Consider the following 87,891-nt stretch of genomic DNA (forward strand, 5'->3'; position numbering starts at 1 on the left):
AGGAGGTCGAGGCGGTCAAGGCGAGCGGGTACCGCCCGGCCGACTACATCGACGGTGACGCCGAGCTGCGCGCGGTGCTGGATTTGATTGCCGGCGGCACCTTCTCGGGCGGGGACACCGAGGTGTTCCGGCCGCTGGTGGACAACCTGCGCCATGACGACCCCTTCCTGGTTTGCGCCGACTACGCGTCGTACGTGAGCTGCCAGGAGCGGGTGAGCGCCGCCTGGCAGGACCGGGAGTCGTGGACCAAGATGTCGATCCTGAACACCGCGCGCAGCGGGAAATTCTCGTCGGATCGGGCCATCACCGAGTACTGCGACGACATCTGGAACGTGTGGCCGTTGACCGTCAAGATGTGACGAACCTGCTGATAATCGCCCCACGCGAGCCTAGGATCTCGCCATGTCGATTATCGGCGATGCAACGGTCGTCCTCGCGCGCGTGTCGAGGTCGACGTCCAACGCCCTGCGGGTCACGCTCGCCACGCCCGACGGCACCGAACTGGCGCGCGCCCAGCAAAAGGGCGGCGCCGCGGTCCTGTTGGGCTTCAAGAACGGCGGCAAGAGCGAGTACACCCTGACGGCGGCCAACGGCGACGAGCTCAAGATCGCGGTCGCCGCGACGACCACCATCACCAACCAGAACACACCCGTGGGAAAGATCGTCCCCGCCGACGGCGCCGCGCGCTTGGAAGACGGCGGCGGCACCGTGCTGGCGGTGGTTCGGCCGCACACGGGGCACAAGGCCGACGGCGCCTGGCATCACCGCCTGCTGTCGCCGTCCGGCGAGGCCCTGGGTGTGCTGACCCTGATGACCGTCCACACCGGTTGGAGCGACATTGAATCCGAGGCCATCCAACTGCTGACCAACCACAACGTCGCCACCCTGAAGGCGCCATCGGCGGGCGCGATGCTCACCCTCGCCGCGCCGGTCGGCCCTCATCTGGGTGACGTTTTGGCCGCGGCGTGCGTGGACTTCTCGGTGCTCCCCCGCGGATACCTCGAGTAGAGCCGAATCTATTGATAGCCGGGAAGATCCGGCACCCCGCTGGCGGTCAGCCATCCGCCGCCGTCGACAACCAGGGTCGCCCCGGTGACATAGGACGCGGCGTCGCTGGCGAGGAAGAGCACCGCCTCGGCGACCTCGGTGGTCGAACCCGCCCGGCGCAACGGGTTCTGCGTGGCGCGATGTTGGTTGTCGCCGGTGATCCTCTTCACGCCCTCGGTCCCCGACATCGCCCCGGGCGCAACGACATTCACGCGGACGCCGTCCGGCCCCCACTCGATGGCACAGGCGCGGGTGAACGCGTCGACGCCAGCCTTGGCCGACACCACGTGCGCCTGCAAGGCCATGCCGCGGTACTGGGTCGCCGCGCTGATGTTCACGACGGATCCACCGTTTTCCCGCAGGCATAGCTCGTAAGCCGCCTTCGACACGTTGAACGTCCCCAGCAGGTCGATGTCGACCACGGCTTTGAAGCCGCCTGCGCTCAGGCCGCTGACCGGGACGGGAAAGTTCCCTGCGGCATTGTTGACGACGACGTCGAGCCGGCCGAAGGCCCGGATCACGTCCTCGACGACGGCGGTCACCTCATCGTGGCTCCGCACGTCGCAGACGCCGTAGACGGCCTCGATCCCGGCCTCCCGCAACACCGCAACCGCCGCCTCGAGGTTGGCTTCCTTGCGGCTGCAGATCGCGATCCGGGCGCCGTGGCTGCCCAGCACCCGCGCGATCTCGAGGCCGAGGCCCGTGGCCCCGCCGGTGATCAGGGCCGCCTTGCCCTGCAGCAGATCGGCCCGGAACGGGCTGCGCCGGGCGTTCACGCCGTCAAGGGTACGACGGTCAACCATCGGTCGACAGTGGACGTTTTCTTCGCTCACCGCAAGGATCGAGTCATCGACACCCGGCAGGAGGAAAGTGACCCTACGATTCCGAGGGCTTGTGCTGACCCCGTTGACGGTGGCGCTGGCGATGCTGCTGGCGCCGTCGGCCTCGGCCGACACCTACACAAACCAGCTGGTGGACAAGTTCAGCGCGCAGACCCACGTGCTGGCCGACCCGGGGGCGAATCCGCCGTTGCAGAACCCGGATCGGCTGAACGACCAAATCCTGAGCACCCGGTGGGCGTGGGCTCCGCGACCGCCGATCTGGGTGGCGGCGGTGGCGTCCAACCAGACCCGCGTGACCACCCCGGATGCCATTCACAACGTCATCCTCGGGCGCGATCCCGGATTCAGCGGGATCATTCTGGTCATCGACTCCCGGGGCTACCACGTGCGCGCCTACAACGTGCCCAGGGCGATCGCGGACAGCGTCGATCCGGTCATGAGCCAGTCCGCCAGGGACCACCGAAACGACCCGTACGGCGCGAGCAGTGAATTCGTCAGCAAGATGTCGACGGTGGCTGCGTCCTCCGGCGCACCGGCGGTGACATCACCCGCGGTGCAGAAGAACCACAACCAGGGATCCGCGCTGTGGACCGCGCTGGCGATCATCGCCATCGGTGTCGCCGTGATCGGCCTGATCTGGTTCGCGGTGAACCGGAACCGCAAGCGCCGCAAGGACACCGACACCAAGGAACAGATCAAGCAGGAGTTGATCACCGTCACCTCGGATGTCAGCGACCTCGACAATGCGGTACTCACCAACAGCGACACGGACGTCAGCGCCGAGCAGACGAAGGCCAATGCGAGCCTCTACGACGCGCGGCAGGCCTACGAAAAGGGTGACTATGGCGCGGCACGCGCGCACCTGAGGGTGGTGGAGTCGACGGTGGCCAAAGCCAACCAGAAGCTGTACCCGGGCCGGGCCGCGCCTAACGTCGCCGACGTCTCCTCGGTGCCGGCGGGCGACCGGAAGCAGGCCTCGGTGCGGACGAGGAATCCCGATACCGGCGATTACGTGACGATCAACAACAACAACTACAGCGCCACCCCGCAGCCCGGTTATCCGCACTACTACGGCGGCGGTTACTACAACGGGATGTTCTTCTACCCGGGTTATTACCCGTACGCGTTCTGGGGTCCGGGTTGGGGTTGGGCTCTCACCGACGTGCTGTTGATGGATGCGCTGCTGGACGACCATTGGGGCGGCGGGTACGACCGCGGCTTCGAGGCCGGCCGGGACTCTGCGTATGCGGACGCGAACTACGACGGCGGGCAAAGCGCCGGCTACGACAGCCAGCAAGGCGACGTCGGGTTCGGAGGCGGTTACGACTCCGGGTTCGGCGGCAACGACAGCTCGTACTCCGGCGGCGGAGACGTGGATTTCGGCGGCGGATGGGACTCGGCCGGCGGCTCCGATTTCGGCGGCGGCAGCTCGGATTCCGGTGGCGGCGACTTCGGATTCTGACCGAGAAGTAAGGCCTTGCGGATGAGCACGGACGGGATCAACCGGGGCATCCTGCTCGCCATGGTGGTGATCGGGGTGATCGCGTACGCGTTGCTCTACTCGCACGCCTCGGCCGTCTTCCGGGTTCTGGTGCCCGTCGGCCTGGCCGTCGTGGTGGGGCTGATCATCCGCGACGTCGTCAACGCCCGGAAGCGGTGATCTGACCCGGCGTGCGCAAAGCATTTTCCGTGTGATGCATCACGCTCACCCGAGGCCGCCTGGGCCAGCGGGATTCGCCTCTGCCGACGCGTAATCCGCGCGGTTTGCTGTGGATGCGAGTTTGCTTTGGACCGATCTGCATCCGATGGGTGATACATTCGGGCGATTATGGCAAGACAACCGGTCGCCGACATGGCCAAGGCCGTCGCCGAGATGATCGACACGGGCACCGATCTGACCTGGCGGTATTTGCTGTCCAACCGCAAGGAATTGAGCGCAAGCGCGACGCTGGTGCTCAACAGGGTCAACCGGGAGGGTCCCATGCGGCTGACGGCGCTCGCCGCGGCCGAGGACACGAGCCAACCGGCGATGACCCAGCTGGTCCAGCGGATGGAACGCCAAGGACTGCTCGAGCGGCTGAGCGATCCCGAGGATGGCCGGGCAGCCCTGGTCGCCATCAGCGACGCGGGCCGGGAGCTCTGGGACCTGCGCACGGACCGCCGCAGGGAGCGTCTGGCCGCGCTGCTGACCGGGCTTTCCACCGAGGATGCGCTGACGTTGTGGCTGGCCGCGCAGGTCGCCATGCCAATCCTGCGTCAACTACTCGACATCGCGGCCTCCGAGGCACCGCACCCCGCCGATGCGGCAAAGTGAGCGCGCAGCCACCAATCTGCATAATGCCCACTATGTAAAGATTGGGTGACCCGCGGCCTTTGCTCGGCGAAACCGGCAAGTGATAGCCCGCTCGGCCCGCGTTCCGCTTGACGGGCTGCATCATCCACATGATATGAAAATGAGCGTGGGAAGCGACGCCCCGCCGGCAGCCGTCGCCGCGAGGATCGACGCGGCGGCCGCGGCGGCCCATGATGGCATCGGCTCACATACCCGGGCACACGAAGGAGCGGAGCAGTGACTCTGGGCTTGTTTGGACTACTCACCGTCGTTTCCCTCGCACTGGCCGTCACCCTGGCCTCCGTCGCGGCCGTCTACGTTCGACGCCTGGAGCGGCGCAGGCCCCCGCCGATCGCCGAGGAAATCGGCAGCGCGAAAGAAGTGGTCCGCAAGTTGCGCAAGCGGCAACCGATGTCGCCCGAAGAGCTGGATTATGCGCGTCAGGTCGTGTCCGACCGCGCCTCGGTCATGGCGCTGTGCATCCCCGGTGCGTTGTTCATGCTCGGTTGCTTTTACGTGTTCGGCAGCCTCTACCACCTGCACGGGGCGACTCCGTCCGAGCGGACATTCCTCGGGGCGATACCCATGCTCACCTCATCGAACCTCGCGCTTCGCCTGCTCAGCAGCGCCCGGCTGAAAAGGCGTCTGCGCACGGCATCCGTCGCGTCATGAGGGCCGCAGGCCCGTTGGCAGGCGTCAGTCACAACCTCTCGAGTTCGCGTTCCGTGCCGCAGGTAGTAATCTCTTTATCGCCGTATGTCAACCAGATTGATATGCGGCCGTCCCGCGGTCCACGGGCGGGGACGCGAGAACGCGGTGGGTAGGACGAGGTCGCGAAAGGTAATGGAGTGAGCCGTCGTTCAGTCGGCAGGACTGTCTTGCAACGAGGCTGGATGCCGTTGGTCACCGTCATCGCGGTCGGGGTGGGCCTGCTGTGCATGTACAAGGTGCACCAGTTCTCCGAACCGGAGCCGGTCATCACCGTCAACGGTCCACAGGCACCCGAGCAGTTCAATCTCAAACGGATCACCTACGAGGTGTTCGGCAACGCCGGCAATGGGGGGAGGCTCGTCTACATCGACATCGACGGTCATCCGCACCAGGTTGATTTCACCGCCCTGCCGTGGTCGCACACGGAGACCACGACGCTCTCGGTGGCGTCCGGAAGCATCTCGGTTCACGTTCGCAGTGGTCAGGTGAGTTGCCGGATGCTGGTGGATGGTGTGGTCCGCGACGAGCAGTCGGACGACCATCCGGACGCCGACGTCGAGTGCAGGGTGAAATCGGCATGACCGAGCATCGCCTCGACGAGACGCGGCCCAAACGCCCGTTCATCCCCAGGATGGTGCGGACTTTCGCGATCCCGATCATCTTCTTCTGGGGTCTTCTCGCGGTCACCACGAACACCTTCATGCCCCAGGTGGAGCGGGTCGCGGAAGAGCTTGCGGGCCCCATGGTCCCGCATTACGCGCCCTCGCAGCGGGCGCTGCTGCACATCGGTGAGAAGTTCCACGAATCCAACTCGACCAACTTGACCATGGTTGTGTTCGAGGCGAACCGACCGCTGGGAGACGCCGACCACCGGTACTACGACGACCTGATGCGCCGCCTCCAGCACGACACCCGGCATGTGCAGTACGTAATGGACCTGTGGGGCAAGCCATTCACCGCGGCGGGGGCGCAGAGCGTGGACGGCAAATGCACCTACGTGCTCCTGCGTCTCGCCGGTGACATCGGGCAGATCCAGGCCAACCAGTCCGTGGACGCCGTCCGCGACATCATCAAAAAAGACCCGCCCCCGCCCGGCCTGAAGGTCTACGTCAGCGGCGCGGCTCCGTTGGCCTCCGACACGCTCGCCATCGCCAACGCCAGCCTGAACAACGTCACGATCGTCACGATCATCCTCATCGTCGTGATGCTGCTGCTGGTATACCGCACCCCGTCTACCCTTTTGGTGCCCCTGCTCGGGGTGCTCATCGAGATGCTCGTCGCCAAGGGCGTCGTCTCGACGCTCGGGCATTACGGATACATCGAACTGTCCTCGTTCGCCGTGAACATCGTGATCGCGCTGACGCTGGGAGCCGGAACGGATTACGGCATCTTCCTGATGGGCCGATATCACGAGGCTCGGCAGGCGGGCGAAAGCCGCGAGGACAGTTTCTACATCGCGTACAAGGGCGTCGCGCCCATCATCATCGGCTCCGGCCTGACGATTGCCGGCGCGTGTTACTGCTTGACGTTCGCGCGCCTGAACTACTTCCACACCATGGGGCCGGCCGTCGCGATCACCATGCTGTTCACCATCGCCGCGGCGATGACGCTGGGACCGGCGGCACTGACCGTCGGCAGCCTTTTCGGGATGTTCGACCCGAGAACCCCCACCCATGGTCGCCTCTATCGGCGCATCGGCGCGAGCGTGGTGCGCTGGCCGGTCCCGATCCTGGTGGCCAGTACCGCCGTCGTCATGATCGGGGCGATCTTCGTTCCCACCTACCGGCAGAACTACGACGACAGGCAGTACCAGCCGGCGAGTGCGCCAGCCAATTTGGGCTTCCAGGCGGCCGACCGGCACTTCCCGAAGAGCAAGCTCTTCTCGGAGATGCTGATGGTCGAAACCGATCACGATATGCGCAACTCGGCCGACTTCATCTCGCTGGACCGGGTAGCCAGAGCCCTGATCCGTCTGCACGGTGTGGCGATGGTGCAAGGCATGACGCGGCCGTTGGGCCGCGCGCTCGAGCACGCCAGCATCCCCTACCTGTTCACCACGCAGGGCAGCGGCAACGGACAACAGCTCCCGTTCAACAGGGAGCAGAACTCCAACACCGACGCGCAGGCCGACATCCAGGCGCACTCGGTCGAGGTGTTGCGCAAGGAGATCGGCTTCTTCCAGAAGGTGTCCGACGAACTGCACCAGACGGTCCTGACCGTCGAGGACCTACAACGGGTCAGCGACGACATCCGCGACGAGGTCTCCAACGTCGACGACTTCTTCCGCCCGATCAAGAGCTACTTCTATTGGGAGAGACACTGTTTCGACATTCCCATCTGCTGGACGTTCCGTTCGCTGTTCGAGACCATCGATCAGATCGACAAGCTGGCCGACGACATCGCGGATGCGAAGGTGTCCCTGCAGGAGGTGGACAAGACCTTCCCGCAGATCATCGCCCAACTGAAAGCCACCGCCGACGATACCGAGGCACTGCAGTCGAAATTGGTCAACAGCTACGGATCCGCCGATCTGCAAACCGTGCAAACGGAGCAGACTTTCGATGATCTGATCAACGTCGGGAACGACTTCGACAAGTCCCGCAGCGACGACTTCTTCTACATCCCGCACGAGGGATTCGACAACGAGGACGTCAAGACCGGCATGAAGCTGATGATGTCGCCGGACGGCAAGGCGGCCCGTTTCATCGTCACCCACGAGGGCGACGCGATGGGCCCCGAAGGGGTCGAGCACGTCGAACAGTTCCCCGACGCGATCAAAACGATCCTGAAGGAGACCTCGCTGGCGGGCGCGCGGATCTACATCGGGGGTTCGGGATCCAACGACAAGGACATCAAGGAATACGCGATGTCCGACCTCATGATCGCGGCCATCGCAGCCTTCGTGCTGATCTTCTTGATCATGATGTTCATCACGCGAAGTCTGGTGGCGGCGTTCGTGATTCCCGGCACCGTGGCGTTCTCCTATGCCGGCGCGTTCGGGCTTTCCATCCTGGTCTGGCAACACCTCATCGGCCTGCACCTGCACTGGCTGGTCCTGCCGTTGACGTTCATCATCCTGGTGGCCGTCGGGTCGGACTACAACCTGCTGCTGATCAACAGGGTGAAAGAGGAGTTGCACGGCGGAATTTACACTGGTCTCATCCGGGCGCTCGGCAGCACCGGGGGCGTCGTGACGTCCGCCGGTTTGGTGTTCGCCTTCACCATGCTCGCGATGCTCACCAGCGACCTGCGCACCATCGGTCAGGTGGGCTCGACCGTGTGCATCGGCCTGCTGCTCGACACGCTGATCGTGCGTTCGTTCGTGGTGCCGAGCATCCTGCGAATCCTCGGGCCGTGGTTCTGGTGGCCGACTTTGGTGCGCACCCGCCCGGCGGCGGCGCGCTAGCCGGCGCCCTTGCCGTTGTCGACGCGATAAACGGCACCGTGGACGGCGGCCGCGGCGTCGCTCGCCAGGAAGGCGATGACGTTCGCCACGTCGACGGGCTGCATCATGCCGCGCGGGGAAGCGGTGCGCATGATCAGGTCGTTGTTCGGGTTCTCCGGCGCCCTGAAGTGTTCGAGCTGCGGGGTGAGCATGCCGCCCGGGCATATCGCGTTGACGCGCAAGCGATCCGCGGTGTACTCCACCGCCAGGGCGCGGGTGAGGCCGACCAGCCCGTGCTTGGCGGCGCAATAGCCGGCCGAGTACGCCTGGCCCTCGACGCCGGCGATGGAGCCGACGTTGACGATGTTGCCGCCGCGCTCCAGTAGGTGCGGCAACGCGGCCCGGCACAGGTAGAACGGACCGTTCAGGTTGACCGCGAGGTCCTCCGCCCAGTCGTCGTCGGTCATCGACTCGGTGCGCCGCATCTGGTGTCGGCCGGCGACGTTGACCAGCACGTCGAGCCCGCCCAGCTCACGCACGCACTGCTCCACCGCGTCGCGGCAGGCCTGCGCGGAAGCGACGTCCACCGATGCGTAACAACCACCTTGGACGTCTGCGAACACCTCGGCCAACCGGCCAGTGTCCCGGCCGATGCCGAAAACCGTTGCGCCCTGGCGGGAGAACAGCCGGGCCGTCTCAGCGCCGAGGCCCGACGACGCCCCGGTCACCAAGGCGACCTTGCCCTGCAGTGCTGACATGTCTGCCCTCGCGGTCAGTAAGAACGGATCCGCGCAACGCTACCGCGCAGCAGCCCCAGCGGGGCAACGAACCTCGGTCCCCACATGGTCATGGCGCGGCGAGCGGTCAACAAGACGAGCAGGCTAATCGCGAGGCGCCCGAGGGCTACCCGGCTCGTGCGCCTCTTCCAGCTTGGCCGCGCCGGTTCCACGCGCCGGCCGAAGTAATAGCCGACGCCCATTGCCATCGCCAGGGCCGCGACGGCCGCCAGCATCGTCATGATGATGAGCGTTTCGCGTCATCGTCGCGCCGAGGTCACGCGCGAGACACACCTTGGCCACTAAGCGGGCCCGAAGGCGTGGGTGTCAGACGTTCTCGCTCACGACATACACGGCGACATACCCGATGGGGATGCCGGTCCAGGTGGCGATGCATTCGCGTGCGGCCGGCTCCACCATGTCCCGGCGGACGGTGCGGGTGACCCTGCCGATCTCGGGAACGCGGATCATCCATCCGTCGGCATCGCGAGTGATCTCGATATCGAAGCACTGGCCGACCATGGGGCATTTCACGCGAGGCACGACCCGCGACGAGCGGGTGCTGCGCAGCGATTGTCGGCGCAGCAGGGTGGGCTGAATGGGCATGGCTGCTTTCGGAGAGTCGCAATCAGAACCGCGGGCAAGAGTAATGCGCATTCAGACGAAAACCTAATCGGCCAGTCAAACTGGCATGCACCTGATGCGCACTCTCCACCAAGTCGTCGCCGGGACTTAATGTTTGTGTTCATGCGACTGGTCCACGTGCCCGCGTTCGCGGCGAGTTTGCTGTCCGCGTTGGCCATCGGCTGTCCTGCCGCCCCGGTGGCGCGCGCGGATGGCGGATACGGACCCGGCTCCTACGCGGTGCCCGCCCAACTCCCCTACGGCACCTACGTCGCCCACGCCGAACCGGGCGACTACCGAGCGGCCTGCGTCTTCACCACGTGGACCCGCGACGGGAGACTGATCAACTCCGACAGCGGGATTCAAACGACCCCGGTCACGGCGAATCTCTCGGCTCCCGCGGTGGCGAAGTTCATCACGCACGGCTGCACGCCGTGGACGAAAGAGGGTTGACACCTCATTGCGCTGCCGCGTCGCGGCGTGTGCGCGAAGCGGCCGAGCGCGCCGGTCGGGCCCGCATGTGATCGCGGGCGCGACCCATGATGTCGCCGAGCGCCCGCACGTCCTCGCCGGAAAGCGCATCGAACAGCAGGTCGCGGACAACCTCGATGTGGCCCGGCAGCACTTTGGCAAGCCGCGCGTGGCCCGCTTCCGTGATGCCGACGACCGTGGCGCGCTGGTCGTCGACGCTGGCTTCGCGGGCGATGAGGCCCGCCTGTTCCAGCAGACCCGCCTGATGGGTGAGGCCGCTGCGGCTGTAGACCACGCCGTCGGCCAGTTCGGTCATGGTCAACCGGCGCTGGGCGTCGGCAAGCTTCGCCAAAATCTCGAACTGCACGTAGCTGAGGTCGCCCTCGGCCCGTAGCTGTCGCTGCACGGCGTACTGCAGCAGGCTGACCGCCTCCATCAGGGCGAAGTAGGCGCGCATCTGCTGAGGCTTGAGGGCTTGTGCCATGCCTTGATCGTAATGCTTCGAGCTCGAAGCAATGTGGTGATCGTCACCCGGAACTCCGGAATCGCTTCGATCTCGAAGCAAGTTATGCGTAGTGCAACTGCTTCGAGATCGAAGCACCTAGGTGAAACGGAGAAGACCATGAAGGCTGTGCAGTACCACCGTTACGGCGGCAGTGACGTTCTGCAGTACGAAGAGGTTCGGCGGCCGGTGCCCGGCCCCGGCGAAGTGCTGGTGAAGGTGGCCGCAACCTCGTTCAACCCGGTCGACGCCGGGATCCGGGGCGGCTACCTGTCCGAGGTATACGCGATCTCCTTCCCCCACACGCCGGGCATCGACGTCGCCGGAACCGTCGCCGAGCTCGGTGACGGGGTGACGGGGTGGAACGTTGGTGACGCCGTCGTCGGGTTGCTGCCTTTGGACGCCCCCGGCGCCGCCGCAGAGTACGCGCTCGCCCCGGCCGCGGTGCTGACCGCAGCGCCAAAGTCGGTGCCGCTCGCCGATGCCGCGGCGCTGCCGACGGTCGGACTGACGGCATGGCAGGCGTTGTCCGAGATCGCCGAGCTCAGGTCCGGGCAGTCCATTTTGATCAACGGCGCGGGCGGAGCGGTCGGCGGCTACGCGGTCCAGCTCGCCAAGCAGGTCGGAGCCGTCGTCACCGCGACCGCGTCCGCGCGCAGCGCTTCCCGGCTGCGCCACCACGGGGCCGACCGGATCATCGACTACATCGACTACGCGAACACCCCGCCGCACGTCGCCGGGCAGCCGTTCGACGTGGTGCTGAACCTGGTCAGCACCGCACCGGAGCAGACCGCGGCCCTGGTCGGCCTGGTCGCCGACGGCGGGTTTTACCTGGGCACCATGACGTCCGGCGAGGAGGACGCGGCTAGGCGGGTGCGCGCGCAGCGGGTGTTCGTCCGCAGCGACGCCGCGCAGCTGGCCGAACTCGTCAACCTGGTCGACGCCGGAAACCTGGTGATCGACGTCGCCGACCGCCGACCGCTGACCGACGCTGCCGCCGTGCACGATGACTCCGACGCCAATCGGCTGCCCGGGAAGACGATTCTGATTCCCGGCCAATGAGATTCGGTCGATTCAGTTGAAGGCGTGTCCCGCCGGCAATCCGCCGGCGGGACACGCCTTGAGTCTGGGCGCTATCGTCCGTCTTGCTATGCCGCCCGGCTCGGTGGAAACGCGGCTTGCGTCTCGATGGCTTCGCGGTAGGCGGACACCCGGCCCGGCATCGTCCCGAGCGCGGCGATGGTACGACCACCGCGCCCGTACGCCGCGACGAACTCCCAGGCGCCCGGATCGCCTTCGACGATCTCGACGGAGTCGTAGTCGGTTGGCACGCCCAGCATCTGCAGCTTGACGTCGTATTGATCCGACCAGAAGTACGGCACCTCGTCGTAGGGCTCCGCGCCCCGCGGCCCCGCCATCAGGGCCCGGGCGGCGGCCGCACCCTGACGGCCCGCGTCGTCCCAGTGCTCGGTACGCAGGTGCCGCTCGTACAGCGGGTGCCACCAGCGCGCGACGTCGCCGGCCGCGACAACCGGGACGTCCGCGGTGCCGCCCTCCGCGACACCGCAGGCGTCGCAGATCACGCCGTCGTCGACACGCAAGCCGGAGCCGTCCAGCCATTCGGTGGCGGGGGTGACCCCGAGTCCGACGATGACGAGATCGGCCGGAACCTGCGAGCCGTCGGTGAGGCGAACACCTTCTACCCGGCCGTTGCCCACGAATCCGTCGACGCCCACGCCCACCCGCAGATCCACGCCATGTTGGCGATGCAGGTCGGCCCAGCGCGACGCCAGCTCCGTGCCCAACGCGGAAAGCAATGGGCTGGCCGCCTTTTCGACCAGCACCACGTCCAACCCCATTGACCGGCAACTCGCGGCGACCTCGGCGCCGATGAACCCGCCGCCGACGACCACCACCCGCGGTCGCGAACCCAGCCGATCCCGGATGGCCAGGCAGTCCTCGACCGTTCGCAGCATCAGCACCCCGTCGGGAACCGGGCCGCCCGGCCATTCGCGTGGCACCGCGCCGCTGGCGATCACCAGCCCGTCGAACGGCAAGCCGAACTCCTGGTCGGCATCGCGCACGTGGATGGTGCGCGAGGACATGTCCAGCTTGAGAGCCGATGCGCCACGCAAGACGCGCGCTTCGGTGTCGAATTGCGGCGCCAAGTCGACGCCGGCCCGGTGCACCGTGCCGGTGAGGAACTTCTTCGACAGCGGCGGGCGATGGTACGGGGCGTGCCGCTCGGCGCCGACGATGGTGAGTGCGCCGTCAAAGCCCTCCTGCCGCAGCGTCTCTGCCGCGCGGGTGCCCGCCACGCCGGCACCGACGACGACGACCTCTTTCAGGTTTCTCTGCTGGCGACCCGGCATCGCTTCAGTCCTTCACCGTGATCGCTTGGGTGGGACACGACACCTGGGCGCCAATCAACTGCTGGCGCAGCGCCTCTGGTGCCTCCTCCTGCAGTACGTGCAGACCGTCCTCGCGCACGTCGAACACCTCGTGGCAGATGCTCATGCACACGCCGTTGCCGTCGCAGGTATCAAGATCTACCGAAACCTTCATCACACCTTCGCCTTTCGTGCTCCGTTGCCGGAAGTCTCGATCCCTTGGGTTTGATCCGGCGACTTCCCTTGGGATCGCGCCCGCTCCTTGGCGGCCTTCGCCACCGGCGAGTACGCCAGGTAGTCGATCGCCATCTGTGTGGACCCTTCGTCGTTCGGGTGGTGGCTGGGCCGCAGATACCGGACCGGCGTCGTCACCATCAGCTTCCACGGGCCCGGAAGCTTGTACTCGCGAGCGGCCGATAGCCAATCCCGCCAACGCCACTTTTGGTCGATGGTCGGGTCTTGGGCCATCAGGTAGCGCGCTCCCGCGACCCACCAGGCGATGAACAGCGGCGTGGTGAAGAACATCGAGAACGCCCTGATCCAGTAGTTGCCGCTGACGTGCTGGAAGACGTCGTACACCAGCGCGCGGTGCTCGACCTCCTCGGCCCCGTGCCAGCGCAACAGGTCGAGCATCATGGGGTCGGCCTTCGCGTAGTCCAGACCTCGGTTAGTCAGCACCCACTGGCCCAACATCGCCGTGTAGTGCTCAAGCGCGGCTACGTCGGCCAGGCGCCGATAGAGCCACCACCGCTTCATGGCCGGCGGAAACCACTTGGGCGGGTCGCCCAGCGTCATCGACAACAGCCTCCCGAGCCGATCGGTATACGGCTTGGTGTCGATCCCCTGCTCGGCGAGGTGGTCGAGCACCACCTGGTGGGCCCACGCATGCCAGGACTCCTGCTGGATGAACGGTTTGATCGCCGCCTCCAACTCCGGATCGTCGACCAGCGACGACGCTTCGAGAACGGCCTTGATGAAGTGGCGCTCGCCCTCGGGCAGCAGGAGGTGCAAGACATTGATCATGTGTGTCGAGAACGGGTCGTCGGGCACCCAGTGCAGTGGCGTCTCCGACCAGTCGAACCGAACCATCCGGCGGTACATGGGATGGCCGTCGTGGTGAAGTTGGACCTCGGGCATCGAAAGCTCCCTCCCGGATTGTCTGCGAACAGCCGTTCACTCGGCCGCGTACCCACGCCTGCCGCCGGTTATGCGTACCGGCGGTACGAGGTTTCTGAGAGTTGCCTACCGAGGCACGGATGTCCCCGAGCGGCGCGTAATCGGCGCAGATAGGACGGGGTCGCTCGTCGCCGGCGCTTCCGACATTGACTCGACACGGTGAAGCGCAGAAACCGATTGGATATCGACTAGTACGCGCCACTTATGTTGACAAAAGTCACAAATTTAACATCACGCGATGCAGGATTCGTCGGCGAATGTGCGGCCGTCGCGCCCCATTCCCCGGCGCGATTTATTGCGCTACGCCATTCCCCTGGCGGTACTACCGGCGCTGTATGCGGCATCGACGAGTGTGGCCCGCCCTGCCGCAGCGGCCGTCCCTCCCAGATTGATCGACTTCGCCATGCGCCAAATCCCGGCGGACCACATTCGGGCCGCCGGCTACTCCGGCGTCATCAACTACGTTTCGCTATCGCGTCCCGGCTCGACCATGGGCGCCAAGCCGATCACACGGCCCTACGCCGAGCAGCTGACCGCCGCCGGGCTGATGATCGTCAGCAATTACCAATACGGCAAGCCGGGCGGGACGGCACCGTCGGACTTCAGGCGCGGGTTCGAGGGCGGCGTTGCCGATGCTCGCACCGCGTGGGATTTGCATACCGCGGCGGGTGGCGGTCAGAGTGCGCCGATCTTCTTCAGCGTCGACGAAGACATAAACCACGACACCTGGAACAATTTGGCGCTCAAGTGGTTTCGCGGAATCAATTCGGTATTGGGAGTGCAGCGCACCGGCGTCTACGGCGGTATCGATGTGTGCCAGTGGGCCGCGGCCGACGGCGTCATCGGCAATTCGCGCACCCCCGGCCACCGCTGGGCCTGGCAAACCAAGGCCTGGTCCCGGGGCCAGGTCGACCCTGCCGCCGTCCTCTATCAACGCGTGGTGAGTACGCCGTCGAATCCAGGTCCGGAAGTCGGGGGGCTCCAGGTCGACGTCAACGACGTCCTCGCCGCGGATTGCGGTCAGTGGAACCTGCACCGGTGAGGCCGCATCCCGCTTGATCCGCCCATTATCACCGCCGTCACTCTTTCCCACACTCACGCCACCGGGCGATCACCTGGCCGGCGAAGTCCAGCATCTGGTCAAGGGTGGGGAACAATGCGAAGGCATCCACGATCGCCTCGTCGGCACCGGACTGGGCGAGGCGCTCGAGCTTGTCGGTGACGGAGTCAACTGACGTGCCCGGGTCGAGGTTGATCCGCATGGCCGTCTTCAGCGCGTCCGGATCGCGGCCGGCGTCCTTTGCCGCCCGGCGCGCAATCGACCACAAGTGGTCGGTGACCTCGTCCTGCAGCCCCTCGACCCCGAGCCAGCCGGTGCCGCTGCGGCCGACCCGGCGCATCGCCGCCTCGCTGGCACCGCCGATCCAGATGGGCGGACCGCCGGCCTGGACCGGGCGCAGGTCGGCATGAACCGGCGGCAGGGAGAAGAACTCGCTCTCCCAAGAAACCGGGTTGGTCGTCCACCACTCGTGCAGGAACGCCAGCAGGTCATCGAGCATCCTCCCGCGCCGGCTCCAGTCCGCGCGGCGGGCGATGTCGTGTTCGTCCTTCATCCATCCGATTCCCACGCCAACGTCCAGGCGGCCGTCGCTGAGCACGTCGAGCGTGGTCAGCAAACGGGCCAGGTGCACCGGCTCGTAGTAGAACGTGCTGAGCGTGCTGGCGTTGAGCCGCACCCTGTTGGTCGCGGTCGCGGCGACGGTCCAGAGCAGCACCGGGTCGAGGTAGCGGGTCATCTGCGGCGGGTACGGCTGCTCTTTGCCCGGATAGGTGCTGTGCATGTCGACCGGCGTGACCAGGCGATCGCCGACCCACAGTGTGTCGTAGCCGAGGTCCTCGAGCCCGCGGCAGAACGCGCCGAGACCAGCGGCGCCGCGGACGGCGGGCCCGACGATGGGAAGTGCGAAGCCAAGCTTCATAGCTCGAATCCCTTCGGTGATAAATCAACCATTACTTTGGGGGCGCGGGCGCCCTTTGCTCGTTCACTCCTGGGCCGGGCGGCTCAGCCGGCAACGGTGGCGCCGAGGGCGAAGTCGAAATTCCCCACCCCGTGGCGGGCGAGGCCCATCACGACCAGGCCCGTTCCTTCCAGCCAGTGCGCCATGTTCAAGCCGCCGACGTCGAGCGGGCGCAGCTCGAGGCTTTTGATGAACTCCGCCACGGCCGCCTTGGCCCGCGCGTCGTCGCCGGCGATGAAGACGTCGAGCGGCCGGCCCTGCGCCAGGACAGCGCCAAAGATGGTGTTGAAGGCCTTCACCACGCTGGCGCTGGCCGGGGCCGTCTTGGCGACTTCCTGCGCGATCGAGGTGTCATCGGGGATGGCCAGCCCGTCGGCCGCGGCATTGAAGGGGTTGCTGATGTCGACGATGACCTTGCCCGCGAGGGCGTCTCCGTACTGGGCGACGACCGGAACGACATCGGCGTACAACACGGAAACGATGACGATGTCCCCGGCCGGGACGGCGCCGAAATCCCCCGTCGTCGCGCTGCCGCCGAGGCTCTTGGCCAGGTCGGCGGCCTTGGACTGATCGCGGCCGATGATCTCGACGGCGTTGCCGCCCGCTACGGCCAGCGCGCCGATGGTACGAGCCATGTTCCCGGTCCCGATGATGCTGATGCTGCTCATGAGATGTCCTGTCCTGAACTAGTGGTCGGAATGGTTGATGCGTCCACCTTATGGGGATTTTGATGACACGTCAACCACTTACCGGTAGCATGGGGGCCAATGGAACCGAACTGGCTGAACCCTAGGGAAGACCGCGCCTGGCGGGCCTTCCAGCACGCGCACCATCAGCTCGACGTGCACCTGAACCGGGGCCTGCAGAAATCGGGACTGTCCGGGGCCGACTACGAGATCCTGGCGGTGCTTTCCGGCCACGACGGGGACCGCATGCCCGCCCGCGACCTGTGCAATGCACTGGGTTGGGAGAAGAGCCGTGTCTCACATCAGGTGCGGCGCATGCAGAAGGACGGGCTGATCTGTCGCGAGCCCAACCCCGACGACGCCCGCAGCACCATGGTCTGCCTGCTGCCTGCCGGCCGCGCCGCCATCGAGAAGGCGGCGCCCGGGCACGTGGAGGACGTCCGCCGGAACTTCATCGACCTGCTTACCCCGGCCGAGCTCGAGATGCTCGCCGCCCTGAACGAACGGGTCCTGCGCCACTTGGCCAAAGACGAAGACTCCGCGGCCGACGACGAGCCCGCATAGCCTCGTCAGCCCTGAGGTGATGCCGGGCACGTAACGCGGTGGTCGAACCTCCCGCGACGAATCGCGGACCCGTGAATATCCGGTGGAGCTAAGGGGACTCGAACCCCTGACCCCCACACTGCCAGTGTGGTGCGCTACCAGCTGCGCCATAGCCCCAAGTCGTGCCAATCGAAGCTACACCACTGGCTACCGACCTTCAAAGCTGCCGGTCAGGCGGGCTCGAGCGCCGTCCGCGTCTCGGGCGCCGGCACCCAGGCGACGGCGGCGACCAACAGAACAACCCCACTGATCGCGAACGCCCAGCCGTAGCTCAGCCGCTCGGCGACCCAGCCGACCGCTATCGAGCCGACGATCGCGCCCAGATCCGACGCCATCTGCACCGCGGCCACCGGCGTGCCCGCGCGAGCCTCCCTGCCGAGGATGTCGGCGACGGCGGCCTGCATAGGAGACATGAAGATCCCCGTCGTCACGCCGGACACAAACCCCACGACCATGAACGCGGGCAGCGACGTCACGACGCCCAGCCCGGCGGTGGCCGCACCGGACGCCGCCAGACCGACAATCAACAACGTGCGCCGCCCCATCCGGTCGGACAAGTAGCCACTGGGAATGACGGCCACCGCATTGCCGGCCGCGAACGCCGCCAGCACCACGCCGATGACCCCGACGCTGCGGCCCATGACGTCGGAAATGAACAGCGGGACCAGCGCGACGCGCAGCCCAAAAGCCGACCAGCCCATCGCAAAATTGGACAACAGCGCCGACCGATACGCGCGGAACCCCAACGCTTCTCGGATCGTCACCGTCGATCGTGTCGGCGGCAAAGGTGCGGCCAGCGTCGAATTACGCAAGCCATAGAACAGCACCACGGCCACCACCAGCATTGCGGCACCGTAGACGATGAAGGGAGCCGTCAGCCCCCAGCCCGCCGCCAGGGCGCCGACCGCCGGCCCACCGACCGCGCCGATCATGAACGAACTGGTAAAAATGCCCGCGATTCGCCCGCGGGCGTCGGGCGGGCTGATGTGGATCATCAACCCCAAGGCCGCGACGTAAAACAGCGTCGAACCCAAGCCGCTGAGGGCGCGAAAAAACAGGAGTTGCCAGTACGCCCGCGAGAACGCGCACGCGGCAGTGGCCAACCCCACGATCAGCAAACCACCGATGTAGATCCGCCGTTCACCCAACCGTTGCGCCAACAGTCCGCTTATCGGTGCGAAACACAGTCGAGTCAACGAGAAGACGGTGACCAAGAAAGTCACCGCCTCGATGCTGACCCCGAAGGTGCGGGCGAAGGCGGGCATTGCCGGCGAAATGACGCCGTAGCCCAGTGCCACCATGATGTTGGCCCAGCTGAGGATCCACACTTCGCGCGGAAGCCGCGCAGCAGAAGAGCCGCGTCCCCCCGGGCGGGCAAGTCGGAGGGAACAAGTCACCCAATGACTTTATTAACTACCTCGCGCGCGGTTTCCTGCACCTCCACCAAATGCTCGGGTCCGTTGAAAGACTCGGCATAAATCTTGTAGACGTCTTCGGTGCCCGACGGCCGCGCAGCAAACCACGCGTTGGCGGTCGTCACCTTTAATCCGCCCAACGGCGCGCCGTTGCCGGGCGCGGTGGTGAGTTTCGCGGTGATCGGCTCGCCGGCCAATTCGGTGGCGGTCACCTGCTCGGGTGAGAGCTTGGAAAGCCGCGCTTTCTGGTCGCGATCGGCAGGCGCGTCGACTCTGGCGTAGAACGGCGTCCCGTACTCGGCGGTCAGCTCCTGATAGCGCTGCGACGGGGTCAATCCGGTGACGGCCAGGATCTCGGAGGCCAGCAGCGCCAGGATGATGCCGTCCTTGTCGGTGGTCCACACCGAGCCGTCGCGCCGCAGGAACGACGCGCCCGCGGATTCCTCGCCGCCGAACCCGATGGTGCCGCCGATCAGGCCGTCGACGAACCACTTGAAGCCGACCGGGACCTCGAGGAGCTTGCGGCCGATGCCGGCGACCACCCGGTCGATGATGGACGAGCTGACGGCGGTCTTGCCGACGGCGATGCCGTCCGGCCACGACGGCCGGTTGGTGTACAGGTAGTCGATGGCGACCGCCAGATAGTGGTTGGGGTTGAGCAGCCCGCCGTCGGGCGTGACGATGCCATGCCGGTCGGAGTCCGCGTCGTTGCCGGTGGCGATCTGATAGCTATCGCGGTTGGCAATCAACGAGGCCATCGCGTCCGGTGAGCTGCAGTCCATCCGGATCTTGCCGTCGTGGTCGAGCGTCATGAACCGCCATGTCGCGTCGACGAGCGGGTTGACCACGGTCAGGTCCAACCCATGCCGCTGCGCGATCTCGCCCCAGTAGTCCACGCTCGCCCCGCCGAGCGGGTCCGCACCGATCCGCACCCCCGCCGCGCGGATCGCGTCGATGTCGACCACGTTCGGCAGGTCGTCGACGTAGGTGCCGAGATAGTCATAACGCTGGACGGCATCCAGCGCTCGCGCGAACGGCACTCGCTTCACCCGGGCGCCGTCGCGGAGAATTTCGTTGGCGCGCTTGGCGATTGCGTTCGTAGCGTCGGTGTCCGCGGGCCCGCCGTTGGGCGGGTTGTACTTGAAGCCGCCGTCGGGAGGCGGGTTGTGCGACGGCGTCACGACGATGCCGTCGGCCAGCGCGTCGGTGCGGCCGCGGTTGTAGTTGAGGATCGCGTGGCTGACCGCCGGTGTCGGCGTGTAGCGGTCCCGGGAGTCCACCATGGCGACGACGTCGTTGGCGGCCAGCACCTCCAGCGCCGAGACCCATGCCGGCTCGGAAAGGCCATGCGTGTCCCGGCCGATGAACAGCGGGCCCGTGGTGCCATGTGCGGCGCGATACTCGACGATGGCCTGGGTGATCGCGACGATGTGGGCCTCATTGAACGCCCCGTTGAGCGCGGAGCCGCGATGGCCCGACGTGCCGAACACCACCTGCTGTGCGACGTCGTCGGGGTCGGGCTGAACCGAGTAGTAGGCCGTCACCAGGTGCGGCAGGTCGACGAGGTCTTCGGGCTGGGCCGGCTGACCGGCGCGAGGGTGGGCCATGGTTACCAATTCTGCCCGCGGCGCACGTCGCCGACCTGTCAGGTACTTTTCTGACGTCCCGGATTCACCCACCCGTAAATCCTGCACAGGGGAAAGGGATCACGTGGCGCACGACTATCGCGAACTGGCCGCGGTCTTCGCCGGCGGGGCGCTGGGCTCGCTGGCCCGCGCCGCCCTGGGCGTCCTCGCCGCGGGCGACCCGGCGAGGTGGCCGTGGCCGACCTTCACGGTGAACATCGTCGGCGCCTTCCTGGTCGGGTACTTCACCACCCGGTTGCTCGAACGGTTGCCGTTGTCGAGTTATCGGCGTCCCCTGCTCGGCACCGGGTTGTGCGGTGGGCTCACGACGTTCTCGACGATGCAGGTCGAGACGCTCAGGATGGTCGAGCACGGCCACTGGGCATTGGCCGCCGGCTACACCGTCACCAGCGTCGTGTTGGGACTGCTGGCCGTACACCTGGCCACCAAATTGGTGCGCCGGGTCCGGGTCCGCGGATGACGGCCGGCGCGGTCACGACGGTCGCGGTGTGGGTCGGTGTCGCGCTGATCGGCGGCGTCGGCTCGGTGCTGCGCTTCGTCGTCGACCGCGCGGTGGGCCGCCGGGTGGCCCGGTCCTTTCCGTTCGGCACGTTGGCCGTAAACGTCAGCGGCGCAGCGCTCTTGGGCTTTCTCGGGGGCCTGGTGCTGAGTAAGGAAGCGGCCCTGCTGGCCGGCACCGCGTTCGTAGGCGCCTACACCACTTTTTCCACCTGGATGCTGGAAACTCAACGGCTCGGCGAGGAGCGCCAGGTGCGCGCGGCAATCGCCAACATCGTCGTCAGCGTCGCGCTCGGTGAGGCGGCCGCGTTCTTGGCGCAGCGCATCGCCGAGCAGCTCTGAGTCAGCCGCCGGGCACGTCGTCGGGCGTGCGGGGCAGCGCGTAAAGCGCCATCCGCCGGTTCGACATGTCGTGCTCACCGAGGAAGACGCAGCCGCCCCGTTCGCAGAACGTGCGCGCCAGGACGTTGCGGTGATCCGGATCGAACATGATGCGCCGGCATTGCGGATCCAGGCCCAGGATGCTGCCCACCAGGTAGGGCAGCAGGTAACTGACGTGGCCCCGCTTGATGTAGTCCAGATCGGCGACCGCGACGTGCAGGCCCAGATCGTGGGGATCGTAGTCATAGCGGTCAGCAATGGAATCCTTTGCCGCCCGGTACAATTCGATATAGGCACGAGGCATCGCGTACAGCGTGGCGATGAAGGGCCGGGAGAACCCGCCTTCGAGTTGCGCCCTCAGGTAGCGGTGCCAGCGGGTCGCCGGCCAGGCGGACTCCCACGCTTCGGCCAGGTGCGGCCGATTCATCCACTCGGCGACCATCTCCGCGTCGGCGTCCGGATCGGCCAGACGCAACCCGTACGGCTCGGGCAACGCCGGTATGGGCGGGGGCGGGACGGCGCGGACCTCATCGGGGATCTCGGTCAACTCCCGCGGCAGTATCGGGTCGTCCTCGCTCACGCGGGCGCCCCTGCCATCCACCGTTCGGCCAGGGCCGAAACCCATTCGGCGGCCGCAGCGGGCCGCTCGGGCGGCGCCGCGACCAGAACCAATTCGTCGATGCCCAGATCGGCGAGGGCGCCGACATCACCGACGCCCGGATCGCGCAACGCCACCGAGAGCCGCAACTGCCCACGATCACGCCCCGCCTCGGCGCATAGCCGCTCCAATTCGGCGAGCCGCTCGTGCACGGCTTCGACGCCGTCGAGGTTGAAGCCGTACCAACCGTCAGCCCACGTCGCCGCCCGCCGCAGCGCCGAATCACTATTGCCGCCAACCACTATCGGGATGTGGCGGTCGCGCACCGGTTTGGGGTTGACCCGAATCGAGTCGAAGCTGACGAAATCGCCGTCGAACGAGGCGATGTCGTCGCGCCACACCGCGCGCATCGCGGCAACGTATTCGGCGGTGCGCTCGGCCCGACGGGCGAACGGCACCGAAAGCGCGGCGTCGTCACCCTGGTCACCGCGACCCGCGACCCCGACATCAGCCATGCCGCCGTCCTCGCGGAGCTGCTGAAAAGCCACTGAGCGCGTGAGACGATCGTGCGATGCGGCTGGGATTGCACGCCCTGGGGATCGGCGCCGGCCCGATGCCGTGACGATGCCGTCGCGGCGAAGCTCAGTGCGATCATCGGGTCAAGCCAATCCGCTTGTGCGGGAACGGCGATGACGCCGTCGTCGGAGTAGGGATAGCGGGAGGCCGGTCGGTCGACCATGACGACGTGCTCCCCGGCCCACAGCGTGGCGAAGCCGCAGTCGTCCGCGGTCGACGCGACGGCATCGATCACGGCGCGATCGGCGCCGGCGCCGATCCCCAGGGCGTGCAATCCCAGCCGCATCGCACGATCGTCTCACGCGCTCAGTGGCTTTTCAGCAGCTCCGCGAGGACGGCGGCATGGCTGATGTCGGGGTCGCGGGTCGCGGTGACCAGGGTGACGACGCCGCGCCGGGCCAGCTCGCGCAGCTCGTCGAGCGCCGGGTTGTCGTCGAGTTCCGCCTCGTAGCGCTCGGCGAATTCGTCGAAGTGTTCTGACCGGTGGCGATACCACTCGCGGAGGTCCTTGGACGGCGCGACGTCCTTGGACCAGATCCCCACCCTCGGGTCGCCCTTGCGCACACCTCGCGGCCACATGCGGTCGATCAGCACGCGCTGGCCGTCGTCGGGGCCGACGTCGTCGTAGACCCTCGCCACCCTGATCCGGCTCTTGCCGCCCACACCTAGCAGCGTAGCGACGGGCTTGTCGGTGGTGCCGGTTAGCATCGCACGTATGTTCGAAGAATTGGCGGTGATCGACCCGTCGGCCGACGAATCGGCGCTGATCGAGCGCATCGCGGAGCTGGAGGCGGCCAAGTCGGCGGCCGCCGCCGGGCAGGCCCGCGCGACGGCCGCGCTGGACTCGGCGCGTCGAGCTGCCGAGGCGGCCGCAGGTTTATCCGCGGCGCGGCGCGGCCGGGGCGTGGCCACCGAGGTCGCGCTGGCGCGCCGCGATTCCCCGGCGCGGGGCTGCCGGCATCTGGGCTTCGCCAAAGCCCTCGTGCACGAGATGCCGCACACGTTGGCGGCGCTGGAGCGCGGGGTGCTGTCGGAGTGGCGGGCGACGCTGATTGTGCGCGAGAGCGCCTGCCTCGACGTCGAGGATCGCCGCGCGTTGGACGCGGAGCTGTGCGCCGAAGCGGCGAACCTGGACGGCATGGGCGATGCGCGGGTGGCCGCGGCGGCCAAGGCGATCGCCTATCGCCTGGACCCGCATGCCGTCGTCGACCGGGCGGCCAGGGCAGAGCGGGAGCGCACGGTGACCATCCGGCCCGCGCCCGACACGATGACCTACCTCACCGCGTTATTGCCGGTGGCCCAAGGCGTTTCGGTGTATGCCGCGCTGCGGCGCGAGGCGGACACCCGCGGCGACGGGCGTTCACGCGGGCAGCTGATGGCCGACACCTTGGTGGAACGGGTCACCGGCCGCAGCGCGGCGGTCCCCACCCCCGTCGCCGTCAACCTGGTGCTCTCCGACGACACGCTGCTTGGCGGCGCCAATGCGTCGGCCGACCTCTCCGGTTACGGCCCCATCCCCGCAGCAGTGGCGCGCGCGATGGTCTGCAGCGCGGTCACCGACCCGCGCTCGCGCGCGACGCTGCGCAGGCTCTACGCGCACCCCCGGGGCGGGGCGCTGGTGGCCATGGAGTCACGGGCACGGATCTTTCCGCGCGCGCTGGCCGCGTTCATCGCGATGCGCGACCAACGTTGCCGCACGCCCTACTGCGACGCGCCCATCAGGCACAGCGACCACGCGCAACCGTGGGCGGGCGGCGGCCCGACCGCCGCGGACAACGGCCTGGGCCTGTGCGAGGGCTGCAACTACGCCAAGGAGGGCGCGGGGTGGCGGGTGAGCGCCGCCGTCGACGAAAACCACACTCACAGCGCGCAATTCACCACCCCCACCGGAAAGAGCTACCGATCGACGGCTCCGCCGCGAGCGCCCGTGATCACGGTCAGCGAGGTGGAATTCCGCATCGGGGTCTCCATCGCGCGCCATGCGGCCTAGGCACTGTTCAGGATTGGCCGGTGAGGCGCTCCACGTCGACGACCTCGCCGCGGTTGATGCTGACCCAGTCGCGTCCGTCCAGGTAGGGGCGCAGCGCGCGGCCGATCAACTCGGCGTCGGCCGGTGTCTTGGGCCGCTGCAACTCGTACACGTGGGGCAATTCGGCCATCCCGGTGACGACGTTCCACAGCGTCAGGGCCTCGGGCCCGGTCGGCGGGTCCACCAGTACCGGACCGAACAGGCACTGCCCCGACAAAAACAGCGTCGGCACACCGTAGCCGCCCGCGTCGACGACCCGGTGGTGGTCGTGGTGGATCTCGTCGTGGGTGGTCGGGTCGTCGAGCGCCGCATCGAGGAGCGACGGTTCGGCGCCGATCTCGCCCAGCAGGCGGCGCGCAACCGCGGGGTCGTGCGGTTTGCCGCCCAGCGTGTGCAGTTCGCGTCCGATGGCGGCGTACCACCGGTCCAGCAGCGCCATGTCCGTTCGGCGCAGCAGCGCGCCGATCCGCATCAGCGACCACCCGTAGGACCACTCCCGCTCCCAGGGGTGCTTCTGGCCCTCGGACCGGTTGATCTCCTCGAGGCTGAAAAATCGCCAGTCGACGGTGATGCCGAGTTGCTCGCGAACGTCGCGGATCCACAGCGAGGTCTGATAGGCGAACGGGCACATCGGATCGAAATGAAAATCCACCACGACGCTCATCTCGGACCCGCTTTGTCGCTCAGTAGTGATAGGTGTCCGACGGCGCGGGGGAATGATCCCGTTCTTCGTCGTCGAAGTCCGACGATTCTATGTCGTAGGCGCGGGCCAGCTCGAGGATCTTCGTGGCCCTGGCAATCCGCGGCAGGTCGGACCCGTTGCGGATCTCTCCCCCGTCGCGTTCGAACTCGGCGAAAAACTCTTTCGCCCAAGAAATTTCGTCCTGTGATGGCGACAGACCCTCGTTCACCACGCCGCATTGGTCCGGGGTGAGGCAGATCTTGCCCGTCATCCCGAATTCCACGGAAACGGCGGTGGCCTCGATCAACTTCAGGGCATTCGAGCCGATCGTGGGCCCGTCGATGGCGCTGGGCAGACTCGCCGCCTTGGCGGCGATGGTGAACCGGGACCGGGCGTAGGCCAGCGTGCTGGGGTCTTCTCCGAAGCCGGTGTCGCGGCGGAAGTCGCCGATGCCGAAGGCGAGCCGGAAGGTGCCCTTAGCCGCGGCGATCTCGGTGATGCGCTCCAGGCCGCGGGCCGTTTCCACTAGCGCCACGATCGGCACGTTGGGCAGCCGTTGCGCCGTCTCGGTGACGTGGTCCACCGATTCGACCATCGCCAGCATCACCCCGCCCACCGGTGTGCCGGACAGCGCGGCGAGGTCGTCCGCCCACCACGGGGTGCCGAAACCGTTGACGCGGACCCAATCGGTGTTGCCGGCGCCCAGCCAGCTCACCACGTTGTCGCGGGCGGCGTGCTTGTCTTTGGGGGCGACGGCGTCCTCGATGTCGAGCACGACGATGTCGGCCCGGGAGTGCGCCGCGGATTGGAACCGGTCAGCGTGCGCGCCGTTGACCAAGAGCCAGCTCCGGGCCAAAACGGGATCGATGCGGTAGCCAATGACGTCGTCGGGCTCCGTCGCGCTGCTGTTGACCTGGTCGTACATTCGTCTCTCGGGGTTATCGGTATCGGACTGGTGCCTTAACCGTAGCGATGTCCCCCAACGGGCGGTCGGGTATGCCCCCCGGGCACAGAAATGGCTGGGCCGCCCGGGCGGAGGAACCCCTCGCCCGGGCGGCCTGGCTTTGAATGCTCGGCTAGTTGATGCCGACAACCTCCTGCGCGATCGCGGCGACACGCGTCTGGGCGGCCGACACGACCCGCTGGCGATTCTTGTTCGCCTCTTCGTAGGCGATGATGGCCCGCACGTCGCTCGGATTCGCAAGCTCCTTCACCTCGGCGACGGCCTCGCTGACGTTCAGCTCGTCGTAGTTGGCGATGGGCAGCTCGTCGGCGTCGAGGACCCCCACAGCGGCGCGTGCCGCATGCAGGGCGTCGGCCGTCTGCCGGGCACCTTCGCTGCGGGTGACCTTCTCGGCCGCCTCGAGCGCGGCGTTGCGCGACGCGGTGAGCGCGCGGGTTGCCACGTCACCGGCGTGCGCACCCCGGCTCACCAGCTCGTTGAACGTCGGCCGGGCCGAGCGCAGCGCGTCCGCGGCCCTGTCGACGCCCCGGACCGACCATTCGACCGGCAGGTTGACCAACTTCACCGCGGTTCCGGCCGCGGCCTGCAGCGGCGTGCGGCGCAGCGCGGCCGGGCCGCCGAGGGCGTCTTCGGCCAGCACGGTGGTCAGCCAGTCCACGGTCGCCGAATGCGCCGTGATCAGCCGCGTTGCCAGGCTCTCGACCTCGGGAAGCTCGGCCGCGACGGCCAGGGCCTTCAGGTAGCGGGACCGGTCCAGCAACTGATCTTCCAGCACGAGGTCGCCCAGGAGCGCCTCGTCGAACGGCTGGGCCTGCTCGGTCAGCGCCTTGACCGCGGCCGCGGCCCGGCCCAGGAACGGCCCGACGATGTCGGGGACACCGCCGAGCCCACGGATCGCCTTCTCGATCGCCTCGGACCGCTCGCGGGCGTTGGACGCGTTCTGCGTGAGCTCACGCTGAACGGCCTCGGTACGTGCCTGCGCGATGCGGGTTTCCGCGACCTGGATCTCGGTGTTGGTCAGCTGGTGAAGCGCACGCAACTGCGCCAGCACCGTCGTCTTGTCCGATGAAGTCATCGAAAAATTCGCCTCCTGCGTTGATTGTGTGGATCGGCACGAAAGCGCCTTTCTAGCGGCTACCCGTTCGACCCTCGGCAGATAACATCCAATCCGGCGTGTGACGCAGATCGCTTTCGCGCCCGGCCACGTATCGTCGTGGTCGGCCCGGCCGGCAAACGAAAGTTGTTGCCTACTCAGATCTTTGGAGAGACGGCGGCCGACCTGCTGGCGGGGCACACAGGGCCCGTTTAGCCCCCTACGCAGCGGGTATGCGTGGCGAAGGCGCACACAGCCCACAGTGCGCAACCGAATTCGCAGAAACACTGGAGGTATCGGCGATGGCCGACATGATTGTCCAGTCGCCCGAGGAAGTCGTCGCATTCCTGAAGGCGCAGCACAACCTCATCGAGGACCTGTTCGACGAGGTGCTGCACGCATCCGATCCCCAGGCACGGGAAAAGCCGTTCGCGACGCTGCGTCAACTGCTGGCCGTGCACGAGACAGCCGAGGAAATGGTCGTGCACCCGCGCGTGCGCCGGGAGTCCGACGCCGGCGACGCGATCGTCGACGCTCGACTCACGGAGGAACACCAGGCCAAGGAGTTGCTTTCGAGCATCGAAGACCTCGACGTCACCTCCCAGCAGTTCATCGACGAGTTGAAAAAACTTCGCGAGGCCGTGCTGGACCACGCGCAGCACGAGGAAAGCGAGGAGTTCCCCGTGCTGCAGAAGGAAGTTGACGAAACCGACCTCAAGCGGATGGGGGTGGCGGTGCGCGCGGCTCAGGCCATCGCGCCGACGCACCCGCACCCCGGCGTGGAGTCGGCGAAGATGAACTTCGCCCTCGGACCGTTCGCGTCGATGCTCGACCGCGCCCGCGACCTCATCGGCCAGGCCCTCGGCTCGTAATTCGCCGTAGGCTCGTTGAGGTGAGTGTCGCCCCGGATATGACGGTCGCCCTGCAGGACCGGTTCTTCCGCGCATTGCCGGAGATGGCCGTCCGGTGGCAGGCGGAGCCGCCGGCCGAGCCGCGGTTGCTCGCCCTCAACGAGCGGCTCGCGGAGGAACTAAGCCTGGACGCCGACTGGCTGCGAAGCCCGGACGGGTTGCGCTTCCTGGTGGGCGACCTGCTCCCCAGCGACGCCGTTCCAGTGGCCCAGGCCTACGCCGGGCATCAGTTCGGGGGCTTCGTCCCCCGCCTCGGTGATGGTCGCGCCCTGCTGCTCGGCGAGCTCGCCGACGGCGACGGACGCCTGCGCGACATCCACCTGAAGGGCTCCGGGCCGACACCGTTCGCGCGCGGCGGCGACGGCCTGGCGGCCGTGGGGCCCATGCTGCGCGAGTACATCGTCAGCGAGGCGATGCATGCGCTCGGGGTGCCGACCACGCGATCGTTGGCCGTCGTCGGCACCGGCCGTCCGGTCCTGCGCGAGGCCGAACTCCCCGGGGCGGTGCTGACCCGCGTGGCCAGCAGCCACCTGCGCGTGGGCAGCTTCCAGTTCGCCGCCTCCACCGGCGACATCGACCTGCTGCGGCGCCTCGCCGACCACGCGATCGCCCGCCACCATCCCAGCGCCGCGAGCGCCGACCGGCCCTATCTCGCGTTGTTCGAGGGGGTGGTCGCCGTTCAGGCGGCGCTCGTCGCGCGGTGGATGCTGATCGGGTTCGTCCACGGGGTGATGAACACCGACAACATGACGATCTCCGGCGAGACGATCGACTACGGGCCGTGCGCCTTCATGGAGGCCTATGATCCCGACACGGTCTTCAGCTCCATCGACTTTTGGGGCCGTTACGCCTACGCCAACCAGCCCGTCGTCGCCGGCTGGAACCTCGCCCGGTTCGCCGAGACGCTGCTTCCGCTGCTCTCCGAGGATCTCGAGCAGGCGGTCGCGCTCGCGGAGACGTCGTTCGGCGTCTTCCAGCGCGAGTACGACGCCGTGTGGTCATCCGGGATGCGCGCCAAACTCGGTGTGCCCGACGCCGAGGACGGCGCCTCGGCCGCCCTGGTCGACGAGTTGCTCGCCCTGCTCAAGGACAGCCACGTCGACTACACCTCGTTCTTCCGCCTGCTCGGTCGGGCGGCGCGCGGCGACGCAGAGCCCGCGCGGGGCGTGTTCGTCGACCTCGCCGGCTTCGACGCGTGGCTTTCGCGCTGGCAGGCGCTGGGCCCCGACGCCGATGTCATGGACCGCGTCAACCCGGTCTACATTCCGCGCAACCACCTGGTGGAGGAAGCTCTGACCGCGGCGACCGCGGGTGATCTGGGCCCACTCGAGCAACTCCTCGCCGCGGTGACGTCGCCCTATGGCGAACGGCCGGGCCTGGAGCGCTTCGCCAGCCCGGCCCCGGAGGACTTCGGCAAGTACCAAACGTTCTGCGGCACTTAGCCTTACGACAACTTGGCGGACTCGGCCTGCAGCTCGTCGAGGCGCCGCAGCGTCTCGTCGCGCGGCTCGGTGGGCAGTTCCACCAGCAGGTGCTGCAACCCGAGAGCGCGGTAGCCCTCGAGCTCTTCGGCCGTCGGCGCGCCGCCATGGAAGCTGATCACCGGAACGTCCGGACCGGCCACGCCGCGCAGCTGCTCCAACTGGGGCGCCAAGACGTCAGCCGACGGTGTCATCGACAGCCAGCCGGCATGCAGCCGGGCGATGCGTTTGAAGCCCGCGGGCCCGCCGCCGAAGTACAGCGGCGGATAGGGCTTCTGCGCCGGCTTGGGCCAACTGTAGAGGGGCCCGAAGTCGACGAATTTGCCGTGGAATTCCGCCTTTTCGTGCGTCCAGATCTCGATCATCGCGTCCAGCCGCTCGTCGACCACCCGTCCGCGAACCGACGGGTCGACCCCGTGGTTGGCGATTTCCTCGCGCAGCCAGCCCACACCCACTCCGAACCGGAAGCGGCCCCGCGACACCAGATCCAGCGACGCCACCTCTTTGGCCAAGTGAATCGGATCGCGCTGGGGAACCAGCGCGATCCCGGTGCCCAGGACCAGCCGCTCGGTGGCGGCAGCCGCCGCGGTCAACGCGACGAACGGATCCAGGGTGCGGTAGTACTTCGGCGGGATAGGACCGCCTGCCGGATAGGGCGTGACGTCGCCCGCCGGAATGTGGGTGTGCTCGGCGAGGAACAGCGACTCGAATCCACGCTGTTCCAGCGCCTGCCCCAGCTCCCCCGGGCCGATCCCCTCATCGGTTACGAATGTCAGTACGCCTAAACCCATGGCGTCCAGTCAACCGCATCTACCTTGTTCCGGCGACCACCTGGCCGCGATCCGGGCCTCACTGCGCCGGTTCCTCGCTCCCCCGCGTGGTCCGGCGCGTCGCGCCCCACAGCCCCACGCCGATGCCGACGACGGCGCCACCCAGGCCGATGATTCGTTGCGACGGTCTCAGCTCTTGGTGGACGCTCATGCCGCCGAGCAGGTCCGCCGCGTCGGCACCGCCCGACGCCAGGAACCAGCCGCGGGTGTTCTTGCCGCGCAACGCCGCCGCGGCGAGCAGCCCACCGATCAACGCGTCGCGATATCCCATGGACCGCAACAACAGTCGCGCCGTCGGCGTCGGTTCCTCCGGATCCCCCCAGAATCGGTTCGCGCTCAAGGGGTCGACGAGGAACCAGACGCCGGAGGTGAGTCGGATACTGCCCGCCAGAAGTGCCGCTCGGTCGATTGACATGCCCGGCAGCCTAGGAGCAAACCGCTCCTCCGCGCACGGGTTTACCCCAACGGCGGTCACGGAGCCGGGCAGGCGTGGGCGATTTGGATGGAGGCGGGCCACAATGCCGTGGTCAAGCCGAAGGCCACGGCGTCGGCTCCCGTAGGGAACACCGCCTCCACCCGCGCCTGAATCTGTCCAGCCTCGTCGGGGTGAAAAACGGTCCACGCGAACCCGATACACAGGTATGGGATCGCCATCCACAGGGCCAGTTCGATGAGCGCGCCGACCCGGACCTGGTATCGCATGGTGCGCCGAAGCAGATCCACGGTCACTCCAGCGCGGGATCGGGTAGGCCGCACAGCCAGCACAGGGTGGCGAGGCCGTCGGGTGTGCCGGGCCAGTGCCTGGCCAGCGCATCGGGTCCCGCGATGCGGCTGATCCAGCGCAGCACCAGGCCGACGATGACCACGTCGTCGGCGAATCCGATCACCGGAATGGCATCAGGTATCAGGTCGATCGGTGAGACGACGAACGCGATCAACGCGACCAACACGACGCGGATCCGCCGCGGCAGTTCTTGATCGGCTGCGAGGCGTTTCAGCAGCCGAAGTACGTCGGGCAACAGCCGCACCAGGTCTTGCAATCTGGCCTTGGGCCTCAGCAGCCAGAAGGTGACGGCGAGGATCAGCCAGATCACCACGAACGCGCTCAGGATGCCCAGCGCGATCATCCACCAGTCGGGCCACATCTAGTCCATCTTGGCGGGACAGGCTGCCGCGTGCCAGCCCGGCTGCGAACGCCTGGCCTTGCTACGCCGCACCGGGCGGCGGAAACGGAATCCAGGGGAACATTCCGGTGTTGGTCGGAGGCGGCGGTGCCACCGTGTCCGGTTCCCCAATGTGCTGGGGGCAGTAGGCGTTCACCGCGCTGGTCGTGAAGCTGGTCGCCTCCGCCACCGTGAACCCGGCGTTCTCCGAGGACACGCTTTGGATGACAGCGGCTTTGGAGTGACCCTGGTCCATCAGTGCGCAGGCCTTCTTGCCCACCCGAATGGCGACGGCGCCGTCCTTGTAGGGAACGCCGGCCTGATCGAGCGCCGCCAAGAAGCTCGCATCGGGATTGCCGGCCGGATCGGCCCGCGCGGGCGTGGCCGCGCCGATGACGGCGGCGAAGCTCGCCAGCGCCAGAAGCATCCGCACCGTCTCAGCCTTCTACAGATGTTCGGCGTTGTCCTGTCGACCCGTTGCCGACCCCGTTAAGCAAACATTTTCCCAGGGCCCGGGTGTGGTACACAAGGCTTATGCCCGCGCCGAACCGTCAACCTGGTTGAGGGCGCCGTGGGCGACGATCGACTGTTGATCCTTGGGCGAACGTGCTGGCGTCTGGAGCGTGCCGACCGGTTCGGTCACATCATCGACGCGGCCGATTATTTCCGGCATGTCAAGACGGCGATGTTGCGGGCCCGGCACCGGATCGTGCTGATCGGTTGGGATTTCGACGCCAGGATGACGTTCGAACGGGGGGTCAAGACCCTTCCCGGCCCGAATCAGCTGGGCGCCTTTCTCTATTGGATGCTCTGGAAGCGGGCCGAACTCGAGATCTACCTATTGAAGTCCAATCTGCGTCTGCTGCCGGCCTTCGACGGCATCTGGTTCGGGCTGACTCCGGTGGCGCTGGTGAACCAGATCAGCAGCAGGCGAATCCACTTCGCGATCGACGGGGCCCACCCCACCGGCTCCGTCCATCACCAGAAGATCGTGGCCGTCGACGACTCCGTGGCGTTCTGCGGCGGGATCGACCTCACCATCGATCGATGGGACACCCGCGCACACGACCATGACGGTCCTGTTCGTCGGACGTTGGGACGCAGCTATGGGCCGCGGCACGACGTCGCCGCGGCGGTCGATGGCGCGGCCGCACGGGCACTCGGCGAGCAAGCCCTTCAACGGTGGCGGACGGCGACCGAGCAGTCGTTGCAACCGGTTACCGCCAAGCACACCGCGTGGCCCAGCAAACTCAAGCCGGCGCTGCGCGGCGTTGACGTGGGAATCGCTCTGACCCTGCCGGAACTCGGCCGGCGCCCCGAGACCCGGCAGGTCGAGGCGCTCAACCTGGCGGCCATAGCGGCGGCACGGGATTCGATCTATCTGGAGAACCAATATCTGGCGTCCCGGCGCATCATCGACGCGCTGGCCGCGCGGCTGAAGGAAGACGACGGGCCGGAGATCGTCATCGTCATTGCCCGCCGGGGGAACAACCCCCTCGAGCGGGGGACGATGGATTCGGCACGTCACCGGCTCATCCAGGTGCTGTGGGCCGCGGACGAGCATCGGCGGCTTGGCATCTACTGGCCGGTGACCGATGGCGGGGCGCCGATCTATGTCCACTCGAAGGTGGTGGTGGTGGACGACCGGCTCCTGCGCATCGGGTCATCGAACCTCAACAACCGATCGATGGGTTTCGACAGCGAATGCGACCTGGCCGTCGAGGCGGAGCCGGCTAGCCCCGAAGGCGATCGCGTGCGCGCCCAAATCACAGCGCTGCGAAGCCAATTGGTGGCCGAACACCTGGGAGTCACCGTCGGTGAGTTCGACGGCGCGACGCACGAACGCGGGTCGGTCCTCGCGGCCATCGAGGCCCTTCGCGGAGACGGCAAGACGTTGCGGCCGTTCACGGAGGGCACCGTGGCCGACGAAGCGGGCCCGCTGGCGGAGAACGAGCTCATGGATCCCGACCACGTCCCGCGATCGTTGACCCGAAGCGTGCAGCGATTCATCACCGGGTTGAGGGGTTGAGTTGAGGCCTACCCGGCTTAATCTGGACCGGGACGAAGGGCGAGTGCCAATGAACATCGACGACTCCGTCACGACGCTGGAAGACCTCAGGGGCGATCTGGCGCAGCGGTACAGGCGGACACCGACCGGCGGGAGTTCGGTCGACAGCAAGGTCGTCGACGCCGACATGGCGGCTATCGACCGCGACGGCTACGTGATCTGGCACGATCTGCTGACTCCCGAGCAATGCGACGAGATCCGCGAGGTCACTCAACCCTGGCTCGGGCACACGGGCCGCAATTCCTTCGAGGGCCGGCGCACCCAGCGCATTTACAGCCTGCTCAGCAGAACCCGGATGTGCGACGGGATCGTCGATCATCCGCGGGTGCTCGCGGTGCTCGATCGGCTGCTGATGCCCAACTACCTGCTTTCGGCCTTGCAGGCCATCAACATTCAGCCGGGAGAGGCCGCGCAGCTGGCCCACCACGATGACGGGTTCTACCCGATTCCGCGGCCCCGCGAACCCCTGGCGGCGGCGACGATCTGGGCCATCGACGACTTCACCGCCGACAACGGCGCCACCGTCCTCTATCCCGGCAGCCATCGCTGGGGCAAGCGCCGGCCCGGGCCGGACGATCGGGCCCTGCCCGTCGTGATGCCCGCCGGCTCGTGCGTCTTCTTCGTGGGCACGCTCTGGCACGGCGGGGGCGCCAACAGCACCGACCGCGACCGTCTCGCCGTCACCGCCCAGTACTGCCAACCCTGGCTGCGGCCGATGGAAGCCTTCACGCTGTCGATATCGCGCGAGACCGCGCGGGCGGTCTCCGACGACATTCGCCGCATGCTGGGCTACAGCATTCATCCGCCGTTCGTGGGCGCGGTCGACGGGCTGCACCCGCTGCGGCTGTTGGACAGCGACTCATAACTCCCAGTTCCGTTTGCCGCTGACACCCGCCAGGGACGGCTCTTGGGCCGGGCGGCTCTCGACCTCGATCGCCTGGCTGCGGCTCAGCGCGACAGCGGAGGCCGCCATCGCCGAGACCGCGACCAACAGCGCCAGCGCCGTCGAGCCGCCGACCGTCAGGTGTTCACCCAGCACCGCCACACCGAGCAGGACCGCGACCACGGGCTCCCCCACCAACATGATCGGCACCGACGCCTGCAACGCACCGGCGTGGAACGCGGAGTTCTGCACCACCGTCACCGCCACGGCCAGGCCGACCAATATGTATGGGGCGGGGACCGTCAGCAGCCCATGCCAACCGCCGACGGCGAAACGGTGCGTGCAGATCTTCGTCAACACGGCGATCATGCCGAGCAGGACCGCCACGGCGACCGCAAGCAGCATCGCCCGCGCACGGCCGATCGCGCGGCCGGCCGCCATCACGCAGACGACCAGCAACGGCACCGTCACCAGCAGCGTCAACGTCCACGCCGGTACCGCCGGACGGCTGTCACCCTCCCGGGGCTGACCGACGAGCACGAAGGCCGCCAGCGCGCCGGTCAGCAGCGTCGCCCAACCCCACTGGACCGCGCTGATGCGCTGGTCGCACAGCCGGGCGCCCAACGGCAGCGCGAACAGCAGCGAGGAAACCAGCAGCGGCTGGACCAGCAGCAGCGACCCGTGGGCCAGCGCGACGGCCTGGAACACGTAGCCCGCAACGGCGGCGACCAGGCCCGCCCACCACAACGGTCGCCGGACCATGGTCGTCACCATCGTCCCGGACATGCCCTGATCAGCGGGAACCTCCTGGGCGGCGCGCTGTCGAACGACGATGCCGACGGCCGCCCAGAACGCAGACAGCAACGCCGAAAAGATTGCGACCGCATGCGATTGCACCCACCCCATGCCCGCACGGGTACCCGGGGCGTCGGCGCGGCTAACTGCGCCGGGAGCGAACTACCTCATACGTCGTAGTAGAGGGCGAATTCGTATGGGGTGGGCCGGAGGTTGAACGGCGCGATCTCGTAGGTGCGCTTGTAGTTGATCCACGTCGCGATGACGTCGGGGGTGAAGACCCCGCCCTCGGTCAGGTATTCGCTGTCTTCCTCCAGACGGTCGATCACCGCCGACAGCTGCGTGGGTGCCTGCGGGATTTCCGCGGCCTCCTCCGGCGGGAGCTCGTAGAGGTCCTTGTCGACCGGCGGAGGCGGCTCGATCTTGTTCTTGATGCCGTCCAGCCCGGCCATCAACTGGGCCGCGAAGGACAGGTAGGGGTTGCCCGACGAGTCGGGGCACCGGAATTCCAGCCGCTTGGTCTTCGGATTGTTGCCGGTGATCGGGATGCGCACGCACGCCGACCGATTGCGCTGGCTGTAGACCAGATTGATCGGCGCCTCGAAGCCGGGAACCAGGCGCTTGTAGGAATTCACGGTCGGGTTCGTGAAGGCCAGCAACGACGGGGCGTGGTACAGCAAGCCGCCGATGTAGTGGCGGGCCATGTCGGACAGGCCGGCGTATCCCGTCGCGTCATACATCAGCGGCACGCCGTCCTTCCACAGCGACTGGTGACAGTGCATCCCGGAACCGTTGTCGCCGAACAACGGCTTGGGCATGAAGGTGACGGTCTTCCCGGCCTGCCACGCGGTCTGCTTGACGATGTACTTGTACATCTGGTGGTCGTCGGCCGCATGCAGCAACGTGTTGAACTTGTAGTTGATCTCGGCCTGGCCGCCACTGCCGACTTCGTGGTGGCCCTTCTCCAGGGAGTAACCGGCGTTGGTCAGGTGGGTGAGGATCTCGTCGCGCAGATCGACATAGTGATCGGTCGGCGCGACCGGGAAATACCCGCCCTTGGGACGGACCTTGTAGCCGAGGTTCGGGCTGCCATCCGCCTCGGCGTCCTCTCCGGTGTTCCACCACCCGGACGCCGCATCGACCTTGTAGAACGATTCGTTGGTGCTCGAGTCGAAGCTGACCGAGTCGAAGATGTAGAACTCGGCCTCCGGCCCGAAGTAGGCGGTGTCCGCGATGCCGGAACTGATCAGATAGTTCTCGGCCTTGCGGGCGATGTTGCGCGGATCGCGCGAGTACACCTCGAGGGTGAACGGGTCGTGCACGAAGAAGTTCACGTTCAGCGTTTTGCGGGCGCGGAACGGGTCGATCGTTGCGGTCTCGGGGTCGGGCAGCAGGACCATGTCGGACTCGTGGATCGACTGAAACCCGCGGATCGAGGAACCGTCGAAGGCCAGGCCTTCCTCGAAGACGCCTTCATCGAAGGCGTAGATCGGAATCGTGAAGTGCTGCATGGTGCCCGGCAAGTCACAGAAGCGGACGTCGACGTACTCGATGTTCTCGTCCCTGGCGAGCTTGAAAATATCGTCGGGCGTCTTCTCGGACACGCAACGCTCCTTAGCTTGATCGTCGGCAGTGGCGTGCGAGCGCTTTATACGCCCTGACTATTTCGCCCGCGTCACCACCGCGAGTCGAACCTGTTGCGTCACAGAAAGACAGGCGATTGACCGCACGGCCGCCGGGTTCCGGTGGCACTTCCCAGCGCCTTGGCCGATAGTCATATGGACCATCCAGCCGCAGCAGAAGTAGGAGTAGTCATGCCACGCAACACAACCGGCGGTCATCCGGCGACCAGCCGTGGCGATCGACGCGCGTAAGAATCGAACGTAGCCCCGCGCAATGGGCGAGCTGTTTCAGTTTCACCGCGAGATCATCGTCAGCGGTGACGACGCGCTGTCGAAGACGATCGCCGAGGAATTGAGGGGCGCGGGCGCGCGAATCATCAAGATCAACACCGCCGCCGACCTCCTCGGGGCCGGCGTGCATCGGGCGCGTGCCGTCGTGTGCGCGGGCCCCAACGACGCCGTCAACCTCGAAATCGCCTTGCTGGCAAGGGAGTTCAGTCCAAACGTGCGGGTGGTGGCCCGGCTGGCCAACGACGTGCTGCGCGAAGCAGTGGTCGCCGTCAACGGACCCGGCGCGATCTTGGACGTCGCCGACCTCGCGGCGCCGTCGATCGTCGAGGCCGTCCTGTCCCGCAACGCGCACCAGTTCGACACGGCCGGTATCGAATTCGTCGTCTGGGGATCCGAGGCGCCCTACAACGCGACGCTCCGGGAGATCTACGCCGACCTGGCACCGGTCGCGGTGGTGCACGGCAAGAATTCACCCGCACCCGGCGAGGTGGTGCCATGCCCCGGACGAGATCTGCGGGTCTACGCCGGCGACTGGACGTCGATGATCGGCGTGAAGGACGAATTGGACGCCCGCGGAATCACGTTGCCTCCCCCGGCCGCGACGCGCGCTCGCCACTCCCCGGTGCGGCGGGTCATCGACGCGGTGCGCGCCATCCGGGACGAAGTGAACCTCATGCTCTTCCCCTCGCTGGCGTTCGCGCTGTGTCTCACCCTTGGCTCGACGGCGGTGGTGCACTTCGCCTATCACAACCCCCGAATGTCGTGGATCGACGCCCTCTACTTCGCCTCCGAGACGATCACGACGGTGGGCTATGGCGACTTCACCTTCGCCCAACAATCCACCGCCCTGCGGCTGTTCGCGGTCTTGTTGATGTTCGGCGGCGCGAGCGTCACCGCCATCCTCGTCGCGTTCCTTGCCGACCTCCTCCTGTCGCGCCGCTTCGTGCAATCGGCCGGACTGCGGCGCGCACGCCACATGCGCGACCACGTCGTCGTCGTCGGGCTGGGTTCCATCGGGTTCCGGGTCGTCAGCGATCTGGCCGCGGCCGGCTACGACGTGCTGGTCATCGAGCCGGACGAGGGCAACCGCTTCCTGCCGACCGTGGCCGACCTCGACGTGCCGGTGATCTTCGGGGATCCGACGATGCGCCAGACCCTGGAATCGGCGCGCGTCGATCGCGCCCGCGGGGTCGCGCTGGTGACACAGGACGACATGAACAACATCGAGACGGGAATCGTGCTGCTCGAAATGCTGGGTTCCGACACGAGGGTGCCCATCGTCATGCGAGTTCAGGGCCGCGCGCTGGGCACCGCCGTGCATCGGCGGTTCGGTTTCGAGAACGTGCGGTCGATAGTCGACCTCGCGGCGCCGTGGTTCATCGGCGCAGCGATGGGCTTGCAGGTGCTCGGCACGTTCTGGGTCGGCCAGCGCTCCTTCATGGTCGGCGGAATGCTGGTGGCGGCGGGCAGCGAACTCGACGGGCTGCGGATGATCGATCTGTCCACGCAGACGCGCGTCATCGCGATCACACGGCCGGAAGGTCCGGTCAGGTTGCGCCCGCGCCGCGACGCCCGCCTGAAAGCCGGTGACACCGTCTATCTCATCGGCCCCTACCGGGAACTGATCGCGACGCTGCGCAAGGGCCAGCCTCCGCCAATGACCACGATCAACGGCGAGCGCGCCGTGGCTTTGGCGGCCGCACGGTCGACGCGCCGGCCAGATGCGCGTGCGCCACGGTGGGCGCCCGACCCGGACGGTTAACGAACGGCCAAAAGCCGCGCCACTTCATCGCGTCCGGTTGTGATGCACAGCACATTTGTGCTTTCTTTGTATCCGAGGTCACAACGCGACGGGAGCTCCTATGGCCGCACCCCACAGATCGGGCAAGTACGTAGTCGTTGCACCGCGCGCGAACGGAGCCGTGCATTCACATCGGATACTGCTGGCCCTGGTCGTGGTGATGGCCCTCATCGCGGCGATCACCGGCGTCGTCGTCGCGGCGTCGACGGGGCACGCCACCGCCGCGCTCGTGATAGCCCTGGTGGCCGGCGGGTGGTTTTCCGCCGCCCTCTGCTAGCGACATGATCCGCCGGACCCTCACGAGATCGGCGCTGGTCGCCGCGTCGTTGGGCGCGCTGGCAGCGCTGACGCCGGCGGCCCACGCGGACCCCGATCCCATCTCGGTCGCGGCCTACCTGCACACGCTGAACGTCTTGCACGTTCCCTACGACGACCCGGGGCGAATGGTCGGCATCGGAGACTCCGTATGCCAGCAGGCGCGGGGCGGCACCGACTTCGACGCCATCTACCCCGCCGTGGCAAGCAACGGCTATGCCGCGGTGCAGGCGGGCCAGATCATGGGCGCGGCCGTCGGGACGTTTTGTCCCGACATGGAAGCACCGTTCGATCGCTGGACCAACAGCAACTCGTGACCGTCGGCGATTAAGGTGCGCTAGCGCCCGGGCAATACTTGATCCGGCCCAGATCGACCCACATGTTGGCGCGCTTGGCGGCCTGATCCGGATTCAGCCCGGTCACGCCCTGGTTGTTCGCCTGTTGCATCGCCCCGACTATCTGGGCGCGCGACCAGCCGTCAGCCATGGCTCTGCACATCGTCTGTTCGGTCTGCATCTCGTAGTAAGGCCAGTCCGGCGGGAATCCGATCGCGTCGGCGCGGGCGGTGGCAAGCGCGCCCGGCAGGAGCGCCGAAGCAACGACAACCGAGAGGCCAAGGAGCAGCGTTCGCGTGGCCGACAGGGGTGAATGCGACTGATGCACGGATACTTCTCCTCGATTCGGCGCCTTGATGACCCGCAGGGTCGATGAGTGATGACCTTCGCCCATCAATGTTAGGACCTGGGAGGCTGTTGGCGGCGGGAAGAGCCCCAGAGGAGTCAACATGCACCTTCGCTCGGATAGCCTTGGCCGGGGCCGGCGGCCGAGAGTTCCGGACGACGACGGGGTCGCACGGACGATCGGACACTTCGAATGATCATCCCAATTCTTGCGGGCCGCCCGCTGCACACCGATCACCTCGAGTGAGGTTCTGGCGATGAGATTTGTGTTGGCGACCTTGGGAACACGCGGAGATATCGAGCCTTGCGCCGCCGTCGGCCGGGAGCTTCAGCGGAGAGGCCATCGCGTGCTTATGGCGGTTCCGCCCAACTACATTGGGTTCATCGAGTCGGCAGGCCTCACCGCAGTCGCGCACGGCCGCGACCAAGTGCAGCAGAATGCGGAGATCGTCCGCAAATACGGGACGACGCCGCCACCAGTCCTCATGGCGTGGGAAATTCTCAGCGATATAAAGCAACTCTGGCCACAGTTGGGCACGGCGCTCACATCCCTGGCCGACGGCGCCGACCTGCTGTTGACGGACGCAGGCGAACAGGGGCTCGCCGCGAATGTCGCCGAACACTACGACATTCCACACGCGGCGGTGCACATCTACCCGATCCCGCCGGACCACGCGGGTTCGTCCATCACCAAAGAGGCTGAAGACGCCCTACGCCGGGCGCTGGGCCTCCCGGCGACGAGGCCCTCGACGCGGCGAGCGCTCGAGATCCAGGCCTACGACGAACTCTTCTTCCCGGGGTTGGCAGCCGAGTGGGCCGGATGCGGCGCCCGACGGCCGTTCGTCGGCGGGCTGACCCTCGAGTTGCCGACGGAAGTCGACGACGATGTCTCGTCGTGGATTGAGGCTGGGACGCCACCGATCTACTTCGGCTTCGGCAGCAGCGCACGAGTCGCGTCTCCCACTGACGTCATCGCGATGATCACCGACGCTTGCGCGCAACTCGGCGAGCGGGCGTTGATTTGCAGCGGCGTGAGTGACTTGACCGCGCAAACGGATTCCGCCGACGTCAAAGTGGTGAGCGCGGTGAACCACGCGGCGGTGTTTCCCGCTTGTCGGGCCGTCGTTCACCACGGGGGGCCCGGCACGACGTTCGCCGGCATCCGGGCCGGAGTCCCCACGCTGGCCCTCGCCGTATCGGTCGATCAGCCGATGTGGGCGAGTGCGGTCAGTCAACTCGGAGTCGGAATTGGCCGGCGCTTCCCCGACACCACCCTGGAGTCTCTCGTCGCGGATCTGCGGTCCATCCTCACCCCGCCCTACGTCACTCGGACCCGCGAGGTCGCCGCGCAGATGACCGCGCCCGCTCAAAGCGCCGCCATTGCCGCCCAAGCGCTGGAAGATGCGGCCGCTCGTGGCCCGTTGGCCGATCAACGAACGCCGCGGGACGCGGACTGATCCACGCGCGCCCGTCAGGAAGTGGCGGCCGAGGGTTCGATCTGGCTCTCCGAAACGCTGCGATACGACGGCAACCCGAAATCGGGGAAGGCACAGATGTCGGCACAATCTCGGACTCGCTCCGACCAGAAACCCTGATCAGCGGCCGACGTGCAGGCGTAGATCTTCATGTAGGTCGCCGCGAACGGGAACAAACAGCCGTTGCCAACCGCCTGCCAGACCGCCGCGGCGACGCCGGGAGTCTCGACACCTCGATAGTCGTCTATCGCGATCACGCCCCGGTTTGCCGTGTGGGTCACGGCGAGGGCGATGTCGTTCGCGACGCACCGGTAGCTGTGACAGCCGTCGATGTGGACGAAGCGCAGTGCCCGTTCTCCGAGGTCGAGCTCCGATGACTCGCAGACTTCGAGCGTCGGCCGGCGAACGTGAAACCGATCCCAATTGGCGAGGAACTGCTGCTGCTCCAGGCCCGAATACTGCTGGCGTGGGGTCAGCGACATGTCCGCGTGATCCATTACGGCCTCGAACAAGTCGCAGATCACCAGTTCTTCATCGTCGCGCAGACCGTAACCCATCAGGATGGCGGACTTGCCCTGGTATGCGCCGATCTCGAGCATGTCCCCCTTGATGTTTTCCGCCGTCTGCGACGCGAGCAGCTTGGTGAAGAGCTTGACATCGGCCTCGAAGAACCAGCCGTCGACGTTGTCGACTTCCTCGGCATAGAGGCTCCAGGCGGCATCGGTCATGTGCCCATCTTTCCCCAGGCGGCCTCGAGCGGCATGGCCGGATGTACTCCGGCCAACTTGCTGACCCGACGGTGTCGCGGCGACCGCCGCGTAGGTCAGAGTGCAATGGTCGCTTCAATCGATGCCCTTGGTCCTTAGTCCTTGCATCGCTTCGGCCCTGACAAATCAGGCGGTGCTGGATGATCCTGCCTGTGGGCACGCGGCCGATCAGAAACGAGCTGGAATGTGGCAACCCCCACCTAACGCGATCTTGGTAGGCGTCGACGGCTCGGCGGCGGCACTGGGTGCCGTGCGGTGGGCGGCTCTGACTGCCGCGTTGCGCAACGTGCCACTGGCCCTGGTCCATGTCGTCGACGATCCGATGCCGGGGTGGCTCCAGTCAGGCGCGCCGGTGGGGCACTGGCAGCAGCACCGGGCGCGCGAAGTGATCACGTCGGCAATGCGGGTCGCCGAGGAGAGCGCCGGTGAACTCGGTCCCATTCAAGTCCACGGCGAGGTGATCTATTCGACCGCCATCGCCACGCTCGTCGCCCTATCCAGAGAGGTGGAGATGGTCGTCGTCGGCTATCGGGGGTATCGCGGCGTGGTGGTTCGCAGCGTCCTTGGCTCGGTGAGTTCGGGATTGGTCTACAACGCGCACTGCCCGGTCGCGGTGATCCACGACGGGGAACCGCCGCTCAGCAATGTCGACCGGGCACCCGTGCTCGTGGGCATCGACGGATCATCGGCGTCGGAAGCCGCGACCGCGATCGCGTTCGAAGAAGCGTCGCGACGAGGCGTCGCCTTGATCGCTTTCCATGCCTGGGCCGATCCGCGAGTGTTCAACTCCAACAACGCTTTTCAAGATTCCAAGTGGGACGCCCAGCTGTCCGAGGAGGAGGAGGCGCTCGCCGAACGGCTAGCGGGTTGGCACGAACGCTATCCCAACGTGGCGATTCGTCGCAGAATCGAAATCGGTGACCCGGCCCACTGGCTGATCGAGGCTTCCGAACTGGCGCAACTGATCGTGGTCGGCAGCCACGGCCGTGGCGGATTCGCCGGCATGTTGCTCGGCTCGGTTGGGTCGGCGGTGGTCAACAGGGCGAAGATCCCTGTCATCGTTGCGCGTCAGCCCTGAGCTCGTCACCCACGCGGTTCGTAGGCCAGAAAACACTGCACCTGCCGCACCGCGTCGGGCCGGTTGACTCCCATATCCACTAATCTCTCGACGATTTGGGCCGGCGGCACGGCCCCATCCACATCCGTCTCGATCACGTGAACGCTGGGAAACCAGTTCTCCGGACGCACCCCGGGCGGCGGGGGTTGCACGCCGCCTCCGACGCAACGTGCGTAGCCCTCGATGCCATTGTCAGCGTGAGCAGACGCCACTACCAATACGACCGGCGCGACGAGCGATACGGCGATGGCCATGCCGACCGCCGCAGCCACACGGATGAAGCGCATGCTCGAATATAACCTCGCGCCGTTCAACCGAACACAGAAATCTTGCACGCACCGTGGCGCACACTCGGCGTAAGGTGACGGCGGGCTCGGAGGGTCGGAAGAAGCAGGCGGTGAACACTGCATCGGGGTTGACGCGCTTCGGGCGCCGGTTTGCCGCCGCGGCCGGAATGCTCGCGGCGGGTCTGGTGCTGGTGCAATGCACGGCCGCGGCGCCGCCGCGCGCGGCCGCACCGTCTCCGTCTGCGGCCGCCCTGTCATCGTCATCGGCGGCGGCCACGCCGCCGGCCAACCCGCCGCCGGCCGCCGCCGCTGCGACCGTGGAAACGGTCACCGCGGCCGAACTCGGTGCGACGTGGCGGCCGGGTTGCCCCGTCGAGCCGGAACAGCTGCGACGGGTCGACGTCGACTACGTCGGTTTCGACGGCCAGACGCACCGCGGCCAGCTGATCGTGCATCAGGACTTGGCGCCGGAGGTCGTCGTGATCTTCGAGCAGCTTTTCCGTCTGGGCTATCCCATCGAGAAGATCCGTACCGTCGACCACTACCAGGACGCCAATGACGAGTTGTCGATGGAGGACGACAACACGTCGGCGTTCAATTGCCGCCTCATCCCCGGAACCAACGAATGGTCGCCACACGCCTACGGCCGGGCGATCGATATCAATACGCTCGTCAATCCGTGCCTGTACGCCAGCGGGTATTTCGAACCGCAGAACGCGGCGGCTTACCTGGACCGCAGCCGCACCGACCCGGGACTCTTACACCCTGGCGATCCGGCGGTGCGCGCCTTCACAGATCATGGCTGGCGCTGGGGCGGCGAATGGGCGGCGCCCCTTGACTACCAACACTTCGAGCGGCCCTAGAGGCCCAGGGCCTGGGCCGCGGCGGTTGCCACCTCACCCCTGATGTCCGAGATCGGTGGGCTGCCGCGCGTATGAATCGAGTTGGTGAGCAGAACGACGTAGGTGTCCGAGGCCGGGTCGAGCCACACCGAGGTTCCGGTGAAGCCCGTGTGTCCGAAACTCCCGACGGGAAAAACCGCTCCGCGGGGCATGGACAGCGGCGTATCGATATCCCAGCCGAGACCGAGCAGATTCTGTCCCGCGATCGCCGGATAGCGGGCGGCAAGCAGCGGATGCGCGGTCTTCGACCTCTTCGCGGCTGCCGCCCGCGCGGCGTCGTCCGCCGCCTTGACCTGTTGGTCGGTGTGTCCCGGCTGCTGCGGGGTCGTCATCAACTCCAAAGTCTGTTGTTGGAGCGGGAATTCGCTCGGCCGGCCCGCAAGCCGATCGAGCAGCGCCTGCGCGTAGACGCCGACATCGTGCGCCGTGGAAAAGACGCCGGCGTGCCCGGCCACCCCGCCCATGCGGCGGGCGGTCGTGTCCTGCACGGTGCCGCGCAGCAGACGGTCGAGGTCGGGATTCTTGGCCGGATCGGCCCGGCCTTCTTCGTCCCGCGCCGTGGGTGCGATGCGCGGCAGGATGTCCGTGTCCCAGCTGCCCGCGGGACACGGCTGCCCCTCGCCTGCCGTCGACGCGGCGGCCCACCCGACCGCGGCTCCCCTGACCGCGTGTGGACCGCATGCCTTGTCCAACGGGAGATAGCGGGTGTCCCGCAGGCCAAGCGGCGCGAATACGTGTTCCTGGACGTAGACGTCTTCCGCCTCGCCCGTGACTTTCTCGACGAGCGCGCCAAGCAGGATGAAATTGATATCGGAGTAGCGGAAAGACCCGCCGGGGCTCGACTCGAGCGGCGTCGTGAGCGCACGATGAACGCCTTCGGTCTTGTCGGGTGTGGCCAGTCCCCATGGATCCTTGAGTTCGACGTCGCCCGTCTCACCCGACGTGTGCGTCAGCAACATTCGAACCGTCACGTTTGCGCGCCGTGGGTCGTTGGCCGGGTTGAACTCCGGCAGATAGCGCTGCACGGGATCGTCGAACTGAACCTTGCCTTGTTCGTAGAGTTGCATCACCGCGGTCGCCGTCGCGAGGCTCTTGGTCAACGACGCCAGATCGAAGATCGTGTCCTCGGTCATCGGCTCGGCCGGTGCGGGCGACCCATCCAACCCCGGCTCGCCCGCGAGCTTGCGCGATCCGAAAGCCTGATCGAACGCAACGGCGCCGCCGTGGCCGATCAGGACCACCGCGCCGGGCAGCCTGTTGGCCGCAATAGCGTCGTTGATCAGTTTGGAAAGGGGTGCGAACTCCGGTCCGGGCGGCTTTGCGGCCGGGGAACCGGGGGGCTGTGCGGCCGGGGAACCGGGCGGCTTCGCGGTCGGGGCGTGCGTGAGCTGCCAGGAATCGCCGGCCGCCGGGTGCGAGGCTTGACCACGCCCGCACGCCGCCACGACCACGAGCGCGACGCCCGCAACGGCGATGGCCGTCCGCCGACGTAGGCGCCAGCGGTCGAGCGAGCTGTTGCCAACCGTGCTGGCCCGTCCCATCGGCACGCCTCCCGACCTGCTTCTCCTCCTACGGCCAAAGCCTAGTGCGGTTTCTCGCCGAGCCATCCGGATTTGCCTGGATGGTTATTACGCGGTTTGTCGCCACGAATTCGCCTTGTAACCAACAACTCTCAGGCATTGACGCGCAGCGCGGCGCGCATTTCAGGCGGCGAAGTCGCCGACGACCGTCATCTTGTTGCCGTCCGAGGCGGTGGCGAAGCCGGCCGCGGTGTAAGCGCAGTTCAAAATGATCGCCCGGTGCGGCGGGCTTTGCATCCACAGGTCGAGCGCTTGGTTGATGTTCGCGGCGGACCCGGTACCCCAGAAGACGACCTCACCGCTGTAGGGGGTGCGGTAGCCCGCATCCGTGATGCGCGTCTGCGGTGAAGAGCCGTCCGAGCCGATGTGGCCGTTGACCCCGTTGGTAAGCATGTCGTTGGCGTGCCGCTGCGCCGCATCGGTCAGGCGTGGGTCCTGGCCGATCGGCCCGCAGGATTGGCGAAGCCGGTTCACGCCGCTGTACAACGCCCACCCTGATGCGTCTGCGCGGGCGGCGATGTCAACGGTCCCGGGAGCCGTTGCGACCAAGGCGCCGAGCGAGAACACTGCGACAACCTTGACTTTCCTCGTCATGTTGCCTCTTGCCACACCGTGTCTTTCGGGCCGCGGGAAGCAAGCGTTACCGTCTCGTGACCATGGGAGGTCCCCGCGATCGGTCCGTTTCGCGACGTCGACCCCCGTATCGTGGTGAGGCGTGTGTGAGCCCGCGTCAAGCCGGCCGGCCGTTGTCAGCCGCCGCCAGATGCTGGGACTGGCCGGCGGCCTCGGGGCGGCGGCCGTGGTCGGGCCGCGCTCGAAGACCACACCGACGGGTCCGACGTCGACGGCAGACGTCCGCCTGACCGCTGGGAGTTCGGCCCTGTTGCTGTGCCGGGACGCCTGGGGCGCCCGGCCGGCCCGCCCCGGGGGCAGGCGTCACACCATCACCCGGATGACCCTGCACCACGAGGCCGTGGCCCTCGGTGACAACCGCAACGCCCCCAACCACCTGCGCCAGGACCAGCGCTACCACCAGGATCAGCACGGATGGATCGACATCGCCTACCACGTCGGCGTCGACCGCAACGGCAACATCTACGAATTGCGGAGCACCGAGCTCGCGGGCGACACGGCGACGGATTACGACACGACGGGCCATTTCCTCGTCCTCTGCGAGGGCGACTTCGATCAAGAGGCGGTCCCCGAGGCGCAGCTCCTGGGAGCGGCTCGGGCATTCGCGTGGGCCGCCCAGACGTTTCGCGTCGCGACCACCACATTGGCGGGCCATCGGGACCTGGCGTCGACGTCGTGCCCGGGCGCCAACCTGTATGCGCACCTGACTTCGGGCGACCTGAAACACCGCATCGACGATCTGCTGGCCGCGGGCGGGGTGGACCTGCAGCGGTTCTGCGGACCCGACGCGGCGGCAAGAGTCGCGGCGATCGAAGCGGGGAACTGAGGTTCGTCGGCGCTTCAATTGCGCTGCGCGGGTTTGCTAGGGATGCTACGTTGCTGACCAATCGGTAGTTCGACCGGCCTTTGCGAGGCAACATGTTCGACTCTCGGATCGTGGCCGCGGCGCCCGCGGCCCTGGCGGCCGCCTGCATCGGTATGGCCAGCATATCGACCCTATCGGCGTGCAGTGGGGCGTCACCGTCGATACGCGCAACCGCTACCTCAGCTACCGTCGACGGCGGCCGGACGCAGGCCAGCCCGCCCAGCACCCGAGCGATTGCCAGCGGCGTGTACGGCGACCCGGACGCCGCCGCCGAGTTCTGGCAGCAGCAGTCGTATGAGGACAACTGCGGGCTGGCTTCGGTGGCGGACGTGGTTGGGGAGGTCACCGGGCACTCCCCGACCGAGCAACAGATCATCAAGCTGGCACAGCACACGCCCTCGTCGATCCGCGACGGCCCCATTTACGCCCCCACCGGCGACCCGGCTCACGACGGCCCGAACGGTGGCATCGACATGGCCGACACGGTGGTGCTGCTCGAGCACTACGGCATCAAGTCGCACATGACCTATGACAAGCACCCCGAAGAGGTGGGCCTGTCGTCGCTGGAGCAGTACCTGGGCGCGAACCGCAAGGTCATCGCGTGGGTCAACTCCGGAACCATCTTGAACTCCAACGACCAGCGCACGTCGGCCGATCATTTGCTGGTGGTCACCGGCATCGACACCGTCAAGGATGTCGTCCACCTCAACGACCCCTACGCCGATCACGCCAACACCAAGGTCAGCATCGGCACGTTCATGACGGCCTGGAAGATCGGACAGGAATCGATCGTCGTGACCGCGCCGCCCGGCTAGGGATTCGTCACTGTGTATCGCCCGGGCCCGCCGTTTTCATGGCGTTCGGCGCGGTGATGGGAGCCGTCGCGGTCGTGGTCGGGGTCGCGCGGCTCGTCGGGCTGGTGGAACTCGTGGGCCGCCCGGAGCTCGTCGTCGTGGGCGTTGTCGGAGTCGTAGGCGTTGTCGGAGTCGTCGGACTCGTGGGAGTCGTGGGCGTGGTACTCGCCAGGCCGGGACCTTCGCCGCACCAGTCCGCCACATCCTTCGGGTACTGCTCGATGGGCGGTGGGCAGCGCTGCCCCGGCGGGAAATTGGCGCCGGCGTTGAGCAGATCGCAAGGCACGTAGACCTGCTTGCCCGTCTGGGTGTTGGTCAGGCACTTCGTCGGCGGCGCACCGTGGGCCGCGACGGGAATGACGGCGGCCGCCGCCGCCACCGCGCCCAGTACCAAGGCAAGGCGGCGATAGGTCATGAAAAGCTCCTCGTTATAGCTGCGAGAGTTCATCACGATTAAAGCCGCTCACCCCTGGCGCAACGCAAATTACCGCCGTGAGCAGGACATTCTCTGTGGAGGTGTTCGAGAATCGAGCCAGTCTCACCGCAGATACGGGCGCCGGCCCCACGGCTCATTGCGTGCCGAAGGCGAAAACAGTCGTCGAATCGTAGGTCTGGCCGGGGTTGAGCGTGGTCGTCGGAAAGTTCGGGTGGTTCGGCGAATCAGGGAAGTGCTGGGTCTCCATCGTGAATCCCGCACCCTGCCGGTAGATATGCCCGCTGGTGCCGGTGAACGCACCGTCAAGGAAGTTGGAGGTGTAGAACTGCACCCCGGGCTCGGTCGTGGAGACGGTCAGCGTGCGCCCTGTCTGCGCATCCTCCGCCCTGGCCGCTTCCACCAGGCCTGCTTTGTCGCCCCGGTTGATCACCCAGTTGTGGTCGTAGCCGTGCGCCATCAGCAGCTGTGGGTCGTTCGCGGTGATACGCGCTCCGATCGCGGTCGGTGAGGTGAAATCGAACGGCGTGCCCTTCACCGGGACGATCTGGCCCGTCGGGATCTGTGTGGCGTCGGTCGGCGTGTAGTTGTCGGCATGGATGGTGACCTTCTGGTCGTACACGTCGCGCGTGTCCTCGCCCGCCAGGTTGAAGTAGCTGTGATTGGTCAGGTTGATCACGGTCGGCGCATCGGTGGTCGCGTGGTAGTCGATGCGTAGTTCGTTCTGCCGGTTCAGGGTGTAGGTGACGGTGACCGTCAGCGTCCCGGGGTACCCCATTTCGCCTGCGGGACTGACATATTGGAGTTCCAGGCCAACGCTGTCGCCGCCGTCGCGCCGGCTTGCCTGCCACACCTTGGTATCGAAGCCCGCGGTGCCACCGTGCAGGCTGTTGCCGTTGTTGTTGATCGGCAGGTGATACTCGTTGCCGTTCAACGAGAATGCCGCCTTGGCGATCCGGTTGCCGTAGCGGCCGACGAGCGCGCCGAAATAGGTCTTGGCGGATCCGGTGTTGTTCAGGTAACCGTCCAGGGTCGGAAAACCCAACACCACATTGCCGATGAGTCCGGTGCGATCGGGGACCTCGATCGACTGAATGATGCCGCCGTAGGTCAGGATTCGCACGCGCATGCCGTGTCCGCTGGTGAGCGTATAGCGGCGCACGGGCGCCTCACCCACCTGACCGAACGGCTCGCTGGTTATCGACGGCGGCCCTGCGGGTGCGTTGCCGCGGTCCGTGGCGGTGTTTGTCGTCGTATTGACACAGGCGGCCAAGCCCGCGACAGCGAGGACGGAGATCAGCTGAAACGGTCGCTTACCGCGCATGGGCGCCCCTCGCCTTCGTCCATTCGGAGTAACCGGGCGAAGCGTTCTGTCCAGTCAAACGAAAGGACCGCCAAGCGGCGATCCATTTGGTGGAGCTGCCGGGAATCGAACCCGGGTCCTACGGCATTCCCTCAAGACTTCTCCGTGCGCAGTTCGCTATGCCTCTACTCGGATCTCCTGGTCACGCGAACAAGCCAGGATGACGATCCCAGTCGCTGTTGGTGTCCCGATGAGCCCCGCGACCGAACTCATCGGTTGATCCCTCTAGCTGACGCCAGGCTCCGGGTCGAGGGCTTTCCCGGTCTGACGGACTAGCTGTCGCTTAGGCAGCGAGAGCGTAGTCGCGCTGATGTGAATCGGCGCTTAATTGGTTGCAACGACGCTTACGGTGGTCTCTTGCCTGCACCGGCACGCTTCCCTTGATTCGATGCGCGAAGTCGAAACCGTTCAGCCCCTCGCATCCCCGCCGATTTTCGGCAGGACAATCAATAGTACGCCGTGATCAACGCGCGGCAACGAACGTATCTTCCCGGTCCGCGCTGCGATCAGATCACGAAATTCAGGTGCTCGACGACCTGGGCGGCCACGTCCTCGTCACCGCCGAGGTCGACGGATTGCGCCCGGGCGCGGCACATGGGCCGGCCGCCGGCCAGCCGGGTGAACTGCAGGCCGTCCAGCCGGATCGCCACCGTCGGCTCCTGGCCGCCGAAGTCATCGACCAACCGGGCCCGCCCATCGACGCTGACGCGGATGTTGCGGGACAGCGGCCCGGTCAGCTCGAACAGGACCCGCGAGCCCTCGGGCGCCTTGGCCCGCTTGCCCACCACGTAGCCCATGGTGGCGGCGATCTCGTCCAGGGACAGTTCAGCCGCGGGACTGGCGAGCTGCTCATCGGACGACGGCCAGCGCAGCGCCTCGCGGATGTCCTGCTCGTGCATCCAGCAGTCGAACACCCGGACGCGCATGAATCGCCCGTAGCTCTCCGGGCCCACCGGCGTCACCGTCACGGCGTCCCAGTCCTCGGCGGACATGTCCGTCAGCGCCGCGCGCCGGTCGTCGGTGATGTCCTTGAACCGTTTGAGCACGTCGCCGCCGGGCTCCGCGCTCAGGTAGCGCACCCAGCACTCGTTCATCGCGCCGATGTCGTTGCGAACATGCTCGAGCGTCGAGACGTCGATGTCGGGTTGCGGCGCGGGGACGCCGGCGAGGAACGACTCGGTGCCGATCATGTGCGCCACCAACGCCTTGACGTCCCAACCGGGCAGCGGGCTGGCCGCCTCCCACTCCGCCTCCGGCAACCCGTCCAGCAGGGCGGTGATGTCGTCCCACACCGCGAACAGACCCGCGAGCACTTCGGACTTGTCGAGCTTGGTGACAGGGCGATCGGCCATGGTCGGATAGTAGGCCGATCATTTCCCGATCAAGAGCCCGATCCGAATAATGACCAGGGCGCCCACGGCCAGCAGTCCGCCGACGGCGATCATCGCCGGGGGTCCGGGGTAGACGGTGACCCACGCCCCCGCCGCGATGGCGACCAGCGCGTGGATGGCGCGGGCGGCGGAGAATCGCTGCTTGCGCAACACGGACAGCAGCACGCCGCGCGGAATCGCACGCACTAGCCACCACAGCACGGCGATCATGGCCGCGGTGAGCAACCCCACGGCCACTCGCGCCACCGCGGTCGGACGCCCGTCGTTGTAAGCCCCCGCGGTGATGGCGAGCAACACGCTCAGCACACCGGCCCCGACGGTGACGCCAGCGAGCACCTTTCGCAGCACCACCCCGATGTTTCGGCGAGCCAGGTCCGCCAGTTCCGGGTCGCTTCCCGCGGCCCCGAGAAACCCACGCAGGGCGCGACCAAACTTGTTCCCATCCAATCGGTGAATGGCCAGATCGTTGAGCGCCTCGGCGTTGCCGGGATCCAACTGCAACGCTTGCCGATAGGAGGCGACGGATTCGGAACGCCGCCCGAGCCGATGCAGGATCGCGCCCCGCAAGTTCAGCGCATCGACATCGTTGGGTTCGAGCTGCAGCGCCCTATCGATGACGTACAGGGCCGTCGCCATTTGTCGCGACCTCAGCAGCAGAGCCGCGTACAGGCGGTATTGGGCTGCCTGGTTCGGATGGGCGACCACCCCCCGCCACGCCATCCACATTGCGTCATAGTTGCGGCCGAGACCCTCGAGCGCCAACGCGTAGACCCGCATCGCGAATTCGTGTTGCGGCGCGACCGACAACGCTGCATATGCGCTGTTGGCTGCGGGCCCATGGTTTTTGAGTGCGTGATCGGCCGCGGCGTGCAGGGCCAGCAGGTCAGGGTCGTTGGGATTTTGCGACAACGCAGCGCGGGTGACATCTCGTGTCCGCTGGTAATTCCTGGTCGCGTAATACGCGCGGGCGACCTGCAGGGCGCTGTCGGCTCGAACGCCGGGGTCCGACGTCACCGGTGGTCACCGAAACTTCCTGCGGCGCAGGTACTTCGCCAACTCGTCGTACGTGCCGTCACCGTTGGCGAATTCGACGACATTGCGCGCCGTCTCGAACCAGGGGCCGGTGCTGGGCCGGATCTGAGCGAGCGCGTTGTCGATATCGGCCATCAGCACCGGCCGCACCTGGCCGCTGCGCATCGAATCCGCCATCGCAAGCTGCGTCGCGATCTCGCACACGTAGGCCAAGTCGGCGCCGGAGAAGCTTTCGGTGCGGTTGGCGATCGTCTTGAGGTCGATACCGGAGACCGGCCGGTCCTGCAGGTGCGATCGCACGATGCCCGCTCGGGCGCCGACGTCGGGCAGGCCGACGAAAATCATCCGGTCGAATCGGCCCGGCCGCCTCAGCGCCGGGTCGACATCCCAGGGCGCGTTGGTGGCGCCCAGCACGTACACACCGTCGTTGATCGACCCCGCCGAATCCATCTCCTCCAGCAGCGTGTTCACCACCGGCCGCATCCCCGAGCTGCCGCTCAGGGCCGAGCGCCGATGACCCAACGCGTCCACCTCGTCGAAGAACAGCACGCAGGGCGCGTTGCGCCGGGCGGTGTCGAAGACGGCGCGGATGCTGCGCTCGCTGTTACCGAACCACTGGTGCAGAACGTCGGCGATGCCAACTTGATAGAAGTTCGCACCCAGCTCGCCCGAAATGGCTTTGGCAATGAACGTCTTGCCGCAGCCCGGTGGGCCGTACAGCAGCAGCCCGCCGCGCGCGGTCACCTTGTACGCCTTCATCAGCTCGGGATTCTTGATCGGGCCGAGCAGCGAAAGGTCCAGCTGCCGTTTGACGTCCTCCATGCCGGCGACGTCGTCGAGCCGGACGCGGACGCGCTGCACGACGTCGAAGTCGTCCTCGTTGACGGCGTCCGGGGGGCGCTCGACGAACGCGGGCTCGATGATGTCGGCGACCTCGCGTTCGGCGCTCGACCAGTCGAACCCCTCCTGGCCGGCGGGTGGCTCTCCCGGCGACGGCGGACCCTCGGACGATGCCCCCAGCGCCGCGGTGCACCGCTGCAGCAGGCTCAGTGCCTGGGCGTTGCCCGGTTGCTGGGTCAGCGCCGTACTGCAGTGACTCAGCGCCTCGGCGTACCGCCCCTTGTCCGCGAGCAAATTGGCGAGATGCAGCCTCAGCTCGATCACGTCGGGGCTGCGTTCCACCGCGCCCGACAACTCCCGGATGACCGGGTCCTCGGTATCGGATGCCCCCACCGTCATCTCCCCGCGTATGAGTGCTGGCAGCCCGATACTAAGGGGGCAGCGCCGTCAGCTGGCGGCGATCATGGCCACGGAGCCCATGGCCATCACCATGCCGAACCCCTGCCACCGCGTGAGCCGCTCGCGCAGCACGACCATCGCCAGCACGACCGTGGCCGCCGGGTAGAGGGAGATCAGGATGCTGGCCAGCGAGAGCAACCAGGTGTGCAACGCCAGCAGCATGGTCACGTTGGCGCAGATGTCCAGCACGGCCACGGCCAACGCCAGCTTCAACGGCTTCCCGCGCGGCGCCCGCAGGTTGTCACTGGCCGCGGCCATCACGAAGATCACCACGGTGGCCGCGAGCCGGGCGAAGACCAGCGGCCACAGTTTGCACGCGTGGGGCGCCTGGTGCAGAAAGACCAGGTTCAGTCCCATCGCCGAACCGGCCAGCAGCGTGAGCCACGCCACCTTCGGGGTGAATCGATACGGGGTGACGCCCTGTGCGGTCGCTTCCCGGCTCACCAGCATGACCGCGACCAACGCCAGCACGAAGCCCACCGAAGCGCCTGGCCCCGGCCGCTCCCCCAGCGCCACTCCGACCGCGACCGGGACGGCCGCGTTCAGCACCGCCGCCAGCGGCGAGACGACAGAGATCGGCCCGGCGCCCAGCGCGGCAAAGAAGGCCCACATGCCGACCGCCATTCCGACGCCGTAGAGGCAACCCCAGAAAACGGCGCCCCACGAGATCGGCCCGCCCACCGCCAGGGCCAGCGCGCCCAGCAAGAACGTCTCGATCGGATAGACCACCAGCATCACGCGCAGCGCGGCGACCCGGCGAGCGGCTACACCGCCCACGAAATCGCTGACGCCGTAAGTAACGGCCGACAGCTGCGCGTAAGCGGCCCCGATCAGCTCATGCCCTTGGCTCGGCGACCCAATTCACGGACCACTTCGCGCTGGGCATCGCGGCGGGCCATGTCCTGACGTTTGTCGTGCGCTCGCTTGCCGCGCGCTAACGCGAGCTCGACCTTGACCTTTCCTTCGGAGAAATACAGAGACATCGGCACGAGGGCGAGGTTACCATCTCGTATCTTTCCGACCAGACGGTCGATTTGTTGCCTATGTAACAACAACTTTCGGTTTCGACGTGGCTCATGGTTGGTCCAGCTACCGTGCTGATACTCGGGAATGTACAAGTTGCGCAACCACACTTCGCCGTCGTCGACGGTTGCGAACGCGTCGGCCAGGGACGCGTGTCCCTCGCGCAGACTCTTCACCTCGGTGCCCTGTAAAGACACTCCGGCCTCGAACTCCTCGAGGATCGAATAGTTGTGCCGCGCTTTGCGATTGGTGGCGATGATCTGTTTGCTGCCACGCTTGCCGCCCGCCGCCCTGGCCCGGCCGGGATCTTTCGCCACAGCTACCGCCGGATGTAGAGGCGCAACGTCGCGTAGGAGGTCAGCCCGGCGATCGACACGCCGAGCAGGAACAGCCACGGCGAGATGTAGAGGATGTCGGCGTAGTCGACCTTGGCGATCAAATGCGCTTGGTAGAACTGGCTCAGCGCGTTGTCCAGGAACCACGCTCGCACCAGAACCAGGCCGACGATCGCGATGGCGACACCGATGGCCGCGGCCAGCATCGCCTCCACCAGGAACGGCAGCTGGGTGTACCAGCGGCTGGCCCCGACCAACCGCATGATCTGGATCTCCGTGCGCCGCGTGTGCGCGGCGACCTGGACCATGTTGGCAATCAGCAGGATCGCCCCGATGGCCTGCACCAGGGCGACGGCGAACGCGGCGTCGCGCAAACCGTCCAGGACGGCGAATAGCCTATCTATCAAATCTTTTTCGTTGAGGATGCTGCGCACGCCCGGCTGGCCCTGCATCGCGGCGTCGAACTCCGCGTGCTGTTCGGGGTTGTTCAGCTTGACGATGAACGACGCGGGAAACGACTCCTTGCCCGCCACGTCCTTGAACTCCGGGAACTTCTTGATCGCGTCGTTGTAGGCGTCCTGCCGGTTGACGAAACGCACCGATTTGACGTCTTGGCGCGCATCGATCTTGTCCCGCAGCGCTTTACACGGGCCGGACCCGCATGTCGCGTCGTTGGCGGAGATGTCGTCGGTGAGGAACACCTGCGTCTCCACGCGGTCGAGATAGATCTCCCGCGAGTTGTCGGCCAACCGCACCACCAGCAGACCGCCACCGAACAGGCCGATCGAGATGGCCGTGGTGAGGATCATCGCCGCCGTCATCGTGACGTTGCGACGGAGCCCGGTCAGGACCTCGTTGAACAGGAAGCCAAAGCGCACTTAGCGGTCCATCCCATAGATGCCGCGCTGCTCGTCGCGAACCAGCCGCCCCAGAGACAACTCCACGACGCGCTGACGCATCGAGTCGACGATGTGGTGGTCGTGCGTCGCCATCAACACCGTCGTCCCCGTGCGGTTGATCCGCTCCAACAAATCCATGATGTCCTTACTGGTGTCTGGGTCGAGATTGCCAGTCGGCTCGTCGGCCAGCAGAACCAGGGGCCGGTTGACGTACGCGCGCGCGATCGCCACGCGTTGCTGCTCGCCGCCGGACAACTCGTGGGGCAGCCGGTTCGCTTTGCCGGACAGGCCGACCGTTTCGAGCACCTCGGGCACCACCCGGTTGATGGCGTCGGCCCGCCGGCCGATCACCTCCAGCGCGAAGGCGACGTTCTCGTAGACGGTCTTCTGCTGCAGCAGGCGGAAGTCCTGGAACACGGTTCCGATCACCTGGCGCAGCTTCGGAATGTGACGACCGCGCAGCTTGTTGACGTGGAACTTCGACACCCGGATGTCGCCGGAGGTGGGGTTCTCCTCGCCGAGCAGCAGCCGCATGAACGTCGACTTACCGGAACCCGACGGGCCGATCAGGAAGACGAACTCACCCTTGTCGATTTTGACGTTCACGTCCTCTAACGCCGGACGGGCCGACGCTTTGTACTTCTTGCTGACATGGTCAAGGGTGATCATCACGGCACGCCAGTGTAGCCGTGAATTTCGCTGGCAAGCCAAGTCAACTGGCCGGCGGTGGCGAACTGGGCGCCGGGCCGGGCCCCGGCTGCGGTAGCTGAGGCGGCGATGCGGGGCTGCTGGTGCTGGGCGGGCAGAAGGGCGGCGGCAGCAGGCACGGCAGCTGCGGCAGCGCCGGTGGCGGCGTGGTGGTGGTCGTCGTCACGGGCGGCGGTGGCGGCGGCGGCGTGCTCGTCGGGGTCGGCGTGTAGGTGACGGTCGGCGGCGGCTGCTGCACGCGACTGCGCGGCACCCAGGTGTAGTTCGGGTCGGGGACGAAACCGGGCGGCACCACCTGCTGCGCGGGTGGCTTGGGCGCCGGTTCCGGGCGGTAGGTGTCGTAGACCCACCACGCGGCGAAGAAGGCGATGATCAGCACGAGGGTCGAGGTGCGGAGCCGCCCGCCGAACATGTATTTCGGCCAGCGATGATCCGCGTCCGAGTCTTCGCTGCGCTTCTCGAAGATGCTCAGGGTGAATTTCAACGCTTCTGCACCGCACCTTGGACGTCGTCGTCGATTCGCTCCTCGGCCGCCTGGGCCACCGGGACGGACGGGTCTTCCACCAGCCCGACCTTCGCGTCCGCCGCGGTCATGATGCCGACGCGGGCCAGCGCCCGTATGACCAGGACACGCAGCTGTCGGCCGGCCTCGAACTGCTTGCCGGGCAGCGTGCGGGCCACCAGACGCAGGGTGACGGTGTCGACTTCGATGCTCTCCACACCCATGACGGTGGGCGCGTCCAACAGCAACTCGCCCAGTAGCGGGTTTTCCATCGCGCGGTCGCATTCCTGGTGCAAGACCTCGTTGACCCGGTTCAGGTCGGCGCTGGTGGACACCGGGATGTCCACCACCGCGCGCGCCCAGTCCTTGGACAGGTTGACCACCTTGACGATCTGTCCGTTGGGGATGGTCAACACCTCGCCGTCCGCTGAGCGCAGGCGGGTCACCCGAAGCGTCACGTTCTCGACGGTGCCGCTGGCCTCCGTCGAGGAGACGACGGTGAGGGTGACCAGGTCCCCGAAGCCGTACTGGCGCTCCGCCAAGATGAAGAAGCCGGACAACAGGTCCCTGACCAGCTGCTGCGCCCCGAAACCCAGGGCGGCGCCGACCACGGTGGCCGGCGCGACCAGTCCCCCCACGGAGAACTGCAGCACGTCGGCGATCTGCATGATCACCCAGATGCTGATCAGGACCACCGACACCCAGGAGATCACCGAGGCCATCGCCTGGCGGTGCTTGGTCGCCTCCGAGCGCACCAGCGCGTCGCTTTCGGCGAAACCCAGGTTGAGCTGACGGGTGATCTGCTGCGCCACCCAGTTGACGAACCGGGCCGCCAGCACCGCCACGATCAGCACCATCACGATCCTCAGACCGCGGGTGATGATCCACTGCCCGATGTCGCCGCGCCAAAATTCGTGCCAGCCCAGCGCCCTTGTCAGGGCGGTCGAGGCAAGAAGAGTTGTGTTAGTCGTCATCTTTTCGGTTGCGCCACCGGATTCCCGCTTCCAGGAACCCGTCGATGTCTCCGTCCAGGACGGCCGCCGGATTGCCGACCTCGTACTCGGTCCGCAGATCCTTGACCATCTGATAGGGATGCAGAACGTAGGAGCGCATCTGATTGCCCCACGAACTGCCGCCTTCACCTTTCAACGCGTCGAGTTCTGCGCGTTCTTCGGAACGCTTGCGCTCCAACAACTTTGCCTGAAGCACTCGCATCGCCGAGACCTTGTTCTGCAATTGCGATTTTTCGTTCTGGCAAGTCACGACGATACCCGTTGGGATGTGGGTTAAACGAACGGCCGAGTCGGTGGTGTTCACGGATTGGCCGCCGGGCCCGCTGGAGCGGTAAACATCAACGCGCACATCGCCTTCCGGGATGTCGATGTGATCGGTGGTGTCCACCACGGGAAGCACCTCGACCTCCGCGAACGACGTCTGGCGTCGATTCTGGTTGTCAAAGGGGCTGATCCTGACCAATCGATGGGTACCCTGCTCGACCGACAACGTGCCGTAGGCGAACGGGGCGTGCACGGCGAACGTCGCGCTCTTGATGCCCGCCTCCTCGGCGTAGGACGTGTCGAACACCTCGACGGGGTACTTGTGCTGCTCGGCCCACCGGATGTACATCCGCATCAGCATCTCGGCCCAGTCGGCCGCGTCCACCCCGCCGGCGCCCGACCGGATGGTGACCAGCGCCTCCCGCTCGTCGTACTCCCCCGAGAGCAGCGTGCGCACCTCGGTGGCTTCTATATCGGCCCTCAGCGCCTTCAGCTCGGCGTCCGCCTCGGCGAGCGCTTCTGTTTTGCTGGCGGCGCCCTCCGCTTCTTCGGCCGCCAGCTCGTAGAGCACCGGCAGATCATCGAGCCGTTGCCTCAGCTCTTCGATGCGACGCAGTTCCCCCTGGGCGTGGGACAACTGGCTGGTCACCCGCTGCGCGTTGGCCTGGTCATCCCACAATTGGGGATCGGACGCCTCGTGTTCGAGCTTCTCGATCCGGCTGCGCAGACCGTCCACATCGAGCACCCGCTCCACCGTGGTCAGGGTGGAGTCAAGGGCGGCGATGTCGGCTTGACGGTCGGGTTCCACAGCGGACAACGTTACCGGGACGCTCCGAGCGCCCCGGCTCCCGGCGAGTGCCCGGGCCACGACCAGCGGTCATGCGTTTAGCATCGAGTCACGGTCATGTGCACCCCGCGCCGCGCGCCGCCAGCCCCCGCGCGCTAACCGGGCACGAATAGAAGGTCGAGTATGCGTCCATACCACGTTGCCATCGTCGGCTCCGGACCGTCCGGGTTCTTCGCCGCGTCCTCCCTGCTCAAAGCGGCGGACGCGGCCGAAGACATCGAGGTGGCCGTCGACATGCTGGAGATGCTGCCGACCCCGTGGGGGCTGGTGCGCTCGGGCGTCGCGCCCGACCACCCGAAGATCAAGTCGATCAGCAGGCAGTTCGAAAAGACCGCCGAAGATCCCCGCTTCAGATTTTTCGGCAATGTGGTGGTCGGCGAGCACGTGCAGCCCGACGAACTGTCCGAACGCTACGACGCGGTGATCTACGCCATCGGCGCGCAATCCGACCGGTCGTTGAAGATTCCGGGCGAGGACCTGCCCGGCAGCATGGCCGCGGTGGAATTCGTCGGCTGGTACAACGCGCACCCACACTTCCAAGAACCCGGCCCCGACCTGTCGGGCGCCCGGGCCGTGGTCGTCGGCAACGGCAACGTCGCCCTCGACGTCGCCCGCATCCTGGTGACCGATCCCGACGTGCTCGCACGCACCGACATCGCCGACCACGCCCTGGAGTCGCTGCGGCCGTGTGGCGTGGAGGAAGTGGTGATCATCGGGCGGCGCGGGCCGCTGCAGACCGCGTTCACCACGCTGGAGTTGCGCGAGCTGGCCGATCTGGAAGGCGTCGACGTGATCGTCGATCCGGCGCAGCTCGAGGGCATCACCGCCGACGACGAGGCCGCCGCGGACAAGACGACGAAGCTGAACATCAAGGCGTTGCGCGACTACGCCACGCGGGCGCCACGGCCCGGCCATCGCCGGATCGTGTTCCGGTTCATGACTTCGCCGATCGAGATCAAGGGCGACGGCAAGGTGGAGAGCATCGTGCTCGGGCGCAACGAATTGGTCAACGACGACAGCGGCCGGGTATCCGCCAAGGACACCGGCGAGCGCGAGGAGCTGCCGGTTCAACTGGTGGTGCGGTCGGTCGGGTACCGAGGTATGCCCACCCCCGGTCTGCCGTTCGACGAGAAGACCGCGACCATCCCCAACGCCGCGGGCCGGGTGGAGGGCAGCCGCAACGAATACGTCGCCGGATGGATCAAGCGCGGGCCGACCGGTGTCATCGGCACCAATAAGAAGGACTCCCAGGACACGGTCGACACGCTGATCGCCGATCTGGACCGCGCGAAGGAATCCGGTCTGCCGGACTTCCCCGACGACCACGCCGACCAGCTGGCCGACTGGCTGGCCTCACGCCAGCCCAAACTGGTCACCTCCGCGCACTGGGAGGTCATCGACCGTCATGAGCGCGCCGCCGGGGAGCCGCACGGGCGCCCGCGCGTCAAGCTGCCCAACCTGGCCGAGTTGCTGCGGATCAGCCACGGCTGATCACCCCCGTCAGCCAGCGTGCACGCAGGCCACCCGGACCGGGAACGCCTATCTCCCAAAGACATTGGCACCATCAGCGTGGGCAGCTTGACGTCGTTGACAGCTAACACGTCAGATATCAAGCGGTTCAACGGTTCCTATCCGCCAGGCGTCTGATGAGCGCAGAGAACTCGAACCGGATCCAACATGCCCGGCGCACCCGGAATTCCAGGGGGCAGAGTCTCGCGGGCCGCGCTGGTCGTACCGCGTTATGGCGTCCGCATCTCGGTGATGGCCCGCCCGCCGGCGGCCGGCTGACGGATCGCTAGACCGGGGGCGGCTCGGACGGCGCGAACTTCCAGTTGTCCGGATTCTTCGGCGAATACACCACCGGAAACAACTGGCCCATGGTCGGCCACTGCTCGACGTCGACGGCCATGCGCTGATACACCGCGTGCTCGCTGACCGTCGGCCCGTTGATGACCCCGGCGATGGTGACGAATTGCTCGCCGGTCGCGTCCGGCCGCGGGCTAACCCCGGTCACCAGCAGCGTGCCGTTCAAGAGGTCTCCACGTGGGCCGCGGGGGAGGAACCGCTGAGCAAGTGCGACCGCCAAGACGCCCAGCAGCAGGATCAGGACTCCGAATTCCCACACCCCGCCATCGTAGGGCCGTGATAGGACTGCGTCATGAGCCGGGACGATCTGACGCTGGCGCTCGCGCTGGCCGACCGCGCGGACGCGCTGACCTCCGCCCGCTTCGGCGCGCTGGACCTGCGTGTCGACACCAAGCCCGACCTGACCCCGGTTACCGACGCCGACCGCTCGGTGGAAACCGAACTCCGCGAGACGCTGGGGAGCGAACGGCCACAGGACAGCATTCTCGGCGAGGAGTTCGGTGGCACCGCCGTTTTCACCGGGCGGCAGTGGATCATCGATCCCATCGACGGCACCAAGAACTTCGTGCGCGGCGTGCCGGTGTGGGCCAGTTTGATCGCATTGCTCGAAGACGGTGTGCCGACGGTCGGCGTCGTGAGCGCGCCGGCGTTGCAACGCCGGTGGTGGGCGGCTCGCGGCCTCGGTGCGTTCGTCACGGTCGACGGCGCGCCCCCGCGGCCGCTATCGGTTTCCGCTGTGGCGCAACTCGACTCGGCCAGCCTGTCGTTCTCCAGCCTGTCCGGCTGGGCCGAGCGCGGTCTGCGGGACCGCTTCATCGGGCTCACCGACGCGGTCTGGCGGGTGCGCGCCTTCGGCGACTTCCTGTCCTATTGCCTGGTGGCCGAGGGGGCCGTCGACATCGCCGCCGAACCCGAGGTGTCGGTGTGGGACCTCGCCGCCCTCGACGTCCTCGTGCGCGAAGCGGGCGGAACGATGACCGGACTCGACGGCGTCGCGGGTCCGCACCGCGGCAGCGCCGTGGCGACCAACGGGCCGCTGCACGAACTCGTGCTTCGCGCCCTCGACGCCGGCGGTCTGTGAATTAGTTAACAAGTGTTCTCTGTGATCTTACTCCGGAGTAAGATAGCCTTGTTCGCACTGCCCCGACTAACCACAGGCTGCCGACATGACCGACACAGGTTCCGGTTCCACAAAGACTTCCAAGTCCGCCCGCTCCGGTCGCAAGCGGAAAGACCAGCAGAGCGCGGTAGGGCTGCAACACCACAAGCGCACGGGCGTCGACATCGCCATCGCGCTGCTCACCCCGCTCATGGGCCAGGAATTCCTGGACAAATACCGTCTGCGCGATCCGGTCAACCGGGGCCTGCAGTACGGCACGAAGACCGTCTTCTCCACCGCGGCGGCCGCCTCCCGGCAGTTCAGGCGGGTGCAGAATCTGCGCGGCGGGCCGACCCGGCTCAAGTCGAGCGGCAAGGACTACTTCGACCTGACGCCCGACGACGAACAGCAGATGATCGTCGAGACGCTCACCGAATTCGCCGACGAGGTGTTGCGCCCCGCGGCGCCCGACGCCGACGAGGCGGCGACCTACCCGGCCGACCTGATCGCCAAGGCCGCCGAGCTGGGCATCACCGCGATCAACATCCCCGAGGACTTCGACGGCATCGCCGCCCACCGGTCAAGCGTGACCAACGTGCTGGTGGCCGAGGCGCTCGCCTACGGCGACATGGGTCTCGCGCTCCCGATTCTGGCCCCGGGCGGTGTGGCCGCGGCGCTCACGCACTGGGGCAGCGCGGACCAGCAGGCCACGTATCTGCACGAGTTCGCGGGCGAGAACGTTCCGCAGGCCTGCGTCGCCATCGCCGAGCCGCAACCGCTGTTCGACCCCACCCAGCTGAAGACCACCGCGGTGCGCACACCGAGCGGCTACCGCCTCGACGGCGTGAAGTCGTTGGTTCCGGCGGCGGCCGACGCCGAGCTGTTCATCGTCGGCGCCCAGCTGGACGGCAAGCCGGCCTTGTTCATCGTCGAGTCCTCGACGAAAGGCCTTACCGTCAAGGCGGATCCGAGCATGGGCATCCGCGCGGCGGCCCTGGGTCACGTGGAGCTCTCGGGCGTCTCGGTGCCGCTGAATGCGCGCCTCGGTGAGGACGAAGCCACCGACGACGACTACTCGGAGGCTCTCGCGCTGTCCCGGCTGGGCTGGGCGGCGCTGGCGGTCGGCACCTCGCATGCGGTCCTCGACTACGTGGTGCCCTACGTGAAGGAGCGCGAAGCGTTCGGCGAGCCGATCGCCCACCGTCAGGCCGTCGCGTTCATGTGCGCCAACATCGCGATCGAGCTGGACGGCCTGCGGCTGATCACCTGGCGGGGCGCCGCCCGCGCCGAGCAGGGCCTGCCCTTCATCCGCGAGGCGGCACTGGCCAAGCGGTTGGGCGCCGACAAGGGCATGCAGATCGGCCTGGACGGCGTGCAGCTGCTCGGCGGCCACGGCTTCACGAAGGAACACCCGGTCGAGCGCTGGTACCGCGACCTGCGGGCGATCGGCGTGGCCGAGGGCGTCGTCGTCATCTAAGTCGTCATTCAACTCGAGCCGAAAGACCAATCATGGCAATCAATCTCGAACTGCCCCGCAAACTGCAGGCGGTGGCCGTAAAGACGCATCAGGGCGCCGCGGAACTGATGCGGCCGATCGCCCGCAAGTACGACCTGGCCGAACACGCCTACCCGGTCGAACTCGACACCCTGTACAACCTGTTCGCGGGCGCCTCGGAATCCATCGAGTTCGCCGGGGCCGACAACCTGGGCGACGAGAACAAGGACAGGGACCAAAACCACAACGGCGCGAACATGGCGGCCCTGCTGCAGACCCTGGAGGCCTGCTGGGGCGACGTCGCGATGATGTTGTCGGTCCCCTACCAGGGCCTGGGCAACGCGGCAATCTCCGCGGTGGCCACCGAGGAACAGTTGGAACGCCTGGGCAAGGTGTGGGCGGCGATGGCCATCACCGAGCCGGGCTTCGGCTCCGACTCCGCGGCGGTGTCGACCACGGCCAAGCTGGACGGCGACGAGTACGTGATCAACGGCGAAAAGATCTACGTCACAGCCGGTTCGCGCGCCACCCACATCGTGGTGTGGGCGACGCTGGACAAGTCGCAGGGGCGCGCGGCCATCAAGTCGTTCATCGTGCCGCGCGAGCACCCGGGCGTGACCGTCGAGCGGCTCGAACGCAAACTCGGCATCAAGGGCTCCGACACCGCGGCGATCCGATTCGACAACGTCCGGATCCCGAAGGAGAACCTGCTCGGCAACCCGAAAATCGAAGTGGGCAAGGGCTTTTCCGGCGTGATGGAGACCTTCGACAACACCAGGCCCATCGTGGCCGCCATGGCCATCGGGGTCGGCCGCGCCGCCCTGGAGGAGATCCGCAAGATCCTGACCGAGGCCGGCGTGGAGATCTCCTACGACAAGCCCTCGCACGCCCAGAGCGCCGCGGCGGCCGAGTTCCTTCGGATGGAGGCCGACTGGGAGGCCGCCTACCTGCTCGCGCTGCGCGCGGCGTGGCAGGCCGACAACAAGATCCCGAACTCCAAAGAGGCGTCGATGAGCAAGGCCAAGGCCGGCCGCATGGCCAGCGACGTCACCCTCAAGACTGTCGAATTGGCCGGCACCGCAGGCTATTCCGAGCAATCGATGCTGGAGAAGTGGGCGCGCGACTCCAAGATCCTCGACATCTTCGAGGGCACTCAGCAGATCCAGCAGTTGGTGGTCGCCCGCCGCTTGCTGGGCCTGTCGTCGGCCGAGCTCAAATAGCGACCGGTCTGCGCCGAACGTGCAACCATGGCGGAAATTCGGCGATTTCTTCGCCCTGAGTGCACGTTCGGCGAAACTTAGGCGCCGATCGCGTCCAGCTGCTCGCGGACCTCGTCGTCCAGCTCGATGGAGGCGACGTCGAGGTTCTCCTCGAGGTGGCGCACCGACGAGGTGCCCGGGATCAGCAGCACGTTGGGCGCCACGCCCAGCGTCCACGCCAGCGCGACCTGCGCGGGCGTGTGCCCGAGCCGGTCGGCGGTCTCGACGACCACTTGGTGGGTGAGCACCGGGTTGGGCCGGATGAAGGCGGCCCCCAGCGGGAAGAACGGAACGAACGCGATGCCGCGTGTCGTGCACTCCTCGAGCACGGGCGCCGATCCGCGGTCGACGAGGTTGAATGCGTTTTGCACACAGGCGACTTCGGTGCGCTCCAAGGCGCGCAGCAGGTGATCGCGGTTGACGTTGCTCAACCCGATCCCCCCGATCAGTCCCGCGTCGCGGGCTTCGATCATCACCGACAGCTGGTCGTCGAAAAGCTGATCCGGCCCGTCGCTTTCGAACACGCGCAGGTTGACCGCGGCCAATTGGTCGACGCCGAGCGTGCGCAGGTTGGTCTCGATGTCGCGGCGCAAGTCGGCCGGCTCGTCGACCGGTAACCAGGCGCCGCTGTCGTCGCGCCGGCCGCCGACCTTGCTCACCAGCGCCAAGTTCTCCGGATAGGGATGCAGCGCCTCGCGGATGAGCTCGTTGGCGACGTCGGGACCGTAGAACTGGGCGGTGTCGATGTGGTCGACGCCGAGTTCGACGGCCCGGCGCAGCACGGCGAGCGCCTCGTCGCGGTCCCGCGGCGGGCCGAAGACGTTGGGCCCCGGCAACTGCATCGCGCCGAAGCCCACCCGGGAGACCGAAAAGCGACCGAGTGGAAAGGAATCCATACGGTGAGGTTAGCGTCGGTGCATGGACACGTTTCAAGCGCTCGTCGCCCGCGAAGATGGTGACCGGATAACCGCCTCGGTCGAGACTTTGAGCCGCTCCGACCTCCCACCCGGTGAGGTGACGATCCGGGTGCTCTATTCGAGCGTCAACTACAAGGACGCGCTGGCGCTGACCCCGGGCGGCGGCGTGGTGCGCAGCTACCCCGTCGTGCCCGGCATCGACCTGACCGGCGAGGTCGTCGAATCCGGTTCGGCGGACTTCACCGTCGGCGAGCAGGTGCTGGCGCACGGATACCAGATCGGCACCGGCCACCACGGCGGCTACGCCGAATACGTGCGACTGCCGGCCGACCAGGTCGTCGCGCTCGGCGCGCTGAGCCCGCACGAGGGCGCGGCGATCGGGACAGCCGGCTTCACCGCCGCCATGAGCGTGCAAGCGCTGATCGACTGGGGCATCGAACCCGGCGCCGGCTCAGTGGTCGTCACGGGCGCCTCCGGCGGCGTGGGCTCGGTCAGTGTGGACCTGTTGGCCGCCGCGGGCTACCGGGTGGTGGCCTCGACCGGCAAAGAGGGTGCCGCCGGGCTGCTGAAAGAGCTTGGCGCCGCGGAGGTTATCGGCCGACTGCCCGAGGATCCCGACGCCAAACCGCGGCCGTTGGCCAAGGCGCGGTGGGCGGCCGCGGTGGACTGCGTCGGCGGCGCGACGCTGGCGGACGTGCTCAGCGCCGTCGACTACGGCGGGGCGGTGGCCTGTAGTGGCCTGACCGGCGGGCCGGCGTTGCGCACCACGGTGATGCCGTTCATCCTGCGCGGCGTGGCGCTGCTGGGCATGGATTCGGTGCAGATGCCGATCGGCCGGCGCCGCAAACTGTGGGCGCTGCTGGGTGATTCGTTGCGGCCGCGTCACCTCGACTTGCTCACCAGCGACGTCGACATCAAGGACGTCGTCGATGTGCTGGATCAGGTGCGTGCCGGCAAGTTCACCGGGCGGGCGGTGGTGCGGGTCGCCGGCGGTTTTTGAGTCGGCAGTAGGCTGTCCGACCATGCGTGCTGCGCGGGTGACTCGGCTGGACGGTCCGGACGCGATCGAGGTGGCGGAGATCGACGAACCGTCGGGTGACGGTGTCGTCGTCGAGGTGCACGCGGCCGGTGCCGCCTTCCCCGACGCGCTGCTCACCCGGGGCCTCTACCAGTACCGCCCCGAGCCGCCGTTCGTGCTGGGCGCCGAGATCGCCGGCGTGGTCCGCTCGGCGCCGGACGGCGCGCACGTGCGGGCCGGGGACCGGGTCGTCGGGCTGACGATGCTGTCCGGCGGCATGGCCGAAGTCGCGATCCTGCAACCCGACCGGGTGTTCAAACTTCCCGACAACGTGAGCTTCGAGGCGGGCGCCGGCCTGCTGTTCAACGACCTGACGGTGTACTTCGCGCTGACGGTGCGGGGCCGGCTGGCCCAGGGCGAGACGGTGCTGGTGCACGGCGCCGCCGGCGGCATCGGGACGTCGACGCTGCGGCTGGCGTCGCTGCTCGGGGCGTCGCGCACCATCGCGGTGGTCAGCACGGAAGAGAAGGCGAACGTCGCGACGGCCGCCGGGGCCACCGACGTGGTGTTGGCCGACGGGTTCAAGGACGCCGTCAAGGAGCTCACCGGCGGTCGCGGCGTCGACGTAATACTCGACCCGGTCGGCGGCGACCGCTTCACCGACTCGTTGCGCTCGCTCGCCCCCGGCGGACGGCTGCTCGTCGTCGGCTTCACCGGCGGGGATATCCCGACGGTGAAGGTGAACCGGTTGCTGCTCAACAACATTGACGTGGTCGGCGTGGGCTGGGGCGCCTGGACGGCGACGCATCCGAACGCGCTCGCCGAGCAATGGGCCGGCCTCGAGAAGCTGCTCAGCTCGGGCGAGCTGGCCGCCCCCACCCCCGAGGTCTACCCCCTGGACGAGGCCGCCGCCGCGGTCGCGTCGCTGGAGAACCGCACCGCCAAGGGCAAGGTCGTGGTGCGCGTCCGCGACTGACGCGATGTGCCGGTCGATCGGCGACACATAAACGTCAGCGAAGACACGCCGTGTCGGGTCGCAATGGATTATGTCTCGCGGAGGGCCGGGCCCTTGTGCCGGCCAGAAACAAAAAGTAATGTCACTTTCAGTTTTGTCCCAGCGAGCCCCCGGGGGTCAGCCATGGAATCCTTCGTCCACATGCGAAAAGGCAAGACGCCGCGACGCCTGCACGCCGACCTCGACGGGCTCAAGGACGACGAGCTGGGGCGGGGCGGATTCACCGGCCGCACCGCGAACCTGTACCGCCGCCACGACCCCACCGCCTACCGGTCGGTCGGTCCGCTGCGCCCCGTCGACGTGCTCGCGGAACAGCTCAAGCCCGCCGACGCCACCGACGCCAACGGCGGTCCGCTGCTCATGTTCAGCAACGCCGACTGCCGAATCCTGTTGAGCCGTCGCCACGAACCGATGCCGTTCTTCGTCCGCCATGTCGACGGCGACCTGCTGTGCTTCGTACACCGGGGCGCCGGCCTGGTCGAAACCGAGTTCGGGCCGCTGCGCTACCGAGGGGGCGACTGGCTCTACCTGCCGAAGGCGTGCACCTGGCGCCAGGTGCCCGACGAGGAGACGACGCTGCTCATGGTCGAGGCGAGCGACGAGTTCCGGGTGCCGCCGCCCGGGCCGCTGGGCCGGCACTTCCCGTTCGACCCGTCGCAGGCCACGATCCCCGACCCGGCGCCCATCGACGATGACGGGCGCGAGGAATACGAGGTGCGGCTCATGCACGAGGGCGGCCCGACAACCCTGTTCTACCAACACCATCCGCTCGACGTCGAAGGTTGGCGCGGCGACAACTTCGCGTTCACCTTCAACATCGACGACTACAACGTCGTCACCTCCGACAGCGTGCACCTGCCGCCGACCGTGCACCTCTTCATGCAGGCCACCGGCGTCTACGTGATGAACTTCCTGCCCAAGCCCGCCGAAGGCGTGGCCGGCACCGAGCGCACGCCGTGGTACCACCGCAACGTCGACTACGACGAGATCGCCTTCTTCCACGGCGGCTCGCTCTACGGCATCCCGATGCCGCCGGGCCTGATTTCCCATGCGCCGCAAGGCGTTCACCACGGCGCACCGGAGAAGGCGCGGGAACGGGCGCGCCGCAAGTTCGACGAGTACTCCCGCGTCGATTGGCAAGTGATCGCCGTCGACACCCGCCGGCGACTGACCCCGTCGGCCGAGGTGCTGGCGCACGACCTAGGACAACACTGACCATGACGACCCGCCACGAATACGAGCGAATCCCCTATCTCATTGCGTTCCAGAACGATTCCGGCGTCCGCGACGTGTACGGCGGCCTGGCCGAGATCACCGTGCTGGAGAGCTACCTGCTCAAGCCGAAAGACAAGCCGTCGGACACCGTGCTGGTGTTCATGCACCCGATCGGCGGCGGCGCCTACCTGCCGATGATCAACGCGCTGGCCCGGGCCGGCCACCATGTCATCTACTGCAACAGCCGGTTCCGCGGCACCGACTCGGCGCTCCTGATGGAGAAGGTGGTCGAGGATCTCGGCGAGTGCATCAAGGATGCGAAGAAGCGGCTGGGCTACACCAAGGTGGTGCTGGCCGGGTGGAGTGGCGGTGGCTCGCTGTCGATGTTCTACCAGCAGCAGGCCCAGCACCCCACCATCACGTCGAGCCCGTCGGGCGACGGCCCCGACCTGACCGCCCTGGAGCTGCCGGCCGCCGACGGCATCATGCTGCTGGCCGCGCACATCAGCCGGCATGGCACGCTGACCGAATGGCTGGACGCGTCGATCCTCGACGAATCCGATCCGACCAAGCGCGATCCCGAGCTGGACCTGTACAACCCGGACAACCCGAACCAGCCGCCCTACAGCCAGGAGTTCCTGGCCCGGTACCGCAACGCACAGGTGATGCGGAACCGGCGCATCACCGCGTGGGTCAAGGACAAGCTCGCCGAGCTGAAGGCGGCCGGCCGCGAGCAAGACGAGTTCTGCTTCGTCGTGCATGGCACCATGGCCGACCCGCGCTGGCTGGACCCGACCGTCGATCCCAACGAACGCGTCCCGGGAACCTGCTACCTGGGGGATCCTCAGGTGGTGAACATGAGCCCGGTCGGATTGGCCCGCTTCTCCACGCTGCGCGGCTGGCTCTCGCAATGGAGTTACGACGACGCCCGCGGCGACGGGGTGGCCTGCGGGCCCGACATCGCGGTCCCGGCGCTGGTCATCGGTAATCTGGCCGACGACGCCTGCACGCCCAGCCACACCAGGCGGCTGTTCAACGCGATCGGGCACCAGGACAAGGAGATGCACGAAATCCCCGGCGCCACCCACTATTACGCGGGCCCCGACCAGCGCGACAAGCTGCGCGCGGCCGTCGATCTCGTCACCGACTGGCTGGTCCGGCACGACTTCGCGGGGGCGCAGTGACGCCCACCGGGCCGCTGGACGGCGTCCGGGTGCTCGAGCTGGGCACGCTGATCGCGGGCCCGTTCGCCGGACGGTTGCTGGGCGACATGGGCGCCGACGTCATCAAGGTGGAACCCCCCGGCGCCCCGGACCCGCTGCGCACCTGGGGCCAGGCCGAGGCCGACGGGGAGCACGTCTTCTGGACGGTGCACGCGCGCAACAAGAGAGCCATCACCCTCGACCTGCGCAAGCCCCGCGGCCGCGAACTGTTCCTGGACCTGGTCGCGAAGTCCGACGTCGTCGTGGAGAACTTCCGCCCGGGCACACTGGAGAAATGGGACCTGGGTTACGACGTGCTCAGCGCCCGCAACCCGGGCATCATCCTGGTCCGGGTGTCGGGCTACGGGCAGACGGGACCCGACGCGCACAAGGCGGGCTACGCCTCGGTCGCCGAGGCGGCGAGCGGCCTGCGCCACCTCAACGGTTTCCCCGGCGGCCCGCCGCCCCGGCTCGCGCTCTCGCTCGGTGACACCCTGGCCGGCATGTTCGGCGCCCAGGGCGCGGTGGCCGCGCTGTACCGCCGCGGCATCACCGGGCGCGGCCAGGTGGTCGACGTCGCGTTGACCGAATCCTGTTTGGCCGTACAGGAATCCACCATCCCCGACTACGACCTCGCCGGCGTGGTGCGCGGGCCGTCGGGCACCCGGCTCGACGGCATCGCGCCGTCCAACATCTACCGCAGCGCCGACGGCTCGTGGGTGGTGATCGCCGCCAACCAGGACACCGTCTTCGCCCGGCTGTGCAAGGCGATGGGCCGCCCGGAGCTGGCCATCGACGACCGGTTCGCCACCCACGGCGCGCGCGGCCGCAACCAGGACGAGCTCGACGAGATCATCGGCGCGTGGGCCGCGGAACGCCGGCCCGCTGACATCATCGAAACCCTCAGTGCCGCGGGGGTGATCGCCGGTCCGATCAACACGGTCGCGGAGGTGGTCAACGACCCGCAGCTGCGGGCCCGCGGCATGCTGGTCGAGCACTTCGATGAACGGATCGGGCGCAACGTTCTCGGGCCGGGCATCGTGCCGGTGCTCTCCGAATCCCCGGGCCGCGTGCGCAACGCCGGACCGGCGCGGCCGGGCCAGCACAACGACGACGTCTACGTCGGGCTGCTGGGCAGGACCGCCGAGGAGCTCGCGGAGCTGCGCGCCGAGGAGGTGCTGTGAACCAGCACGTGGCCATCCGCGAGGTGGCGCTGCGCGACGGTCTGCAGATCGAGGCGCCGATCCCGTTGTCGGCCAAGCTGGAACTGCTGGCCGCGATCGCGGCCACCGGGGTCCGCGAGGTGGAGGTCACGGCGTTCGTCTCGCCGACGAAGGTGCCGTCGATGGCCGACGCCGCCGAGCTCGCGGCCCACCTGCACGACTACCCCGACATCGAGTTCTCCGCCTTGGTGGCCAGTCCCAACGGGGCCAAGCGGGCGGTGGCCGCGGGCCTGCGCTCGATCGAGTACGTGGTGGCCGCCGACGACACGTTCAGCAAGGCCAACGTCGGCCGCACCAGCGCGCAGGCCACCGAGGCGATCGACGAGATCGTCGCGATCGCGCACGGCGCCGGCGTCACCGTCGAGGTCGTCATCGCCACCGCGTGGGACTCACCGTTCGAGGGCCCCACCCCGCCCGAGCGCGTGCTCGAGATCGCCGCGGCCGCCCGCGACCGGGGCGCCGACCGCCTGTCGATCGCCGACACCATCGGCACCGCCACGCCGGGGCGCGTGAGTTCGCTGATCGCGCAACTGCGTCCGGTGATCGGCGACCTGCCGCTTGGCGGGCATTTCCACAACACCCGCGGCTCCGGGCTGGCCAGCGCGTACGCGGCGGTCAGCTCCGGGGTGACCCGGCTGGACGCCTCGGTCGGCGGGCTGGGCGGCTGCCCGTTCGCGCCCGGCGCCACCGGCAACATCGCCACCGAGGACCTGGTGTACCTGCTGTCCGACAGCGGCATCGGCGTGGACGTCGACCTGCAGGCCGCCATCGCCGCCGCCGAAGTCGCCAAATCGGCTGTGGGCCACGACCTGCCGAGCGCCCTGCTGCGCGCCGGCGACCGGATCCGGACCTGATGCCCGCCCCGGACGCGCTGACCGCCAAGGGCCGCCAAACCAGGCAGGCCATCGAGCAGGCCGCCCGGAAGCTGTTCGCCGAACGGGGCTTTCACGGCACCACGCTGGCCGACATCACGTCGGCGGCGGGCCGCTCGCCCGCGGTGTTCTACCGGTATTTCGCCGACAAGGAGGACCTGCTCGCCGCGCTGGCCGAGTCGTTCCTGCATGACGTCGTCACACCGTCGGGGTTGAGCGTCGAGCTTCCCGAATCGCCCGACGACGACGCGTTCTTCACCGCGGTGGTCACCGGCTACTGGAACATGTTCAAACAAAACATCGGCATCATGATCGCCGTGGCCCAGCTCGCCGCCACCCAGCGGCGCTTCGCGACCGTCCAGAACGAGTTCCGCCGCTTCGGCATGGACATCGTCGCCGCCTCCGTCCGCCGCGCCCAGGACCAGGGCTACGGAACCGAGCTCGACCCGCAACACACCGCGGCGGCCATCGCCCTGCTGTTCGAGAACTTCACCACCGTCTTCGTCGGCCCCTCCAACCTGGGCATCAAGATCAGCGATGAGGACGCCATCGCCACCCTGTCGACGATCTGGAAGAAAACGCTTTACGGCACGTAAGGAGAAACCTGTGGACTTCACACTCCCCGAACACCTTCCGGGTCTGCTCGCCGAGATGGACGAGTTCATCGAGGCCGAGATCAAACCCTTGGAGCGCGAGCACATCCAGTACTTCGACAAGCGCCGCGAACACGCCCGCACCGACTGGGACAACGACGGCATTCCGACGCGCGAGTGGGAGGACCTGCTCGCCGAGATGCGCCGGCGAGCCGACAAGGCGGGCTGGCTGCGCTACGGGCTACCGTCGTCGCTGGGCGGCCGGGACGGCACCAACGTCGACATGGCCGTCATCCGGGAACACCTGGCGCACAAGGGTCTTGGCCTGCACAACGATCTGCAGAACGAATCCTCGATCGTCGGGAACTTCCCGCAGGTGATCATGATGGAGCGGTTCGGCACCGACGAACAACGGCGGGGATGGTCCGAGGCCCTGATCACGGGGGAACGTTCCATGGCGTTCGGGCTCACCGAGCCGCAGCACGGCTCGGACGCCACCTGGCTGGAGACCCGCGCCCAACCCGACGGTGACGGCTGGATCATCAACGGCTCCAAACGGTTCAACACCGGCGTCCACCGCGCGACTCACGACCTGGTCTTCGCCCGCACCTCCGGTGAGCCCGGCCAGGCGCGGGGCATCACCGCGTTCCTGGTGCCGACGGACGCGCCCGGATTCGACGTGCCCTACTACTGGTGGACGTTCAACATGCCGACCGATCACGGCGAGGTGGCGCTGACCGACGTCCGGGTGCCGGCCGACGCGGTGCTCGGCGAGGTCGACCGCGGCCTGGAAGTCGCACAGACGTTCCTGCACGAGAACAGGATTCGGCAGGCGGCGAGCAGCCTGGGCGCGGCCCAGTACTGCATCGACCGCGCCGCCGAATACGCCGGCACGCGAACGGTGTTCGGCAAGCCGCTGTCGGTCAACCAGGCCGTGCAATGGCCGCTGGCCGAATTGCAGACCGAGGCCCAGATGGTGCGGCTGCTCGTCCACTACGCCGCCTGGCACCTGGACCGCGACCACCACATGGAGGTCTCGGACAAGGTGTCGATGGCCAACTACCGGGCCAACCGACTGGTCTGCGACGCCGCCGACCGGGCCATGCAGATCTTCGGCGGCCTGGGCTACAGCCGGCACGAGCCGTTCGAACACATCTACCGCCACCACCGTCGCTACCGGATCACCGAGGGAGCCGAGGAGATCCAGATTCGCCGGGTGGCCCAGCGGCTGTTTAAGTTTGGCAAGTGACGTCGACCGAGGAGCTGGCCACCCAGATCGCCGCGGCGCTGGCGCCGGTCCTCGGCGCCGACGTCGCCGTGGAGAACCTGCGCGCGCTGACCGGGGGCGCCAGCCGCTCGACGTGGGCGTTCAACGCCGTCGCCGGCGAGCGACGCCACGCGCTGATCCTGCGCACGGGCGCGCCCGACGACGTGCACGCCGGCATGGAGCTGGAGGCACGCGCCCAGGCCGCCGCCGCTGCCGCAGGCGCGCCGGTCCCCCATGTCCTCCTCGCTGACGATTCGCCTGCCGCCCTGGGCAATCCGTTCCTGATCTGCGACGCGATCGAGGGTGAGACGATCGTCCGGCGCATCCAGCGCCAACTCGACGAGGCCGGCGGGCAAGCGGCCCGCGCCGGGCTGCTGCGGCAATGCGCACAGGCCCTGGCGGCCATCCACCGCGCCGACCCGGGCATCCCCGGCCTGGCCCGCGAGGATCCGCTCGCGCAGTGGCGCGAGCGGCTCGACGCGATGGGTGACACCACGGCCACTTTCGAATGGGCGTTCCGCTGGCTCGAGGCGCGCCGACCGGAGTCATCGGCCGACGTGCTGGTGCACGGCGACTACCGGATGGGCAACCTCATCGTCGACGGGGCCCGCCTCGCCGCCGTCCTCGACTGGGAATTGGTGCACCGCGGCGACCCCTACGACGACCTGGCCTGGTTCTGCATCCGGGCCTGGCGCTTCGGCGCCCCGGCCAGCCTCGGCGCCGGCGGCCTCGGCAGCATCGAGAGCTTCTTGCGGGACTACGAGCAAGCCGGCGGGACCACCGTCGACCGGGCGGCGTTCCATTGGTGGCTCGTGCTGGCCACCCTGCGCTGGGGCGTCATCTGCCGCTACCAGGCCGAGCGGCACCTGAGCGGCCAGTTCCGCTCGGTGGAGCTCGCCACGATCGGTCGCCGCGTGTGCGAGACCGAGTGGGACCTGCTCGACCTGCTGGAAGGGGCCGCCTGATGATCGGCGCGTACGGCCGCCCGCTCGCGGCCGAGCTGGTGGCCGCGGTGGCCGAGTTCCTCGAGACCGACGTGCGGGCGGCCACCACCGGGCAGGTGAACTTCCACGCGCGGGTGGCCGCCAACGCGCTGCGGATCGTCGAGCGCGAGCTTCTCGACGAGAGCGACGCCGAATCCCGCGCCGCGCTGGCCGACCTTGGGTTCGCCGACGAGGAAGAGCTGGCCGCCGCGATACGGGCCGGCGAGATGGACGGGCGGGCCCGCGAGGTCACCGCGTGCTTGCGCACCTTGGTGCGCCGCCGGGTGGCGGTGGCGCACCCCGGATACGACACCGAATAGCCGGGCGACGACGCGGCCGTGCAGCGGCGCGCGAAGGAGCCGGGCCATCGAGATAGGAGCAGTCGCCATGGCCGGTGCGAGTGTGGAGATCGTGGCCGACGCGGCCGACCGCCTGTTCACGGCGATCGAGAAGGGCGACTACGCGGCGGTCGACGGGATGTGGAGCGATGACATCGCGGTCTGGCGAGTCGGCGCGCGCGGCGACGACGGCAAGGCTCGCGCGCTGCGCGTCATCGACTGGTTCATCACCGCGACGACGGAGCGCCGCTATGAAATCCTGGACCGGCGATTCTTCGAGGGCGGCTTCGTCCAACAACACGTCCTGCACGCCACCGGTCATGCCGGACAATCGATCTCGATGCGGGTCTGCATCGTGATCAGGGTGGGCGGCGACGGCCGGCTGGACCGGATCGACGAGTACTTCGACCCCGCAGATATCGCGCCGTTGCTCGGCTGACGTTAGATTCGCCACGACAGATGGGGGTGACGATGACGACTTTGGAAACACTTCTCAACGATCCCGACCTGGCCGGCGTGTGGAACCTCGTCCCGAACCGCTCGACCATCACTTTCAAGATCAGGAACATGTGGGGTCTGGTGCGGGTCAAGGGCCGCTTCACCGAGTTCAGCGGAGACGGCCAACTGACGGGCACGGGGGCGGTCTTCGGCCGCCTCGACATCCGCGCCGCCTCCCTGGACACCGGCATCGGGCGTCGCGACAAGCACCTGCGCTCGGCCGATTTCTTCGACGTCGAGCGCTTCGGTGAGATCAGCGTCGTCGTCACCGCGGTGCAGCCGACCAAGGGCAAGTCCGCCGACCTCCGGGCCGCCTTCACCATCAAGGGCGTGACCGCGCCGCTGCCGCTGTCCGCCACGATCACCGAGCTCGACGACGGCTCGATCCGGATCGCGGGGGAAGCCAAGGTGGATCGCACCCAGTTCGACCTGGGCTGGAACCGCCTCGGCATGGTCGCCTCGACCGCGACGGCGGCGGCGGACGCCGTCTTCGTGCGGGCTGCCCAGTGAATCCGGCGCGGCACCAGTAGCATCTGCAGCGTGTCCGACTCCAGTCCCGAATCCAGCGTCGCCCTGCGGATCCTGGTCTACAGCGACAACGCCGAAACCCGCGAGCAAGTGATCCGGGCGCTGGGCAAGCATCTGCATCCGGACCTGCCCGAGCTGACCTACCTCGAGGTGGCGACCGCCCCGATGGTGGTCCGGCAGATGGACGAGGGCGGCATCGACTTGGCCATCCTGGACGGCGAAGCCACGCCGACCGGCGGCATGGGAATCGCCAAACAACTCAAAGACGAACTGGCGACGTGCCCGCCGATCCTCGTGCTCACCGGCCGCCGGGACGACGCCTGGCTGGCGAACTGGTCGCGGGCCGAAGCCGCGGTGCCGCACCCCATCGATCCCATCGTGCTCGGCCGCACGGTCCTCGGGCTGCTCCGCACGCCCACCCGATAGACCCGCGCAAGGCGCCTCACCTGCGCCGTTAGCGTCTCACCGCGCCCGCATCCGCGTGTCGTTCGCGCACGGCGCCCGACCGCCAGGTTGCGGTGACGCAAAACTTTCCCGGATACCCCCACCCCGACAAAGCACACCTGCCTTCGCGACGCTATGTTGTGGAGGTCACTGTGACCACCCGCGGCCCGGGCGCGTCACAGCAGCCCGGCCCCCCGCCCGGCCGCCGCACCGGCGGCCCGTACGAGGAGATCTTGGAGCGAGTTGAACGTCTACATACCCATCCTGGTACTCGGTGCGATAGCCGCGGCCTTCGCCGTCGGATCGGTGGTGATCGCGAGCCTGGCCGGCCCGTCGCGCTACAACAAGTCGAAGATGGCCCCTTACGAATGCGGCATCGAGCCGACCGACAGCCCGGTCAGCGGCCCGCACGCGGCGAGCGGCCAGCGGTTCCCGGTGAAGTATTACCTGACCGCAATGCTTTTTATCGTCTTCGACATCGAGATCGTGTTCTTGTATCCCTGGGCGGTCAGTTACGACGCGCTGGGAACGTTCGCGTTGGTCGAGATGGTGGTGTTCATGCTCACGGTTTTCGTGGCGTACGCCTATGTGTGGCGCCGCGGCGGCCTGACGTGGGATTGAGGTAGACGTGGGTCTCGAAGAACAGCTGCCCGGTGGGATTCTGCTGTCGACGGTCGAGAAGGTGGCCGGCTATGTACGCAAGAACTCGTTGTGGCCGGCGACGTTCGGGTTGGCCTGCTGCGCCATCGAGATGATGGCAACCGCCGGGCCAAGATTCGACATCGCGCGGTTCGGCATGGAACGGTTCTCGGCGACGCCGCGGCAGGCCGACCTGATGATCGTGGCCGGGCGGGTGAGCCAGAAGATGGCGCCGGTGCTGCGCCAGATCTACGACCAGATGGCAGAGCCGAAATGGGTGCTGGCCATGGGCGTGTGCGCGTCGTCCGGGGGCATGTTCAACAACTACGCGATCGTGCAGGGCGTCGACCACATCGTGCCGGTCGACATCTACCTGCCCGGCTGCCCGCCGCGGCCCGAGATGCTGCTGTACGCAATCCTGAAGCTGCACGAGAAGATTCAGGAGATGCCGCTGGGCGTCAACCGGGAAACCGCCATCGCCGAGGCCGAGCAGGCCGCGCTGTCGGCCCGGCCCACCATCGAGATGCGCGGGCTGCTGCGATGAGCTCGCCCGACCACGACCCGAAGCAAGCGGCGACCGAAGGGGCCGGCGTGCCCCGTGCCGACGGTGAGGTCATCAACGTTCGCCGCGGCATGTTCGGCATCACCGGTAGCGGTGACACCACCGGGTACGGGCGGCTGGTGCGGGAGGTCGTGCTGCCCGGCAGCTCTCCCCGCCCATACGGGGGCTATTTCGACGACGTGGTGGACCGGCTGGCCGACGCTCTGCAGGCGGCCGACGTCGAATTCTCCGACGCGATAGAGAAAGTCGTGGTGTACCGCGACGAGCTGACCCTGCACGTGCGCCGCGAGGCGCTCCCCCAGGTGGCCCAGCGCCTTCGCGACGAACCGGAGCTGCGTTTCGAGATGTGCCTGGGCGTGAGTGGGGTGCACTATCCCCACGAGGCGGGCCGCGAACTGCACGCGGTGTATCCGCTCCAGTCGATCACGCACAACCGCCGCGTCCGGCTGGAAGTGGCTGCGCCGGACGGGGATCCGCACATCCCCTCGCTGTTCGGCGTCTATCCGACGACGGACTGGCACGAGCGCGAAACCTACGACTTCTTCGGCATCGTCTTCGACGGGCACCCGTCGCTCACCCGCATCGAGATGCCCGACGACTGGCATGGCCATCCGCAGCGCAAGGACTATCCCCTCGGCGGCATCCCGGTGGAATACAAGGGCGCGCAGATACCCCCGCCCGACGAGCGGAGAGCGTACAACTGATGAGCACAGTCACTGACTCGACCAACGGCGGAGGCGGCGCCGGTGAAACCGTGCTGGTCGCCGGCGGCCAGGACTGGGACCAGATCGTCGACGCCGCTCGCAACGCCGACCCCGGCGAGCGGATCGTCGTCAACATGGGACCCCAGCACCCGTCCACCCACGGCGTGCTGCGGCTGATCCTGGAGATCGAGGGCGAGACGGTCACCGACGTCCGCTGCGGAATCGGCTACCTGCACACCGGCATCGAGAAGAACCTGGAATACCGCTACTGGACCCAGGGCGTCACCTTCGTGACCCGAATGGATTATCTGTCACCGTTTTTCAACGAGACCGCGTACTGCCTGGGCGTGGAGAAGCTGCTCGGCATCACCGATCAGATCCCGGAGCGGGTCAACGTCATCCGGGTGATGATGATGGAGCTCAACCGGATCTCCTCGCATCTGGTCGCATTGGCCACCGGCGGCATGGAGCTGGGCGCCATGACGCCGATGTTCGTCGGCTTCCGCGGCCGCGAGATCGTGCTGACCCTGTTCGAGAAGATCTCCGGATTGCGGATGAACAGCGCCTACATCCGGCCGGGCGGCGTGGCACAGGACCTGCCGCCGGGTGCGGAGTCCGACGTCGCCGAGGCCCTCAAGCCGCTGCGCCAGGTGCTGCGCGAAATGGGCGGCCTACTCAACGAAAACGCCATCTGGAAGGCGCGCACCCAGGACATCGGCTACCTGGACCTGACCGGGTGCATGGCGCTGGGCATCACCGGGCCGATCCTGCGGGCCACCGGGTTGCCGCACGACCTGCGCAAGAGCGAACCGTACTGCGGATATGAAAACTATGAATTCGACGTGATGACCGCCGACACGTGTGATGCTTACGGGCGCTACATGATTCGCGTCAACGAGATGTGGGAGTCGATCAAGATCATCGAGCAGTGTCTGGACAAGTTGAAGCCGGGCCCGACCATGATCGAGGACCGCAAGATCGCCTGGCCGGCCGACTTGAAGGTGGGCCCCGACGGCATGGGGAACTCACCCGAGCACATCGCCAAGATCATGGGCAGCTCGATGGAGGCGTTGATCCACCACTTCAAATTGGTCACCGAGGGCATCCGCGTTCCCGCGGGCCAGGTCTACACCGCGGTGGAGTCGCCGCGCGGCGAACTCGGCGTGCACATGGTCAGCGACGGCGGCACCCGCCCCTACCGGGTGCACTACCGGGACCCCTCGTTCACCAACCTGCAGTCGGTCGCCGCGATGTGCGAGGGCGGCATGGTGGCCGATTTGATCACCGCGGTCGCCAGCATCGACCCGGTCATGGGCGGGGTCGACCGGTGACCGGCCCGCAGGGACAGCCGGTCTTCCTCCGGCTCGGACCGCCGCCGGAGGAGCCCAACGCGTTCGTCACCGAGGGTGCGCCGCAGTCGTATTCGCCGGAGGTGCGGGCACGGCTGGAAGTCGACGCCAAGGAGATCGTCGGCCGCTACCCCAACAAGCGCTCGGCGCTGCTGCCGTTGCTGCACCTGGTGCAGGCCGAGGACTCCTACCTGACCCCGGCCGGTCTGGAGTTCTGCGGGGAGCAGCTGGGACTGACCGGCGCCGAGGTGTCGGCGGTGGCGAGCTTCTACACCATGTACCGCCGCGGGCCCACGGGTGACTACCTCGTCGGTGTCTGCACCAACACGCTGTGCGCCATCATGGGCGGCGACGCGATATTCGACGCGCTGAAGGAACATCTGGGCATCGGCAATGACGAGACCACCCCCGACGGCTCGGTCACCCTGCAACACATCGAGTGCAACGCCGCCTGCGATTACGCGCCGGTGGTGATGGTCAACTGGGAGTTCTTCGACAACCAGACGTGCGACTCGGCACGCGAACTCGTCGACTCGTTGCGCTCCGGTGAGCCCAAGCCGCCGACGCGGGGCGCCCCGCTGTGCGCCTTCCGCGAGACGTCGCGCATCCTGGCCGGCCTGCCCGACGAGCGCCCGGACCAGGGCCAGGGCGGGGCGGGCGAGGCCACCCTGGCCGGGCTGAAAGTGGCGCAGGAACACGGCATGCAGGCGCCGACTCCCCCGGGGAGCCCGTCATGACGACCTCTCAGGCCACGCCGCTCACCCCGGTCATCAGCCGCTTCTGGGACGACCCGGAGTCCTGGACCCTGGAGACCTACCGCCGGCACGATGGCTACGAGGCGATGAAGAAGGCGCTGGCCATGGCGCCCGACGACGTCATCGCAACCGTCAAGGACTCCGGGCTGCGCGGCCGCGGCGGCGCCGGCTTCTCGACCGGCACCAAGTGGTCGTTCATCCCGCAGGGCGACACCGGCGCGGCCGCCAAGCCGCACTACCTCGTGGTCAACGCCGACGAGTCCGAACCCGGTACGTGCAAAGACATTCCGTTGATGCTGGCGACGCCGCACGTACTGGTCGAGGGTGTGATCATCGCCGCCTACGCGATCCGGGCCAGCCACGCGTTCATCTACGTGCGCGGCGAGGTGCTGCCGGTGCTGCGCCGCCTGCAGAACGCGGTGGCCGAGGCCTACGCCGCCGGATACCTGGGCCGCGACATCAACGGTTCGGGGTTCGACCTCGAGCTGGTGGTGCACGCCGGCGCCGGCGCCTACATCTGCGGCGAGGAGACCGCGCTGCTCGATTCCCTGGAGGGCCGGCGCGGCCAGCCCAGGCTGCGCCCGCCGTTCCCCGCGGTGGCGGGCCTCTACGGCTGCCCCACGGTGATCAACAACGTCGAGACGATCGCCAGCGTGCCCTCGATCATCCTCAACGGCGTCGACTGGTTCCGGTCCATGGGCAGCGAGAAATCGCCCGGCTTCACGCTGTATTCGCTGAGCGGGCACGTCGCTCGGCCCGGCCAGTACGAGGCGCCGCTGGGCATCACGCTGCGCGAATTGCTCGCCTACGCCGGCGGAGTGCGGGCCGGGCACCGACTCAAGTTCTGGACCCCCGGCGGATCGTCCACCCCGCTGCTCACCGACGAGCACCTCGACGTGCCGCTGGACTACGAGGGCGTGGGCGGGGTCGGCTCGATGCTGGGCACCAAGGCGCTGGAGATCTTCGACGAGACCACCTGCGTGGTGCGCGCCGTGCGCCGCTGGACGTACTTCTACAAGCACGAATCGTGCGGGAAGTGCACCCCCTGCCGGGAGGGGACCTTCTGGCTGGACCAGATCTACGAGCGGCTTGAAACCGGTACGGGCACCAGCGAGGACATCGACAAGCTGTTGGACATCTCCGACACCATCCTGGGGAAGTCGTTCTGCGCGTTGGGCGATGGCGCCGCCAGCCCGGTGATGTCGTCGATCAAGTTCTTTCGCGACGAATACGTGGCCCACGTCGAAGGCGGTGGCTGCCCGTTCGACCCCAGAGACTCCATGCTGAACGGAAAGGCTTGACACTTTGACCAGTGCCGCCAAAACCGAGACCGGCGACCCCAAGGACGGCCCCGAGCGTCCGCCGGACATGGTGACGCTGACCATCGACGGCAACGAAATCAGCGTGCCCAAGGGCACTTTGGTGATCCGAGCGGCCGAATTGATGGGCGTCCAGATCCCGCGGTTCTGCGACCACCCGCTGCTCGAGCCCGTCGGTGCCTGCCGGCAGTGCCTGGTCGAGGTCGAGGGGCAGCGCAAGCCGATGGCGTCGTGCACGACGGTCGCCACCGACGACATGGTGGTGCGCACGCAGCTCACCTCCGAGGCCGCCGACAAGGCCCAGCACGGGGTGATGGAGCTGCTGCTCATCAACCACCCGCTCGATTGCCCGATGTGCGACAAGGGCGGCGAGTGCCCGCTGCAGAACCAGGCGATGTCCAACGGCCGCACCGATTCTCGCTTCACCGACGTCAAACGCACGTTCGCCAAGCCGATCAACATCTCCGCCCAGGTGCTGCTGGATCGCGAGCGCTGCATCCTGTGCGCCCGCTGCACCCGATTCTCCGAGCAGATCGCCGGCGACCCCTTCATCGACATGCAGGAGCGGGGCGCCCTGCAGCAGGTCGGCATCTACGCCAACGAGCCGTTCGACTCGTACTTCTCGGGCAACACGGTGCAGATCTGCCCGGTCGGCGCGCTGACCGGAACGGCCTACCGCTTCCGCGCCCGCCCGTTCGACCTGGTGTCCAGCCCCAGCGTGTGCGAGCACTGCGCGTCCGGGTGCGCCCAGCGCACCGACCACCGGCGCGGCAAGGTGCTGCGCCGCCTGGCCGGCGACGACCCCGAGGTCAACGAGGAGTGGAACTGCGACAAGGGCCGGTGGGCGTTCACCTACGCGACCCAGCCGGACGTCATCACCACTCCCCTGATCCGTGATGCGGACGGCGCGCTGGTGCCCGCGTCGTGGTCGCACGCGATGGCCACGGCGATCCGGGGCCTCGAGGCGGCCCGCGGGCGCACGGGCGTGCTGGTCGGCGGCCGGGCGACGCTGGAGGACGCCTACGCCTACTCGAAGTTCGCCCGAATCGTGCTGGACAGCAACGACATCGACTTCCGCGCCCGCCCCAGCTCGGCCGAGGAGGCCGGCTTCCTGGCGGCACACATCGCCGGCCGGCGCAATGTCAGCTATTCCGATCTGGAATCCGCGCCGGTGGTGGTGCTCGTCGGCTTCGAGCCCGAGGACGAGTCCCCGATCGTGTTCCTGCGACTGCGCAAGGCCGCCCGCAAGCGCGGGCTGCCGGTGTACGCGATCGCGCCGTTCGCCACGCGGGCGCTGGTGAAGATGTCGGGCCGGCTGATCAAGACCGCTCCGGGGGGCGAGGCCGCGGCGCTGGACGCGCTGGGCACCGGCGAGGTGGGCGACCTGCTCTCCTCCCCGGGCGCGGTCATCATGGTCGGGGAACGGCTGGCCACGGTGCCCGGCGGGCTGTCCGCCGCCGCCCGGCTCGCCGACGCCACCGGGGCCCGGCTGGCGTGGGTGCCGCGGCGCGCCGGCGAGCGCGGCGCGCTGGAGGCCGGCGCGCTGCCCACCCTGCTGCCCGGCGGCCGCCCGCTTGACGACGAGGCCGCCCGCGCACAGATCGCGGCGGCGTGGCACGTCTCCGAATTGCCTTCCGCCGGTGGGCGTGACGTCGAGGGCATCCTCGCCGGCGCCGCCGACGGGACGCTGGGCGCCCTGCTGGTCGGCGGCGTCGAACCCGACGACTTCGCCGATCCCCAAGCCGTGCTGGCCGCGCTGGACTCCGCTGGCTTCGTGGTCAGCCTGGAGCTGCGGGGCAGCGCGGTGACCGAGCGCGCCGACGTGGTGTTCCCGGTCGCGCCGACGACGCAGAAGGCCGGCGCCTTCGTCAACTGGGAGGGCCGCTACCGCCCCTTCGAACCCGCGCTGCGCGGCACCATCGCGCAGGCCAGCCAGTCCGACCACCAAGTACTCGACGCGCTGGCCGAGGAGATGGGCGTCTATCTCGGCCTGTCGACCGCCGAAGCGGCCCGCACGGAACTGGCCGGGCTGGGCACCTGGGACGGCGGCTGGGCGTCCGGCCCGTCCGTCGCGACCCCGGAGCCGACCCAGCCCGGTGCGGGTGAAGCCGTGCTCACCGGCTGGCGGATGCTGCTCGACAACGGCCGGATGCAAGACGGCGAGCCGCATTTGGCCGGCACCGCACGCAAACCCGCGGTTCGGCTGTCGGCAGACACGGCCGCCGAAATCGGCGCCGCCGACGGCGACGCGGTGACCGTCAGCACGCCGCGCGGATCGATCAGCCTGCCGCTGATCATCACCGACATGCCCGACCGGGTGGTGTGGCTTCCGCTGAACTCGCCGGGTTGCGCCGTGCACCGGCAGCTGGGCGTAAGCCTGGGCAGCACAGTGAAAATCGGAGTGGGATCATGACGACGAGCTCCTTGTCCGCATTCGGGCACGACACCTGGTGGCTGGTGCTGGGCAAGGCGCTGGCCATCTTCGTGTTCCTCATGCTCAACGTGCTGGTCGCGATCCTGCTGGAACGCAAGATCCTGGGCTGGATGCAGCTGCGGCCCGGTCCCAACCGGGCGGGACCGTGGGGCACGCTGCAAAGCCTCGCCGACGGAATCAAGTTGGCGCTCAAGGAAACCATCACCCCCGGCGGTGTCGACAAGTTCGTCTACTTCGCGGCTCCGGTCATCTCGACGATCCCGGCGTTCACCGCGTTCGCGTTCATCCCGTTCGGCCCGGTGGTGTCGGTGTTCGGCCACCGCACCCCGCTTCAGCTGACCGACCTGCCGGTCGCGGTGCTGTTCATTCTCGGGCTGTCGGCCATCGGGGTGTACGGCATCGTGCTGGGCGGCTGGGCATCCGGGTCCACCTACCCGCTGCTGGGCGGCGTGCGCTCCACCGCCCAGGTCATCTCCTACGAGGTGGCGATGGGGCTGTCGTTCGCGGCGGTGTTCCTCTACGCCGGTTCGATGTCCACGTCGGAGATCGTCGCCGCACAGGACCGGGTCTGGTACGTGTTCCTGCTGCTGCCGTCGTTCGTGATCTACCTGATCTCGATGGTCGGTGAAACCAACCGGGCCCCATTCGATTTGCCCGAGGCCGAGGGCGAACTGGTCGCCGGCTTCCACACCGAGTATTCGTCGCTGAAGTTCGCGATGTTCATGCTCGCCGAGTACGTCAACATGATGACGGTGTCGTCGCTGGCCACCGCGTTGTTCTTCGGAGGCTGGCACGCGCCCTGGCCGATCAACATGTGGGCGGGCGCCAACACCGGGTGGTGGCCGGTGCTCTGGTTCACCGCCAAGATGTGGACCTTCCTGTTCATCTACTTCTGGCTGCGGGCCTCGCTGCCCCGGCTGCGCTACGACCAGTTCATGGCGCTGGGCTGGAAGCTGCTGATCCCCGCCTCACTGGTCTGGGTGTTGATCGCGGCCGTGATTCGGACCATGCAGAACCAGGGGTATGCGCATTGGACCCCGGTGCTGGTGGTCAGCAGCATCGTGTTCGCGACGGCACTGGTGCTGTTGTTGCGAAAACCGTTCGCCACGCCGGGTATTCGCGCGCTGGAGCGACAGCTCCGCCGCCAGGCCAAACAGCTGCCTGCCGGACAGACCTCCACACCCGTATTCCCGACACCGCCGCTGCCGATGAAGTCCCTGGCGGCCGCGAGCAAGGAGAAAGCACGTGGCTAAGTTCCTAGACGCCGTCGCCGGATTCGGCGTGACGTTCGGATCGATGTTCAAGAAGAACGTCACCGAGGAGTATCCGGAGAAGCCGGGCCCGGTGGCGCCGCGCTATCACGGCCGTCACCAGCTCAACCGGTACCCGGACGGTCTGGAGAAGTGCATCGGGTGCGAGTTGTGCGCGTGGGCCTGCCCGGCCGACGCGATCTACGTCGAGGGCGCGGACAACACCGAGGAGCTCAGGTATTCGCCCGGGGAACGGTACGGACGGGTCTATCAGATCAACTACCTGCGCTGCATCGGTTGCGGCCTGTGCATCGAGGCCTGCCCGACCCGCGCGCTGACGATGACCAACGACTACGAGATGGCCGACGACAACCGCGCCGACCTGATCTACGAGAAGGACCGGCTGCTGGCTCCCCTGCTGCCCGACATGACCGCGCCGCCGCACCCGCGCGCGCCCGGTGCCACCGACAAGGACTACTACCAGGGCAACGTCACCGCGGACGGCCTCAAGGAGACCGAGAAGGCCGGGGAATCCCGGTGACTGGAGTGACAAGCCAGCTCCTGGCTTCCGACACCATCGTGCGCACCTCCACCGGTGAAGCGGTGGCGTTCTGGGTGCTGGGCGCGCTCGCGCTGATCGGCGCGATCGGGGTGGTGCTCGCGGTCAACGCCGTGTACTCAGCGATGTTCCTGGCGATGACCATGATCATCCTGGCGGTGTTCTACATGATCCAGGACGCGCTGTTCTTGGGTGTCGTCCAGGTCGTCGTCTACACCGGCGCGGTGATGATGCTGTTCTTGTTCGTGCTGATGCTGATCGGCGTGGACTCCGCGGAATCCCTGAAGGAAACGCTGCACGGTCAGCGCATCGCCGCGGTCCTGGCCGGGATCGGCTTCGGCGTTCTGCTGATCGCGGCGATCGGCACCGCCGCGACCGTCGGCTTCGCGGGCCTGACCACCGCCAACGCCAACGGCAACGTGGAAGGGCTTGCGGCGCTCGAAGCGTTCGCGGTGGGCCAGCACCATCGCGCCGATGGCCGCGGTGATCAGCAGCGCGCTGGTGAGTTCGAACGCCCAGACGTACCGCGAGAAGATCAGCGCCGCAAGCCCTTCCACGTTGCCGTTGGCGTTGGCGGTGGTCAGGCCCGCGAAGCCGACGGTCGCGGCGGTGCC

The 87,891-nt window shown here is 67.5% G+C and carries 96 protein-coding genes, 1 tRNA gene, 1 other RNA gene and 3 pseudogenes; 55 read left to right on the top strand and 46 right to left on the bottom strand.

Annotated elements, in window-relative coordinates:
- Together A5701_RS18400 and A5701_RS18405 are read left to right on the top strand one after the other, a co-directional pair.
- On the top strand, window positions 1–359 hold a 359-nt coding region (locus A5701_RS18400; RefSeq protein ID WP_197505014.1), incomplete at its 5' end, for a glycogen/starch/alpha-glucan phosphorylase.
- Window positions 360–402: 43 nt separating this feature from the next.
- Window positions 403–1,008: a hypothetical protein gene (locus A5701_RS18405; RefSeq protein WP_067756833.1), complete on the top strand. Its 606-nt coding sequence runs from the start codon at window positions 403–405 to the stop codon at window positions 1,006–1,008.
- An 8-nt stretch (window positions 1,009–1,016) separates the two neighbouring features.
- Here the strand turns inward: A5701_RS18405 and A5701_RS18410 are convergent, their stop codons facing one another.
- Window positions 1,017–1,850: an SDR family oxidoreductase gene (locus A5701_RS18410; RefSeq protein WP_067756836.1), complete on the bottom strand. Its 834-nt coding sequence runs from the start codon at window positions 1,848–1,850 to the stop codon at window positions 1,017–1,019.
- Window positions 1,851–1,917: 67 nt separating this feature from the next.
- On the opposite strand from A5701_RS18410, the gene A5701_RS18415 reads away from it, so the two are divergent.
- The 6 genes from A5701_RS18415 (at window position 1,918) to A5701_RS18435 (ending at window position 8,338) form a co-directional block, all read left to right on the top strand.
- The gene (locus A5701_RS18415) at window positions 1,918–3,351 is read left to right on the top strand and encodes a hypothetical protein (protein WP_067756839.1); all 1,434 of its coding nucleotides are present in this window, start codon (window positions 1,918–1,920) and stop codon (window positions 3,349–3,351) included.
- Window positions 3,352–3,372: 21 nt separating this feature from the next.
- Entirely contained in the window at window positions 3,373–3,549 is a 177-nt protein-coding gene (locus tag A5701_RS28595; RefSeq protein ID WP_197505015.1) for a hypothetical protein, read from the top strand.
- A 168-nt stretch (window positions 3,550–3,717) separates the two neighbouring features.
- Window positions 3,718–4,203: a MarR family transcriptional regulator gene (locus tag A5701_RS18420; RefSeq protein WP_067756842.1), complete on the top strand. Its 486-nt coding sequence runs from the start codon at window positions 3,718–3,720 to the stop codon at window positions 4,201–4,203.
- A 255-nt stretch (window positions 4,204–4,458) separates the two neighbouring features.
- Window positions 4,459–4,893 (top strand): hypothetical protein, encoded by a 435-nt coding sequence (locus A5701_RS18425; protein WP_067756845.1) that lies wholly within the window; start codon window positions 4,459–4,461, stop codon window positions 4,891–4,893.
- 221 nt (window positions 4,894–5,114) lie between these two features.
- Complete coding sequence (locus A5701_RS18430; protein ID WP_067756848.1) at window positions 5,115–5,513, top strand: MmpS family transport accessory protein; 399 nt, start codon at window positions 5,115–5,117, stop codon at window positions 5,511–5,513.
- The gene (locus A5701_RS18435) at window positions 5,510–8,338 is read left to right on the top strand and encodes an RND family transporter (protein ID WP_067756851.1); all 2,829 of its coding nucleotides are present in this window, start codon (window positions 5,510–5,512) and stop codon (window positions 8,336–8,338) included. The genes A5701_RS18430 and A5701_RS18435 overlap by 4 nt, the downstream gene beginning before the upstream one ends.
- Here A5701_RS18435 and A5701_RS18440 read toward each other — a convergent pair.
- From A5701_RS18440 to A5701_RS18450, 3 genes are all read right to left on the bottom strand, one after another.
- The gene (locus A5701_RS18440; protein WP_067756854.1) at window positions 8,335–9,075 is read right to left on the bottom strand and encodes an SDR family NAD(P)-dependent oxidoreductase; all 741 of its coding nucleotides are present in this window, start codon (window positions 9,073–9,075) and stop codon (window positions 8,335–8,337) included. The genes A5701_RS18435 and A5701_RS18440 overlap by 4 nt on opposite strands.
- A 14-nt stretch (window positions 9,076–9,089) precedes the next feature.
- On the bottom strand, window positions 9,090–9,335 hold the full coding sequence (locus A5701_RS18445; protein WP_067756857.1) for a hypothetical protein: 246 nt from the start codon (window positions 9,333–9,335) through the stop codon (window positions 9,090–9,092).
- A gap of 85 nt (window positions 9,336–9,420) precedes the next feature.
- A complete protein-coding gene (locus A5701_RS18450; protein WP_067757078.1) occupies window positions 9,421–9,615 on the bottom strand; it encodes a long chain fatty acid-CoA synthetase Faa4p in 195 nt (64 codons plus the stop codon).
- Between the two features lie 225 nt (window positions 9,616–9,840).
- Between A5701_RS18450 and A5701_RS18455 the strand changes: the two genes are divergently transcribed.
- Window positions 9,841–10,170 carry a hypothetical protein gene (locus A5701_RS18455; RefSeq protein ID WP_156670161.1) on the top strand — a complete coding sequence of 110 codons (330 nt, stop codon included), beginning with the start codon at window positions 9,841–9,843 and terminating at the stop codon, window positions 10,168–10,170.
- Between the two features lie 4 nt (window positions 10,171–10,174).
- On the opposite strand, the gene A5701_RS18460 is transcribed toward A5701_RS18455, so the two are convergent.
- A complete protein-coding gene (locus A5701_RS18460; RefSeq protein WP_067756863.1) occupies window positions 10,175–10,672 on the bottom strand; it encodes a MarR family winged helix-turn-helix transcriptional regulator in 498 nt (165 codons plus the stop codon).
- A gap of 138 nt (window positions 10,673–10,810) precedes the next feature.
- Here A5701_RS18460 and A5701_RS18465 point away from each other — a divergent pair, with 138 nt between their 5' ends.
- Window positions 10,811–11,752, top strand: a complete 942-nt coding sequence (locus A5701_RS18465; RefSeq protein WP_067756866.1) for an NADP-dependent oxidoreductase — start codon at window positions 10,811–10,813, stop codon at window positions 11,750–11,752.
- An 86-nt stretch (window positions 11,753–11,838) separates the two neighbouring features.
- On the opposite strand, the gene A5701_RS18470 is transcribed toward A5701_RS18465, so the two are convergent.
- Genes A5701_RS18470 through A5701_RS18480 form a run of 3 tightly spaced genes read right to left on the bottom strand, consistent with a single transcriptional unit; the run spans window position 11,839 to window position 14,217 of the window.
- Entirely contained in the window at window positions 11,839–13,062 is a 1,224-nt protein-coding gene (locus A5701_RS18470) for an NAD(P)/FAD-dependent oxidoreductase (protein WP_067756869.1), read from the bottom strand.
- A gap of 4 nt (window positions 13,063–13,066) precedes the next feature.
- Window positions 13,067–13,255, bottom strand: coding sequence for a ferredoxin (locus tag A5701_RS18475; RefSeq protein ID WP_067757081.1), 189 nt, complete (start codon window positions 13,253–13,255; stop codon window positions 13,067–13,069).
- On the bottom strand, window positions 13,255–14,217 hold the full coding sequence (locus A5701_RS18480; RefSeq protein ID WP_067756872.1) for a metal-dependent hydrolase: 963 nt from the start codon (window positions 14,215–14,217) through the stop codon (window positions 13,255–13,257). Before A5701_RS18480 ends, A5701_RS18475 begins: the two co-directional genes overlap by 1 nt.
- 277 nt (window positions 14,218–14,494) lie before the next feature.
- Between A5701_RS18480 and A5701_RS18485 the strand changes: the two genes are divergently transcribed.
- Window positions 14,495–15,298 carry a DUF1906 domain-containing protein gene (locus A5701_RS18485; protein ID WP_067756875.1) on the top strand — a complete coding sequence of 268 codons (804 nt, stop codon included), beginning with the start codon at window positions 14,495–14,497 and terminating at the stop codon, window positions 15,296–15,298.
- Between the two features lie 37 nt (window positions 15,299–15,335).
- Here A5701_RS18485 and A5701_RS18490 read toward each other — a convergent pair whose 3' ends face one another.
- Together A5701_RS18490 and A5701_RS18495 are read right to left on the bottom strand one after the other, a co-directional pair.
- On the bottom strand, window positions 15,336–16,235 hold the full coding sequence (locus A5701_RS18490; RefSeq protein WP_067756878.1) for a TIGR03619 family F420-dependent LLM class oxidoreductase: 900 nt from the start codon (window positions 16,233–16,235) through the stop codon (window positions 15,336–15,338).
- An 83-nt stretch (window positions 16,236–16,318) separates the two neighbouring features.
- A complete protein-coding gene (locus A5701_RS18495) occupies window positions 16,319–16,942 on the bottom strand; it encodes an NADPH-dependent F420 reductase (protein WP_067756881.1) in 624 nt (207 codons plus the stop codon).
- A gap of 99 nt (window positions 16,943–17,041) precedes the next feature.
- Here A5701_RS18495 and A5701_RS18500 point away from each other — a divergent pair, with 99 nt between their 5' ends.
- Window positions 17,042–17,524 carry a MarR family winged helix-turn-helix transcriptional regulator gene (locus A5701_RS18500; protein ID WP_067756884.1) on the top strand — a complete coding sequence of 161 codons (483 nt, stop codon included), beginning with the start codon at window positions 17,042–17,044 and terminating at the stop codon, window positions 17,522–17,524.
- Window positions 17,525–17,607: 83 nt separating this feature from the next.
- On the opposite strand, the gene A5701_RS18505 is transcribed toward A5701_RS18500, so the two are convergent.
- The 3 genes from A5701_RS18505 to pgm all read right to left on the bottom strand — a co-directional run bounded on the left by A5701_RS18505 (window position 17,608) and on the right by pgm (window position 20,585).
- Window positions 17,608–17,680 (bottom strand) — tRNA-Ala (locus A5701_RS18505).
- A gap of 53 nt (window positions 17,681–17,733) precedes the next feature.
- The gene (locus A5701_RS18510) at window positions 17,734–18,885 is read right to left on the bottom strand and encodes an MFS transporter (RefSeq protein WP_368664939.1); all 1,152 of its coding nucleotides are present in this window, start codon (window positions 18,883–18,885) and stop codon (window positions 17,734–17,736) included.
- Between the two features lie 71 nt (window positions 18,886–18,956).
- The gene (pgm, locus tag A5701_RS18515) at window positions 18,957–20,585 is read right to left on the bottom strand and encodes a phosphoglucomutase (alpha-D-glucose-1,6-bisphosphate-dependent) (RefSeq protein WP_067756887.1); all 1,629 of its coding nucleotides are present in this window, start codon (window positions 20,583–20,585) and stop codon (window positions 18,957–18,959) included.
- Window positions 20,586–20,688: 103 nt separating this feature from the next.
- Between pgm and crcB (A5701_RS18520) the strand changes: the two genes are divergently transcribed.
- Entirely contained in the window at window positions 20,689–21,084 is a 396-nt protein-coding gene (gene crcB, locus A5701_RS18520) for a fluoride efflux transporter CrcB (RefSeq protein WP_067756890.1), read from the top strand.
- A complete protein-coding gene (crcB, locus tag A5701_RS18525) occupies window positions 21,081–21,464 on the top strand; it encodes a fluoride efflux transporter CrcB (RefSeq protein WP_067756893.1) in 384 nt (127 codons plus the stop codon). The genes crcB (A5701_RS18520) and crcB (A5701_RS18525) overlap by 4 nt, the downstream gene beginning before the upstream one ends.
- 1 nt (window position 21,465) lies before the next feature.
- Here crcB (A5701_RS18525) and A5701_RS18530 read toward each other — a convergent pair whose 3' ends face one another.
- The 3 genes and pseudogenes from A5701_RS18530 to A5701_RS18540 all read right to left on the bottom strand — a co-directional run bounded on the left by A5701_RS18530 (window position 21,466) and on the right by A5701_RS18540 (window position 23,385).
- Window positions 21,466–22,083 (bottom strand): GNAT family N-acetyltransferase, encoded by a 618-nt coding sequence (locus tag A5701_RS18530; protein WP_082969789.1) that lies wholly within the window; start codon window positions 22,081–22,083, stop codon window positions 21,466–21,468.
- Window positions 22,080–22,963 (bottom strand): annotated as a pseudogene (locus tag A5701_RS18535) (LLM class flavin-dependent oxidoreductase). Before A5701_RS18535 ends, A5701_RS18530 begins: the two are co-directional and overlap by 4 nt.
- Before the next feature lie 20 nt (window positions 22,964–22,983).
- Window positions 22,984–23,385 (bottom strand): DUF488 domain-containing protein, encoded by a 402-nt coding sequence (locus A5701_RS18540; protein ID WP_067756899.1) that lies wholly within the window; start codon window positions 23,383–23,385, stop codon window positions 22,984–22,986.
- 7 nt (window positions 23,386–23,392) lie between these two features.
- On the opposite strand from A5701_RS18540, the gene A5701_RS18545 reads away from it, so the two are divergent.
- A complete protein-coding gene (locus A5701_RS18545; protein ID WP_067756902.1) occupies window positions 23,393–24,667 on the top strand; it encodes an HNH endonuclease signature motif containing protein in 1,275 nt (424 codons plus the stop codon).
- Window positions 24,668–24,674: 7 nt separating this feature from the next.
- Here A5701_RS18545 and A5701_RS18550 read toward each other — a convergent pair whose 3' ends face one another.
- The 3 genes from A5701_RS18550 to A5701_RS18560 form a co-directional block, all read right to left on the bottom strand.
- Window positions 24,675–25,370 (bottom strand): DsbA family protein, encoded by a 696-nt coding sequence (locus A5701_RS18550; protein WP_067756906.1) that lies wholly within the window; start codon window positions 25,368–25,370, stop codon window positions 24,675–24,677.
- Window positions 25,371–25,389: 19 nt separating this feature from the next.
- Entirely contained in the window at window positions 25,390–26,313 is a 924-nt protein-coding gene (locus tag A5701_RS18555) for a CoA ester lyase (RefSeq protein ID WP_067756909.1), read from the bottom strand.
- 151 nt (window positions 26,314–26,464) lie between these two features.
- Window positions 26,465–27,427, bottom strand: a complete 963-nt coding sequence (locus tag A5701_RS18560) for a hypothetical protein (protein WP_067756912.1) — start codon at window positions 27,425–27,427, stop codon at window positions 26,465–26,467.
- Between the two features lie 320 nt (window positions 27,428–27,747).
- Between A5701_RS18560 and A5701_RS18565 the strand changes: the two genes are divergently transcribed.
- Both A5701_RS18565 and A5701_RS18570 read left to right on the top strand, forming a co-directional pair.
- Window positions 27,748–28,317 carry a hemerythrin domain-containing protein gene (locus tag A5701_RS18565; RefSeq protein WP_067756915.1) on the top strand — a complete coding sequence of 190 codons (570 nt, stop codon included), beginning with the start codon at window positions 27,748–27,750 and terminating at the stop codon, window positions 28,315–28,317.
- Between the two features lie 38 nt (window positions 28,318–28,355).
- Window positions 28,356–29,798 (top strand): YdiU family protein, encoded by a 1,443-nt coding sequence (locus A5701_RS18570; protein WP_197499076.1) that lies wholly within the window; start codon window positions 28,356–28,358, stop codon window positions 29,796–29,798.
- A gap of 2 nt (window positions 29,799–29,800) precedes the next feature.
- Here the strand turns inward: A5701_RS18570 and A5701_RS18575 are convergent, their stop codons facing one another.
- The 5 genes from A5701_RS18575 to A5701_RS18595 form a co-directional block, all read right to left on the bottom strand.
- On the bottom strand, window positions 29,801–30,628 hold the full coding sequence (locus tag A5701_RS18575) for an LLM class F420-dependent oxidoreductase (protein WP_067756922.1): 828 nt from the start codon (window positions 30,626–30,628) through the stop codon (window positions 29,801–29,803).
- A gap of 58 nt (window positions 30,629–30,686) precedes the next feature.
- On the bottom strand, window positions 30,687–31,082 hold the full coding sequence (locus tag A5701_RS18580; RefSeq protein WP_067756925.1) for a DUF4267 domain-containing protein: 396 nt from the start codon (window positions 31,080–31,082) through the stop codon (window positions 30,687–30,689).
- 56 nt (window positions 31,083–31,138) lie between these two features.
- Window positions 31,139–31,369 (bottom strand): hypothetical protein, encoded by a 231-nt coding sequence (locus tag A5701_RS18585; protein WP_067756928.1) that lies wholly within the window; start codon window positions 31,367–31,369, stop codon window positions 31,139–31,141.
- A 23-nt stretch (window positions 31,370–31,392) separates the two neighbouring features.
- On the bottom strand, window positions 31,393–31,812 hold the full coding sequence (locus A5701_RS18590; protein WP_067756931.1) for a YkvA family protein: 420 nt from the start codon (window positions 31,810–31,812) through the stop codon (window positions 31,393–31,395).
- A 61-nt stretch (window positions 31,813–31,873) separates the two neighbouring features.
- A complete protein-coding gene (locus tag A5701_RS18595; protein WP_082950194.1) occupies window positions 31,874–32,257 on the bottom strand; it encodes a DUF732 domain-containing protein in 384 nt (127 codons plus the stop codon).
- A gap of 144 nt (window positions 32,258–32,401) precedes the next feature.
- Here A5701_RS18595 and A5701_RS18600 point away from each other — a divergent pair, with 144 nt between their 5' ends.
- A complete protein-coding gene (locus A5701_RS18600; RefSeq protein ID WP_067756937.1) occupies window positions 32,402–33,859 on the top strand; it encodes a phospholipase D-like domain-containing protein in 1,458 nt (485 codons plus the stop codon).
- Window positions 33,860–33,908: 49 nt separating this feature from the next.
- On the top strand, window positions 33,909–34,763 hold the full coding sequence (locus tag A5701_RS18605; protein WP_067756940.1) for a phytanoyl-CoA dioxygenase family protein: 855 nt from the start codon (window positions 33,909–33,911) through the stop codon (window positions 34,761–34,763).
- Here the strand turns inward: A5701_RS18605 and A5701_RS18610 are convergent.
- Window positions 34,758–35,687, bottom strand: coding sequence for a DMT family transporter (locus tag A5701_RS18610; RefSeq protein ID WP_067756943.1), 930 nt, complete (start codon window positions 35,685–35,687; stop codon window positions 34,758–34,760). The genes A5701_RS18605 and A5701_RS18610 overlap by 6 nt on opposite strands.
- Window positions 35,688–35,743: 56 nt before the next feature.
- Entirely contained in the window at window positions 35,744–37,180 is a 1,437-nt protein-coding gene (gene glnA / locus A5701_RS18615; RefSeq protein WP_067756944.1) for a type I glutamate--ammonia ligase, read from the bottom strand.
- A gap of 292 nt (window positions 37,181–37,472) precedes the next feature.
- On the opposite strand from glnA, the gene A5701_RS18620 reads away from it, so the two are divergent.
- From A5701_RS18620 to A5701_RS18630, 3 genes are all read left to right on the top strand, one after another.
- Window positions 37,473–39,251 carry an NAD-binding protein gene (locus A5701_RS18620; RefSeq protein ID WP_082969790.1) on the top strand — a complete coding sequence of 593 codons (1,779 nt, stop codon included), beginning with the start codon at window positions 37,473–37,475 and terminating at the stop codon, window positions 39,249–39,251.
- 160 nt (window positions 39,252–39,411) lie between these two features.
- Entirely contained in the window at window positions 39,412–39,567 is a 156-nt protein-coding gene (locus tag A5701_RS18625; protein ID WP_197499077.1) for a hypothetical protein, read from the top strand.
- 4 nt (window positions 39,568–39,571) lie between these two features.
- Window positions 39,572–39,922: a DUF732 domain-containing protein gene (locus A5701_RS18630; protein WP_067756946.1), complete on the top strand. Its 351-nt coding sequence runs from the start codon at window positions 39,572–39,574 to the stop codon at window positions 39,920–39,922.
- A gap of 10 nt (window positions 39,923–39,932) precedes the next feature.
- Here A5701_RS18630 and A5701_RS18635 read toward each other — a convergent pair whose 3' ends face one another.
- Window positions 39,933–40,268: a hypothetical protein gene (locus A5701_RS18635; RefSeq protein WP_156670163.1), complete on the bottom strand. Its 336-nt coding sequence runs from the start codon at window positions 40,266–40,268 to the stop codon at window positions 39,933–39,935.
- A gap of 274 nt (window positions 40,269–40,542) precedes the next feature.
- Between A5701_RS18635 and A5701_RS18640 the strand changes: the two genes are divergently transcribed.
- Complete coding sequence (locus A5701_RS18640) at window positions 40,543–41,742, top strand: glycosyltransferase (RefSeq protein WP_067756949.1); 1,200 nt, start codon at window positions 40,543–40,545, stop codon at window positions 41,740–41,742.
- A 14-nt stretch (window positions 41,743–41,756) separates the two neighbouring features.
- Here the strand turns inward: A5701_RS18640 and A5701_RS18645 are convergent, their stop codons facing one another.
- Window positions 41,757–42,488, bottom strand: a complete 732-nt coding sequence (locus A5701_RS18645) for a class I SAM-dependent methyltransferase (protein ID WP_067756952.1) — start codon at window positions 42,486–42,488, stop codon at window positions 41,757–41,759.
- A 223-nt stretch (window positions 42,489–42,711) separates the two neighbouring features.
- Here A5701_RS18645 and A5701_RS18650 point away from each other — a divergent pair, with 223 nt between their 5' ends.
- The gene (locus tag A5701_RS18650) at window positions 42,712–43,605 is read left to right on the top strand and encodes a universal stress protein (protein WP_067756955.1); all 894 of its coding nucleotides are present in this window, start codon (window positions 42,712–42,714) and stop codon (window positions 43,603–43,605) included.
- 5 nt (window positions 43,606–43,610) lie between these two features.
- Here A5701_RS18650 and A5701_RS18655 read toward each other — a convergent pair whose 3' ends face one another.
- Window positions 43,611–43,931, bottom strand: a complete 321-nt coding sequence (locus A5701_RS18655) for a hypothetical protein (protein ID WP_067756958.1) — start codon at window positions 43,929–43,931, stop codon at window positions 43,611–43,613.
- A 74-nt stretch (window positions 43,932–44,005) separates the two neighbouring features.
- Here A5701_RS18655 and A5701_RS18660 point away from each other — a divergent pair, with 74 nt between their 5' ends.
- Window positions 44,006–44,794, top strand: a complete 789-nt coding sequence (locus A5701_RS18660; RefSeq protein ID WP_369807433.1) for a M15 family metallopeptidase — start codon at window positions 44,006–44,008, stop codon at window positions 44,792–44,794.
- On the opposite strand, the gene A5701_RS18665 is transcribed toward A5701_RS18660, so the two are convergent.
- Together A5701_RS18665 and A5701_RS18670 are read right to left on the bottom strand one after the other, a co-directional pair.
- Entirely contained in the window at window positions 44,791–46,374 is a 1,584-nt protein-coding gene (locus A5701_RS18665; protein ID WP_067756961.1) for a serine hydrolase, read from the bottom strand. The two genes, A5701_RS18660 and A5701_RS18665, sit on opposite strands and share 4 nt — an antisense overlap.
- A gap of 162 nt (window positions 46,375–46,536) precedes the next feature.
- Window positions 46,537–47,007 (bottom strand): CAP domain-containing protein, encoded by a 471-nt coding sequence (locus A5701_RS18670; protein ID WP_197499074.1) that lies wholly within the window; start codon window positions 47,005–47,007, stop codon window positions 46,537–46,539.
- A gap of 121 nt (window positions 47,008–47,128) precedes the next feature.
- On the opposite strand from A5701_RS18670, the gene A5701_RS18675 reads away from it, so the two are divergent.
- Both A5701_RS18675 and A5701_RS18680 read left to right on the top strand, forming a co-directional pair.
- On the top strand, window positions 47,129–47,872 hold the full coding sequence (locus A5701_RS18675) for an N-acetylmuramoyl-L-alanine amidase (protein WP_231972854.1): 744 nt from the start codon (window positions 47,129–47,131) through the stop codon (window positions 47,870–47,872).
- 92 nt (window positions 47,873–47,964) lie between these two features.
- Complete coding sequence (locus A5701_RS18680) at window positions 47,965–48,726, top strand: C39 family peptidase (RefSeq protein WP_067756967.1); 762 nt, start codon at window positions 47,965–47,967, stop codon at window positions 48,724–48,726.
- Here the strand turns inward: A5701_RS18680 and A5701_RS28300 are convergent.
- The 13 genes from A5701_RS28300 to prfB all read right to left on the bottom strand — a co-directional run bounded on the left by A5701_RS28300 (window position 48,723) and on the right by prfB (window position 59,835).
- A complete protein-coding gene (locus A5701_RS28300; protein ID WP_067756971.1) occupies window positions 48,723–48,956 on the bottom strand; it encodes a hypothetical protein in 234 nt (77 codons plus the stop codon). The genes A5701_RS18680 and A5701_RS28300 overlap by 4 nt on opposite strands.
- Window positions 48,957–49,334: 378 nt before the next feature.
- Window positions 49,335–50,522, bottom strand: coding sequence for an aldose epimerase family protein (locus A5701_RS18690; protein WP_067756975.1), 1,188 nt, complete (start codon window positions 50,520–50,522; stop codon window positions 49,335–49,337).
- Window positions 50,523–50,609: 87 nt separating this feature from the next.
- Window positions 50,610–50,977: a transfer-messenger RNA gene (gene ssrA / locus A5701_RS18695) on the bottom strand.
- 90 nt (window positions 50,978–51,067) lie between these two features.
- The gene (locus A5701_RS18700) at window positions 51,068–51,913 is read right to left on the bottom strand and encodes a maleylpyruvate isomerase family mycothiol-dependent enzyme (RefSeq protein ID WP_067756980.1); all 846 of its coding nucleotides are present in this window, start codon (window positions 51,911–51,913) and stop codon (window positions 51,068–51,070) included.
- 18 nt (window positions 51,914–51,931) lie between these two features.
- Complete coding sequence (locus A5701_RS18705; protein WP_067756983.1) at window positions 51,932–52,966, bottom strand: tetratricopeptide repeat protein; 1,035 nt, start codon at window positions 52,964–52,966, stop codon at window positions 51,932–51,934.
- Window positions 52,967–52,972: 6 nt separating this feature from the next.
- The gene (locus tag A5701_RS18710) at window positions 52,973–54,217 is read right to left on the bottom strand and encodes a 26S protease regulatory subunit (protein ID WP_231969071.1); all 1,245 of its coding nucleotides are present in this window, start codon (window positions 54,215–54,217) and stop codon (window positions 52,973–52,975) included.
- Window positions 54,218–54,271: 54 nt separating this feature from the next.
- Window positions 54,272–55,021: an EamA family transporter gene (locus tag A5701_RS18715; protein ID WP_197499075.1), complete on the bottom strand. Its 750-nt coding sequence runs from the start codon at window positions 55,019–55,021 to the stop codon at window positions 54,272–54,274.
- Between the two features lie 92 nt (window positions 55,022–55,113).
- A complete protein-coding gene (gene smpB, locus A5701_RS18720) occupies window positions 55,114–55,623 on the bottom strand; it encodes an SsrA-binding protein SmpB (RefSeq protein ID WP_067756993.1) in 510 nt (169 codons plus the stop codon).
- A 2-nt stretch (window positions 55,624–55,625) separates the two neighbouring features.
- On the bottom strand, window positions 55,626–56,519 hold the full coding sequence (gene ftsX, locus A5701_RS18725; protein WP_067756996.1) for a permease-like cell division protein FtsX: 894 nt from the start codon (window positions 56,517–56,519) through the stop codon (window positions 55,626–55,628).
- Window positions 56,520–57,209, bottom strand: a complete 690-nt coding sequence (gene ftsE, locus A5701_RS18730; protein ID WP_067756999.1) for a cell division ATP-binding protein FtsE — start codon at window positions 57,207–57,209, stop codon at window positions 56,520–56,522. It abuts the gene before it with no gap.
- A gap of 43 nt (window positions 57,210–57,252) precedes the next feature.
- Window positions 57,253–57,732: a hypothetical protein gene (locus A5701_RS18735; protein ID WP_067757002.1), complete on the bottom strand. Its 480-nt coding sequence runs from the start codon at window positions 57,730–57,732 to the stop codon at window positions 57,253–57,255.
- Window positions 57,729–58,724: a mechanosensitive ion channel family protein gene (locus A5701_RS18740; protein ID WP_067757005.1), complete on the bottom strand. Its 996-nt coding sequence runs from the start codon at window positions 58,722–58,724 to the stop codon at window positions 57,729–57,731. The genes A5701_RS18735 and A5701_RS18740 overlap by 4 nt, the downstream gene beginning before the upstream one ends.
- Window positions 58,714–59,835, bottom strand: a complete 1,122-nt coding sequence (gene prfB, locus A5701_RS18745) for a peptide chain release factor 2 (RefSeq protein WP_067757008.1) — start codon at window positions 59,833–59,835, stop codon at window positions 58,714–58,716. The genes A5701_RS18740 and prfB overlap by 11 nt, the downstream gene beginning before the upstream one ends.
- 162 nt (window positions 59,836–59,997) lie before the next feature.
- Between prfB and A5701_RS18750 the strand changes: the two genes are divergently transcribed.
- Together A5701_RS18750 and A5701_RS28305 are read left to right on the top strand one after the other, a co-directional pair.
- Complete coding sequence (locus A5701_RS18750; RefSeq protein WP_067757011.1) at window positions 59,998–61,365, top strand: FAD-dependent oxidoreductase; 1,368 nt, start codon at window positions 59,998–60,000, stop codon at window positions 61,363–61,365.
- 159 nt (window positions 61,366–61,524) lie between these two features.
- Window positions 61,525–61,662: pseudogene (locus A5701_RS28305) on the top strand (PPE family protein); the annotation flags it as partial.
- A 7-nt stretch (window positions 61,663–61,669) separates the two neighbouring features.
- Here the strand turns inward: A5701_RS28305 and A5701_RS18755 are convergent.
- A complete protein-coding gene (locus tag A5701_RS18755) occupies window positions 61,670–61,999 on the bottom strand; it encodes a hypothetical protein (protein ID WP_067757014.1) in 330 nt (109 codons plus the stop codon).
- A gap of 33 nt (window positions 62,000–62,032) precedes the next feature.
- Between A5701_RS18755 and hisN the strand changes: the two genes are divergently transcribed.
- The 3 genes from hisN (at window position 62,033) to A5701_RS18770 (ending at window position 65,554) form a co-directional block, all read left to right on the top strand.
- The gene (hisN, locus tag A5701_RS18760) at window positions 62,033–62,821 is read left to right on the top strand and encodes a histidinol-phosphatase (protein ID WP_067757017.1); all 789 of its coding nucleotides are present in this window, start codon (window positions 62,033–62,035) and stop codon (window positions 62,819–62,821) included.
- Window positions 62,822–62,906: 85 nt separating this feature from the next.
- Window positions 62,907–64,316: an acyl-CoA dehydrogenase family protein gene (locus tag A5701_RS18765; protein WP_067757020.1), complete on the top strand. Its 1,410-nt coding sequence runs from the start codon at window positions 62,907–62,909 to the stop codon at window positions 64,314–64,316.
- Between the two features lie 32 nt (window positions 64,317–64,348).
- Window positions 64,349–65,554: an acyl-CoA dehydrogenase family protein gene (locus A5701_RS18770; protein WP_067757023.1), complete on the top strand. Its 1,206-nt coding sequence runs from the start codon at window positions 64,349–64,351 to the stop codon at window positions 65,552–65,554.
- A 77-nt stretch (window positions 65,555–65,631) separates the two neighbouring features.
- Here the strand turns inward: A5701_RS18770 and A5701_RS18775 are convergent, their stop codons facing one another.
- Window positions 65,632–66,489, bottom strand: a complete 858-nt coding sequence (locus A5701_RS18775; protein WP_067757026.1) for an oxidoreductase — start codon at window positions 66,487–66,489, stop codon at window positions 65,632–65,634.
- 22 nt (window positions 66,490–66,511) lie between these two features.
- Between A5701_RS18775 and A5701_RS18780 the strand changes: the two genes are divergently transcribed.
- The 23 genes and pseudogenes from A5701_RS18780 to A5701_RS18890 all read left to right on the top strand — a co-directional run.
- Window positions 66,512–67,510, top strand: coding sequence for an acryloyl-CoA reductase (locus tag A5701_RS18780; RefSeq protein WP_067757029.1), 999 nt, complete (start codon window positions 66,512–66,514; stop codon window positions 67,508–67,510).
- Window positions 67,511–67,532: 22 nt separating this feature from the next.
- On the top strand, window positions 67,533–68,504 hold the full coding sequence (locus tag A5701_RS18785) for an NADPH:quinone oxidoreductase family protein (protein WP_067757032.1): 972 nt from the start codon (window positions 67,533–67,535) through the stop codon (window positions 68,502–68,504).
- A 162-nt stretch (window positions 68,505–68,666) separates the two neighbouring features.
- Complete coding sequence (locus A5701_RS18790) at window positions 68,667–69,758, top strand: homogentisate 1,2-dioxygenase (protein ID WP_067757035.1); 1,092 nt, start codon at window positions 68,667–68,669, stop codon at window positions 69,756–69,758.
- A 2-nt stretch (window positions 69,759–69,760) separates the two neighbouring features.
- The gene (locus A5701_RS18795; RefSeq protein WP_067757038.1) at window positions 69,761–70,942 is read left to right on the top strand and encodes a S9 family peptidase; all 1,182 of its coding nucleotides are present in this window, start codon (window positions 69,761–69,763) and stop codon (window positions 70,940–70,942) included.
- A complete protein-coding gene (locus A5701_RS18800; RefSeq protein WP_067757041.1) occupies window positions 70,939–72,144 on the top strand; it encodes a CaiB/BaiF CoA-transferase family protein in 1,206 nt (401 codons plus the stop codon). The genes A5701_RS18795 and A5701_RS18800 overlap by 4 nt, the downstream gene beginning before the upstream one ends.
- Entirely contained in the window at window positions 72,141–73,037 is an 897-nt protein-coding gene (locus A5701_RS18805) for a hydroxymethylglutaryl-CoA lyase (protein ID WP_067757044.1), read from the top strand. The genes A5701_RS18800 and A5701_RS18805 overlap by 4 nt, the downstream gene beginning before the upstream one ends.
- On the top strand, window positions 73,037–73,651 hold the full coding sequence (locus A5701_RS18810; RefSeq protein WP_067784553.1) for a TetR/AcrR family transcriptional regulator: 615 nt from the start codon (window positions 73,037–73,039) through the stop codon (window positions 73,649–73,651). The genes A5701_RS18805 and A5701_RS18810 overlap by 1 nt, the downstream gene beginning before the upstream one ends.
- Before the next feature lie 10 nt (window positions 73,652–73,661).
- The gene (locus A5701_RS18815; protein WP_067757047.1) at window positions 73,662–74,897 is read left to right on the top strand and encodes an acyl-CoA dehydrogenase family protein; all 1,236 of its coding nucleotides are present in this window, start codon (window positions 73,662–73,664) and stop codon (window positions 74,895–74,897) included.
- A complete protein-coding gene (locus A5701_RS18820) occupies window positions 74,894–75,880 on the top strand; it encodes a phosphotransferase family protein (protein WP_067757050.1) in 987 nt (328 codons plus the stop codon). The genes A5701_RS18815 and A5701_RS18820 overlap by 4 nt, the downstream gene beginning before the upstream one ends.
- Window positions 75,880–76,218 (top strand): DUF6285 domain-containing protein, encoded by a 339-nt coding sequence (locus A5701_RS28600; RefSeq protein WP_067757052.1) that lies wholly within the window; start codon window positions 75,880–75,882, stop codon window positions 76,216–76,218. Before A5701_RS18820 ends, A5701_RS28600 begins: the two co-directional genes overlap by 1 nt.
- A 67-nt stretch (window positions 76,219–76,285) precedes the next feature.
- Window positions 76,286–76,675, top strand: a complete 390-nt coding sequence (locus A5701_RS18830) for a nuclear transport factor 2 family protein (RefSeq protein WP_067757055.1) — start codon at window positions 76,286–76,288, stop codon at window positions 76,673–76,675.
- Window positions 76,676–76,707: 32 nt separating this feature from the next.
- Window positions 76,708–77,244 carry a YceI family protein gene (locus A5701_RS18835; protein WP_067757100.1) on the top strand — a complete coding sequence of 179 codons (537 nt, stop codon included), beginning with the start codon at window positions 76,708–76,710 and terminating at the stop codon, window positions 77,242–77,244.
- A gap of 30 nt (window positions 77,245–77,274) precedes the next feature.
- Entirely contained in the window at window positions 77,275–77,688 is a 414-nt protein-coding gene (locus A5701_RS18840; protein ID WP_067271403.1) for a response regulator transcription factor, read from the top strand.
- A 261-nt stretch (window positions 77,689–77,949) separates the two neighbouring features.
- Window positions 77,950–78,327 (top strand): NADH-quinone oxidoreductase subunit A, encoded by a 378-nt coding sequence (locus A5701_RS18845; RefSeq protein ID WP_067271405.1) that lies wholly within the window; start codon window positions 77,950–77,952, stop codon window positions 78,325–78,327.
- Window positions 78,328–78,334: 7 nt separating this feature from the next.
- Window positions 78,335–78,889, top strand: coding sequence for an NADH-quinone oxidoreductase subunit B family protein (locus A5701_RS18850; protein ID WP_067271408.1), 555 nt, complete (start codon window positions 78,335–78,337; stop codon window positions 78,887–78,889).
- Window positions 78,886–79,611, top strand: a complete 726-nt coding sequence (locus tag A5701_RS18855; RefSeq protein WP_067757059.1) for an NADH-quinone oxidoreductase subunit C — start codon at window positions 78,886–78,888, stop codon at window positions 79,609–79,611. The genes A5701_RS18850 and A5701_RS18855 overlap by 4 nt, the downstream gene beginning before the upstream one ends.
- Window positions 79,611–80,942: an NADH dehydrogenase (quinone) subunit D gene (nuoD, locus tag A5701_RS18860; RefSeq protein ID WP_067757063.1), complete on the top strand. Its 1,332-nt coding sequence runs from the start codon at window positions 79,611–79,613 to the stop codon at window positions 80,940–80,942. Before A5701_RS18855 ends, nuoD begins: the two co-directional genes overlap by 1 nt.
- Entirely contained in the window at window positions 80,939–81,697 is a 759-nt protein-coding gene (nuoE, locus tag A5701_RS18865) for an NADH-quinone oxidoreductase subunit NuoE (RefSeq protein ID WP_067757066.1), read from the top strand. The genes nuoD and nuoE overlap by 4 nt, the downstream gene beginning before the upstream one ends.
- Complete coding sequence (gene nuoF / locus A5701_RS18870; RefSeq protein WP_067757069.1) at window positions 81,694–83,016, top strand: NADH-quinone oxidoreductase subunit NuoF; 1,323 nt, start codon at window positions 81,694–81,696, stop codon at window positions 83,014–83,016. Before nuoE ends, nuoF begins: the two co-directional genes overlap by 4 nt.
- 4 nt (window positions 83,017–83,020) lie before the next feature.
- Window positions 83,021–85,447 carry an NADH-quinone oxidoreductase subunit G gene (locus A5701_RS18875; RefSeq protein WP_067757072.1) on the top strand — a complete coding sequence of 809 codons (2,427 nt, stop codon included), beginning with the start codon at window positions 83,021–83,023 and terminating at the stop codon, window positions 85,445–85,447.
- Window positions 85,448–85,458: 11 nt separating this feature from the next.
- Window positions 85,459–86,721, top strand: a complete 1,263-nt coding sequence (gene nuoH, locus A5701_RS18880; protein WP_067757103.1) for an NADH-quinone oxidoreductase subunit NuoH — start codon at window positions 85,459–85,461, stop codon at window positions 86,719–86,721.
- Window positions 86,693–87,259 (top strand): annotated as a pseudogene (gene nuoI / locus A5701_RS18885) (NADH-quinone oxidoreductase subunit NuoI); the annotation flags it as partial. The gene nuoH and the pseudogene nuoI, both read left to right, overlap by 29 nt.
- Before the next feature lie 5 nt (window positions 87,260–87,264).
- Window positions 87,265–87,891, top strand: a 627-nt coding sequence (locus tag A5701_RS18890; protein ID WP_231969205.1) for an NADH-quinone oxidoreductase subunit J, incomplete at its 3' end; no start/stop codon positions are given.

The sequence above is a fragment of the Mycobacterium sp. E3305 genome, assembly GCF_001666785.1.
Lineage (GTDB): Bacteria > Actinomycetota > Actinomycetes > Mycobacteriales > Mycobacteriaceae > Mycobacterium.

Bases quoted from the DNA above. Each gene is read 5' to 3' on its own strand.
- A5701_RS18490 (WP_067756878.1), bottom strand. From the start codon at position 16,235: ATGAAGCTTGGCTTCGCACTTCCCATCGTCGGGCCCGCCGTCCGCGGC.
- A5701_RS18640 (WP_067756949.1), top strand. From the start codon at position 40,543: ATGAGATTTGTGTTGGCGACCTTGGGAACACGCGGAGATATCGAGCCT.
- A5701_RS18575 (WP_067756922.1), bottom strand. From the start codon at position 30,628: ATGGGTTTAGGCGTACTGACATTCGTAACCGATGAGGGGATCGGCCCG.
- A5701_RS18610 (WP_067756943.1), bottom strand. From the start codon at position 35,687: ATGGGGTGGGTGCAATCGCATGCGGTCGCAATCTTTTCGGCGTTGCTG.
- nuoD (WP_067757063.1), top strand. From the start codon at position 79,611: ATGAGCACAGTCACTGACTCGACCAACGGCGGAGGCGGCGCCGGTGAA.
- A5701_RS18795 (WP_067757038.1), top strand. From the start codon at position 69,761: ATGACGACCCGCCACGAATACGAGCGAATCCCCTATCTCATTGCGTTC.
- A5701_RS18565 (WP_067756915.1), top strand. From the start codon at position 27,748: ATGGCCGACATGATTGTCCAGTCGCCCGAGGAAGTCGTCGCATTCCTG.
- A5701_RS18435 (WP_067756851.1), top strand. From the start codon at position 5,510: ATGACCGAGCATCGCCTCGACGAGACGCGGCCCAAACGCCCGTTCATC.
- A5701_RS18835 (WP_067757100.1), top strand. From the start codon at position 76,708: ATGACGACTTTGGAAACACTTCTCAACGATCCCGACCTGGCCGGCGTG.
- A5701_RS18605 (WP_067756940.1), top strand. From the start codon at position 33,909: ATGAACATCGACGACTCCGTCACGACGCTGGAAGACCTCAGGGGCGAT.
- A5701_RS18775 (WP_067757026.1), bottom strand. From the start codon at position 66,489: ATGGATTCCTTTCCACTCGGTCGCTTTTCGGTCTCCCGGGTGGGCTTC.
- A5701_RS18495 (WP_067756881.1), bottom strand. From the start codon at position 16,942: ATGAGCAGCATCAGCATCATCGGGACCGGGAACATGGCTCGTACCATC.
- A5701_RS18830 (WP_067757055.1), top strand. From the start codon at position 76,286: ATGGCCGGTGCGAGTGTGGAGATCGTGGCCGACGCGGCCGACCGCCTG.
- A5701_RS18630 (WP_067756946.1), top strand. From the start codon at position 39,572: ATGATCCGCCGGACCCTCACGAGATCGGCGCTGGTCGCCGCGTCGTTG.
- A5701_RS18770 (WP_067757023.1), top strand. From the start codon at position 64,349: ATGGCAATCAATCTCGAACTGCCCCGCAAACTGCAGGCGGTGGCCGTA.
- A5701_RS18580 (WP_067756925.1), bottom strand. From the start codon at position 31,082: ATGTCAATCGACCGAGCGGCACTTCTGGCGGGCAGTATCCGACTCACC.
- A5701_RS18570 (WP_197499076.1), top strand. From the start codon at position 28,356: ATGACGGTCGCCCTGCAGGACCGGTTCTTCCGCGCATTGCCGGAGATG.
- A5701_RS18690 (WP_067756975.1), bottom strand. From the start codon at position 50,522: ATGCGCGGTAAGCGACCGTTTCAGCTGATCTCCGTCCTCGCTGTCGCG.
- A5701_RS18595 (WP_082950194.1), bottom strand. From the start codon at position 32,257: ATGCTTCTGGCGCTGGCGAGCTTCGCCGCCGTCATCGGCGCGGCCACG.
- A5701_RS18620 (WP_082969790.1), top strand. From the start codon at position 37,473: ATGGGCGAGCTGTTTCAGTTTCACCGCGAGATCATCGTCAGCGGTGAC.
- A5701_RS18455 (WP_156670161.1), top strand. From the start codon at position 9,841: ATGCGACTGGTCCACGTGCCCGCGTTCGCGGCGAGTTTGCTGTCCGCG.
- A5701_RS18650 (WP_067756955.1), top strand. From the start codon at position 42,712: ATGTGGCAACCCCCACCTAACGCGATCTTGGTAGGCGTCGACGGCTCG.
- A5701_RS18445 (WP_067756857.1), bottom strand. From the start codon at position 9,335: ATGACGATGCTGGCGGCCGTCGCGGCCCTGGCGATGGCAATGGGCGTC.
- A5701_RS18485 (WP_067756875.1), top strand. From the start codon at position 14,495: ATGCAGGATTCGTCGGCGAATGTGCGGCCGTCGCGCCCCATTCCCCGG.
- crcB (WP_067756893.1), top strand. From the start codon at position 21,081: ATGACGGCCGGCGCGGTCACGACGGTCGCGGTGTGGGTCGGTGTCGCG.
- A5701_RS18765 (WP_067757020.1), top strand. From the start codon at position 62,907: ATGACCGACACAGGTTCCGGTTCCACAAAGACTTCCAAGTCCGCCCGC.
- nuoF (WP_067757069.1), top strand. From the start codon at position 81,694: ATGACGACCTCTCAGGCCACGCCGCTCACCCCGGTCATCAGCCGCTTC.
- A5701_RS28600 (WP_067757052.1), top strand. From the start codon at position 75,880: ATGATCGGCGCGTACGGCCGCCCGCTCGCGGCCGAGCTGGTGGCCGCG.
- A5701_RS18810 (WP_067784553.1), top strand. From the start codon at position 73,037: ATGCCCGCCCCGGACGCGCTGACCGCCAAGGGCCGCCAAACCAGGCAG.
- pgm (WP_067756887.1), bottom strand. From the start codon at position 20,585: ATGGCCCACCCTCGCGCCGGTCAGCCGGCCCAGCCCGAAGACCTCGTC.
- A5701_RS28595 (WP_197505015.1), top strand. From the start codon at position 3,373: ATGAGCACGGACGGGATCAACCGGGGCATCCTGCTCGCCATGGTGGTG.
- A5701_RS18740 (WP_067757005.1), bottom strand. From the start codon at position 58,724: ATGACGACTAACACAACTCTTCTTGCCTCGACCGCCCTGACAAGGGCG.
- A5701_RS18645 (WP_067756952.1), bottom strand. From the start codon at position 42,488: ATGACCGATGCCGCCTGGAGCCTCTATGCCGAGGAAGTCGACAACGTC.
- A5701_RS18500 (WP_067756884.1), top strand. From the start codon at position 17,042: ATGGAACCGAACTGGCTGAACCCTAGGGAAGACCGCGCCTGGCGGGCC.
- A5701_RS18785 (WP_067757032.1), top strand. From the start codon at position 67,533: ATGCGTGCTGCGCGGGTGACTCGGCTGGACGGTCCGGACGCGATCGAG.
- A5701_RS18750 (WP_067757011.1), top strand. From the start codon at position 59,998: ATGCGTCCATACCACGTTGCCATCGTCGGCTCCGGACCGTCCGGGTTC.
- A5701_RS18405 (WP_067756833.1), top strand. From the start codon at position 403: ATGTCGATTATCGGCGATGCAACGGTCGTCCTCGCGCGCGTGTCGAGG.
- A5701_RS18440 (WP_067756854.1), bottom strand. From the start codon at position 9,075: ATGTCAGCACTGCAGGGCAAGGTCGCCTTGGTGACCGGGGCGTCGTCG.
- A5701_RS18790 (WP_067757035.1), top strand. From the start codon at position 68,667: ATGGAATCCTTCGTCCACATGCGAAAAGGCAAGACGCCGCGACGCCTG.
- A5701_RS18560 (WP_067756912.1), bottom strand. From the start codon at position 27,427: ATGACTTCATCGGACAAGACGACGGTGCTGGCGCAGTTGCGTGCGCTT.
- A5701_RS18470 (WP_067756869.1), bottom strand. From the start codon at position 13,062: ATGCCGGGTCGCCAGCAGAGAAACCTGAAAGAGGTCGTCGTCGTCGGT.
- A5701_RS18410 (WP_067756836.1), bottom strand. From the start codon at position 1,850: ATGGTTGACCGTCGTACCCTTGACGGCGTGAACGCCCGGCGCAGCCCG.
- A5701_RS18540 (WP_067756899.1), bottom strand. From the start codon at position 23,385: ATGCTAACCGGCACCACCGACAAGCCCGTCGCTACGCTGCTAGGTGTG.
- A5701_RS18480 (WP_067756872.1), bottom strand. From the start codon at position 14,217: ATGCCCGAGGTCCAACTTCACCACGACGGCCATCCCATGTACCGCCGG.
- A5701_RS18665 (WP_067756961.1), bottom strand. From the start codon at position 46,374: ATGGGACGGGCCAGCACGGTTGGCAACAGCTCGCTCGACCGCTGGCGC.
- A5701_RS18450 (WP_067757078.1), bottom strand. From the start codon at position 9,615: ATGGTCGGCCAGTGCTTCGATATCGAGATCACTCGCGATGCCGACGGA.
- A5701_RS18585 (WP_067756928.1), bottom strand. From the start codon at position 31,369: ATGCGATACCAGGTCCGGGTCGGCGCGCTCATCGAACTGGCCCTGTGG.
- A5701_RS18855 (WP_067757059.1), top strand. From the start codon at position 78,886: ATGAGCTCGCCCGACCACGACCCGAAGCAAGCGGCGACCGAAGGGGCC.
- A5701_RS18475 (WP_067757081.1), bottom strand. From the start codon at position 13,255: ATGAAGGTTTCGGTAGATCTTGATACCTGCGACGGCAACGGCGTGTGC.
- A5701_RS18555 (WP_067756909.1), bottom strand. From the start codon at position 26,313: ATGTACGACCAGGTCAACAGCAGCGCGACGGAGCCCGACGACGTCATT.
- A5701_RS18655 (WP_067756958.1), bottom strand. From the start codon at position 43,931: ATGCGCTTCATCCGTGTGGCTGCGGCGGTCGGCATGGCCATCGCCGTA.
- A5701_RS18420 (WP_067756842.1), top strand. From the start codon at position 3,718: ATGGCAAGACAACCGGTCGCCGACATGGCCAAGGCCGTCGCCGAGATG.
- A5701_RS18460 (WP_067756863.1), bottom strand. From the start codon at position 10,672: ATGGCACAAGCCCTCAAGCCTCAGCAGATGCGCGCCTACTTCGCCCTG.
- A5701_RS18545 (WP_067756902.1), top strand. From the start codon at position 23,393: ATGTTCGAAGAATTGGCGGTGATCGACCCGTCGGCCGACGAATCGGCG.
- A5701_RS18550 (WP_067756906.1), bottom strand. From the start codon at position 25,370: ATGAGCGTCGTGGTGGATTTTCATTTCGATCCGATGTGCCCGTTCGCC.
- A5701_RS18590 (WP_067756931.1), bottom strand. From the start codon at position 31,812: ATGTGGCCCGACTGGTGGATGATCGCGCTGGGCATCCTGAGCGCGTTC.
- A5701_RS18670 (WP_197499074.1), bottom strand. From the start codon at position 47,007: ATGACGAGGAAAGTCAAGGTTGTCGCAGTGTTCTCGCTCGGCGCCTTG.
- hisN (WP_067757017.1), top strand. From the start codon at position 62,033: ATGAGCCGGGACGATCTGACGCTGGCGCTCGCGCTGGCCGACCGCGCG.
- A5701_RS18465 (WP_067756866.1), top strand. From the start codon at position 10,811: ATGAAGGCTGTGCAGTACCACCGTTACGGCGGCAGTGACGTTCTGCAG.
- A5701_RS18700 (WP_067756980.1), bottom strand. From the start codon at position 51,913: ATGGCCGATCGCCCTGTCACCAAGCTCGACAAGTCCGAAGTGCTCGCG.
- A5701_RS18780 (WP_067757029.1), top strand. From the start codon at position 66,512: ATGGACACGTTTCAAGCGCTCGTCGCCCGCGAAGATGGTGACCGGATA.
- A5701_RS18430 (WP_067756848.1), top strand. From the start codon at position 5,115: ATGCCGTTGGTCACCGTCATCGCGGTCGGGGTGGGCCTGCTGTGCATG.
- A5701_RS18680 (WP_067756967.1), top strand. From the start codon at position 47,965: ATGTTCGACTCTCGGATCGTGGCCGCGGCGCCCGCGGCCCTGGCGGCC.
- ftsE (WP_067756999.1), bottom strand. From the start codon at position 57,209: ATGATCACCCTTGACCATGTCAGCAAGAAGTACAAAGCGTCGGCCCGT.